We start from the raw sequence: 110512 nt of genomic DNA on the forward strand, positions 1-110512 counted from the left end.
ATGCGCGAAGGCCGATACAATCGCGGTTCGGGAGCGCGGACGGCGTCGGCCACCTCTCAGGTCATCCCGGCGTTCCCTCTCATGACGTCCCTGCGAGCAGGCGCGCGGCTCCCGAGGGCCCGAATTCATCCGCCGGGCGCCGCGAGGCGCCTGCGTTCCAGACTGTCTAATAAGCGCATGTCCCAAGCCACAGAATCTCAACATACTCCCATGATGCAGCAATACCTGCGCCTTAAAGCCGAGGCGGGGCCCTTGCTGCTGTTCTACCGCATGGGGGATTTCTACGAGATGTTCTACGAAGACGCCGAAAAGGCCGCGCGTCTTCTGAACGTCACGCTGACCAAGCGCGGCACCTCCAATGGCGCGCCGATTCCCATGGCCGGCGTGCCGGTGCACGCCATGGAGCAGTACCTGGCCCGCCTGGTCGCGCTGGGAGAGTCCGTGGCGATCTGCGAGCAGATCGGCGATCCCGCGGCCGCCAAGGGCCCGGTCGAGCGCCGCATCGTGCGCATCGTCACCCCGGGTACCCTGACCGACGACGCGCTGCTGCCGGCCAAGGCGGACCGCGCCTTGGCGGCCGTCTGCCTGTCGGGCAAGCGCGATCCGCGCGCCGGCATCGCCTGGCTGAACCTGGCCAGCGGCGAGTTCCATGTCACCGAGTGCGCGCCCGCGCAGCTGGACTCCGAACTGCATCGCATCGGGCCGGCCGAGCTCATCTACGCCGACAGCGCCGAGCTGGACATCGGCTATGACGGCGCGCGTGCCCGGGTGCCTGACTGGCATTTCGAGGCCGACGGCGCACGCGCCCATCTGCTGGCGCATTTTCAGACGGACTCATTGGCCGGCTTCGACATCGAAGACATGCCGGTGGCCGTGTGCGCGGCCGGGGCGCTGCTGCGCTATGCGGCGCGCACGCAATCGCAGGCCCTGGCCCATGTGCAGACCATCAGCGCCGAACGCGCCGGACGGTATGTGCTGATGGACCCGGTCACCCGGCGCAACCTCGAACTGACGCAGACGCTCTCCGGCGAGGATGCGCCCACGCTGTTCTCGCTGCTGGACGATTGCCGCACCCCCATGGGCAGCCGCCTGCTGCGCCGCTGGCTGCACCATCCGCTGCGCGAAAACGCGCCGGTGGCGGCCCGCCAGCAGGCCATCGCCACCCTGCTCACGGCCCGCCTGGACATGGAGCAGACCTTTGGCGCGGCGGGTCTGCTGGAGACCTTGCGCTCGGCGCTGGGCGCCTTCCCGGATATCGAGCGCATCGCCGCCCGCCTGGCCCTGCGCTCCGTGCGCCCGCGCGAGCTGGCCAGTCTGCGCGATGCGCTGGGCACGCTGCCGCAGCTGCACACCCTGGTCGCTCCGCTGGCCGCCTCGCCGCGCCTGGCCGAGCTGGCGGCATCGCTCAGGCTGGATCCCGGCATCGCCGAATTGCTCGCCCGCGCCATTGCCCAGGAGCCGGCGCTGGCGGTGCGCGACGGCGGTGTCATTGCCACCGGCTTTGACGCCGAGCTCGATGAACTGCGCGTGCTGGCCGCCGACAGCGGTGAGTTCCTGCTGCAGCTCGAAACCCGCGAACGCGAGCGCACCGGCATCCCCAATCTGCGCGTGGAATTCAACCGGGTGCATGGTTTCTATATCGAGGTCACCAAGGGCCAGACCGACAAGGTCCCCGACGACTACCGCCGCCGCCAGACCCTGAAGAACGCCGAGCGCTACATCACGCCGGAGCTCAAAAGCTGGGAGGACAAGGTGCTGTCGGCCCAGGACCGCGCGCTGGCGCGCGAAAAATGGCTCTTCGAGCAGGTGCTCGATGCCCTGGCCGGCTATGTCCGCCCGCTGGCCGATGCCGCCGCCGCCCTGGCCGAGCTCGATGCCCTGGGCAGCCTGGCCGAGCACGCGCGGCGCCACGATTGGGTCGCGCCAGACCTGCTGGAGACGGCCGAGATCGACATCGAGGCGGGCCGGCATCCGGTGGTCGAACGCGCTATCGAGCGCTTCACGCCCAACCATTGCCGGCTGGACGCCACGCGCCGCATGCTGCTGATCACCGGCCCCAACATGGGCGGCAAATCCACCTACATGCGGCAGATCGCCCTGATCGCGCTGTTGGCGCGCACGGGCAGTTTCGTGCCGGCCCGCCGCGCCCGGGTGGGCAAGATCGACCGCATCTTCACCCGTATCGGCGCCGCGGACGATCTGGCCGGCGGCCGATCGACCTTCATGATGGAGATGACCGAGGCCGCGGCCATCCTGGCGGCCAGCACGGCCAACAGCCTGGTGCTGATGGATGAAATCGGCCGCGGCACTTCTACCTACGACGGCCTGGCGCTGGCCTGGGCCATCGCCCAGCGCCTCGTGACGCACAACCGCGCGCTTACGCTGTTCGCCACCCACTATTTCGAGCTGACCCGCCTGCCTTCGGAGCAGCCCACGGCGGCCAATGTGCACCTGGCCGCCGCCGAGTCCGCTGGCGGCATCGTTTTTCTGCATGAGGTCCGCGAAGGCCCGGCCAGCCGCAGCTACGGGATCCAGGTGGCCCAGCGCGCCGGCATCCCGGCCGCCGTGATCCGGCACGCCACGCGCGAACTCGAACGCCTCGAGGCCCAGGGCGCGCCGACGCCCCAACTGGGGCTGTTCTCCGCGGCGCTGGACGCCGATGCCCACCACCAGGCCCAGGCCGACCGCGACGAGGACAACGCCGCCCTTGCCGCGCTGCGTGACGCCCTGGCCGAGATCGATCCCGACAGCCTCACGCCCCGCGAAGCGCTGGACGCCCTTTACCGCCTCAAGGCCCTGCAATGACTCTCGACCAGCCCCTCGCCCTGCTCGGCGGACTTTCTCCCGATGACTTCATGCGCCGCCACTGGCAGCGCAAACCGCTGCTGATCCGCCAGGCCATCCCCGGTTTCAAGCCGCCGGAAACCATCGCCGCGCTCAAGAAGCTCGCCCGCCGCGACGACGTCGAATCGCGCCTGATCTGGCGCGAACAAGGCCAATGGCAGATGGAAAACGGCCCCTTCGCGCGCCTGCCCAAGGCCAGCGAGCCGGACTGGACGCTGCTGGTGCAAAGCGTGGACCTGCACAGCGACGCCGCGGCCGAGCTGATGCAGCGCTTCCGCTTCGTGCCCGACGCCCGCCTGGACGACCTGATGATCAGCATCGCCTCCGACGGCGGCGGCGTGGGCCCGCATTTCGACAGCTATGACGTCTTCCTCCTGCAGGCGGCCGGCAAGCGCCGCTGGCGCTACGGCCGCCAGAAAGACCTGTCGCTGGAGCCCGATCTGCCACTGAAGATATTGAGCCGTTTCGAGCCCGAACACGAAGCCGTGCTCGAGCCCGGCGACATGCTCTATCTGCCGCCGCAGGCCGCCCATGACGGCGTGGCGCTGGGAGACGATTGCATGACCATCTCCATCGGCTTCCGGGCGCCTACCCAGGCGGCGCTGGCGCGCGGCCTGCTCGAAGCCGCCGCCGACCAGGCCATGGCCCGCGTCGGCCTGCTGGGCGGCCCCTATGGCGAACCCGCGCTGCCCGGTCCCCGGCTGGACGGCCTCTACCGCGACCCGGGCCAGGCAGCGACCCGGCACCCGGCCGCGCTGCCCGACGCGCTGGTGCAGGCCACGCTGGATACCTTGTCCAAGCTGCGCTTCGATGACGCGCTGGCCGCCCGTTTCCTGGGCTGCTGGCTGACCGAACCCAGCCAGCTGGCGGTCTTTGACAGCCCCGAGGCCAGCGTGGACCTGGAAGACAGCTGGCCCGCCCAGGGCCGCCTGGTCCTCGACAGGCGCAGCCGCATGCTCTACCGCGGCAAACAGCTCTTCATCAACGGCGAAACGGCCATGGTCCCCGCCGAAGCCGCCCTGAGGCAGCTGGCCGACGCCCGCGCGCTGGACTGCGGCGATCCGCGCTGCGCGAAGCTGTCGGACGAGGCCCGCAGCTGCCTGGCCGACTGGCTGGACTCCGGCTGGCTGCATTACCGGCCCTGAGCCGGTGGGCGGGCCCCAGGCGGGGCCGCCTCACGGACACATCCGGACAGATAACACACAAGGTCGAAATCTCTGTTGCATTTGGGATGCCACCGCTTTAATTTCCACACCCAAGCGCCTGACAGATTCCTGTAGCCTGGATTCTGGTTTCCCCTAATACACAAGGGATTTACCGCAATCTCATAAACAGGAGTCTCGACATGATGAGCAAAACCCTGATCGTTGCTTCGGTGCTGGCCGTGGCTTTGTCTGCCTGCAACAAGAAGGAAGAGCCCGCCGCGCCGGCCAGCAATCCGGCCCCCACCGCGCCCGCCCCCGCGCCCGCCCCCAGCAGCCCGGCGCCGTCGGACAGCGCTCCCAGCACGACGCCGGGCTCCGGCTCCACGACGCCCAGCGGCGGCGCCACCACGCCGGCCTCCTGATTCCGTTCAGCAAGGCAAAAAAAGCGGCCCTCCGGATGGAGGGCCGCTTTTTTGCGTGCCGGGACTTACATCTTGTCCTTCAGCACGCTGAGCAGGCGCTGCGCGGTGGCGCTGTTGTCACGCTGGCCATTGCTGTCCAGCACCGTGACCTGGGTCTGGTCGCCCGCGCCGGCCACATGGATGCGGTATTGCGCGGCGGCGGCCTTCTTGTCGCTGCCGAACAGGCGGCTGAAGAAGCCCGGCTCATCGTTCTTGACGCCGGTGTCGCTGTCGACATAGCGCACGAAGTAGTCGCCGGCGCTGCGGTCGCGGTCGTCCACCGCGAAGCCGCCCGAATCCAGGGCCACGCCGACGCGGCGCCAGGCGCGGTCGAAGGACTCGGAGACGATCAGCATGGCGCCTTCGGCGCGCACGCTCTGCTGCACGGCCGGACGCTGGGGCGCGGCCTCGGCCTGGGCGACCAGCTTGCGCGCGGCATCGACATCGGTACCCAGGTAGACCATCAGGCGCGCCAGCATGGCGGCGTTCAGGCCGGGGTCTTCCTTGCCGTTGGTCCATTGCACCTGGGCGCCGTCGGGCCCGGTACGCTTCTCGAGCATCTGCGTGTGGCTGATGTAGATTTCGGTATGGCCGTTGACGCGCTCGACGCGGGTGCGGAATTTTTCGCGTTCGCCGCTATCCCAGGCCGTCTCCAGGACGGCACCCAGCAGCTGGCGCAGCCAGCTTTCGGGGATCTTGGCGCGGTTTTCGGCCCAGTCCGTCTCGATCAGGCCCGAACGCGGATCGTTGGTCGACACGGTGAAACCGGTGTCGGTCCAGAAGTCGACCACCTTGGGAAAGACCTGCTCCGGCGGACGCTGCACCACCAGCCAGCGCAGATTGCCGTCGCGCTCGACCTTCATGTCGTCGCGCTGGGGCAGCACATTAGTGTTCTGGGGGGCCGCAGCGGCCTGCTGGCCTTGCGCCTGGTACTGGGAGAACGTGGCCGTGCCCGAAGCCGGCGCCTTGTAGCGCGGATCCGCATTGGCCTGCGTCAGGTCCGGCGGAATGGACAGCGGCTCGCCGCGGCGGGTGCTCTTGTAGTCAATGGATTCATCATTGCCCATGAGCTGGTTGATGTCATTGCAACCAGACAACAACATCAGGGCCATCAATGCCGAAATGCCGGCATGACGAGTGTTCATACGCGTCCTCACGATATTTAAAGCAGACCCACTTCCTGGAGCGCGCGGCGCACGGTGTCGTGATGCGCGGCCCCCAGTTGGACCAGCGGCAGGCGGTAGCCCAGCGCGCTGCGTCCCATTTGAGCCAGCGCCCATTTGACGGGGATAGGATTGGCCTCGACGAACAAGGCCTTGTTCAGACGGGCGAGATGCGCGTTTAGTTCACGGACACGCGGCACATCGCCGGCCAAGGCGGCGGCGCACAGCTGGCTCATCAGCTTGGGCGCCACGTTCGCGGTCACGGAAATATTGCCGCGCGCGCCCAGCAGGATCAGGGCTGCGGCGGTGGGATCATCGCCGCTGAAGACCTGGAACGTTGCCGGCGCTTCGCGCAGGAGCAAGGCGCCGCGGGCAATGTCGCCCGTGGCGTCCTTGATGCCGATCACGCCCGGCACTTGGGCCAGGCGCAATACGGTTTCGTTGGACATGTCGGCCACGGTGCGGCCCGGCACGTTGTAAAGAATGGTGGGCAGGTCCACCGCTTCCTGGATGGCGCGGAAGTGCTGGTAGATGCCCTCCTGGGTCGGCTTGTTGTAGTACGGAACCACGGACAGGCCGGCCTGGGCGCCCACGGACTTCGCATGGCGCGCCAGATGGATGGCTTCGTCGGTGGAGTTGGCGCCCACGCCGGCGATCACCGGGATACGGCCGGCGGCGTGTTCGACCGCCACGCGGATGAGCTCGGCGTGCTCCTCCATGGAGACCGTGGGCGACTCGCCCGTCGTGCCCACCACCACCAGCGCGTTCGTGCCTTCCTGGACATGCCAGTCGATCAACGCCCGGTAAGCGGTGTAGTCCAGGCTGCCGTCGGGCTGCATCGGGGTGACCAAGGCCACCATGCTGCCCTTGAAAGTAATGTCTGCGGTCGAAGCAGAGGATGCCATGATTTCGAGAGGCTCCTGACCCGGAACCCCATGCTCCAGGCGTCAATCTATTAAACCGGCGAGTTTACCGGATATTGAACAAAATCCTAGAGAAACCAGTTCACGATACTGGCCCCCAGCGAGAAGATGGGTTCCATCAGAATCCACAGGACATCCGTCACCAACAGCAGCAGCACGATGATCAGGCCATAGGGCTCGATGCGCGAATACTGCCAGGCCAGACGGTGGGGCAGCAGGCTGAATAGAATGCGCCCGCCGTCGAGCGGCAGAATAGGCAGCAGATTGAGCGCCATTAGCACCAGATTGACGCTGATGCCCGCCTGGGCCATTTCGTACCAGAAGCTCTCATCCAGGCCGATATCGCGATAGATCCGGAAACAGAGCACCCACAGGATGGCCATCAGCAGATTGGAGGCCGGCCCGGCCAGGGCGACCCAAAGCATGTCCCGCTTGGGATGGCGCAGGCGCCCGAAATCGACCGGCACGGGCTTGGCCCAGCCGAAGAGCAGCCCGCCGGCGCCCATGAGCTTGGACGTCAGCAAGATGACCACCGGCACCAGCAACGTGCCCACCGGGTCGATGTGCTTGATCGGGTTGAGAGTCACACGGCCGGCCTGCTGCGCCGTCGGATCGCCGAACAGACGGGCCACATAGCCGTGCGCCGCCTCGTGCAGGGTGATGGCGAAGATGACGGGGATCGCGTAGACGGCGATGGTCTGGATGATGTCGTTCATGGCCGCGCCATTGTAGAGGCAGCTTGGCGCCCTGGCACACGCCGTCGCAAATCGAAAAGTTTCAGGGACAAAACAAGACCGGGCCGTGTCAGCCCAGGCCCAGCGAGGCCGGGTCGCCCCGGCCGAGGCGCAGCACGGCGGGCTCGGCGCCGGTCAGGTCGATGACCGTGGTCGGATGCTGGGCGCAGGCGCCGGCGTCGATCACGGCGGCGAGCTCGTGCGCATAGCGCTGGCCGATTTCCTCCGGATCGTTCAGGGCATCTTCTTCATCCTTGGGGATGAGCGTTGTCGACAACAAGGGCGAACCGACCTGCTCCAGGAGCGCCAGCGCCACCACATGGTCGGGCACACGTATGCCTATGGTCTTGCGGGAGGGATGGGAGACCCGGCGCGGCACTTCGCGCGTGGCTTCGAGAATGAAGGTCCACGGCCCGGGCGTGGCCAGCTTGAGCAGGCGGTATTGACGATTGTCGACCTTGGCGAAATGGCCGATCTCCGCCAGGTCGCGGCACAGCAGGGTGAGATGGTGGCGTTCGTCCAGGCCCCGCAACCGCCTGAGCCGGTCGGCGGCGTCCTTGTCGTCCAGGCGCGCGGCCACGGCATAGCTGGAATCCGTGGGAACGGCGACCAGGCCGCCATCGCTGATCCACTGGGCAGCTTGCTTGAGCAGGCGGGCCTGCGGATTGTCGGGGTGGATAGTCAGGTGCAGAGCCATGGATTTATCCTAACATTAGTCCTGCGAAGCGGCCATGCGGCTGCCAACGCCAAAGGAGATTCCCATGCGCATGGATGATTCGCGCGAAAGTGACAATATCGAAGACCGCCGCAGCCAGGGCCCGCGTGTGGGCAAGGGCAGTATCGGGCTGGGCACCATCGTGCTGGCCCTGGTGGCCATGTACTTCGGGGTGGACCCCTCGGTCGTGCTGCAAATGGCGCAAGGCCCCGACAGCGCGCCGCAGCAACAGGCGCCCGCGCCGCGCGCCGATGATCCCTCCAGCCGCTTCGTGGCGCGCGTGCTGGGCGAGACCGAAGACACCTGGAGCGCCATCTTCCAGCAGAATCTGAGTCGTCAATATGTCGCCCCCAAGCTGGTGCTGTTCCGCGGCGCCACGCCCACGGCATGCGGGACCGGCCAGTCCGCCATGGGGCCTTTCTATTGCCCGGCCGACCGCAAGGTCTACCTGGACCTGAGCTTCTTCGACGAAATGAAGCGCAAGCTCAACGCGCCCGGCGACTTCGCCCAAGCCTATGTCATCGCGCACGAGGTCGGCCACCATGTGCAGAATCTGCTGGGCATCGCCGACCAGGTCGACCAGGCGCGGCGGCGCAACCCCTCGCAGGCCAACGCCCTGTCGGTGCGCATGGAATTGCAGGCCGATTGTTTCGCGGGGCTATGGGCCCGGCGCGCCGACCAGGCGCGCCACATCCTTGAGAGTGGCGACATCGAAGAGGGCCTGAACGCGGCCAGCGCCATCGGCGATGACACCCTGCAACGCAAGAGCCAGGGCTATGTCGTGCCTGACGCCTTCACCCACGGCAGTTCGGCCCAGCGGGTCCGCTGGTTCAAGCGCGGCCTGGATTCCGGCGACCTGCGCCAATGCGATACCTTCGGCGCCGGCCAGCTCTGACGCTTGTCGCCTGTACATAAAACCAGCATACTTAGGGGTTTGCCTTTTCTGCGGGGCGCCACGCCCTTTATCGGCAGCACCTGTCCGATCTTGTAAGATAGCGGCCCTTCCGAGGGCCCCGGATAGCTCGGGCAGCAATCCCGATATGGCCTGCCTGGCAGCGGCGTCCATACCGCGCTTGCGGCTTTGCCAGCCCTTTTCGCGGGCGGGCGCCGTCCCGCAGCCAGGCATACGCATTTATTCTTTTTTCGCCCATGGCCAACAAAGTCGAACCCCTGATCACCCCGGATGAGGTCCAGGAAATCCTGGCCGAGCCAAAGGAAACCGTCAAACCGATTTCCTGGGCTCACCGGCCGCTTGCCGCCTCGGGCAACGCCGCCCCTGCCCTGTGGATGGAGTTCGCCTCGGCCTGCCGCGTCAAGGGCGAGGCCCGCGACGACGTGATCTTCCGGGTGTTCTACCGCAGCCCGCGCACCTGTGTGCAAGGACAGGCCGCCATCATGGTAGGAGAGGCTTTCGGCGCCAGCCTCTTTGTCGGCCCGCACCGGGTCTTCGGCGTGGACACCGATGACAGTTTCCACAGCAGCCTGGTGGGAAACAGCCTGCCCAACTACCGCCGCGTGCTGGCGGACCGCAGCCACCAGCACATCTGGGTGGCCGAAGGCGAAGGCTATGCCGAAGCGGTCACGCCGGCGCTCAACAGCATCTCCGCACTGATCGAATACTTCCTGCCACGCGCGAACCTGACGCTGGCCGGCGGCTTTGCCCATCCCCTGAAAGGCCGCCAAATCGAATTGATCCTATGAGCAATTTTCTCGAAGCCTCGGGCTGGACGGTCATTCCGGCCGGCGAACGTGCGATTCGCGCCATCGCCCCCATGACACTGGGCCTGGACGGACAGCACGCCGCGTTCTTCATTGCCTATCCGGATGACGACAGCTTTTATCTCACCGATGCCGGGGAGACCGCCATGCACGCGGCCGTCTATGGCATCGAGCTGGTGGCCAAGCGCCTCGAAGCCCTCAACCAGACCCCTGGCGTGACCCTGGCCGGTTTCGACGACGGCGGCGCCATCGTGGCCAGCGGCCCCAAGGCGCAATTGCAGGAAGCGCTGTGGGACGCGGTCAAATTGGCCATGGCCCTGTCCTTCCAGTGCGCCAAGTGGATGCCCAAATTCAGCCGCCTGCGTTTTCGCGCCCAGGTCGGCCGGACCCTGCACGACGCCCTGGGCGCCAACCGCCTGATCAAGGGCGCCCGCGCCAAGGGCAGCAGCGGGCACGCGGCGGACTTCGCCTTCGCGGTGCGCGCCGAACAGAACAATTCACTTACTTATATCGAGCCGATTGCCCTGAAGGCCGGCAAGAAAGTCGATTGGACGCAGGTCTACCAGACCCACGGCAAAATGTCGGACGTGAAAATGGCCGATGCGCGCAACGCGCGCCTGGTCATCCTGGAAGACGGCGCATCCGCCGAGGAATTCAAAAAGGCGACCGCCATACTCGAGCAGTCGGCCCTCGTGCGCACCCTCAACCGGACGCGCAACTGGGCCGAGCTGTTCACCGGCTGATGCTCATACAGCGCGAGGCAGGTTGATCAGGCCGTCGACGATTTCACGCCCATGCGTGATCGCGGCATGCACGGCCTCCCTCGGGCTGTATACGCTGGCCCCTTCCGCGAAGCAGGGCACCGGATACTCATCACCTTCATCGTGAATGGAATCCGCCTGTACCACGACGATCGTGGCGGTAAACAATGGGCCACTGGCGGCTGGACTGACCTCGCGCGCCACCTTGGCCATCAGGCGGTATCCCTTGTAAACCGAGTTGTTTTCTAGCACTGGGACACCCTCTCTGGCCATGAGCATACCGCGTATCTTTTACCCAGTAGCGATATATTTTGTAATTGCTGTGCGCTCTGGATACAAATACCAGGGAGGGTGAACGGGATCAGGCAGGTTCGAAACTCATCCCCCCGGTGCCGACATCGTAGACCCCCGACATGACAGCCAGCGTGCCCGCCTGGTGCCGCTGGCGCATCAGGGCCGAGTCGCGCAGCAGGATGTCGCGCTGCACGCGGGCGTTCTTGCGGACACTGGCGGCGGCATCGTCTGGCACCAGCCCCGGCTGCAGATACGGAAACAGGGGACTGGCGTGGATGTCGCCGGCCTTGAGGGCGGCATCCACGGCGCCACAGCCGCTGTGGCCCAGCACCATGATCGCCTTGACGCCCAGGTTCTGCACCGCGTATTCGAGGCTGGCCTGCACGACCGGCGTCACGATATTGCCCGCCACGCGGGTGACGAACAGCTCGCCCAGGGGCTGGTCGAACAGGAACTCGACCGCCACCCGGGAATCGGCACAAGCGAGGATGGCCGCAAAGGGCGCCTGGGCGCTGGCCGTACGCTGCTGGATCGCGTCGATGTCGTAGGTGTATTTGCGCATGGCGCGGGCTTGGAAACGCGCATGCCCTGCCTGCAGCGCGCGCACCGCGGCCTGCGGGCTGCGCCGCGCCTGCGCGCCCTCGGCCGAAGCCGCCGGCCCGGCCAAGGCCAGCTGAGGCGCGGCGAGCGACAATCCGAGCGCCAGGCCCTGCGTCAGGAATCCGCGCCGCGGCAGGCAGGCGCACCGGGAAACAGGCGAAACCATCGATAGGCTCCCAAGGATGAAGACCGGGCCATCAAAGCACTACCGCCGGCCGCCGGCGCAGGAACCGGCAGGAAGCGGATCGACTTACCGGCCCGGGCGGCCTCAGCCGGGCAGCGCGTCCAGCACGCGGGCCGAATACACCATGGCGGCTCCGGCATTGAGCGCCACGGCCACCCCCAGCGCCTCGGCCACTTCTTCCTTGGTGGCGCCTTCGCGGGCGGCCTGCGCGGCATGCACGGCAATGCAACCGTCGCAGCGCGTGGTCACGGCCACGGCAAGCGCGATCAGCTCGCGCGTCTTGGCATCCAGGTGGGCGGTCTTCTTGCCGGCGGCCGACAAGGCCTGATAGCCGCTCAGCGTCTCGGGCGACAGCACGCCCAGCTCACCGATCCGTGTTTTCAATTCCTTGCGGTAGTTGTCCCAATCGAGCATGGCATTTCCTTTGATCCAAGGGATACACAAGCGCGACGCGCGCCTGATACCTGCCATTGTGCGAGCTGGCGCCCATCCTTGATAGCGCGTTTGCCCAGTTTGCGGCGAATTCGTCTCAAGCCGCCGGCCGGGACTCCCGCCGGCCCAGGCGCAGGGTATCGATAAAGCGCTGCACCGCCGCCGACAAGGAACGCCGCTTCTTGACCAGGATGCCGATTTCGCGCGTGGCGGTGGGCGAATCCAGCGGCACGCTGCGCAAGCGGGTCGTGTCCATCAGGCCCAGCGCCAGCTGCGGCACGGCCGCGATCCCCACACCGGCCGCCACCATGGCGCCGACCACCGAGATGTTGTCGGACACGTAATTGGCCTCCGGCACGCGGCCGGCCGCCGCCAGGATGCGGTCGGTGACCTGGCGGATGCTGCTGGCCGATCCGCTGGCCACGAAGGGACGCTCGGCAAACACCGTCCAGTCCACCCGCTTGCGGCGCGCCAGCGGATCGCCCACCGGACAGATCAGCACGAAATTCTCTTGCAGCAAAGAAGTGAACTCGACATCCGGCGGCTGGCCCGACACCTCGATCGAAATGCCGATATCGGCCTCTCCATCGGAAACAGCCTGCGTCACCTGCCTCGCCGAGGCCGCATGGATCAGCAGGCGCACTTGCGGATGCGACTGCTGGAAAGCCTGGGCCGCCGTGGGCAGGATGGCCGCGGCCACCGAGGGCAAGGCCCAGATATTGACGCTGCCGCGCCGACCCGCGATGAACTCGGACAGGTCGCTGAGCGAATCCCGGAATTCCGACAGCATGCGCTGGGCAATGGGCACCAGCTCCGCGCCCGCATCGGTCAGCGCGACCCGATGCTTGTCGCGATCGAACAGCTTGGCATTGAGCTTGTGCTCGGCCGCCTGCACACGGCGGCTCAACGCCGGCTGCGAGACATGCGCGCGTTCGGCCGCCATGCGGAAGTTCCGCGTCTCGGCCACCAGTAGCACGGCCTCCAGTTCGGGAATGCTCAGCGTCATGGCCTGGTGATGCGTTTTTGTTATTACAGAGATGTAAATATATCATTTTGAACATCATTGCAAGCCCGCCATACTGACTCCCATACGCGGTGCCGCGCCCGGCACGCCGACACGGAGACAAGCATGAAACAAGCGCGCAAGCCTATGCGCATCGGGGTGGGCGCCGGCATGGCCGATGACCGCATCGGTCCTGCCCTGCAGCTACTGGAGGATTGCGACCTCGACTACCTGGTCTGCGAATGCCTGGCCGAACGCACCATCGCGCGCGAAACACTGTCGCGCAAGCATGATGGCGCCCGCGGCTACAACCCCATGCTGGAGGAGCGCATGCGCGCCTTCCTGCCGCTGTGCCGCGACAAGGGGGTAAAGCTCGTCTCCAACATGGGCGCGGCCAACCCCGCCGGCGCCGCCGAAGCAGCCTTGGAACTCGGCCGCGGCATGGGCTGGGACAGCCTGAAATGCGCCGCCGTGGTGGGCGACGACGTCGCCGACCAGGTCAGCCGGCAGCCCGGGCTGCGCCTGCTCGACCGTGACATGCCGCTGGAGGCCATCCTGCCCCGGCTGGCCTCGGCCAACGCCTACCTGGGCGCCGACGTGGTGCGCGATGCCCTGGCCACCGGGGCGCATGTGGTGATGACCGGCCGCGTCGCCGACCCCTCGCTTTTCCTGGGAGTGGCCCTGCACCATCATGGCTGGGCCGATGACGATCTGCCCCGGCTGGCGGCCGGCACCATCATGGGCCACCTGCTGGAATGTTCGGCCCAGGTCACGGGCGGCTATTTCGCAGACCCCGGCAAGAAAGACGTGCCGCGCCTGGCCGAATTGGCCTATCCCTATGCCGACCTCACGCACGACGGCGAACTGCATATCGGCAAGCCCGCGGGCTCGGGCGGCCGCCTGGACCGCATGACCTGCACCGAACAGGCGCTCTACGAGATCCACGACCCACGCGCCTACATCACGCCGGATTGCGTCCTCAACCTGGAGGGCCTGCGCTTCGAGGAGCAGGGTCCGGACCGCGTCGCCGTGCGCGGCGCCAGCGCCGCGCCGCGCACCGACAGCTACAAGGTGGTCGTGGGCTACTACGATGGCTGGATCGGCAGCGGCGAAGTCGCCTATGCCGGCGTGAACGCCGTGGCCCGCGCCCGGCTGGCCGCCGACACTGTCAAAGAACGCTTCCGGCTCGACGGCGGCGTGGCCAGCGAATTCCAGGTCGACCTGATCGGCATGAGCAGCCTGCACGGCGAAGACTGCCGGACCATGGCCTCCGAACCCTATGAAGTGCGCCTGCGCATCGCCGCGCGCTGCCCGGACAAGAAAAATGCCCACCTGCTGGGCGACCACGTGCGGCAGCTGAACATGCAGGGACCCTATGGCGCCGGCGGACCGGTCAATCTGGGCGCCAAGGAAATCATCGCTGTCGATGCCGTGCTGATCCCCCGCGGCTGGGTCCGGCCGCACATCCTCATCGCGGGAGACTGAACATGGAAACCCTGGTCTACGATCTGGCCCACGCCCGCGCCGGCGACAAAGGCAATACCTCGAGCATCGCGGTCATTGCCTACGACGAGGCCGCCTGGCAGCGGCTGCGCCAGGCGCTGACGGCCGAGCGCGTCGAACAGGCCTTCGCCCACCTGGGCGCGGGCAAGGTGCGGCGCTACGAGGTGGAAAGCCTGAAAGCGCTGAACTTTGTCATCCCCAATGTGCTGGCCGGCGGCGTGACGTGCTCGCTGCGCCTGGACCCGCACGGCAAGTCGTTGAGCGCGCTGATGCTGGGCATCCGCCTGCCTTAACCGCAATCCTGAAAGGACCGCCATGTATCCTCCCGCCGAACCGATGAGCACCGAGGTCTTTGCCCGGCTTCCCGAATCCCTGCACCTGACCGAACAGCCCTCGAGCTGGCTGGCCGCGCGCCACGCGAAGATGCACTCCTTCCTGGAGGGCCCCTCCTTCGACCGCGACGGCAATCTGTGGTGCGTCGACCTGGCGCATGGCCGCATCCTGCGCGTGGATCCCGCGGGCCGCTTCGACGTCATGGTGAGCTATGAAGGCGAGCCCAATGGCCTGAAGATCCACCGCGACGGCCGCATCTTCGTGGCCGACCATCTGCACGGCCTGATGCTGCTTGATCCGCGGACGCGCACCATCCGGCCTTATCTGCAGCATGTGCAGCGCGAAGGCCTCAAGGGCCTGAATGACCTGTTCTTCGCCGGCAACGGCGACCTCTATTTCACGGATCAGGGCGAAAGCGCCCTGGAGAACCCCAGCGGCCGGGTCTTCCGCCTGCGCGCCGACGGCAAGACCGTGGACCTGATCATGGACGGACTGGCCGGCCCCAACGGTCTGGTGATGAACAAGGCCGAGAATGTCCTGTACGTCGCCATCACGCATGACAACGCCATCTACGCACTGCGCATCGAACCCGACGGCAAGATGAAAAAGGCCAGCCGCTTCATCCAGCTTTCCGGCAGTACGGCCGGCCCCGACGGCCTTGCCATCGACCAGGCCGGCAATCTCGCCGTGGTCCATGCCCAGGCCGGCACCGTGTGGCTGTTCAGCCCGCTGGGCGAACCGCTCTACCGCATCCGGTCCTGCGCCGGCCTGCGCACCACCAACGTGGCATTCGGCGGCGAAGACGGGCGCAGCCTGTTCATCACCGAGGCCGAACAGGGCGTCATCCTGCGCGCCCGCCTGCCCCACCCCGGCAAGCCCATGTACTCCCATAAAGACTGACTCATCACACGAACAACCATCAGGAGACAACGCCGTGAAACCCCTGCGTCTGATCGCCGGCCTGGCCCTGGGCCTGGCCGCCATGGCGGCCGCCCAGGCCGCCGATAACTATCCCGACCACCCTATCCGCCTGATCGCCACCTACGGCCCCGGCAGCTCCATCGACATCATCGCCCGCCTGGTCGCCAAGCCCCTGGGCGAACAGCTCGGCCAGCCGGTCATCGTGGAAAACAAGCCCGGGGCCGGCGGCGACCTGGGCACCGACATCGTCGCCAAGTCCGCCAAGGACGGCTACACCATAGGCTTTGCCTCGGCCGGCCCCATCACGGTCAATCCCAACGCGCGCAAGAAAATGCCCTATGACGCACTCAAGGACCTGGCGCCGGTCGCCCTGGTGGCCACCGGCCCCAACGTCATCCTGGTCAACCCGTCGCTGCCGGTCAAAAACCTGCAGGAGCTCATCGCCTACATCAAGGCCAACCCCAACAAGGTGAACTTCGCCTCGGCCGGCGTGGGCACCAGCGGCCATATCGCCGGCGAACTCTTCCAGCATCTGTCCAAGACGGAAATCCTGCATGTGCCCTACAAGGGCAATAGCGATGCCATCACCGACACCCTGGGCGGGCGCACGCAGATGGTCATCAGCGGCGTGCCGCCCATCCTGTCCTTCGTGAAGTCGGGCCAATTGCGCGCCCTGGCCGTGGCCGACAGCAAGCGCTCGCCGCTGCTGCCGGACGTGCCCACCGTCGCCGAGGCCGGCCTGCCCGGCGCCGAGAGCGTGGCCTGGTACGGCATCGTGGCGCCGGCCGGCACCCCCGCGGCCGTCCTCGCCCGCCTGCACGACGAAATCACCAAGGCGGTCAACAGTCCGGACGTGCAAGAGAAATTCAGCGGACTGGGCATCGTCCCGGCCTCGGAAAGCCGCGAACGCTTCGGCAAGCTCATGGCGGATGAATCCGCCCGCTTCAAAGAACTCTTCAAGCAGATCAACCTGGTGATGGACTGATGAAGCCGCGCACCGTACTCATCACCGGCGCCAGCGGCCTGGTCGGCTCGGCGGCCGTGGACGCTTTCCTCGAAGCCGGCTGGGACGTCATCGCCGTCTCCCGGCGCCGCCCGGAGCTCATCAGCCGCAGGCCCCACACCCACCTGCCGCTGGACCTGCAGGACACCCAGGCCTGCCGGACCGCCCTGCAAACCCTGCCCCAAGTCAGCCATGTGGTCTACGCCGCCGTCTACGAAAAACCCGGTCTCATCGCCGGTTGGCAGGACCCGGAGCAGATGCGCACCAACCTGGCCATGATCCGCAATGTGATGGAGCCGCTGGCCCAAGGCGGCAATCTGCGCCATATCACCCTGCTGCAAGGCACCAAGGCCTACGGCGCCCACCTGCACCCCATCCGCATCCCGGCGCGCGAAAGCCAGCCGCGCGACGACCATCCCAACTCCTACTGGTTCCAGGAAGACTACATACGCGAACTCTCGGCGCGGTGCGGCATGGGCTGGACGATCTTCCGCCCCACCATCGTGCTCGGCCCCAACGTGGGCGTGGCCATGAACACGGTGCCGGTCATCGGCGTCTATGCCGCGCTATGCCGCGCCGAAGGCAAGCCCTTCAGCTACCCGGGCCACGTTGCCTACCCGCGCGAAGCCGTCGACGCGCGCCTGATCGGCGACGCCGCCGTATGGGCGGCCGACAATGCCAAGGCCTGGAACGAGCACTACAACCTGACCAACGGCGAAGTCTTCAGCTGGCGCGACCTCTGGCCCGGCCTGGCGGAATTCCTGGATGTCCGGGCCGGCCCGGACCAGCCGCTGCGCCTGGCCGAGTACCTACCCAGTCGCGCCGCGCTCTGGGACGACCTGGTCAGGCAGCACGGGCTGCGCCCGCTGACCATGGCGCAATTGCTGGGCGAATCCCATTACTCCGCCGATGCCCGCTTCGGCTACGGCCTGAAGACCGCGCCCGCCCCCACCTTCGTGAGCACGGTCAAGATCAAGCAGGCCGGTTTCCATCAGGTCTACAACACCGAGGAGTGCGTCAAGCATTGGCTGGGCGTGCTGATGGACCGGAAGATCCTGCCCAGGCCATAGGCCGGCCGAGGAAGCGCCGCGCCGAAGCATCAAGACCGGGCCGGGTCGTATCGGCCCGGCTCAGGGGACCAGCGAGAACATCCACGCCGGCACGGCCCGCCCATGCAGCTGAAGCCGGTTGCGCGCCGTGCCCTCGAAGAGCGCGCCCGCCTTGCGCGCCAGCGCCGCGCTGGGTTCATTGCCCACCGCCACCACGATTTCGACACGCTGCATGCCCAGCCCGTCGAAAGCCAGCGGCAGCAACGCCCGCAAGGTCCGCAGGGCAACCCCCTGCCGTTGCGCGGATTGCCTGACCCAATAACCGAGATTGCAGAACCGATTGTGCCGCTGGATCGCATTGAGCGCCGCCCCGCCGAGCAGCTCGCCGGTCAGCGCCGAAAACACGCCCAGCTCATAGCCGGTCCCGGCGCGCTTGCTGGCGCGGCATTGCCGGAACCAGTTTCTTGCATCCGCTTCCGAGAAAACGGCCGTGCACCAGGGCATCCAGCGGCCCACGGTATCCACGGAGTCTCGCGCCGCGCGCGCGAAGTCCCCGGCGTCGCTGTCGCGAAAGCTCCGCAGCACCAGTCCTTCCGAGCGGATCGGCAACATGGCGGTCCTTCTTGAGGAGAGACCCTCGATCATACTGGCCGCTCGCCGCCTGATCACGAATACAAAACTGGCCGTTCGCGCGATTTACCGGTCCCCAAGGACCGCGCTTATCCGATCAACGACGCCGGGCGCGCCGGCCCGGCGCGCATCGCCTCCCGGCGCCAAAAGGCGCGACGCGACAAGATCAGCCACTAGCTTTGGTCGGCGCAGCTGGATCGCGTTTCGCGGGCTGTTACACTCGCCGGTAAAAAACGAGGACATCAAGGACATCCCATGCGCTGGAAACTTACTGCAACGTTGCTTGCCGCTGTGGCCTTATCATCCCTAGTGACTTATTTCGCTGTGCGCACGGAGCAGGAGGATAGTGGATATACTTTACCGGCCGTGACGATGGGAGCCAACAATGAACTGGGCATCCCCGCAGTCGTAGACCATCCCAATAATAAGTTCCTTCGGCCGTTCTACGCGGAGCGTGCCGGCCTCAGGGTCACCTACGAAAAGCAGATTTTTTCGCCGCAGCAGCCTGCGATGATGTACGTGCCGGCAGACATAGAAGGAAGAACCATGCTGCCGTGGAGAACTAGCGAAAACGGTAAACCAGGACTCTATGGCCTCTATCCAGGCAACACCCTGGTACTGCTCGACAACAAGCTATACGACCTCGGTGTAGGAACACTCTTCATTAAGGTCCGCAATGAATCAGCAAAAGGCCTTACCGGATTCGTTCCAGCGGACATTGTCATTGGCGAAACGGCGCCGGCAGACGACACTCTTTGGCGGGCCAGAGATGTCGCCCGGCTCAAGGATCTTTCCGTCGTAAGTATTGACGGGGTTCCCTTGTATGCCATACTACGCCCCACCGATGACCGTGACGTGGCTAGGCAGATTGCTATTCTTTCGGATCCGTCGAAGTACGACGGTGCACTCGGGGGCGGCCAACCCGGTATACATCCTGTCGCTGCAGCCAATACCGTCTACGGCATCTTGGTGTACGCCCTGCGGCCCGATACGGACAGCACGCTGCGCGCCAGCGCCATCTCCGCCGCCCAGAAGTTCTTCGACGCATACGCATTTCCCAAGGCGGACCAGATAAAACCTGGCGTTGTGGCATGGCCGTATACCTTTGAATGGAACCTGAACTGGGGTATCAAGCTCTCACCGCCCTGGTACTCGGCATATGCAAATGCAGTAATGGCGGCCGCCGCGTCCATCCTGTTCAAAGAAACAGGAGAAGAAAAATATAGGCAACTGGCATTGGCGTCTCTGCGCTACCTGGACTTGCCTGTCCAGGATGGAGGTGCAAAATATACGGTGTCAGGCTTTCAGCTGCCCGCGGAGTATGTCTATCCATCTCCGCCCATACCCAATGTCCGCGTTCTTGATGGCGAGCTGATTGCAGCGGTTGCAACATATAACGCCGCTCGACTGCTGGGCAATAGCTGGGCCCTCGCGCTCTTCCAGCGACAAGCCTATAGCTTAGCCATGCAAATGGACTTCTACACCAGGAAGGATGGCCGGATGCTCTTCGCGACCTACGTGGAAGAAATGCCAGAGCATTATCAGTGGATTCTTTGGTCGAACCTGCAGGCCCTGGGAAACATCACGAAGGATCGGCGCTTTAGCGATACGGCGGATCGGCTGAAGCCGCACATCAACAAGACGGATTGCCAGCAAAAGGGATGCTGACACAGGCTACCGGTATGACCTGCCCCCAGGCTTAGTACGGTACCGACATAGAGCCCTGAGTTAAAAAACCGTTGTTGCTGATGAGCCAGAGCGAACTGCTCGGGCGTTAAATATCCGGGCGCGCTATGCGGCCGCTCGGTGTTGTACTCGACGCGCCAGTCTTCGATCAAGGATTTTGCCTGGCTCAATGATAGGAACCAGTGCTCGTTCAAGCATTCATCGCGGAATTTTCCACTGAAGCTTTCGATGTAAGCATTTTCCACGGGCTTGCCTGGCCTGATGAACGACAGCTTCACGCCAGCCTGATAGGCCCAGGCGTCCAAGGCCCTACTGGCAAACTCCGGACCGTTGTCTACGGTGATAGAGCGAGGCAAGCGGACCGCCGCGGGCTGATCGAATGGACCGACGATCTGCGCGATTTGTTCAAGGAGCTGGCCAGCATTGAGCGCCAGCCGTCCATGTTTGTCTGGACGACGCGCCAGGGGCAGCCGTACACCGAAAAGGGGTTCAAGGCCATGTGGAACCGAATCATGGCGGACTGGCTAAAGCTGCCAGGAACCGAGCGGTTCACCTTCCATGATCTGCGGGCCTACTACGTCACGGTGATGGTGGGCCGGGGCGAAAACCCAGAGACTCACGCCAACCCCGCCACCACTAGGCGCGTGTACGACCGGCGCCGAGTCGTGAAGATCAAAAGCGCCTGATGTCACCAATTAGCGATCTTGTCACCATTGAACCAAAGAAAAAAGGCACCCCGCTTTCGCGTAAGTGCCTGATTTCATTTGTATTCGGTGGGGTGGCTGATGGGACTCGAACCCACGACAACCGGAATCACAATCCGGGACTCTACCAACTGAGCTACAGCCACCGCTGCAAAGAAGAAGAATTCTAGCACGAAAATCGGGGAGTGTGCCAAGGGCTGATTGACCGGCGCGCCAGGCTTGCTATCCTTGCGCGGAAACAGAGGCCGCGCGGGGCGGCGCCAGTCCTATGGGATGTCCATGGAGCGTATCGACGAACTTCTGAATCAATACTGGCCACACCTGGTATTTGCCGTCAGTGTGATCGCCGGAACGGGGGCTGCGGTGCATGCGGCCATGACCAAGCAGGATGTCCGGGCCGCCATCGCGTGGGTGGGCGTGGCGCTGTTTTCGCCGATTTTCGGCGCCCTGCTTTATTTCGTGGCGGGCATCAACCGGATCCGCCGCAGCCTGGTGTCGCAGCAGCGCGACGAGGCGGTGGTGGCCAATGTGGATATGCTCAGTTCGGCCACGCTGGGCGATGTGGTGCCTCATAGCGCGCCGCAGTTTGCCTCTTTGCGCAAGCTGGGCGACAAGCTGAGTTTCTTCCAGCTGCTCGGCGGCAACCGGGTGCGGCCGCTCGACGGCGGGGATGAGGCCTATCCGGCCATGCTGGCGGCCATCCGCCAGGCGAAGCATTGCATCGCTATGCAGAGCTATATCTTCGATAACGATCCCATCGGGCGCGAGATCGCCGAGGCCTTGATCGAGGCCCAGGCCCGCGGGGTGCAGGTCCGGGTGCTGATCGATGCGGTGGGCAGCCGCTATTCGCATCCGCCCATTGTGCGCATGCTGGTCAAGGGCGGCGTGCCCACGGCGCGCTTCATGACCAATCCCCTGGGGGTCCTGCGCATGCCCTACGCCAATCTGCGCAGCCATCGCAAGATCCTGGTGGCCGATGGCTGCCATGGGCTGACCGGCGGCATGAACGTGCGCGCGGCCTTTGTCTCGGCCCTGTCCGGCGCGCAAACCAATCGCGATACGCATTTCGAGCTGCAAGGGCCGGTGGTGGGGCAGCTGATGTCGGTGTTTGCCCATGATTGGAATTTCACGACCCACGAGACGCTGGCTGGCGAGCCGTGGTTTCCGGCCACGCTGACGGAGCCGGCCGGCACGGTGCCGGTGCGCTGCGTGGCCTCGGGGCCCGACCGCGCGCTGGGCAATAACCAGAATATGCTGCTGGGCGCCCTGGCCGTCGCCCAACGCCATGTGCGGATTCAATCGCCGTATTTTCTGCCGGACCAGACGCTGATCGGCGCGCTGGCCACGGCCGCCCGCCGCGGGGTGACAGTGGACGTGGTGATTCCGGACAAGAACAATCTGCGTCTGGTGGATTACGCCATGCAGGCCCAGCTGGACCAGATCGTGCGCACCGGATGCCGGGTGTGGCGCGCTGGCGGCGCTTTCGATCATTCCAAGCTGATGACGGTGGACGGCGTCTGGTCGTATGTCGGGTCGTCCAATCTGGACCCGCGCAGCCTGCGGCTGAATTTCGAGCTGGACACGGAAATCTATGATGCGCAGCTGGCGCAATGGATCGCCGGCCGGGTCGACGCCCGGATCGCCCAAGCCCGCCAGGTGACGCTGGAATCACTGCGCGACCGTCCGTTTGTCTACCGGCTGCGCAACAAACTCATCTGGCTGGCCACGCCCTATCTCTAGATTTCCCGTCGGGAGTCCTGCTTCTTTTTGCAATGTTTATTGCAGATGGTTGCTTTTTTTGTAGCAAATATAGTATTTTGGCGAAAAATGTCGCATTACCCCTTCGATATTTGTCGCCGCCATGGAATGCCTTCCCGTGATGTCAGGCTATGCTGCGCTCCCGCCTGCGAGCGCGGACGAACGCCTTTTCCGGGAGCTGGTGGCCACGCACACCGACCGCCTGCGGCGCTTCATCGTCAAGCACATCGGCAATGACGGCGAAGCCGAGGACCTGACACAGCAGGCATTCCTGGAGGCCGCGCGGTCCTTCGGCACGTTCCGGGGGGACTCCCAGCTGTCGACCTGGCTGTACGGCATCGCGCTCAATCTGGTGCGCAACCATCTATCGCGCGCGCCCGAGCGGCGTTTTGAGTTCGTGGCCGTGGGGGTCCTGGAACAGGTCGCCTGTGAAGGCGCCTGTCCGCGGACCATCATCGAACACCGCCAGGCGCTGGAAATACTCGCGCAGGCGCTGGAGGAGTTGCCAGCCGCGATGCGCGACATCTTGCTGTTGATGAGCCTGGACGATATCTCGTACGAAGAAGCGGCCCGCCAGCTGACCCTGCCGGTGGGCACGGTCCGCAGCCGCCTGTCGCGCGCGCGACAGGCCCTGCGCCTCAAACTGCTGACCAAGGGCCTGCCGCCGCAGGGCTGAGCCGGCCTTATTCTTTCTTGTAGGAAAGATAATCGAGGTGGATGCCGATATGGTCGGCGATGTAGCGCGCGTCGTGCCATACCCCCCAGATGAATGACGAGGAGCGGTTGGTCAGGTTGGGCAGCCCCAGGAAGTAAATCCCTTTTTCCGCCGAGATGCCGCGCTTGTGGATGGGATAGCCTTTCTCATCGAAGATATCGGCCTCGATCCAGCTGAAATCGACCTTGAAGCCGGTGGCCCACAGAATGGTCCGGATGCCGGCGCGGGCCAGGTCGAGGCTGAGGATGGGATGCGTCAGGCATTCCGGATCGCTGAGCAGCTTCCAGGCCTCGGGTTCGGGCGGCAGGTCCAGGCCGTTCTGCTCGATATAGGCATCGGCCTCGCGCAACACTTCAAAGTAGTCTTCGTCGCCCTGCGCAATATCGCGCGCCAGATTGTCCTCGAAATGCAGCACCCCGTTTTCGTAGGATTTGGTGATGCCCACCAGTTGGATGCCGTCGTGCGCCAGGCGCCGGAAGTCCACGGTCTTGCCATTCTCGTAGCCGCTCACCGCAAAGGCGACGTGCTCGCGCTTGGGCTTTTTCTTGACCTCATCCCACATGCCCAGCGCGCCGAGCCACCAGCAATAATCGCGTTGGCGATAGGCGCGCGGCGGACGGTAGTGTTCGCCCACAGAGAGGTAGACCGTGCGGCCGGCCTGGCGCAGCTCTTCGGCGATCTGCGAACCGGACGCGCCCGCGCCCACCACCAGCACGGCGCCGTCGGCCAGCTGGCCAGGATTCTTGTATGCCGAAGAATGCAGCTGCTGGATACCGGCGCTGTCCGGCACGATCCTGGGGTAGCTGGGAATCTGAAACGGGCCGGTGGCGGCCACCACGTGCTGGGCTTCGATCACCCCGTCGGAGGTCGTGATGGTAAAGCCGGGCCGCCTATCGTTGCGCCTGACATGCTTGACTTCGACGCCGGTGCGCACCGGCGCCTTGATCATCCTTGCGTAGTCTTCGAAATACTTCGCCATTCTTTCCTTGGGCGGAAACACGTCGGGACCGACATCGTCGAAGGTCAGGCCGGGGAAGCGGTCATGCCAAGCCGGCCCATTGGCGACCAGGGAATCCCAGCGCTCCGAACGCCAGCGTTCGGCGATGCGCTTGCGCTCCAGCACGATATGCGGGATGCCCATCGCCGTGAGATGCTCGCTCATTGCGATACCGGCCTGTCCCGCGCCGACCACCAGCGTGTTCGTTTTTTCAATTGACATGTCAAGATCCTAAAGAGTGTCGAGACCTGGTCCGTCTCGAGTCCGGCACGAAGATCCAGGAGAACTGGCCGGCAAGCACCAAAAGCGTGCCGCCCGACGATTGCCACGCAGTGTGCGGCAGAACATCGGGCTTGATAACTTCGTTTTTCGGACGGCTGACTTAGGAAAAAGCAAATGTCCCGCCGGCCCGGGGCGCGGGCTGTCCAAGCGCGGGCGGTATTTCGTTTTTCCGATGGCCCCCATCAGCATCGACAAAGCACCCGGCCACCCCCTTTGCCGTATTCTTGAACCCATCAAAAGCGGCTCGGCCCGCGCTGGCATGCCCGTGGAGCCGAGCACGTCCCCCATCGGAAAAAAACCGTGAGTCCCGCAGCCATGCAGAATCGCAACCACGCCTCCGATATCTCCAGCGCGGTCAGCCTGGAGGGAGTGGTAAAGAAGTACCGCGACCACACCGTCCTGCAGCGAGTTTCCTTGAAGATAGAACAGGGAGAGTTTCTGACCCTGCTCGGACCTTCGGGCTGCGGCAAGACCACGCTGCTGAACCTGATCGCGGGATTTGCCGATGCCGACGAGGGCGAGATCTTCATCGACGGCAAACCGGTCACGACGCTGCCGCCCTACCAGCGGCAGATCGGTATCGTGTTCCAGAACTACGCGCTTTTTCCGCACATGACGGTGGAGCGCAACATCGGCTATGGCCTGCGGATGCGCCACACGCCGGCAGCCGAGATCGCCGAGCGGGTGCGCGAGGCGATGGCCCTGGTCAAGCTCGACGGCCTGGGCCAACGCAAGCCGCGCGAATTGTCGGGCGGCCAACAACAGCGCGTGGCGCTGGCCCGCGCCCTGGTGATACGTCCCAAGGTGCTGCTGCTGGACGAACCTTTCTCGGCGCTGGACAAAGGCTTGCGCGGCGCCATGCAGGTCGAGGTGCGCGATATCCAGCGCAAGCTGGGCGTGACCACGATTTTCGTCACGCATGACCAGGGCGAAGCCTTGAGCATGTCGGACCGCATCGCCGTGATGAACCAGGGTGTGATCAAGCAGATCGCGACGCCCAGCGAACTCTATCGCAACCCGCAGGATCCCTTTGTCGCGTCCTTCCTGGGCGACGTCAATATCCTGCCCGCGCACTACCACGGCGCCAATGCCGAAACCATACAGCTGCGCCTGGGGGCCGGCCTGACGACCATTCCGCGCGACCGGCTGGTCGGCGGCTCCTATGAAGGCCATCGCCTGGACGTCTATGTGCGTCCGGAGCACATCAAGCTGGAAAGCCTGCATAGCGGCTCCGTGCTGAGCGGCACGGTAGTCAACCATGTGTTCCAGGGCGATCACGTCGACCTCTACCTGGACGTCCACGTCCCCGTGGAAGGGCGCCAGCACGTCATGGTGCGCAGCGCCGATCTGAATTGCATTCATGAATGGCCCGTGGGCGCGGTGGCGGGCCTGGCCCTGCCCAGCCACGGCGTCAGCGTCTTCAACGCGCCGTCCTGAACGCGGGACCGCGCTCCGCGGCCGGACCCGCGGCAAGGCCGGGGCCCGATCCAGGCGGCCTGCACAGGCCGTCGAATTCCACTCGTCTGCCTCCCTAAGCCCATGAGCCAACACCCTACCGAAATGCAAGCCATCATCGCCCGCGAGCCGGGAGATGCCACTGTCTTGACGCTGGCCCGCCGGCCCGTGCCCACGCCCGGCGCCGGCGAAGTGCTGTTGCGCGTGCGCTCGGCCGGCATCAACCGGCCCGACATCATGCAGCGCCAGGGCTTGAGCAAGCCGGCCCCGGGCGTGACCGATATCCTCGGACTGGAAGCCTGCGGCGAGGTCGCCGCTTGCGGCCCCGGCGTGCCCCAGGCGCTGATGGGCAAGCGCCTCATGAGCCTGCTGGCCGGCGGCGGCTATGCCCCGTGGTGCGTGGCCCGTCTGGAGCACTCCCTTCCCGTGCCGGAAGATCTGAGCGATGAGGAAGCCAGCGCCTTGCCCGAAGGCCTGTTCACGGTCTGGCACAACCTCTTTGAACTGGGCCGCCTGCGCATGGGAGAGACCGTGCTCATCCACGGCGGCGGCGGCGGTATCGGCACGCTGGCGATACAGATGGCGCATGCCGCCGGCGCGCGGGTCATCGTCACCGATGGCGAGCGCGAGCGCCTGGCCGCCCTGCGCGAGCTGGGCGCCTCCGAGGCCATCTGTTTTCACGACACCGACTTCGTGGCCGCCTGCGAGACCTTCACGCAAGGCAAGGGCGTCGACGTCGTGCTGGACATTGTCGGCGGCGACTATGTGCGCCGCAATATGCAGGTCCTGGCCTTCGGCGGCCGCCACGTCAGCCTGTCCTTTCTGCAGGGGTCGGCCATCAATATCGAACTGCTGACCTTGATGCAGAAGCAGTTGAGCCTGCATTCCTCGACCATGCGTCCGCAAACCGACGCCGAGAAAGCGCGCATGGCGGCCGCCCTGCAGCGCCATGTGCTGCCGCTGGTGGCCGATGGCCGCATCCGCCCCAGGATGTCCCAGAGCCTGCCGCTGGCCGAGGCCGCGCGGGCGCACCAGCTGCTGGAAAGCGGCAAGGTTTTCGGCAAGCTGGTACTGCGTCCCTGAACTCATTCCCTACGGCTGGAGGCCGCCTTGAAGCTGCTATACGCCCCGACTTCCCCCTATGTGCGCAAGGTCATGGTGTGCGCGCACCTGACCGGCCAGGCCGGCCGCATCCAATGGCTGGACAGCGCCGCCCACCCGATACGGCGCGATGCCCGCATCGCCGCGCATAATCCGCTGGCCAAAGTGCCCACGCTGATCCTGGACAACGGCCAGGCGCTGTACGACAGCCGGGTGATCTGCGAGTACCTGGCCAGCAGCGCCGGCGACGAGCATCTGTTTCCGGCCACGGGCGCGGCGCGCTGGCAGGCGCTGACCTGGCAGGCCTTGGGCGACGGGCTGCTGGACGCGGCCCTGCTGGCGCGCTATGAACACACGGCCCGCCCCGCCGACAGGCAATGGAACGATTGGCGCGAAGCCCAGCTGCTCAAGGTGGGCGCCAGCCTGGACGCCATCGAGGCGCTGGCGCCGCAACTGGCGGGCGCGCGCCCTACCATCGGCGAAGTCGGCATCGGCTGTGCCCTGGGCTATCTGGATTTCAGGTTCCCCGAGCTGCAGTGGCGCGACAGCCATCCCCGGGCCGCCGAGTGGTTCGGCGCCTTCCATGCCCTGCCCGCGATGCAGGCGACCATCCCTCATGAGGCTTGAAGCGGCCATGACCCCTCTCCCCCCCGCATCCACCGTCTGGTTCCTGAACGGCCCCAATGCCAATCTTTATGGCCTGGATGCCAACAAGACCTATGGTTCCGAGAGCTTTCCGGCGCTGCAGGCGCGCTGCGAGCAGAAAGCGGCCTCCCTGAACATGACGCTGCACTTCGTGCAGTCCAATTACGAGGGGCAGCTGGTCGACTGGATACAGGAAGCGCGCGGCCTGGCCCAGGGCGTCATCATCAACGCGGCCGGCCTGACCTATTCATCCGTGCCCATCCTCGATGCCCTGCTATCCTTTCCGGGCAGGATCATCGAAGTCCATATGAGCAATATCTGGCGGCGCGAGCCTTTCCGGCACCACTCTTATATCTCCAAGGCGGCCGACGGCGTCATCGCGGGGCTGGGCGGAGAAGGCTATGAGCTGGCCATCGAAGCCATGTCGCGCCTGATACAACGACCCACCTGAGGGCCTTGCATGAGCGCCACTCCTTCCCCTTCCGGTTCGCTGGTTTTCTACAGTGAGTTCGATGATTTCGCGACCTGGCGCGATGCCTTGCATGCGCAGATACCGGATCTGCGCATCGTCCATGCCAGCGAGATCGACGACCCGGCCGCCGTGCACTACGCCCTGGCCTGGAAAGCGCCAGCGGGATTCTTCGCCAAGATGCCCAATCTGCGCCTGATCATCAATCTGGGCGCCGGCGTGGATTCGCTGGTCGGCCGCGACGACCTGCCGGCCGGCATCCCGATCACCCGCATCACCGATCCCAACATGGCCCGCATGATGGCGGGCTATGTGTTGTTCGCCGCGCTGCGCCACGCCCGCGACATTCCTTATTTCGAACAGGCGCAACGCCGCGGCGAGTGGGCCTATCGCCACCCCCGCGCGCCCGAAGAATGGAAGGTCGCCGTGCTGGGCCTGGGCGAACTGGGCGCCCGCGCCGCGCAAGAACTGCGCCGCCAGGGCTTTTCGGTGCTGGGCTGGTCGCGCAGTCCGCGCCAGATCGAGGGCATAGACTGCCACGCCGGCATGGAGAGCCTGGACACGGTACTGTCCCAGGCCGACATCCTGGTGGTGATGCTGCCGCTCACGCCGCAGACCCGTGGTCTGCTCGACAGGCAGCGCCTCATGCGCCTGCCGCGCGGCGCGGCGCTCGTCAACGTTGCCCGTGGCGCGCTTATCGACCAGGCGGCCATGACCGACCTGCTGGCTTCGGGCCACCTGGGCGGCGCGACGCTCGATGTCTTCGAACGCGAGCCGCTGCCCGCCAGCGACGCGCTCTGGAAAATGGACAATGTGCTGATCACGCCTCACCTGGCCTCGGTGGCCATCCCGGCATCGGCCGCGACCCAGATTGCCGAGAACATCCTGCGCGTCAGCCAGGGGCTCGCGCCCGAGAACCGCGTCGACCCCGCCCGCGGATACTGAGGCGGGCCGGCGGCCCGCCGCCGGCTAGCGCGGCTCCTCGATATTGAGGATGCGGCCCAGGCCCAGGAAGCGATTGGCGAAGACCAGCAACGCCGCCGTCAGCACGATATAGACGACCGACAAGGCGGCCAGCGTCGGGTCGGCGAACTCGCGCACATAGTTGTACATGGTCACCGGCAGCGTCTGCGTGCGTTGCGTGGTCACGAACAGCGAGGCGGTGAATTCACTGAACGACATGATGGCCGCGAACATCCAGCCGCCGAACAAGCCCGGCGCCAAAAGCGGCACCGTGATCGTGAACAACACCCGCACCGGCGAGGCGCCCAGGCTGGCCGCGCTCTGCTCCAGGCGCTCGTCCAGGTTCTCCATGGACACGTAGACGCTGCGCAGCACAAAGGGCAGCACCAGCATGACGTGGCAGAGGATCACCAGACCGTAGCCGCGCTCGATATCCAGCTGGGCCACCAGGATGAGCAGGCCCAGGCCCACGGTGAAGTGCGGGATCACCAGAGGCGAGAGCAAAATGGCCTGCAGGATGTTCTTGCCTGGAAACTCCATGCGCTTGACCGCGACCGCCAGGCCGGTCCCGATGACCAGCGCCAGCAGGGACGACCAGATCGTGACCACCATGCTGGCATGAAAGCCATCGCGGAAGTCGGCGTAGGTGAACACGCGGCTGAACCAGCGCAACGACCAGGATTCCGGCGGAAATGTCAGCAGGGCCTTGTCGTTGAAAGAGGCCAGGAACACCACCACCACGGGCAGCAGCACGAAGGCCAGGATAAGCGTGATCAGGATGGGCGCCCCGATGCGCAGCCACAGGGGCGCGGCGCTGCGGATTCTCATATCAGTGTCCTCCGATGACTTTCAGGCGCCGGGTCACCCGGCCAAGCAGCATCAACGCGATCGCCGTCAAGCCCAGCCCCACCACGCTCAGGCTGGCCGCAAGCGGAAAATTCATCGACGAAAATCCCAGTTGATAGACAAGGGTGGATACCGTGGGCACACGCCCGCCACCTATCATCTGCGGCGTGGCGAAGGCGCTGAAGGTCCAGGCAAAGGAAGTGGTGATGCTGGCCAGGATGCCGGGCATGGACAAGGGCAAGGTGACGGTCACGAAGGTGCGCACCGGCCCGGCGCCCAGGCTCTCGGCGGCTTTTTCGTAATCGCGGTCGATATGCGAGATGGCCGTGGCCAGCATGAGCACGACAACCGGAATGGTCACATGGACCAGCGCCACCAGCACCCCGAGATGGCTGAACATCAGGGTCAGCGGCTGGTCGATCAGGCCCAGCTTGCGCAACATCGTGTTGATGAAACCATTGTTGCCCAGCACGATGATCCAGGAATACGTGCGCACGATCTCGCCCAGGAAAAGCGGCGTGATGGAGACGATGAGGACAAAGGATTTGATAAAGCGGTTGCGCACCCGGACCAGGGCATAGGCCAGGGGATAGGCTACGAGCAGGGAAAAAATCGTCGTCTCCACGCTCAGTCTGAGCGTATTGACGAAGGCGTCCAGGTAGATCGGCTTGGTCAGGCCCGAGAAGTTGGCCAGGGTCAGGCCGCCGACATCCAGCGAGCCAGGAATAAAAGTGCGCAAGCTGTATTGCAGCACGGTCGCCAACGCGACACAGATGCAAAGCGCCACGAAGCTTGCCGGGGAAATCAGCCATCCCTTGAGCGTGTTGCGTGTGTCCATAGGCAGGTCCATCCCTATTCTGCGTTCAAAGACAGGCGCCGCCCATTGCGGCCGGCGGCGCCGTGGACTGCGCTCAGTTCATCATGTTTTCGGTGAACCATTTGCGCCATTCGGCGGTCTTCTCGGCGCGCAGCTTGTCGTCGATGACGATGGCTTGGGTGTCCCACTGCTGCTTGGTCGTGAATACGCCGGGCAAGGCGGCATCTTCGGGCGATACCTGGGCATTGTCCACCACCGGGCTGGCCTTCTTGGCCGCCACGATCTTGGCCTGCACCTGCGGCGAGAGCGCGATGTCGATGAACTTATAGGCCAGGTCGGCCTTCGTGCTGCCTTTCATGATGGCCATGGTGTCCACGCCCAGCACCGCGCCCTCCTTGGGCATGGCCACCTTGATGGGCACGCCCTGCCCGATCATGTAATAGGCGTTCATGGACAGCAGGATCTGGGCGGGCGTCTCGCCGGCGGCGATCAGCTGCTGGCTGTTGGCGTCGTTGGTGTAGAAGGCCTTGAAATTGGGCTTGAGCGCCTTGAGCTTTTCCTCGCCCTTCTGCCAGGTGGCCGCGTCGCCGCCCGACAGCATGGCCGACACCGCGATGATGTGGCTGGGATCGAAGTCGGGCGCCGAGAGCTTGCCCTTGAGCGCGGGATTCCACAGGTCGGTCCAGCTGTCGAACTTGATGCCGGCCGGCACCAGGTCGGGGCGATAGCCGATGGTGTAGACATAGGCCCAGCTGCCGATATGGTAGGGGCTGATCTTGGCGCGGTCGACCAGGTGCGCGTAGTTCGGGATCTTGCCCAGGTCCAGCTTCTCGTAGAGACCGGCGTTGACGTAGAGCCAGCCGATGTGCGAGGTGGTGAAGGTGATGTCGCTTTCCGGCTTGCCGGCGAGCTTGGCCTTGTTCAGGCGGTCGATGGTGCCACCGGTGATGTATTTCACCGGCACCCCCGTCTGGCGGGTGAACTCCTTGCTGATGTTCTCGTCGATAAGGTCCCGGAAGCTTCCGCCCCAGGTGCTCACCACCAGGGCGTCCTGGGCTTGCGCCGCGCCCGCCACGATCGCGCCGGCCAGCAGGCCGGCCGAAATCAGTTCTTTCATCATCACAACCCCTTGTCAGTTTGTTTGCGATCGAAGTACCACTGTGAAATGCCGAGGGTGGCGTGCTCCCGCCGGCCAAGACCGATCCCTCCGGCCGGCGCCCGCCCTACAGCACCTGTTCGAGGAAATTCCTTAAGCGTTCGCTCCTGGGAGCGTCGAAAAACTGCTCGGCATGGCCGGTCTCGAGTATCTCGCCGCGCTCCATGAAGACACAGCGGTCGGCCACCTTGCGGGCGAAACCCATTTCGTGGGTCACACAGATCATGGTGATGCCGGTCTGCGCCAGGTCTTCCATGATGCGCAGCACCGAGCCGACCGACTCGGGATCCAGCGCCGAGGTCGGCTCGTCGAACAGCATGATGCGCGGGCGCAGGCACAGCGCCCGCGCAATGGCGACCCGCTGCTGCTGGCCGCCCGACAGCTGTATCGGATACTTGTCGGCCTGCTCGATGACGTTGACCTTGTGCAGGTACTCCCGCGCGATCTGCTCGGCTTCCCGGGCCGGCACATTCATGGCCAGCTTGAGCGCGAAAGTGCAATTGGCCAACACCGTCATGTGGGGAAAAAGATTGAAGCCCTGGAACACCATGCCGAGTTGGCGCCGGACTTTCTCCACGTCTTCGGGGCGCCGGGTCAGGGGCAGGCCATTGACGTGGATATGGCCGGAATCATGCTGTTCCAGGTGATTGATGCAGCGTATGAGCGAGGATTTTCCGGATCCGGAAGGCCCGCAGAGCACGACGATCTCGCCGTTGGAGACTTCGAGATGGATATCCCGCAGCGCGTGGAACTTTCCGTAGTACTTGTTCAGGCCTGCGATGGACACCGCGGGCGCGGTATCCGAGACGGCGGAGGCAAACGGCTGCGTGGCGTGGGTGAGAAGGGCAGTCATGGTCTTGGACGCTCCGCGGCTCAGGTTTTGACGAGGTACCGGTTCAGCTTCCGGTCCGCCGCCGAAAAGCCCAGCCGTATGCTGTTGGTGATGCACCAGTAGATGGCCGCCGCCGTGATTAAGGGCGTAAAGGGGTCATAGGTGTAGTCAAACACGGTGTTGGCCGCGGCGGTCAGGTCCACCAGCGTGATGGCGCTGACGGCCGCCGTGCTCTTGACCATGATGAGCAGTTCGTTCTGATAGGCCCGGATGATGTACCTGGCTACCAGGGGCAGGCGCAGGCGGAACAGGATCTGGCGGGGCTTGAGCCCGAGCGTTTCGGCCGCCTCCAGCGTCCCCTTGGGAACAGCGGCCAGGCCGCCCCGGATGATCTCCGCCATATATCCCGAATGCGTCAGGGCCAGTCCCAGCCAGGCGCAGACGTAGGCGTTGGAGAAGACGTTCCACAGGAAGGTCTCGCGCACGATGGGAAATTGCGGCAGTCCGCTATAGATGAGGTACAGCAGCACCAGGCTGGGCACGCCACGGAAGAAGCCGATGTAGGCGCCGGCGAACACCGAGCGGGCGCCCGGCTTGAAGCAGGCCAGCGCCACGGGGATCGCCAGCAAGAGGCCGATCACCAGAACGGGCAGCAGGACGGTGAAGGTGGTGGCCGTTCCGGCCAGCAGTTTGGGCAGGCTCTCCCACGCCACCTGGAAGTCAAAGTGCATGCGAGGCCCTCCGCTTTTCGGCCGCGGGATGGAAACCCCGGCCGGCCCAGGTCTCGATATGGCGCGCCACGTAATAGGTCAGCCAGGTCATCGCCAGGAAGAAGGCCGCCGCCAGCATGTAGTAGACAAAGGGCTCCTTGGTCACGCCCGAGGCCAGTTTGGCATAGGCCATGATTTCCTTGAGCCCGATGAGCGAGATGAGCGCGGTGTCCTTCAGGACGACGATCCACATATTGGTCATGCCGGGCAGCGCCAGGCGCAGCATCTGGGGCAGTATCACGCGCAGCCAGATGGTATGCCGCGGTATGAGCAGCACCCGGGCCGCCTCGAACTGCCCATGCGGCACGTTCTGGATGGCGCTGCGTATCAGATCGGCCAGGTAGGCGCCATAGACCATGCCCAGCGCGGCCACCGCCGCCATGAAGGGCGTGACCTCCACGCGCTTGTCCAGGCCGAAAGGGGCCAACAGGCTGGCGACGATTTCCGAACCGCCGTAATAGAACAGGAAGCCGACGAGCAGCGAAGGCACGCCGGTGAATATCGAGGCATAGGGCAGCCAGACCAGCTTGGCCAGAAAGGTCGGCTTGAGCGTGATCAGGGCGAAAAAACATCCGATGGCAAGCGCCAGCAGATAGGCGCAAACGGCGACCTGTATGGTCATCAGCCCGCCGATTGCCAGTTGCTGCACAAAACCCATAGAAGGCATGTCGTCATCCTTACAAGCACAGGGAAAACGCGGCCCGCGCGGCCGGCGCGCGGGCCCGGGTTCGCCTTACCTGCAGGCCGATTCTTCCGGCAGGAGTTCGACTTCCATGTAGGGCTTGCGCAGCTTGGTGAAGGTGCAATCCTTGATGATGGTGTCCAGCGCGGCATTCATGCGATTGAGCAGCTCGCTGCTGTCCTTTCTGGCGAGCCAGCTCGATCCGGCCTCCCCGCCCCCCGTCCACAGATCGCCGCCGGCGAATTTCCAGCCCTTGCCCTGGGGCTTGGACAGGAACTCGTTGGTCCAGCTGATCTTGGGCCCCAGGCTCATGTCCAGCCGGCCGTTGGCCAGGTCCAGGCGGATCTGGTCCGGATTGTCATAGAAGACGATCTGGACAGCGTTGCCGTACTTCTCGCCCACATATTTGGCCTGGGCCGAGCCCCGCTGCAGGCCGATGCGCACGCCCTTCAGGCCCTCGGGGGTGAAGGTGTAGTTCTTGGACTCGGGCACCACATAGGAATCGGGGTTGAACAGCACCGGGCGCCCGAAGAGCACCTTTTCCTTGCGCTCGGGCAGGGGCTTGGTCTGGCTGGCCACGGCATCGAGTTTTTTCTGCAGCAAGGCCGGGATCAGGGCCTTGAAGTCCATCACCACGAATTCGCATTCGACATTCATGCGTTTGCACATCTCGCGGGCGAGGTCCGGCTCGAAGCCGGTCAAGCGGCCTGAAGGATCGACCATGCTGAAGGGCGGATAGCTGCCCTCGTTGCCAAGCACGAGTTTTTCGGCCTGGGCGGGCGCATGGCCCAGAAACGCCGCGCCGGCGATCGCGAGCGTCGTAATGGTGTGTCGAAAGTGCATTTTTTATTCCCCTTGTATCGACGGTTCGGGCCCTTTGTAACGTCCGGGCCCGGCGGACTTGCGCTGTATTCAACCCTGGGCGACGTTCCCCGCGAAGAGTTGGCCATAGCCGGGCTTGGCCCCCGCCGCCCCCGTCAGTTCCAGGCAATGCCAGAACGACGCCTGGATGGCCGAGATGACGGGTTTGCCGAGCTTTCTTTCCAGCGCCTCGATCGCGCCGACCGTGCGGAAGTTGGTGCACGAGACAAAAATCGCGGTCGCCTCGGGGTGATCGACCGAGAGCACGTGGTCGTAGACTTTTTCCAGGGGCACTTCGGCCAGCGCATGGTCATCGGAGATGCCCAGGCAGGCGCTCTTGACGACTTCGTGCCCGTTTTCCTCCAGGAAGCGGATGGCGCGCTCATGGATCTCCGGCAGATACGGCGTGGCCAGGGCCACCTTGCCGGCCTTGACCTTCTTCAGCGCGGCCAGCGTGGCGGTCGAGGCGGTCGTGATCCGGGGGCCCGGCACCCATTGCTGGAGCTTCTTGATCAGGGCATGGTCATAGGCCGTGCCGTGCAGGAAGGAGGCGCTGGTGCCGCCAAAGAGCAGCACATCGATGGGAGCCGCGCCCGCCAGGCGCGCCGCCTGTTCAAGCTCCGGCGCATTCATCATCTCTTCTATGCCCTGGACGGTTACTTTCGGCAACTTGATGCGGGCGGTATGCGTGGAGACGCCGGGCGCCGACATCGCCCACATTTCCTCTTCCATCACCACGCTGGAGGCGATATAGATCAGGCCGATGCGGGCAAGATCGCCCGAGCCGTCGTAGCGGAAAGCGGGATAGGCGTCAGCAGCCTGTTTTGAAGCGGTGTTCAACGCGGAACCTCCATATGGCGGGTCCTCGCCCCAGGCATCACGGCATGCGCCACCGCGTGGCGCTGGTCAACCAGCCATGCATTTCCCCGAAGCATCTGGTACCCCTGTCTGTGATAGTGCGCGCCGGCGGCGCCATCGCCGAAGGCCGGTTCGCGCCGGGGACATCGCGCCCCTTCGCCTGACCGGCCGCCTCAGCGAAAGCCAATGATGAGAGAGAGCCCCCGAGGCACCAAGTCGCCTTTTCCTTAGACCGGGATAGGTTTTCCTGATGGCCCGCCGCGCCCGCCGCCAGCGGCGGGCCAGCGCGTCAGGATTTCCGAGACAGGGCACCAGAAAAAACAAATAGGCGCGGCCTATCGTTGGGCCGACCATCCATGTGCAGCACCCGCCGATTTGTGCGGCGCGCGCCGCCGCCGGCGCCGTTTCCCCGGATAAACCCTAATACCCCGAGAGCCATGAAACACAAGCGCATACGCACCTTCAACACCAAAGTCACCTATCCCGAGCAGAACCTGGACAACGATCTCTGCCAGGCCGTGGTCGCGCGCGGCAGCACCGTGTTCCTGCGCGGGCAGATCGGCCAAAACCTGGACACCTCGGAAAGCGTCTGCATCGGCGACGCGGCCGGACAGACCGAACAGGCCATGAAGAACATCGCCATGCTGCTCAAGGAGGCCGGCGGCGAGCTCGAACATATCTGCAAGATCACCATCTACATCATCGACCCGCGCTATCGCGAGCCGGTCTACCGCGTGGTCGGCAAATGGCTCAAGGGCGTCTTCCCGGTATCCACCGGCATCGTGGTCTCGGCCCTCGCGCGCCCCGAATGGCTGGTGGAGGTCGACGCGACTGCCGTTATTCCCGATTGACTGAGCAAAGGCCAAGGTCATGACTTTCTCGATCATTGCGCGCTGCCCGGCTTCGGGCCAATTCGGCGCGGCCGTTTCCTCTTCGTCGCCGGCGGTGGCCGCCCGCTGCATCCGCGCCCGCGCGGGCGTGGGCGCCGCCGTCAGCCAGAACATCACCGATCCCGCCTTGGGCCCGCTCATGCTCGAGGCGATGGCCGCCGGGCGGACGCCCGAGCAGGCGCTGGCATCGCTGCAGGAACGCCCCTTCATCTCCTACCGGCAATTGATGGCGATCGATGCGCGGCATGCGCCGGCCATCTTCACGGGGGACAATGCGCTGGGCCGGCTGGCCAGCGCGCAAGGCGAACACGCGGCCTGCGCGGGCAACATGCTCGCCACGCCCGATGTGCCGGCCGCCATGCTCGCCGCCTTCGAACAAGCCCAGGGCTGCCTGGCTGAACGCCTCATGCAGGCGATGCTCGCCGGCCAGGCCGCTGGCGGCGAAGAGGGGCCGGTGCATTCGGCGGGCCTGCTGGTCTACGGCGAACTCGACTGGCCCATGGTCGACCTGCGCATGGACTGGGTGGACGACGGCCCGGTGCAAGCGCTCTATTCGGCCTGGAAGGTGTATGAACCGCAGATCCAGGATTACATCACCCGCGCCAAAGATCCCCGCGCCGCGCCCAGTTTCGGCGTGCCCGGCAACCTGTAGGCGCCGGCCTGGCGTGCGAGAAAACCCGAGGAGCGCCTTGCCCCGCAATCCGGGCATAGTGGCTAAACTTTTGCACCGTGGCGCCGGCCGATGCCGGCGCCAGGCTTCGGTGGACGCTCCCGCAAGGGACAGCCATCCGCCCTCCGGCGCCCCGCCTGCTTTTGTTTTCTCTCCCCGGACCATGCTCAATCGCATTTCTCTGCGCCAGATGGAGTACTTCGTCGCTACGGCCAAGCACGGAAGCATCGCCGCGGCATCCGCCCAGATCCATATATCGGCCCCCTCGATTTCCGCCGCCATCGCCCATGTCGAGACCGAGCTGGACGTACAGCTATTCGTGCGCCACCCCTCCAAGGGACTGGCCCTGACCGTGCTGGGCCAGCAGGTCATGCGAGAGTGCGAAGAACTGCTGGAGCGCGCCTCGCGGCTCTACGAAATCGCCTCGCTGTCGAGCAACACCATCCAAGGCACTTTGCGGGTGGGATGCTTCCAGTCGCTGGCCGCCATGATCGCGCCGGAAGTCATCTTCGGTTTCTCGCGGGCCTTCGACAAAGTCGACCTGCACATGATCGAAGGCGACCAGCAGTTGCTGATCGACAAGCTGCATACGCTGGACATCGACGTGGCCCTGACCTATGACCTGCGCCTGGGCGACGAGATCAACTTCGAGACGCTCGCGCGCCTGCCTCCCCATGTCATTGTCAGCGAGCTGCACCCGCTGTCGGAACAGATCGCCGTCACGCTCGAAGACCTCGCCAAGCTGCCGATGGTGCTGCTGGACCTGCCCTTGAGCCGCGAGTACTTCATGTCGCTGTTCGCCAAGTTCGGCCTGGAACCCAATATCGTGGCCCGCTCCCGCTCGGAAGACGTGGTCCGGTCCATGGTGGCCAATGGCATCGGCTATGCGCTCTTTAACGTGCGCCCCAAGTCCACGCAATCGCTCGACGGCAAGCGGCTGGTGAGACTGCGGCTGGTGGGCGAACACCGCCCCATGCTGCTCGGGCTCACGACGTACAAACCCATGAAACCCTCGCGGCTGACCGAAGTCTTCATGCAGCGCTGCCGCGCCTATATTTCGGATCAATACATACCGGGCATGAGCGAAGGCAGCTTCTTCGATCCCTATGTCCCGGATCTTCCCGAGTCCAAATAGCCATGACCCTGCCCGCTCCCCGCAACAGCATCGAACTCCTGCGCGAACTGCTGGCCTTCCCGTCCGTCACGCTGACGCCCAACGCCGGCCTCATCCAGCGCGTGCGGGACTTGCTGGCCGAGGCGGGAATAAGCAGCAGGGTGGTCGCCGATCCGCAGGACAGCAGCCGCTGCAACCTGTTTGCCTCGGTGGGCCCCCGCGACGTGCCCGGCATCCTGCTTTCGGGCCATACCGACGTCGTCCCCGTGGCCGGACAGCCCTGGACCGTGGAGCCTTTCGCGGCCACGGAACGCGACGGCCTGATCTACGGCCGGGGCAGCTCGGACATGAAAGGCTTTGTCGCCTGCGCCGTCATGGCCATGCTGGCCGCGGCCGGCCGGCCCTTGCGGCGGCCGCTGCACCTGGCCCTGTCCTTCGATGAGGAAATCGGCTGCGTGGGCGTGCGCCATCTCATCCGCGCGCTGGAGCATGTCGAGCCCGCGCCCATGCTCTGCGTGGTGGGCGAACCCACGCTCATGAAGATAGGCACGGGCCACAAGGGCAAGGCGGCCTATCGCGCGCGGTGCTGCGGCCAGGCCGGTCACTCGGGGCTTGCGCCCCGCTTCGTCAACGCCATCCATACGGCGGCCGACCTGGTCGGCGCGCTGCGCGAGGTGCAGCGCGACCTCGCCGAGCACGGCGCGCGCGAAGACGGCTACGCCATCCCCTACACCACCGTGCACGCCGGCACCATCAAGGGCGGCGCGGCGCTGAACATCGTGCCGGCCCAATGCGAGGTCGACTTCGAGATCCGCAATGTCTCGCAGGACGACCCCAACGAGATTCTCGGGCGGGTGCTGGAGCTGACCCGGCGGCGCATGCGCCAAGCCCAGTCGCTGCCCGAAGCCGAGCCGCCGGAAGTGGAGCTGATCAACACCTATCCGGGCCTGGCCACCGCCGAAGACTCGCGGGCCGTGGCGCTGCTCTCATCCTGGCTGCCGGCCGGCACGCCCTTGACCAAGGTTGCCTTCGGCACTGAAGGCGGCCTGTTCCAGCAGTGCTGGAAAGAGACGGCGGTCCTGGTCTGCGGGCCCGGCAGCATCGAGGTGGCGCACAAGGCCGACGAATATGTCGCCGTCACGCAGATCGAAGCCTGCGACGCCATGCTGGCCAAGCTGACCGCCTTTCTCGAGGGGCCATGAAGCATCCGCGGCACACCCGTGAGGCCGCCGCACCGCCGACCACGAGACGAAACAATATGTCATGATTCGGCGGTAGAAATCCCCGTGCCGTCTCATGCCCCAACGACAAAAACTCGATCCTATCCACCTGGACATCCTCGATCTGCTGCAACGCGACGGCGGTTGGGTAACCTCGCGCGCGCTGCATGAGCGCCTGCGGCCCAGTTATGGCCATTCTCCGGCGGCGGCCAAGACCATCCAGCGGGCACTGCAGCGTCTGCTGGACGGCGGCTTTATCGAAGGCGCGGGCAACAGCAGCGCGCGCACCTGGCGCCACCTGACTGGCCGGACACCGAACAAGGCCGAGGTCAAGAGCGTCGAACTCGCCGTCGCGCTGCTGCAGCTCGAACAATACGCCGCCAACCAGCTGCCGGCCCAATCGCTGCAAATCCTGCGCGACTATTGCGATCGCAGCCGCGAACTGCTGCACAGCCATCCCACCTATCCCCGCTATGTGCAAGGACGCGACTGGCGGGGCAAGACGGCGGTGATCGACTCCAGCTATCCGCTGCTGCCGCCCGCGCTGGACGAGGGCATCATGGATGCGATCACCCAGGCGCTCTATCGCGGCACCGCACTGGCGCTGCGTTATCAAAACGCCTCCGTGCCAACGGAGACTCCCCAGGATTATCAAGTCTCGCCTCTGGCCTTGGTCGAGCGGGGCAGCGTACTCTATCTGGTGTCTTGCCGGCGCTCGCGCAGCACTGGCAGCTATGTCCGGTACCTGCACCGCGTCGACAGGATAACCCGCGCAAGCGCCACCGACACTCCTGCGGATCCGGACCCGGGCTTCGAGCTGGAGCGTTTCCTGCGCCAGGAGCACACCCTGCTGTTCTTCCCCGAGACCCCGCAGCGCATCACCCTGCAGGTCCGCGAGCACCGGTTTCGCAGCCGCTTGCGCCAATACCGGCTGTCGGCCGACCAGACCGTCAAAGAAACCCCCTATGGGTTCGAGCTGAGCGCAACCGTCAGCCCGTCCCTGACGTTCAAGCAATTCCTGCTCGGGCTGGCCCCCGATGTCGTGCTGGTCGAACCGGCCAGCCTGCGCCAGGAATTGAAGCAGGTGCTCGAGCAGGCGCACACGGCCTATTCGCGCGCCGGTTTCTACACGGATGACAGCGGCGCGGGCCAGTCGTAGCCCACCAGGCCGTCGACCCGCGCGACGCCGTCAAGCGTCATCGGCGCCACGGCATGATCCACATCCTGCAGACCGGCCTCGCGCAATATGCGCCCGAAGACGACACGGTCGACGCCCGCGGCCAGCAGGACCGCCGGCGCCATCAGGGAGGCCGCCATCACGCGGCGCAGCAAAGCCGCGTAGTCCATCCTCTCTCCGTCGCTGACCAGCGTCGCCAACAGATTGGCGCGCGCCAGCCGACTCACCGCCCGCCAGCGATACATTTCCCGATAGCCCTCGCAGGGCGTCCATTCCAGCGCGGCCAAGGCGCGCGCAAGCACCTGCACAAGCGTGTCCCATTCGCCTTCGGCCGAGGCGATCCACACCCCGTCTCGAGACGCGGGCAGATCACTGATCCGGCCACGACAGAGCGCCAGCGTGCAACGGCCGGCCTGACGCGCCAGACGCATGGCCTCCACGGGACCGTAGGTATTCCAGACGGCGCGGCCGCCCTCTCCCGAGAGCGCCGCGATATCGACCAGCAGGAGCGTCACGGCCTCCGGCTGCACGCACCATTCGATCTGGGGCAGGCAGGCATTGAGGCGCTCGGCCAGGCCGAGGACCTCCGACGCCGGCAGCCCCCATCCTTCGAGGCGGATGCGAGCCTTGGGCAACAACATGTCCGATCCGGTAAGCACCACTGTCAACTCCCTGTATCCACAAGAAGTCCCAGTCTGCGGTCGCCTCTGGACAATCGCTGTCCGGACCCGCTGCCGCCCGGACAGTTTCCCCGGTCAGGCGGCGGCGCGCCGAGGCAAGTCCTCGTTCTCGGCCGGCGTGGCGATGTCCGCCTCGAAAGACTCGATCACGTCGTTGACGTCGTAGCGCAGGACCGGCCGCTGCTTGACAATGCCCACCACCATCGGCTTGATCAACAGGTTGGCAAACGCCTTGCGCGAGGCGCTTGCATACATCAGTTCCAGGGATGCGGGCGTGACGGCCTTGTTCAGGTTGGCCGTCAATGTTTCCACCTCCGGCTCGGTCAGCATGAACAGCACGCACAGATACTCCACCTGGCGCTGCACGATGGCGAGCATCTCTTCGCTGTCTTCCTGCATCAGACGTTTGGCGAGCGAATTGCTCACCAGGCCGGCGACGGTGCCGCCGATCATGCCGCCGGCCACCTTGCCGATCCAGATGCCGGCCGGCCCGAAGGCCGCGCCCGCGGCGCCGCCGGCAATCGCCCCCACCGCGCCGCCGGCCGTGGTACTGGCCGTGACCGCCAGGTTTTTGGTGAATTGCGCGCCCGACATACGGCCGCGCACCATCTTCAGCAAGTCTGGGCCTGTGGAAACCGCCACGATCGCCAGTGAAGCGACGACCGTTCCGCGCAGGGCATGGTTGAGCTGGTTCGTGCTGTTGACGCCCATGCTTTTCTGCAGGGCCTCGGCCATGGATTTCGACATGGAGCCGACGTCTATGATCTTCACCGCCGCCTGCACGGTCGCCAGCCGGTGCAGCTGCTGCGTCGCGACGTAGACGGTCAAGGCGCGTCCGAAGGCCTTGCCGCCCCGGACAGAGGCCGCCTGCAGCGCCTTCTTTGCATCACCGGTGTTCAAGTAGGAGATCGTGGCCGTTACCGCGAAGCAGATGCCGCCGGCAGACACGGCCACCACGGCGCCTTCGGCGACGTCATACGTGATCGAATGGAAGGTGCCGAAGCGCGTGATGTTCTTGGCCTGCTCATAAGTCAGGTGCCCCTTGATGACGAGCTTGCTCGCCTCGTTCGGATCCGTCACACCGGGCACCTTGCCGGCGCGGATCTTGTTCTCCATGGTCTTCACGGCCTGGGCGTATTGGTCGCGCGGCACTTCGATGGGCATGGGCGCGCCATCCGACCCGAAGTAGCGGAAGTTCCCGTCGCCCTTGTTGTCGAACGCGCTGCCGATGCTGCGCGCGCCGGTGCTGCAATACTTGGTCTGGATCTCCTTGCCATCAACCAGCCGGTCCGGCCCATTCTTGGCGTTGTCGTCGCCGACCACGCGAGAGTTCTTGCCGGTGAATTTGTCATATAGGGTGTTGCCCCGCTCGGCGGCGAATCCATGGCCCTGCCCGCCCTGCGCCACCATGCGATGATTCTGCGACCATACGCCCGCCGCCGCCATGAGCGTCAAGCCCGACGCCGCCGATTCCGCCAGGAAATCCTGCAGCGGCTTTTCCCTGATGGAAACACAGGCCTGCTCGGTCTGCTCGCAAAGCGGCGAGCAGAACCACTCGTCATTGCGCGCGCCGCCATGCGCCTGTACCAAGCCGCAGGACACGCAGCGGTCCAACTCCTCCTGGCGCAAATGCGTGACCAGGTACTGGCCGTCCGCGAAATCACAGGGTTCCGCAAACCCGAGATAACGCTCGAAATAGTCCTGCGCCTGCGCGGGAGGCAGGGGCAGGTAGTCCACGATCAAGGCCTTCGCCTCATCCCTATCGTGGCGCAGGCTGGCGTCCAGCCTGGACTGATAGTCGCGCAGCGCCCCATCCAGGCACTTCTTGTCGAAAAGCCAAATATCGCCTCGCAGCTCAAGCAGCTCGGCCATGCCGGCGTTGCACGCGGCGTTGGCCGCCTCCAGCACAATGGCCTGGACATCCTCCTCCCGGACTTGGGGAGACTCCTTGTGCAGGGCCGCCATCGCCTCCGTCAGATTGAAGGCGCTGTCATTCGCGGCGATACGGGTCTTGATACCCCGGATGACATCGATATAGCCTTTCTCGAAAACCATTGTCCCCAGCATTAGCAGCGAGGCAAGCACGCAATATCCCAGGTCGAACCACCACAAGGTGGCCGAACTGCTGAATACCCGCGTCACCAGCCCGGGAAACCCCGCCTGCACGATCACGCAAAACATCCAGATGGCCGTCGCGCAGAAAAACAGGCGATAGTAGTACGTACTCTTCGGGGCCGGCGTTTCAAGGCCGTCCCGCTCCACCGCGACCCGCCGCTGATGGACCGCGCACGCCGCCCAGGCCAGCAAAGCGGGGAGCAGAAATTTCATGCTGCCGGCCGTCAACCCTCCCACCCAGCCGTAGCCGGCGTAAGCCACCCACGCCGCGGCCAGCACGCCCGCCAGCATGGACATCCGCTCCAAAGCCTGCCGCCTGCCATGCCGCCCGGCCAGACGCTCGACGGCAAGACCGGCGGCAACCGGAACGCCGATCACCAGGCCCGCGGCAAGCGCCACGATCACCGCAAGGAGCTTGAGCGCGAACGGAAGGATCTTTCCGAGCAAGGCCAGCAGCAGGCACAAAAGCACCAGGCCCACAATGATTTGCAACATATGAGGTCCCCGAGATTCCAGTCAATTGAAGGCGGAAAGCATGGATTTCACGCGCCGCAGGGCCTCGTGCTCGTCGCTTCGCGCCTGCTTGCGCTGCTGCAACGCTGCGGCCAGGCGCTCGATCTCCTGCTGCTGCATGGCCAACTGCTGCTGGACCTGTTGCCGCGAACTCGACCATTGCGCGTTTTTCTCCTGTAATCCAGAAGCCCTGTCCTGCATGGCCTGGACCGCATTGCGGCGTATCGCCTCGCGTTCGCTGGCCCGCCGCGTCAGGAAGTCGCGGGAGGCCTGCGCGACGCGCTCTTGATAAGCGCGGCGCTCCCGGTCTATGGTTTCGCTGTACTGGCTTTGCACCTGGAAGCGCTGCTCATCGAGCCGGCGGTAGTGGGTGATTTTCTCGGCCTGCGACATGCCCGCCGGAATACTGCTTTGCTGGGCCCGCAGGGCCGCCACTGCCTGGCGTTCGGACGTCCGCAATTCAGACAGGCGCGCTTCCCAGCTCCGCTGCTCCGCCGCGAGCCGCTCATCTGTCTCGCGGCGCAGCGTCTCATCCAGAATCCGCTCCCCCTGTGCGATGTCACGCTCCATCTGCCGCTCGGCCCAGGCCATCTGCTCCTGCTCGGCCCGCTGCATGGCGGCGGCATCGGCTGACTCAGTCTTCAGGCGCCGATCCGACAGGCTCCATGCCTGGCGGGCCGAGGCCAGCGCCACTTCGTCGGCGGCGATCCGCGCGTCGAGCTCGCGCAGCGCCGCTTCGGCCGATGACAGCAAATGCGTGAATTCCGGGGTGCCGGCGACGACATGCCTGGTCTCGTAGGTGCCGAGCGGCGCCATGGCCGACAGCGCCTCCCTGCCATCGAAACCGAATTCGCTGAGCCAGGCGCCGCCAGAGAACTTCGCGCCCGCCATGCCCTTGATATGCCGACGCTCGCCCTCGCGGGCTACGGGCACCAGGACCGTGGTGGCGTCCAGCACGCCGGCCGAGCGATACAGGTCTTCCCTGGGAACAATGGAAGCATCGAAGGAATAGAGCCAGCGCGGCGGCTGCCGACTGACGACCTCCCATCCCTCGATCTCGAACCGATCGATGTTCCAATACGCCGGAAGCTTGCCGGAAAGCTGGCTCCGCATATCCGGCCCATAATCCCCGCAGGCCGTCAGCGACACAGCCAGGAAAACCGACAAGAAAATACGAACCAGATTGGGAGATATGTCCGGAAAACAGCCGCCGGAATACCGAGAAAGCGCGAACATGCCCATGCCTTTATTCGGACCGGCACGCCGGTCAGCCGCAATAAAAGGCAGAAGTCTAACGCTTTTACGACAAATTACTTCAGATGTATCATTCGTAAATCCGGCGGCGCCGCGGGTCCATGCCCGCTGACGCGGCGGTCCGGCGCTGAGCGGGCTGTTGAAAACCGCATCGCCTTCACTTCCACGGACGCCTCCAAACCGGACACGCCCTTTTCGCGGTCGTTGCCGGACGGTTTATATCCTCCCCTGGAAGCCACGCCTCCGCGCCGGGGCTATCAGATCGCCCGCCGGTCGAATATCCGCGCAATTTCATCGACTGCCGCGACGTGTTTCTGTTTCGTGGTCGATCCGAAACTGGCGAATGCCGCAAAAGGAATCGGATCTTTTTGGATTTTTTAGACAAAATTCCGATATAAATAAGCCGTCTCCCCACGTCCGGGGCAGGCCCCGCCTGTCCTGCGCGCCCTCCCGAGGATTCCGCTATGACCCAACTTCACATCAACGGCCAGGCGAAGGATGTCGACGTGCCGGGCGAAACGCCCTTGCTCTGGACCCTGAGGGACGAGCTCGGCATGACCGGCACCAAGTTCGGATGCGGCATGGCATTGTGCGGCGCCTGTACCGTGCACATGGATGGCGCGCCCGTTCGCGCCTGCGTCACCCCCCTCTCGGCCGCCGCCGGCCGCGCCATCACCACGATCGAGGGAGTCGCGGCGGACCCCGTGGGCCAGGCGGTGCAGCAAGCCTGGATCGCGCAGAATGTCGCCCAGTGCGGCTACTGCCAGGCAGGACAGATCATGACGGCGGTGAGCCTGCTCAAAACCACCGCCCAGCCGACGGATCAAGACATCGAGGACGCCATGAGCGGCAATCTCTGCCGCTGCGGCACCTATCCCCGCATCCGTGCCGCCATTCACCAGGCCGCACAGATCCTGGCCCAGGGAGGAAAGCAATAATGGACACCGCCCGATTTTCCCGGCGCAGCTTTCTCCAGGGCGGCCTGGGCGCGCTTACCCTGGCCGTCACGTCCAAGGGGTTGATCACGACCGTCTGGGCCGCGGAGACGGCCGCCCGCAAGTACGGGGCCGACAGCATGCCCGGCGGCACCGTCGACGATCCGCTGGTCTTCGTCAGCATCGCCGCCGACGGGACGGTCACGATTGTGGCGCACCGCGCTGAGATGGGCACGGGGGTGCGCACCAGCCTGCCCATGGTCGTGGCCGACGAGATGGAGGCGCGCTGGGACCGCGTCAAAGTGATACAGGCGCCAGCCGACGAGGCGCGCTATGGCAATCAGAACGTGGACGGCTCGCGCAGCGTCCGCCACTTCCTGATGCCGATGCGGCGTGCCGGCGCGGCGGCCCGGCAGATGCTGGAAGCCGCGGCGGCGGCGCGGTGGGCCGTTCCTGTCGCCGAGGTCAAGGCCGTGCAGCATGAGGTCTTGCATCTGCCGTCGGGACGCCGTCTGGCTTATGGCGAGCTGGCCGCCGATGCGGCCAGGCAGCCGGTCCCCAAGGGCGAGGCGCTCAAACTCAAGGAGCGGGCCGAGTTCCGCTACATCGGGAAGGACAAGGTCCGCCTGGTGGACCTGGAAGCGATCGGGAAGGGCCAAGCCACCTACGGCATGGACGTGCGCCTGCCCGGCATGGTGTATGCCGTGGTGGCGCGCCCCCCTGTCGTCGGCGGCAAGCTGCGCCGCTTCGACAGCAGCAAGGCCCTGGCGCTTCCAGGCGTGCTGAAGGTCGTGGAAATCCCTCCGATGCAGGGCGCGCCGGCGTTTCAGCCGCTGGGCGGCGTCGCCGTCGTCGCGCGCAACACCTGGGCGGCCCGCCAGGGCCGCGATGCGCTGGAAATCGAATGGGACGATGGCCCCAATGCCGGCTACGACTCGACCGCCTACCGCCAGACGCTGGAAACGGCGGCGCGCCAGCCCGGCAAGACCATGCGCAAGCAGGGCGATGCGGCGCAGACCTGGGGCCGGGCGTCCGAAGCCGAGCGCCTGGCCGCGGAGTACTACATCCCCCATCTGGCCCATGCGTCGATGGAGCCGCCCGTGGCGACCGTCCAGATCAAGGCAGGCAAGGCCGAAGTCTGGACCTCTGTGCAGAACCCCGCCGCGGCCCGGGATGCCGTGGCGGCCCGCCTGAAACTCGAACCGGCCGACGTCAAGGTCAATGTCTTGCTACTGGGCGGCGGGTTCGGGCGCAAGTCCAAGCCCGACTTCGTGGACGAGGCCGCGATCATCGCCCGCGCCATGCCCGAAGGCACGCCGGTCAAGCTGGTATGGACGCGCGAAGACGACATCCATCATGACTACCTGCATACCGTGTCGGTCGAACGCCTCGAGGCCGTCCTCGACAAGAACGGGCAGGTCCAATCCTGGCTGCACCGCAGCGCCGCCCCCACCATCGCTTCTCTGTTCTCCGAGGGCGCAAAGGGCCAGCAGATGTTCGAGTCGGCCATGTCGGCCATCAACATGCCCTACCGCATTCCGAACGTCCAGGTGGAAACCGCCGAAGTGGCGGCCCACGCCCGCATCGGGTGGTTCCGCTCGGTGGCCAACATCCCCCATGCCTTCGCGGCCCAGTGCTTCATTGACGAGCTGGCCCACAAGGCGGGCAAGGATCCCAGGGATTTTGCGCTCGACCTTATTGGCCCGGCGCGTCGGATCGACCCGGGCACGCTGGCCGATACCTGGAACTATTCGGAATCCCCCGAGCGCTACCCTTACGACACGGGCCGCCTGCGCGGCGTGATCGAGGCTGCGTGCAAAGGCGCGGATTGGGGCAGGACGCTGCCCAAAGGCCATGGCCTCGGCCTGGCCTTTTGCTACAGCTTCATGAGCTACACCGCCACTGTGGTCGAAGTGGCCGTGGACGAGAAAGGCGGGCTGCGGGTCGTTTCGGTGGACATGGCGATGGACTGCGGCCCGCAGATCAACCCCGAGCGTATCCGCGCGCAAATGGAAGGCGGCGCCATCATGGGCCTGAGCCTCGCGCTCGCCAGCGAGATCACGTTTGAAAAGGGGCGCGTCAAGCAAAGCAACTTCCACGATTATGAAGTGCTGCGCCACGATGCGTCGCCGCGGGTAATACGGACACACCTGGTCAATGACGACCATGCCCTGCCTCCCGGCGGCGTGGGCGAGCCGCCGGTCCCGCCCGTGGCACCCGCGCTATGCAATGCGATATTCGCCGCCACCGGCAAACGGATCCGCGACCTGCCCGTTCGCCGGGTCGCTTGACACCATGCCCATGCAACCGCCCACCGTCATCGTATTGGCCGCCGGCCGGGGCGAGCGTTTCAAGCAGTCGGGCGGCGCGATGCATAAGCTCGACGCCATGCTGGCGGGGCTGCCCGTGCTGGAGCGTGTCCTTGGCGCCGTCGCCGGGTCCGGCCTGCCCTGCCACGTGGTCCGGCCAGAAGGCGCTTGCCCGGCCGGCGGCATGGGCGACTCCATTGCCAGAGGGGTCGCCGCGACCCAGGACGCGGCGGGCTGGCTGATCCTGCCCGGCGATTTGCCGCTTATCGACCCAGGCAGCCTGCTTGAGGTTGCGCGGGCCCTGGCCGCCAAGCCCGTGGCCGTCCCGTCCTACAACGGCCAGCCGGGGCATCCTGTGGGATTCCGCAGCGAATGCGGCGAGGCGCTGATGGCCCTGGGCGGGGACAGGGGAGCGGCCGCCATCGTGCGGGTCTATCGGCAGCGGGACGATGTACAAGTGCTGCATCTGGACGATCCGGGAATCACCCTGGACATCGACACGCAGGACGATCTGGCGCGGGCCGAGGCCATGCTGTCGGCCCGCCTGCCCGGCTCAGGAGAGTGGCGTGGAAACTGCTGACGTCCGTGTCTTGCGCGAAGCCCGGGCCTGGCATGCCGCTGGACACCGGCTATTGCTGGCCACCGTGGTCAAGACCTGGGGAGCCTCTCCGCGTCCGGTCGGTTCCATGATGGCGCTGCGCGAAGACGGACGCTGCGTGGGCTCCGTTTCCGGCGGCTGTATTGAGGACGATCTGATTCACCGGTATACCCGCGCCTATGGCGGCGGCGCCATGGCGCAAGCCAGTCCGCAACGGGTGCGCTATGGGGTCACGGCCGACGAAGCGCACCGCTTCGGGCTGCCCTGCGGCGGCACGCTGGAGCTCCTGCTGGAGTTCCAGCCCGATTTCGAGACGCTTGATGCCCTGGTAGGGCTGCTGGAATCGGGCCAACTCGTCCAACGCAGCGTCTGCGTGGCCACGGGAGCGGTGACACTGACGCCCGTGTCGGCTCCGGAGGCCGCGCGGTTCGACGGGGTGACGCTGTGCTGTACGCTGGGGCCGCAGTACCGGATGCTGCTCATCGGTGCCGGCATCCTGGCGGAATACCTGGCCACCATGGCCCTGTTCAACGACTTTTCCGTGACGGTCTGCGATCCACGAAAGGAACACCTGGGGAACTGGTCCGTACCGGGCGTGCATGTCACCCAGGAAATGCCCGATGATGCCGTGCTCGCCCTGGCTCCCGACAGGCGCACCTGCGTCGTCGCCCTGAGCCACGACCCCAAGCTGGACGATCTCGCGCTGCTGGAAGCGCTGCACAGCCCCGCTTTCTATGTGGGCGCCATCGGCTCGCTGCGCAACACAAGCAGCCGCAGGCAACGGTTTATCGATCATTTCGGCGAGACCGCCGCATCCCTGGAGCGGCTGCATGCGCCGGTCGGCATCTATATCGGCAGCAAGACGCCGGCGGAGATCGCGGTAAGCATCATGGCGGAGATCCTGGCGGTCAAAAACGGCGTTGCGTTGCCCGCGGCCTTCTCGGTCGAAGCGGCCAAGCGCCGCCTGGCGGCATCCGTTGAGTGAGAGAGAAGTGCGCGACGGACAGGAATCGAACCTGTGACCCACAGCTTAGAAGGCTGTTGCTCTATCCAACTGAGCTACCGTCGCATAGCGATGAAACACCCGGGCGCCGGACACGCAATTCTATCAATCCGGATATGACCGTGAGCGCCCGCCGGGGAGGCGGATACGCCATCCGGCTGGGCCACGGACGGCGCGCGGCATTGTAACCCGTTGCGCGCCCCCTCCGCTTTGGCTTTATCGTGGAATCCCATCCCTATCGCCGGAGCCGACATGGACACCCTATCCAGCCTCTTGCGCGAACTCGGCCTCGATCCCGGCTCGATGACGCAGGGCAATATGCAAAGCCGCAGCCCCATCGACGGCGCCGTGCTGGCCCAGCTGCCCGCCCACACCGTTTCCCAGGCCCATGCGGCCATCACGCGCGCCCGGCATGCCAGCCTGGCCTGGCGCGCCGTGCCCGCGCCGCGCCGGGGGGACTTGCTGCGGCTGTTCGCCGAGCAGTTGCGCCGGCACAAGGCGCAGCTTGGCCGGCTGGTCACGCTGGAGACCGGGAAAATCCTCGCCGAGGGCGAGGGCGAAGTCCAGGAAATGATAGACATCTGCGACTTTTCGGTCGGCCTGTCGCGCCAGCTGCATGGGTTGACCATCGCATCGGAGCGGCCCGGCCACCGGATGATGGAAACCTGGCATCCCCTGGGGGTGGTGGGTGTGATCAGCGCCTTCAACTTCCCGGTCGCGGTCTGGTCGTGGAACGCCGCCCTGGCCCTGGTCTGCGGCAATGCCGTTGTCTGGAAACCCTCCGAAAAGACGCCCTTGACCGCGCTGGCCTGCCAGGCCCTGCTGGGCCGCGCCCTGCAGGCTTTCGGCGATGCGCCCCCGGGCCTGTCCGAGGTGTTGCTGGGCGGACGGGAGCTGGGCGAAGCGCTGGCCGATGCGCATGCGGTCGCGCTGGTGTCGGCGACCGGTTCGACGCGCATGGGCCGCCATCTCGGCCCTCGCGTGATGCAGCGCTTCGGCCGCGCCCTGCTCGAGCTGGGCGGCAACAATGCCGTCATTGCCACGCCCAGCGCCGACCTGGATCTCGCCCTGCGCGGCATTGTGTTCGGCGCCATCGGGACAGCGGGGCAGCGCTGCACCAGCACGCGCCGGCTGATCGTGCACGAAGACATCGCCGACACCCTGGTGGCAAGGCTCAGGCAGGCCTATGCGAGCGTCACGGTGGGCGATCCGCTGCAGCCGCGGACCCTGGTCGGCCCGCTGATCGATCACCAGGCCTATGACTCCCTGGAAGCCGCCCTGGTCGCGGCCCGGGAGCAAGGCGGGCGGGTGACCGGCGGCGAGCGCCTGTTGGCCGACCGCTATCCCGAAGCCTGGTATGTGCGCCCCGCCCTGGCCGAAATGCCCGGACAGACCGACGTGGTGCGCCATGAGACCTTCGCGCCCATTCTGTACGTCATGCGCTACCGCGATCTCGGCGAAGCGCTGGCCATGAACAATGATGTGCCCCAGGGGCTGTCTTCGGCCATCTTCACCAACAGCTTGCGCGAGGCCGAGGCTTTCCTGGCCGGCTCGGATTGCGGGATAGCCAACGTCAACATCGGCACCTCGGGCGCGGAGATAGGCGGGGCTTTCGGCGGCGAAAAAGAAACCGGAGGCGGCCGGGAATCGGGTTCCGACGCCTGGAAAAACTATATGCGCCGCGCCACCAACACCATTAATTATTCCAGCGGGCTGCCGCTGGCCCAGGGCATACGATTCGAGGTGTGACCGGCACATTACATGCGGTTGCGCGCGGCACACGGCGGTTGAACATTGCGCGGGACAAAATGCTAAATTGCCCCGTCACTATTGCCATCTCAAGCCATGTCCCATGCGACTGCCCCGGGCGCCCTGCGCGCCCTCGCGCTGGCCGGCCTCCTGGCCGCCTGCCTGCCCGCCGCTGCAGGCGTTTCCTATCGGCTGGACCGCCCCTCCGCGGCGCCCGGCGACACCGTGCGCATCGAGGCCGTCTACTTCAATGACGGCAACAGCCTGGCGCAGTGGCAGCCGCCCGCGCGCCTGGTCCTGCAATGGCGCGATCCGCAAGGCCAGGTCGTGCGCACCTTCGCCCGGCTGGAGGGAGACCCTTCGGCCTTGAGCGTGCCGGTCAATAATTTCGCGCGCCTGTCCTGGGCGGCCGTGGTCCCGGTCTCGGCCCGCGGCCTGCAGGCCGTCAGCATCGAGGGCGAGCCGGCCCTCATGGCGCTGGACGCCACCGGACGCGAAAGCGGCACGCTGGCCAGCCAATCGGCCGATGTCCCCGTGACCGATCCGCGCAGCGGCCAGCCCCTTCCCGAGGCGGCCGTGCTGGCCGCCGGGGCCTCGCCGCAGGGGGGGCCGGCGCCCGACAGCGTGGCGCGCGAGCAAATCGCCACGCAGACCTCGGGCTTTGACAGTTTCCGCAGCGCGATATCGGCCTATGAACCCATGTATTTCGACATCGGCTGGCGGGGACGCACCACCGCGCGCTTCCAGTTGAGCGCCAAGTACCGGCTCTTCAGCCCGGCCGATGGCCGTGACCCGCGCTGGTTCGAGAACTTCTACCTGGGATACACCCAGACCTCGCTGTGGGATCTGCAAGGCGATTCGATGCCTTTCATCGACACCACTTTCAATCCCAGCCTGTTCTGGAAATCCGATCGCCTGTGGTCCTCCGCGGATGCGAAGTGGCGCGCGGGCGTCAATACCGGTGTCGAACACCGCTCCAATGGCAAGGACGGCGACGATTCGCGGTCGATCAACGACGTCTATGTCGAGCCGGCGCTCTATTACCGCCTGGGCGGGGGCAGCACCCTGTCCTTCTCGCCGCGCGTGCGCGCCTATTTTGGCGTGGCCAGCGAAAACAGCGACTATGCGGACTATGCCGGGCATGTGGACTGGAAGCTGCGCTGGGAGCAGGACGGCGGCGCGGTCGTCTCGGCCATGTACCGCCAGGGCGACAGCCGGCGGCGCACCACCCAGCTCGACTTCAGCTGGCCGCTCAAGCGCACCTTCCTGGACATGAACGGCTATCTGCACCTGCAGTACTTCAACGGCTACGGCGAAACCCTGCTGGGCTACAACCAGCGCAACGAATCGCAGTTCCGCATCGGCCTGTCCATCGTACCTTGAGATCTGTCCCCCGAGACAGATCTTGTCACGGCCCGGACGGGCCGCGGCGTGTAGCATGAGGGCCTGTCCGACGACTCGGAGACTGCCATGTACCGCCGTCTGCTCACCAGCCTGGCCTTGATGCTATGCGCGCTGGGCGTCCAGGCCCAGGAAGCCGCGCCCGCGGCGCCGCCCCAGGCCGTCAGCCTGCTGCAGGGCAAGCTCAAGTTCGATCTGCCCGCCGGTTTCACCGCCAGCGATCTGCCGCCCGGCCGCCCCGAGGACGGCACCGCGGGCGCCAGCGGGCGGCTCTTCATCAATACCGATGCGCGGCAAGTCGTCGTGGTGAGCGAAGCCCCCACGCCCGGCGGGGTGGCCGCCACCGACGACGACAAGGTGTTCCTGAGCGGCGCGGCCCAGGGTTATGTCAGCCAGCAGAAACAGGCTTCGGCGGACTACCAACCCTTGGGCGAAGACACGCTGCGCGCCGGCGCCCTGGGCCTGCGCCGCATCGACGCCAAAGGCAGTTTCGCCGGCACGCCCACGCTGAACACCAGCCTGCTGGCGGGCTCCGGGCCCCGGCTGGCGGTGGTGCAGATCGTCTCGCGCGAGGACGACCCGCAAGGCCATGCCGGCCTGGTGCAGCGCGTGCTCGACTCCATGCCGGCCAAGGTCGCCGCCCTGGCCCCGCGCTGACCGCGCTCAGGAGCGCGCCGGGCCGCCATGGTGCCCGTGCAACCGCGGGCGGCGTATGCCTTTCTTCCAGGCCTGGTCGATTTCGCGCATCACCCAGTCGTAGACCTCTTTGGAAATCGAATGCTCCGCCATCATGCGCTCCATCTGCTCCCGGCCATCGCGCAGCGCATACAGCACCAACAGCCGCCGCTCCAGCACCGCCGTGTACTGGCCGTAATGCGTGCGCAGTTCGGTCAGCGCGGCGTTGGCCGAATCGATGCGCGTCTGCAGCACGTTCTGCAGCACGTCGCCCATGCGTGAGCCCAATAGCGGCACCATGCTCTGGCGGACATAGTTGCGCAGCTGCTCAAGCACCGCGCGGCGGCACATCAGGAGTTCGAAGCGGTTGCTCAGGCGATAGATGAGCGGATAGTCGATATGCAGCCGCTCATGCAGCCAGCGCACCAGGCGGTCGACCCAGGTCGTGGCCAGGATACGGCGCGCGGCGCGGTTGTAACCCAGCCGGCCTTCGCTGCGCGCCGCATCGCGCATCAGGCTGGCATTGCGCATCATGGTGTCCAGGTTGGCCACGGTCAGCACGCCTTCGCCATATTGGGTGATCAGGTCATGCTCCTTGGCCGCCAGGGCGACCAGGCCGATGGACAGGCGGTCGCGCTCAGAGATGGCGCTGTCCAAGTCCAGCGCCGCGGCGCTGAGGTCCATGTCGCGCCGGTACTCGGCGCTGACCGCGTCGGCCACCTTGGCATCGATGCGAAACGCCGTGGCGGCGGCCTGCACGGCCCGGCCCACCTCTTCGGCCGATAGGCGCAAAGCCTGCTGCTGCAAGGCCTCGTCTTGCGGCGACAGCCGGCTCAGCCCCAGCATCTGGATGACCTTGCTGAGCGTCGATCCATTGACGAAGAGGCTGAACAGCACGAAGCCGGTCGCCAGGATGGCAATGAAATGCCGGGTTTCGGCGGGCAGTTGCGCCGATTCGGCGATCCCCAGCGCCAGCACCAGGGTGACAGCCCCGCGCAGCCCGCCCCAGGTGATCGCCAGTTTGTAGGCCGAACTGATGGGCTCGGCCAACTTGTAGCGGCTGAGCAGGGGAAACAGGCCGAAGAGCACCATCATGCGCGCGCCCAGGGCGGCCAAGACCACGATGGGCAGGACCAGCAGGTCGCGCAGCGTGGCGCCTTCCAGCAGATAGGGGATGCGCAGCGCGGCCAGCAGATACACCGCCGCGCCGGCGATCGCGGCCGCCTGGTCCCACACAATGCGCATATGGCCCCAGAGCACGGGCGGCAGCCGCGTGGGCGCCATGCCGCTGACCACCAGGCCGGCGGCCACCACGGCCACCACGCCGGACACGCCCAGGTAGTGGTCCGCCACGAGATACACCGGGTAAGGCAAGGCCAGGCTCAAGGCGATCTCGGCCTTGCCGCGCGCGCCCATGAAAGGAAAGCAGCCGACCCCCAGCCGGCCGGCCAGGCCACCGAACACCAGGCCGCCGAGAAAAGTCCATGCCAGTTGCTTGAGACCGGCCAGCGGCGTGGCCGTGGCCGCGTCGCCCGTCAGATAGGCCACCAGCACGGTGGAGATGGCGATGGCCGCCGCGTCGTTGAGCAGGCTTTCGCCTTCGACCAGGCGGGTGAGCCTGGCCGGCGCGCCCACGCGCTCGAAGATGGCGATCACCGCGGAAGGGTCGGTGGTGGCGATGACCGCGCCCAGCAGAAGGCCGGCAGCCAGCCCGCCCGCGCCCAGCCAGGCCACGGCCAGGCCGACCACGGCGGTGGAGACAAACACCGCCACCACGGCCAGCAGGAGCACGGGCGCGACATCGTCCAGCAGTTCGCGCACATCCACGGCCAGCGCCGCCTGGAACAACAGGGGCGGCAGGAAAATCCAGAGATAGGCCTGGGCGGGCAGCGCGGGCGCGATGATGGGATCGAAGAACAGGCGCTGCTCGTGAGGCGCCGAGGCGGTAAGCCAGGCATAGAGCCCCGCCATGCCTATGCCGACCAGGCAGAGCATGCTGGCCTCGGGCAGCACCAGCCTCGCGGCCACCGCCTGCACCAGCGAAATAATGGCCAGCAGGCAGGCCAGGAGCAACAGCAGATTGATCAGCATGGCATCTCGCATGGACCCTGTTGTGTCACTATAAGCCATGCCGCCGGACCAAAAAAATGCCCTGGAGGCAAGCCTCCAGGGCCAACTCGAGGTTCCTATTGCGAATTGTCGCGACCGGTTCGGGGAAGCCGCGACAAACCCATGGTAGTCAGGAAGGCCGCGGCGGACCTTGATAAAGGTCAAGCCCGGCCGGGGCCGGGCCGGGGCCCGCCATGCGACATCACTGGATGGCGGCTTCCCAGGCCAGCGGCTTGCCTTCCCAAGCCGAGAAACCGCTGACGCGCTTGTTCACGGCCCAGGCGTCGGCGCCGTTGAAGAAGATGATCAGCGGCACCTGCTCAAGCATCAGCCCGTGCAGCTCGTCGAACAGCGCCTGGCGCTTGGCGGGATCGGACTCCAGAAAGCTGGCGTCGATCAGCGCCAGCGCCTTGGGATCTTCCCAGACCTTGCGCGGCTGCTTGTCCTTGTTGCCGGCGAATTGTTCATAGCTCAGGGCCGGATCCAGGCGCGACGAATAGCTGAAAGAACTGATCTGGTATTTGCCCGAGTTGTAGCGGTCCAGCTGCGTGGCCCATTCGATCACCTCGATCTGCGCATTGATGCCGGCGGCCTGCAGCATGGCCTGGGCCATCACGGCGATCTGGTAGCTGGGCACGTGGGCCCGTTTGTTGGCGTAGATGACGATGGGCTCGCCCTTGTAGCCGGCCTCCTTGAGCAGCTGCTGCGTGCGCGCCGGGTCGTAGGCATAACTGCGCTTCTGCGCCTGCGTGTAGTAGGCCGATCCGGCCGGCACGGCCGAGTTGTTCAGCGTGCCCAGGCCTTCGGAGGCGGCCTGCACGATCTGCGGCACATCCAGCGCCGCGGCGATGGCCTGGCGCAGCTTCACATTCTTGAGCAGCGGATCGCGCGTCTGCAGCAACAGCACGTGCTTGGTGGCGTCGTGCGGCACAAAGACGTGCAGCTTGGGATTGGCGCGCAACTGGCCGGCATCGCTGTTGGTGATCTGGCTGGCGTCCACGGCGCCGGAAAGCAATCCGGCCTTGGCCGTGGAAGGATCCGGCACCACGAGGAACTTCACCTGGTCGACCAGCGGGCGCTTGCGGCCCACATAGCCGTCGGGCTTGTCGCCGGGCGGCGACTGGTATTCCTTGAACGCATCGAGCAGGGTGTATTCGCCGCGCTTCCATTCGCGGAACTTGAACGGCCCGGTGCCGATGGGCTTGTCCCAGCTGCCGTCGGCCTTGACCGAATCCTTGTGCACGATGGCCGTCATGCCGCAATCGGTGCGGGCCAGCGAATCCAGGAAGATGGCCGATTTATGGCTGATGGCCATGACCACCGTGTGCGCGTCCGGCGCGCTGACGTCGGTGACCTTCAGGTCATTGCGGCCGTCAAAATCGCCTCGGCAGCGCCAATCCGTCTTGGGATCCATATAGCGCTGCCAGTTCCACAGCACGTCGGCCGAGGTCAGCGTCGCGCCATTGTGGAACTTGACGCCTTCGCGCAGCTTGAAGGTATAGACCCGCCCATCTTCGGATACCTCCACGGACTTGGCCAGCAGCGGCCCCACACTGCCGTCCTCGCGATAGCCCACCAGGCCTTCGACCATGTTGAGCACCACGCCATCCGTGGTGTTGTCGCGGTTGACGCCCGGATTGGTGGAACGGATATCGGCCGGTTCGGCGATGGTCAGGGTGGCGGCCTGCGCGGCGCCGGCAAACGCCAGGGCGGCGCCCAGCGCGCTCAGGTGGCGAGAGATCAAGGTCATGAAAGCTCCTGGCGGACGCCATTGGTACATAAATTGGCGCCAATAACAGTGACTATTATGCGGCGGCGGGACACGGACACCATCGGGAGTATCCCTGCCCCGCCGGGCCGACTCAGGAAATGTCCTGGCGGATGTGCACGGTGATGATTTTCTGCAGGCGCTTGAGGTCGCCCGCCTCGACGGCGTCGACGATTTCGAAGTGTTCGCGGGCGGACTGTTCGACGCGCGAGCGTGTGACCCATTCCGCGCTGGGCGCCGATGGCGAACGGCCGCGCATCTCGTGGATGAGGGCCACCAGCTCGCGGTTGGCGCACATATCGTAGAGCGCCGCATGGAAGGCCAGATTGACCTCGTATTGCTCCATCAGCGTGCCGTCGTCGAGCATGTCGGCAAACCGTTCGGCCAGGACGCGCAGGGCGCGCAGCTTGGCCGGCGTGACATGCAGCATGAGGTCGGCCGCGGCGCCGGTCTCGAGAATGACGCGGATATCGCGGACCTGGTCGCGCAGTTCGGGATCCGGCACATACACGTGGTAGCCCCGGTTGGGAATGTGCGAAATCACCCGCTTGCCAGCCAGATGGTCGAGCGCGCGCCGCACGTCCAGGCGCTTGGCGCCGTAGCGCTCCTGCAAATCGATCTGCTTGAGCCAGGCCCCGGGCCCATACACCCCGGACTGAATGTCCCGGGCGATCCGGTCGGCCAGGGTCGGCTGCGTGGCTGCCACCTTGGGCATTGAATCGCTCCCGCGTGTCGAAACCAGTCATTTTATGCAAAAGCCCGCCCGCTCAACACCTGTCCGGGCAGGCCCCGCACCCGCTTTTCAGGCCTGCGCGGCCTCGGGTATTTCGCCGTCCAGCCGCCAGCGCAGCCGCACCCCGCCGCTCTGCACCGGCTCCAGCGCCGGAATCGCGCGCAGCAGCGTGCGCGTGTACGCCTCGCGCGGATGGTCGAATACGTCGTCGCGCCGGCCCTGCTCCACGATGGCGCCGTCGCGCATCACGATCACGCGGTCGGCCACTTGCTCCACCACGCCCAGGTCATGGCTGATGAACAGGCAGGAGAAACCATGCCTCTCTTGCAGGTCGGCGAACAGGTCCAGCACCTGGGCCCGCACCGTGACATCCAGGGCCGATACCGGCTCATCGGCGATGACGAAGGCGGGGCGCCGCACGACCGCGCGCGCGATCGCCACGCGCTGCCGCTGCCCGCCCGACAACTCGTGCGGATAGCGCGCCGCGTACTCGGAGCCCAGGCCGACCTCGGCCAGCACCTCGTCGACCCGCCGCTGCTTGTCGCGCTCGCTCATGTCCCGCACCAGGCGCAGCCCTTCGCCCACCAGTTGGCCTATGGTCATGCGCGGATTGAGCGAAGAATACGGATCCTGGAACACCATTTGGCAATTCAGCCGATAGTCGGCCCAGGCGGCCGACCGCCGGCTGACCGGCTGGCCCCGGAACAGGATCTCGCCCGAAGTCGGCGCCAGCAGGCCGGCGATGGCGCGGCCCAGCGTGGTCTTGCCCGAACCCGAGCCGCCCACGACCGCCACCACCTCGCGCGGACGCACTTGCAGGTCGATGCCCGACAGGGCCCGCTTGCCCGCCGTGCGCGACAACAGGCGTTGATGGCCGCGATAGTCGACCACCAGGCTCCTGACTTCGACAATGGGCGGCGCGACCATCGGCGGACGCGCGGCCAAGCGGCGCGGCATGGCATCGAGCAGCTTGCGCGTGTAGTCCTCGCGCGGACTCGCCAGGATGGCTTCGGTGCGGCCGGTCTCGACCACCTTGCCGTGGCGCATCACCACCATGCGCTCGGTGTAGCGCGCCACCATGGGCAGGTCATGGCTGATCATCAGCACGGCGGTATTGTGCTCGCGCGTCAGGTCCACCATGAGCTCCAGCACATCGCGCTGCACGACCGCATCCAGCGCGGTGGTCGGCTCGTCGGCCAGCAGCAACGCCGGCTCCAGCAGCATCACCGAGGCCAGCATCATGCGCTGGCGCATGCCGCCGGAGAATTCATGCGGCCAGGCCGTCATCGCGGCCTTGGGATCGCGGATGCCGACACGCCGCAGCATCTCCAGGATGCGCTCGCGCCGCGCTTCGGGCTTGAGATCCTTGCGGTGCAGGGCCAGGCCCTCATCCAGCTGGCGGCCGATGGGCATGGACGGATTCAGCGAGGTCATGGGCTCCTGGAACACCATGCCGATGCGCGCGCCGCGCAGCTTGCGCAGTTCCGGCTGGCTGGCCTTCACGATGTCCCGCCCCTCGAACAGGATCTGGCCGCCGCTGACCACGAGCGGCTGCGGCGTCAGGCCCAGGATGGCGCGCGCGGCCTGCGTCTTGCCGCTGCCCGACTCGCCGACGATGCCGACCATCTCGCCAGGCGCGACCTCGAAGGACACATCGCTGACGATCTCGCGCCCGCCGCGGCCGACCGTGAGGGAAAGATGGGAAACCGATACCAAGGCGCTCATCGCGATCCCCTCATGCGCGGATCCAGGCGGTCGCGGATGGCGTCGCCCAACAGGTTGATGCCCAGCAGCGCCAGGGCGATGCACACCCCGGGGAAGATGGACAGATAGGCGGCTTGCGCCATGAAGGGACGCGCCGAGGCCAGCATATTGCCCCAGGTGGGCGCAGGCGGCGGCACGCCCAGGCCCAGGAAGGACAGCGCGCTCTCGGCCAGGATGACCCAGCCGAACATCGAGGTGGCCAGCACCGTCAAGGGCGCCACGCAATTGGGCAGGACATGGCGGAACATGGTGTACAGCTCGGAATTGCCCAGCACGCGCGAGGACTCGATGAACTCTTTCTCGCGCAGCGACAGCACCGTGCCCCGCACGATGCGGGTCACCGAAGGCGTATAGGCCATGCCCAGCGCCAGGATGATGCCGTACTTGTTGGCCCCCACCACGGCCAGCAGGCCCAGCGCCAGCAACAGGCCCGGAAAGGCCAACAGCGCATTGTTGAACGCCATGATGATGCGGTCGGTCCAGCCGCGCACATAACCGGTGACGATGCCGATCGCCGTGCCGGCGACAATGGCAAAGCCCACGGTCAGGACGCTGATCCAGACGCTGCTGGCCGCGCCGGCCAGCAGGCGCGACAACACATCGCGGCCGAACTCGTCGGTGCCCAGGAGGAATTCGGCGCCCGGCGGCTTCAAGCGGGCAAGAAAGTTGATCTTGAGCGGGTCATAGGGCGTCCAGACGGCGCCCATGATGGCGGCCGTCACCATGACAGCCACGATGGCTCCGCCCACCCAGGCATTGGCGGCTAGGGATTTCTTCATTCTGCGGTCACTCTGGGGTCAAAGAGCGGATAGCACAGATCCACCACGAGGTTGACGATCACATAGGTCACGGCCACGAAGAGCAGGCAGCCCTGGATCACGGGATAGTCGCGGGCGAAGATGGCGTCCACCAGCAGCCGGCCCAGGCCGGGGATGGTGAACACGGTTTCGACCACGGCGATGCCGCCCAGCAGATTGCCCAGCACTAGGCCGATCAGCGTCCACGTGGGCCCGAAGGAATTGCGGAAGGCGTGATGGATCAGGACCGCCGACTCGGACAGGCCCTTGGCGCGCGCATGGGTGATGTAGTCCAGGCGCAGCACCTCCAGCGTGCTGGCGCGGGCCATGCGCATGAGCACGCCGATCTCGTGCAGGAACAGCGTCAACACCGGCATGACCAGGTACAGCAGGCCGGCCTTCCAGTCGGTGCTGATCGAGACATAGCCGACCACGGGCAGCCATTGCAGCTTCAAGCCGAAGAACAGCAGCAACAGCAGGCCCAGCCAGAAGGTCGGGATGGACACCAGCAGGGTCGCCGCGCTGACCAGGAACAGGTCGGGTGCCTTGTTCTGCTTCCAGGCGGCGATCATGCCGGCCGGCACCGCGACCAGGGTGGCGAACAGGACGGCCGCGATGACCACGCGCGCGCTGACCAGAAAACGCTCCCACACCAGGCCCAGCACCGGCTGGCCGGTGTTGATGGACTGGCCCAGATCGCCATGCAGCATGTTGTTGAACCAGATACCGAACTGCACCGGCCAGCTCTGGTCCAGGCCCAGGCGGGCCCGCAGGTCCGCCAGCGAGGCCGGCGTGGCGAGGTCGCCCAGCAGCAGCTGGGCCGGGTCGCCCGGAATCAGCCGGATGAGGACGAACACGGCCACCGCCACGATAAGCAGCGTGGGGATGGCCATGACGATACGTGAAAGCGCAAAGCGCAGCATCGCGGTCTCCGGATCAGGATTTGTCGCCGCGCTTGTCGCGCAGGACACGAGCGAAGAAGTCCTGGACCTCGCCGACGCACTTCAGGCCGTCGTGCGGGACGTTGTCCACCATGTCCAGCGTGACCTTGACGCCAGCCTGCTCGAAGGAACGCTTGAGCGCCTGCAGGCGCTCGGGACGATTGCGCCCGGCGTCGTTGGCGCCGGGCATATAGAACTTGCCGCCCTCTTTGTGGGTGATTTCCCAGGTCTCCAGGTCGGCCTTGCCCACCACCATATGCACAGCGACCCGGCGCAGCGCCTCGATGTCCAGGTCGCGGCCGAAGCGCGCCTTCATGTCGCGCACCCCCACCCACCAGTCCCGCTCGGTGTCCAGCAGCGTGACCGAACCCGGCGCGCCGATCGACACGCCCCACAAGCGCTGCGGATGCAGCAGCGTGAAGCGGTTGACAAACTGGCCGCCGCCCGAAAAGCCGAACAGACCAAACCGCGACACATCCAGGCCGAACTTCCCGCCCACTTCGTCGACGATGTCCAGCAGCACCTCGTCATAGCGGATGTCGCCCTCGGCTAGATGCTTGAAGCCATCGCGGTTGCCATCGCCGCGCACGCCCACGGGAAAGAGCGGGCAGAGCACGATGCAATCATTCCAGCGCGCGAATTCGGCGAAGGCGTCGCGGTACTCGACAAAGGCGCGGCCCGTGCCGTGCACGATCACCACCAGTTCCATGGGCCGGCGGGCCTGGTCCAGATGCGGCGGCACATACATGCAGTACGAAAAACGCGGATCGGTGCGCGCCGCGAAAATCGTGCTGTGACCCAGGTCGTAGATGGCGCGAGCCCGGTCATTCACGGCCGCGGCGGCCTCGGTGGCATTGACTTCAGACATGGATTCCTCGGGAACAGAATCGCCCGCGCCAACACGGCGCGGGCGCGGGGCAGCTCAAAATAATCACACAAATTGGCGCCAATTTTAGGAGCAGGCTGTCCGGGACAACAACCGGGGGTTTCCCCCTAGGCCCGGTGGACGCCGGCGGCGGCAAGCCTATGGGCGCGGGCGCGCGCCCACGCCCCGCCGTGGGACGACCTTCCCGGCGTCAGGGGAGACGGTGGGCAGCGGGCGGCTGCGGCCGGACCCTCGCCGTGCCGGCCGGCACGGCGGGCCGCCGCGGCGCGGCCATCACTTGGGCCGCGGCCCCTGCAATTGGCGCGCCATGTCCAGATGCTCTTGCAGGACAGGCAAGGCCTTGGCGATAAAGGCCTTGACGTCGGCATCCCTGCCCTGCGCCTCGGTCTGCTGGAAGAGCTTGATCGCGTCTTCGTGAGCGGCCACGGCCACCTGGTCGATATAGGCTTTGTCGAAATCGGCGCCGCTTTCCGAGGCGATGACGGCCAGCTTGCCCTTCTGGGCGAATGACAAGTCATCCGGCGGCTGCAGGCCTTTTTGGCGGGCCAGCGCAAGCAGCTCGTCCGTCAGGCGCGTATGGTCGGCGATCATGCGTTGGCCGAACTGCTTGACGCCGTCGCTGGGCGAGGTGGCCACGGCCAGCTTGCCGCCAGCGACTTCGGCATGGCCGCCCTGGATGGCGCGTTCCAGGAATTGCTTGTCGGCCTCGGCGAGCGTGCCTTGCGCGAACAGCGGCCCCGTCATGGCCAAGGCCGCCACCGCCAGCCCTCGCCGGGCCATGGACTGTATCTTCATCGCGACTCCATGAGCAAAGGCGCCTGGGCCGGCGCCAGTTGCAAGCTTACCCGCAAACCGGCTGGGGATCCCCCCGCCGGCCCGCGCGGGATTACGACTCCTAATCCGCCTTAAGCAATCCGCCCTTCTCTTATACCGGCGCGGCGGCTAGAGTGTCGCCCTTTTCCCGGATCTCGCCTGTTTCATGACCGCCGCCTTTGTTCCCGGCTTTCTGCTCAGCCTTAGCCTGATCCTCGCCATCGGCGCGCAAAATGCCTTTGTCCTGCGCCAGGGGCTGCGCCGCGAACATGTCCTGGCGGTCTGCCTGTGCTGCGCCATCTCGGATGCGCTGCTCATCGCCGCCGGCGTGGCGGGGTTTGGCGGGGCAAGCCGCCACCTGCCCTGGCTGGAGCCGCTCATGCGCTATGGCGGCGCCCTGTTCCTGCTCGTCTATGCCGCGCGCAGCCTGCGCTCGGCCCTGGGCGCCCAGCATGCCAGCCTTGCCCCGGCGGCCGCCCCGGGCGCGCGCGCCCCCCTGAGGACGACCCTGGCCGCCTGCCTGGCCTTCACCTGGCTCAACCCGCACGTCTATCTGGACACCGTGGTGCTGATGGGCTCCATCGCCACGCAGTACGATGGCCGCAAGGCCGAGTTCGCCGCCGGCGCCATGACGGCATCTTTCTGTTTCTTCTTCGCGCTTGGCTACGGCGCCCGGCTGCTGCAACCTTTGTTTGCCAGCCCGCGGGCCTGGCGCGTGCTCGACGTCCTGGTCGGCCTGTGCATGCTGGCCATCGCCGTGCATCTGCTGCGCTGATTCCCCGCACGGCGCCTGTGCCACAATCAAGGCCAGCGCCACACCTTCGCCGCTCCATGATTCCGAACCTGCGCGCCCCCTATTACCTCATTCTCAGCAGCCAGTGTGCCTGCCCCTCTTGCGGCCAGGCCACCGCCGTGCACGCTCTGGCGGTGCCGCCCTCGCACGAGACGCTGGACCCGGACGGCGGAGACGGCGGGCAGCCGGCGCACGACGATGGCTGGCGCCGGGATCCCAGCGCCGCGATCCTGTCGGGCGTCAGCCTGCTGGCCCGCGAGGTGGGCGAGCTTCTCGTCCGGCAGGCGCCGGGCTTCGCGCCGGATCCGAAGCGCCAGGACGTCTGGACCAATCATTGCGGCCATTGCGCCGTGCCCATTCTCTATGGCCAGCTCATGGCCTTTCCGGGCCGGGCCTTCACGCCCACGGACGCCGAGCAGGCGCGCGCCATCGGCGTGCAGCGCATCGAGGCGCCCCTTGAGGCCTTCGTGGAACTGCGCTGGACGGATGGCTATCCCGATCTGCGGCCGCTCTTGCAGCGCCTGGGTTTCGCGGACGCCGCGCCGCCCTGAAATGTCCCGGATTCAGCGCAACAGCTGGAACACGAAATCGAACAGCGGATAGCCGAGGGCCTGCAGCCGGATCATGGCATCGAGCAAGCCGGTGGCGACACCGCCGCCGGCCACCCAGGATTCGTAGGCCGGCTGCGCCGCCAGCGTCACCGGCAAAAACCTGGCCAGCTGGCAGATGGCCCAGACACAGGCCAGCAGCGCCACCAGCTCGACGCCGGCATGACGAAAACGCCAGCCACTGGCGTACTGTGTCAGCAACAGCCCGCCGCGGCACACATGCACCAGGATGCCGAACAATGACAAGGCCAGGCCCAGCATGGGCGCGACCATCAATTCGAAAGCGCGCTGCCCTTGCGCGGCGCGCTCGGCGCCATTGACATAGGCCGCGGCCTGGTGGCCGTAGTCGCGCGGCGGCAACTGACGGCGCGCATCCAACATGGGGCGGTAATAGCGCGCGGCGAACGTGTCGCGCCCGATCGGCGTGAGCGACAGCCGCGGGCTGGTATCGGGATAGGCCAGCATCGCCCGCCAGGCCGCCTGCATGCGCGGATGGGCGGCAAACTGGCCCAGGCTCAGGCCGGGCGGCAGGCCGTCGACGCCGGCGCGTTGCCGCAGGGCCGATTCGGACCGCGCGACAAAGGCCGCCCGGTCTTCGATGGCCGGCTCGCGCGCACGGCCCACGGGCCGCCGCGACTCCCACTGTTGGAGGGCCTGCCGCCTGAAGGATTCGGGGTCGCGGTAGGCCTGGAATCGCTTCTGCATCGCCAGCTGGCTGCGCACGAAACGCGCATAGGCCTCGTCCAGGTCGTGGGCGCCCTCGGCGCCATCGAGATAGGGAGCGGCCAGAAACGCCACCATGGCCGCGAATGACTTGCCCGGGACCGATGCCTCCATCCCCTCGTGCCACAGGCCTTCGAATTCCGCCGGGTCCACCGCGTCGACGGCCAGCCCCTGGCGCAACAGCATGCCGGTCACGGCCGCCGCGCGGGCCTGGGCGCTGGAGTAACGCACCAGCTCGGCCAGCACGACGCGCTCGGTTTCATAGGCCGCCCAGGCCAGGCTGCCCGAGACCAGAAAGAAGAGCAGCAGCGCCCGGCCGCGGCCGCCGCGCAGCACCGGCCAGGCGAGCAGACCGATCGCGCAGCCGGTCAACAAACGGCCGTAGACACGGGCGCCTGACAAGGTGGCGGCGTCCGCATTGAAGGCCGTGGCCTCGACAATCCAGGCACTGAAAGCGAACTCGGCCAGGAGATAGACCAGACTGGCGGCCAGCAGCACGGCCAGGCGGGCGCGGGCCGGATCTTTCACGAATAACCGCTCGCGGCAACGTTGGTGCCAGCGCGCCTTATTGCGTTGTTCATAGCGGCGCAGCAGCATCGCGCCCGATAGTCTGCTCATCTGAACCGTTGTTGTCACCACTATCGCCCGGGCAGCTTACTGTAGGCGGGCCGCGCCGCCAAGCATCTCGCCGCGGGCCGGAGCGCCGCCCGACCGAATTTCAATTTATTTCACTCAATAGAATTAATTTGAAATTCGCGCTTTAACGTCTAAAGTCCAGCAGAGAAAGGCCGTACTCCACCACGTGGAGCAAACGAGCTTGGCTCTGAAGACGCCTGGGCCGGGATGACCCATCCGGGATGCAAGGCGCCTCACGAGATTCCCGCAGCAAACGTTCGGGCGCGAGCCCATGATCAACGGCGCAGTGCGCCGCAGCTATTTGCGAGAAGGTGGGCCATGTTCAAGCAAAGCGAGCCGGTCGATCGGCCCATGGCGCAATTGGAAGCCCTCAACCGCCTGATGGCCTTGGCTGAGTACAGCCCCGATGGCGTGCTGCGGCGCGCCAACGATAGGTATCTCGCCATCCTGGGCTATCGCCGCGAGGATGCGCTGGGCCGCCACCGCGACAGTTTCCGCCCCGACACGGACCGCGGGGAAGACTACTGGCCCAGGCTGCTGGCCGGCGAGTCGTATTCGGCCAGGGAAGAACAGATCGGGCAAGGCGGCAAAAGCAGCTGGCTGCAAGCCAGCTATACGCCGGTGCGCGACACCGACGGCACCCTCCTGCATATCCTCAAGGCGGCCACGGACATCAGCGCCCAGGTGCGGCGCGAACAGGCGCAACAGGCCAGCCTGCAGCGACTCACATTGGCCGCCGATGCCACCGATACCGCCGTCATCATGGCCGACAGCGAAGCCCGCTTCGTCTATGCCAACGCGGGCTTTACGCGCATGTTCGGCTGGACCGCCCAGGAAGTGATGGGCAAGAACACCGTCGATCTGCTCACCCCGCAGCTGGGCCCGGGCTATGTGCACGTGCGCCGCAAACGCCTGCTCAAGGGCATCGCCTCGCAACGCGAGGAAATCGTCGTCGGCAAGCAGGGCCAGCGCTACTGGGCCAAGATCGTCACCAACCCCATGTTCGACGCCCAGGGCCGGCTCACGCACATCGTGACCATGTTCACGGACATCACGCGCGCCAAGATGCACGAGGCCTTGCAGCACCAGGTGCTGGAGGCCATGGTGCGCGAGCAGCCCCTGACCGAGGTCCTGGAGCTGATCTGCCGGGAGGTCGAGCGCATCGCCCCCGAAATCGCCGCCTCCATCCTGGAGGTCAACAGCCAGGGGCATCTGCGGCCCCTGGCCGCCCCCAGCCTGCCGCAGCACTTCTGCCAACTGCTCGAAGGCTTATCGATCGGGCCGGCGGCCGGCTCCTGCGGCACGGCGGCCTGGCGCAATGAAAGCGTCTGCGTGGACGATATCGCCACCGATCCGCTGTGGGCGGACTACCGCGATATCGTGCTGCCGCTGGGCTTTACCGGCTGCTGGTCCACGCCTATCCGCAACAGCCAGAACACGGTGATCGGATGCTTCGCGTTCTATTACCGGCAGCCGCGCAGCGCCGCCTCGCAGGCTTTCCATCAAAGCCTGGTCGACGCCTGCACCCATCTGTGCGCCCTGGCACTGGAACGAGAACACGCGCGCCAGCGCATCCGCCAGCTGGCCTTCTATGACGGCCTGACCGGCATCCCCAATCGCAGCCTGCTGCTGGCCAAGGCCGAGCAAGCCATCGCCTCGGCCGCGCGCAATGACGACCCGCTGGCGGTGCTGTTCATCGACCTGGACCGGTTCAAGCAGGTCAACGATTCCCTGGGCCACGTGGCGGGAGACGAACTGCTGCGCGCCGCCGCCGACCGCATCCGCGACAAACTGCGCCCCACCGACCTGGTGGGACGTTTGTCGGGCGACGAATTCGTCGTGGTGCTGCCGCAGGCCGATGCCGATCGGGCGGCCGACGCCGTCGAGCGCCTGCAGGCCGAACTCGCCCTGCCGCTGCAGCTGGCCGGCACCGACCTGTCCGTCTCGGCCTGCGTGGGGGTGGCGATGTTCCCGGCCGACGGGCGCGATATGGAAACCCTGCTGCAGCGCGCCGACCTGGCGATGTACCAGGCCAAGACCCGCGGACGGGGCCGCTTCAGCTTCTTCAGCCGCGAGATGAATCGGCTGGCGCAGGAAAGGCTGGCGCTGGAGACCGATCTGCGCCATGCCTTGAAGAAAGGACTGCTGCGCCTGAACTACCAGCCGCAGATAGAACTGGGCTCGGGCCGTTTGTACGGGGTCGAGGCGCTGACGCGCTGGACCCACCCCACCCTGGGCGAGATTCCGCCGTCACGCTTCATCCCGCTAGCCGAAGAGTGCGGCCTGATCGCCGACCTGGGCCTCTGGGCCGTGCGGGCGGCCTGCCGCCAGCTCTCGGCCTGGCGCGCCAGGGGCCTGACCGTGCCGGCGGTCTCGGTCAACCTCTCGCCCACGAGTTTTCACAATCTTGACCTGCCGCGAATGATCGCCGACACCCTGCGCAAGAACGCGCTGGCGCCGGCCGACCTGACCCTGGAGCTGACCGAGAGCATTCTGCTGGACACGCACCCCAGCACCATGCAGACCATCACCCAGGTCCATGCGCAGGGCGTGCGTCTGTCCATGGACGATTTCGGCACCGGTTACTCCAGCCTGAGCTATCTGCGGCGCCTGCCGGTATCGGAACTCAAGCTGGACCGCAGCTTCGTGGCGGACCTGGATCACAACGACGCCGCGCGCGCCCTGAGCGCGGCCATCCTGGGCATAGGCAAGAGCCTGCACCTGACCGTGGTGGCCGAAGGCGTGGAAACCAGCACGCAGAACCGCATGCTGCATGAACAGGGCTATCCGGTCGCGCAGGGCTATCTTTTCTCGCGGCCGCTGCCGCCGGCCGAACTCGAAGCCTGGTTCGTGCAACAGCACGGACGGCCCCTGGCCGCGCAAGGCGAGAAGGGGTGAGGCGCGGCGGGCGTAAAATCCGGGCCGTTCCGCCTTGAACCGCCCGGGAGCGCCATGCGCGACGACTGCCTGAACTACCAAGACCTTTTTCTTGCCGATGTACCGCTGCTGGACACGCGCGCGCCCGTCGAATTCGCCAAGGGCGCTTTCCCGGGCGCGGTCAACCTGCCGCTCATGGATGACCGCGAGCGCGCGCAGGTCGGCCTCTGCTACAAGCAACAAGGGCCGGAAGCGGCCATCGCGCTGGGGCACCGCCTGGTCAGCGGTCCGATCAAGCAGGCCCGCATCCAGGCCTGGGCCGACTTCGCGCGCGCCCATCCCGACGGCTACCTGTATTGCTTTCGGGGCGGCATGCGTTCGCAGATCGTGCAATCCTGGCTCAAGACCGAGGCCGGCATCGCCTATCCGCGCGTCACCGGCGGCTACAAAGCCATGCGGAGCTTTCTGCTCGGCACCCTGGAACAAGCCTTCGGCCAATGCCGCTTCGTCGTCCTGGGGGGCATGACAGGCACCGGCAAGACCGACGTGCTGCGCGAACTCCCCAACGCCCTGGATCTGGAACACCACGCCCGGCACCGGGGATCGAGCTTCGGCAAGCATGTGCTGCCGCAGCCCGTCCAGGTCGATTTCGACAATGCGCTGGCCATAGACGTGCTGCGCAAGCGCCATGCGGGCCAGTCCGGCTTCGTGGTGGAAGACGAAGGCCAAGCCATCGGCAGCTGCAGCCTGCCGGTCGCGCTCTACCGCCTCATGCAGGACTGCCCCATGGTGTGGCTGGAAGACAGCCTGCAGAACCGCGTCCAGCGCATCCTGCGCGACTATGTCGTCGACCTTTGCGCCGAGTTCGTCCACCACCACGGCCCCGGCCCGGGCCAAGAGGCCTTCGCGCAGCGCCTGCGGCAAAGCCTTGCCGGCATACGCAAGCGCCTGGGCGGCCTGCGCTACCAGCAACTCTCGGCCATGATGGACGCCGCGCTGGCCGAGCAAGCCGCCAGCGGCGCGGTGGACGGACACCGCGCATGGATCGCCGCCCTGCTGGCCCAGTACTACGACCCCATGTACGCCTACCAGCGCAAGCTCAAACAGGATCGCATCGTGTTCTCGGGCGACCACCAGGCCGTGCTGGACTACCTGCGCCAGAACGCCGCGGGCCGCGGATCGCGCTAACGCAGTCCGACCATCGTCGAACGCAGCTGCGATGCGATCTGCCGCAGGGGCTGCAGAAACTCCGCCACGGCGGACGCTTCGGTATACGTGCCCGCCGACAGGCTTACGTTGATGGCCGCCACGATGCCCCCGTCCTGGTCGCGCACGGGCACGGCCAGGCCGGCGATGGAATCGTCCAGCTCGCTGTCCACCCAGGCGTAGCTTTGCTTGCGCGCCAGCAGAATGGCCTCGCGCAGGCGATCGCGGTCCACCACGGTGTGGGTGGTGAGCGGCTTGAGCGTGGCCGTCCGCAGATAGTGCTCCAGCGCCTCGTCGTCCAGCCCTGACAGCAAGACCCGGCCCATCGACACCGCATGCGCCGGCAGGCGGCTGCCCAGCGAAGGGCTCATGGACAGAATGCGCTTGGTATGCAAGCGCTGCACATAGACGATTTCTTCGTCGTCCAGCACCGACACGGCGCAGGACTGTCCGATGCGCGCACCCAGCTCTTCGAGCGAGAGCTGCGACTGGCGCCAATAAGGCAGCGTGTACAGGTAGGACAGGCCCAGGCGCAGCACCTTGGGCGTGAGCCAATAGTGCTTGCCGTCGGTCTTGACGAAGGACAGCTCGATCAGCGTCATGAGGAAACGGCGCACCGCCGTGCGCGGCAGTTCCACCGCCGCGGCGATGTCGGCCAGTGTCTGGCGCGCGTCCCCTTGCCCCATGGTTTCGATGATCTTAAGCCCGCGCGCAAAGGTGCGGACGAACGATTCGCTTTCCGGTGTTGCCATGACCTCTCCCGCGGACGTGCTTGACACGTTCGCCCCGACTACCCAAAATGACCGTATAGCGGATGGATATGTCCGCTTAGCGGTCATTATAGACAGACCGACCGCGCTGCGCAAGTCCGGGCCCGGCAATGCGCCTTCCCCTCCCAACCCGCCCTGGAAAGGCCATGACGCAAACCACATTCGAGACAGATTTCTGGAAAGACGCCTCGGCGCGCAAGATCTGGGACGACATCGTCCCCGGCGAGCCGCGCAAGACCCTCCCCTACACCCTGACGCTGGAAGCCATCCAGAAGTACTGCCGCGTCGTCGGCGATATGCATCCGCTGTACTTCGACGAAGACTACGCCCGGAAGTCACCCTACAAGGGCCTGATCGCCCCGCCGGCCATCCATATTCTCCTGATGTTCGCCTGCACGCCCACCGATGACTGGATGCGCAGCCCCGGCACCGTCAATGCCGGCCAGTCCTGGAGCTACAACCTGCCCGCCCGTCCCGGCGACGTCATCCGGCTGGAAGCCCGCGCGCTGGACAAGTTCATCCGCAAGGACCGCCTCTTCGTCGTGCACGACAACGTCTTCTTCAATCAGAACAATGAAGTGATCTGCTCCGGCCGCGGCTGGACGATCCGGCCCATGTAAGGAGCACCAACATGACCCAGACATTCGACTCGCTTGCCGCCGGCCAGAAAATCGAAGGCGCGCCCTTTTCGCCGACCCGGGAATCCATCCGCCAGTTCTGCGAAGCCTCGCTGGACTACAACCCGCTGCACCTGGATGACAACTACATGCAGGGCAATTTCGGCCGCACCAACTTCGGCGGCATCATCATGCACGGCATGAACAACTTCGGCGTCATCACGCGCATGCTGACCGATTGGCTCTATGAGCGCGGCGGCGTGCAGCGCCGCCTGGAGACCCGCTGGAAGGCGCCAGTCAAGCCGGGCGACACCATCACCCCGCAAGCGGTGATCACCGCCACCCGCAAGACCGAGAACAGCCGCTGGGCCACGCTGGACGTGCAGGTGCTCAACCAGCGCGGCGAAACCGTGGCGGTCGGCGAGGCCATGGTCGAGTTCCCCCACTGATATCCGCCGGCGGCGCCCGCGCCGGCGCCGCCCCACCGACAAGAATGAGGAGACAACAATGAATTCATGGTTGCGCAGCGCGGCCGGCCTTTGCCTGGGAGCGCTCTGCCTCCTGCCGCTGGCGGTCCGCGCCCAGACCTTCCCCGACCGGCCCGTGCGCATCGTCGTGCCCTTCCCGGCCGGCGGCACGACCGATATCCTGGCCCGCATGCTGGGCAATGCCCTGGGCGCGGCATGGAAGCAGCCCGTGGTGATCGAGAACAAGCCCGGCGCCAGCGGCACGATATTCTCCGAGCAGCTGGCCCGCACGCCCGCCGACGGCTATACGCTGATGGTCACGGCCACGCATCACGTCATCAATCCGGCGCTCTATAAGAACCTGCGCTACGACAGCAAGAAAGACTTCACCCCCATCGCCCAGGTCGCGGCCGTGCCCAATGTGCTGGTGGTCAATGCCGAATTCGCGCAACGCAACCATATCGACACCGTCGGCGACCTGATCGCCTACGCCCGCGCCAACCCGGGCAAGGTCAACTTCGGATCGGCCGGCACGGGCGGGGCCAACCACCTCTCGGGCGAGCTGTTCAAGTCCATGACGGGCGTGTCCATGGTCCATATCCCCTACAAGGGCGCCGCGCCCGCGCTCAACGACCTGCTGGGCGGCCAGATCCCCATCATGTTCGACTCCGTGCCCGGCGTGCTGCAGCACATCAAGGCCGGCAAGCTGCGCGCCTTGGGCGTGACCTCGCTGAGCCGGTCCGCGGCCCTGCCCGATGTGCCGACGCTGGACGAAGCCGGCGTCAAAGGCTTCGAGGCCACGGCCTGGTTTGGCCTCTACGCTCCCGGCCATATGGACGCCAAGCTGACCGAACGCCTGTCCGCCGACGTGCTGGCCGCGCTGAACACGGCCGCCATCCGCGAGCAGTTCGCGCAGCAAGGCGCCGTGCCGGGCACGATGACCCAGGCCGAGTTCGCCGCCTTCGTCGGCACGGAAATGGACAAGTGGTCCAAGGTCATCGCCGACGCCCACATCACCATCCAATAGGAAGCAGCATGACGGCAACTCCCGAAAGCAAGGCTGCCGCGCCGGGCGCTCTCTCCCATATCCGGGTGCTCGATCTCTCGCGCATCCTGGCCGGCCCCTGGTGCACGCAGAACCTGGCCGACATGGGCGCCGAGGTGATCAAGGTCGAACGCCCCGGCACAGGAGACGATACGCGCGCCTGGGGCCCGCCCTGGACACGCGACGGCGACGACACGCGCGACTCCACCTATTACGCGGCCGCCAACCGCGGCAAGCAATCGCTCACGCTGGACATCTCCAAGCCCGAAGGCCAGCGCATCGCGCGGGAGCTGGCCGCCCAGAGCGACGTGGTCATCGAAAACTACAAAATCGGCGACCTCAAACGCTACGGGCTGGACTATGACAGCCTGCGGGCCCTCAACCCGGGCCTGGTGTATTGCTCCATCACCGGCTACGGCCAGGACGGTCCCAGCGCCAGCAAGCCGGGCTACGACTTTGTCTTCCAGGCCATCGGCGGCCTCATGAGCATCACCGGCGAGCGCGACGACCTGCCCGGCGGCGGCCCGCAAAAAGCCGGCATCGCCATCGCCGATGTCATCACCGGCATGTACGCCACCATCGCCATCCTCGCCGCGCTGAACTACCGGTCGGTCTCCGGCCGCGGCCAGTACATCGACATGGCGCTGCTGGACTGCATCGTCGCCCTGGGCGGCAACCAGGTCACCGGCTACTTCGCCACCGGCCGCGCGCCCCACCGCTATGGCAACGCGCACGCCAGCCTGGTGCCCTACCAGGTGTTCCGCGTGGCCGACGGCGAGATCGTCGTCGCCGTCGGCAACGATGATCAATGGCAACGCTACTGCCGCGCCATCGAGCGGCCCGACCTCGCCGCCGACGCGCGCTGGGCCAAGGTGACCGGCCGTATCCAGGGCCGCGACACCCTGGTGCCCGAGCTGGCGCGCAGCATGCTGGCGCGCCCGGCCGCCGACTGGCTGGAAAGACTGGAAACGCACGGCGTGCCTTGCGGGCGTATCAATGACTATGAGCAGGTCTTCCAGGATCCCCAGGTGCGCCACCGCGGCCTGCGCGTGGACATTCCGCGCGGGACTGGCAGCGGCGGCGTCGTCTCCACCATCGCCAGCCCCTTGCGCCTGCGCGACACACCGCCGCGCTATGACCTGCCGCCGCCCCGCCTGGGCGACAGTACCGAGCGCGTGCTGGGCAGCCTGCTGGGCTACGGCCCCGAGGACATCGCCCGGCTGCGCGGACAGGGCATTGTCTGACCGGAGCCGCTCATGACCCAGACAGAATCCCCGCTGGCGGCCTATCGCCGCCACCTCGCCGCCGGCGAGCTGGCCTATCAGTACGACGCGCTGACGGCCCGTCCCGTCTTCCCGCCGCGCGTGCTGGGCCCCGCCTCGGGCAACCCGGCGCTGCAATGGCGCGTGAGCGCAGGCCTGGGCACGGTGCATGCCGTCACCGTGGTGCATCCGCGCGACCAGCAAAGCTATAACGTCGTGCTGGTCGACATGGACGAAGGCTTCCGCCTCATGAGCCGGGTCGAAGGCCGCGCCGCCATCGGCATGCGCGTGCGCATGCGAGTGCACACGCCCGCCGACGGCGGCGATCCCTACCCCATCTTCGACAGCCTGGAGCCCGCATGAAACCCGCCTTGCAACGCGGCCGCATCGCCATCGTCGGCGCGGCCGAATCCGATCTGGGCAAAGTCGCGCCCGGCCTGGGGCCGATAGACCTCATGGGCCAGGCCGTGGGCCGCGCGCTACAAGACTGCGGCCTGACCCTGGGCGAGATCGACGGCCTGTTCGCCACCACCTCGCAAAGCCGCATGCCCACGCTGGCCCTGGCCGAATACCTCGGCATCCAGCCGCGCTACCACGACGCCACCAATATGGGCGGCGCCTCTTTCATGAGCATGGTGTCCCATGCCCAGGCCGCCATCGAGGCCGGCCTGTGCGAGGTCGCCGTCATCGCCTATGGCAGCACCCAACGCAGCCTGGGCCGCGCCAATGTCGCCGCGCCCGATCCCAACCCCTACGAGGCGCCCTATCGGCCCATGTATACCGCCAGCTCCTATGCGCTGGCCGCCTCGCGCCATATGCATCAGTACGGCACCACCCGCCGGCAGCTGGCCGAAATCGCCGTGGCGGCCCGGCAATGGGCGCTGCTTAACCCCGCCGCCTGGGAGAAAAAACCGCTGACGGTGGACGACGTGCTGACCTCGCCCATGATCAGCGAACCGCTCACGCTGCGCGACTGCTGCCTGGTGACCGACGGCGGCGGCGCCCTGGTCCTGACCCGGGCCGAGCGGGCGCGCGATCTGCGCCGCCCGCCCGCCTATGTCCTGGGCCTGGGCGAAGCCCTCAGCCACTACGCCATCAGCGCCATGCCGGACCTCACCATCACGGCGGCCGTGCACAGCGGCGCCCAGGCCTATCACATGGCCGGCCTGTCGCCCCGGGACATCGACGTCCTGCAGCTCTACGACGCCTTCACCATCACCACCCTGCTCTTTCTCGAAGACCTGGGCTTCTGCCCCAAGGGCGAAGGCGGGCGCTATGTCGAAAACGGCCGTATCGCGCCGGGCGGCGCCCTGCCCGTCAATACCAGCGGCGGCGGCCTGTCGTACTGCCATCCCGGCATGTATGGCATCTTCGCGCTCATCGAAGCCGTCCGGCAGCTGCGCGGCGAGGGCGGCGAAAGACAGATCGCCGGCTGCCACACCGCGCTCGCCCACGGCAACGGCGGCACCCTATCGAGCCAAAGCACCGTGATCCTGGGCAGCGCCGCGGCACTGTAGCGGCGCGTGGCCGCAGCGCGGGGCGCCGCCGGGCGGTGCTCCCCTGTCCACCGCCTCCTTCCTGGGTAAACCCCGATTCCTTCCTGGGCCGATCTGCCTAAACTAATTTGTACGAACAAATGATCAATACGTACAAATCGACCAGGAGGGTGTCTCATGCAGTCTGCAATCGAAGTCGGCCCGCAGCGTTTCCGGGCTTCCTATGGCCGTTATCTTGAGGACTTCAAGGTGGGCGACGTGTACGAGCACCGGCCCGGCCGCACCATCACCGACAACGACAACATCCAGTTCTCGTTGTTGACCATGAACGCCCACCCCATGCACTGCGACGCCAACTTCGCCAGCCAGAGCGAATTCGGCCGCCTGCTGGTCAACAGCGGCCTGTCCCTGGCCGTGGTCTTGGGCATGACGGTCAACGACGTCAGCGCCAAGGCCGTGGCCAATCTGGGCTGGAAGGAGATCAAGCTCACCGCGCCCGTGTTCGGCGGCGACACCCTGTATGCGGAGTCCGAAGTCCTTGAGGTTCGTCCTTCCAAGAGCCGCCCCACGCAGGGCATCGTGACCACGCGGACGCGGGCCTTCAACCAGAACGGGATCATGGTCATGGAGTTCCTGCGCATGTCCCTTGTTCCCAAGCGCGGCCACGCCGTGGACGACCCGCGCTAGACGCCCGAGAACACGCGAGGAGACAAAACAATGATGATCTTTTCCAAGCCGTGGCGGATCGCCATGACGCTTGCGGCGGCCTGCTTGGCCAGCATGCCGGCGCAAGCAGACTACCCCGAAAGACCCATCCGCATGATCGTGGGCTTCCCGCCTGGACAGGCGACGGATATCGTCGCCCGCATCGCTGCCAAACAGCTGCAGGAGACCCTGGGCAAGCCCGTCATCGTGGAGAACAAACCGGGCGCGGCCGGCAGCATTGGCTCCGACCTGGTCGCCAAGGCCGAACCCGACGGCTATACGCTGGTGGTGGGCTCCAGCGGCACGATGGCCATCAACCCCAGCCTGTACTCGCATCTTCCCTATCATCCGCTCAAGGATTTCGAGCCCATTTCGCTGTTATCGGTCGTGCCCCTGTTCCTGGCCGTCAACCCCTCCGTCAAGGCCCATACGGCCGCCGAGTTCGTCAAGCTGGCCAAGGCCTCGCCGGGCAAGCTGAACTATGGCTCGGGCGGCAGCGGCGTCACCAGTCACCTCACCATGGAACTGCTCAAGCATGAGCAGGGCATGGATCTCGTGCATGTGCCGTACAAGGGCAGTCCCGCCGCCGCGACGGACCTCATCGGCGGGCAGGTCAGCGCCATGATAGATACCGGCGCCGTGCTACTGCCCTATGCGCGTAACGGCAAGCTGCGCGTCCTGGCCGTGGCCAGCGAGAAACGCAACCCGGCCGCCCCGGATATCCCCACCATGGAAGAAGCGGGCCTGGGCCACTTCGTGGCCCCCGCCTGGATAGGCCTGGCGGCGCCCAAAGGCACGCCCAAGCCCATCATCGACAAGCTCTATCAGGCCCTCGCCGCGCATTGGACCACCGCGCCCGAGGTCAGCAGCGTGCTCAAGGGCCTGGGCGCCGAAGCGGTGTTGATGCCGCCCGCGGAATTCCGCCAATACATCCAATCCGAAATCGACAAATGGGCCATCGCTGTGAACCTCGCCGGCGCCAAAGTGGATTGATCGCCATGCCAAATCCCCACTCCCGACCCAACCGCACACCGCTTATCTCGACACAGCTGGCCCGCCATGCGGTGCACAGCGATATCGACGCCATTCCGCCCGCGGTGCGCCAGCGCGCCACGCACCTCATGCTCGATGCCCTGGGCATCGCGCTGGCCTCGACGCAATGGGATTTCGCCCGCCAGACCTTGGCCGGACTGCGCGAGCTGGCCGGGCCCGGCGGCGACCAGCCCGTCATCGGCCACGGCCAGAATCTGCCCATGCGCGACGCGGTCATCATGAACGCCCTGCTGATCCACGGCCTGGACTACGACGATACGCATCCCAGCGGGGTGATACACGCCACGACCTCGGTCCTGCCGGCCGTCCTTGGGCTTTCGACGCGGCTGAACGCCTCCGGGCGCGACCTGCTCAATGCCTATGTGCTCGGCGTCGAAACCGCCACTCGCCTGGGCGCGGCCGCCAAGGGCGGCTTTCACCAGGTCGGTTTCCATCCCACGGGCCTGATCGGCGCCTTCGGCTGCACCCTGGCCGCCGCCCGGCTGCTGCGCCTGGACGTGGACCGCGCGATCGATGCGCAAGGCATCACTCTGTCCGTGGCGTCCGGCAGCCTGGAATGCCTGGAAGACGGCGCGTGGACCAAGCGCCTGCATCCCGGCTGGGGCGCGGCGGCGGGCATCACCGCCGCTACGCTCGCCAAACATGGCTTCGTCGGCCCCGGCGCGGCCTACGAGGGCCGCTTCGGGCTCTATCCCAGCCATCTCGGCGCCTTCTACGAAAAATGCGACCTCGACATGATCACGGCAGGTCTGGGCGAAGAATGGGAAACGCTCAACGTGGCCATCAAGCCGTTGCCCGCCTGCCACTTCACGCACGCTTTCGCGGACGCGGCCGGCATCCTGTCCAAGGAATGGCGTGGCGCGCCCATCCGGCGCATTGTCGCCAAGGTCCCGCCGGGCGCGATGAAGGCCGTATGCGAACCGGCCGAGAAAAAGCAGCGCCCCTCCAACGCCTACGAGGCCCAGTTCAGCGTGCCTTATTCCGTCGCCACCGGCCTGCGTTTCGGCCGCTACACCCTGGACGCCCTGGATCCCGCCGCCTGGCAGGACCCGGAAACCCTGCGATTGGCCTCGCTGGTGGAATGCCTGCCCGATCCCGACGCGGATTTCCCGCGCTACTTCGGCGGCCAGGTGCATATCGAGCTGGCCGACGGGCGCGTGCTGTCGCATACCGAGCCCATCAACCGCGGCGCCCCGGACCGTCCCATCACCAATGACGAAATCGTCGTCAAATTCCATGAAAACGCCGCGCGCGCGGTCAGTCGCGCGCACGCCGATCATGTGCTCAACGCAGTCCTTGGCATCGAGCGCGGCAGCGCCGCCGAGCTGTCCCAATTGCTGGGCGTGCAAGCCCATATGGAGAAAACGCAATGACGTCCCAATCCCCGGCTCCCGCGCATGACGCAGAGCAGGAAGGCCTGATCCTCGACATGCTGGACCGCTTCCTGGCGGTGGAGGTCAAACCCCATGTCCAACGTCTCGAACACGGCGACCTCTATCCCGCCGAGATCGTCGAGAAGATGAAGGAGATGGGCTTGTTCGGCTGCATCATCGACACCGAATACGGCGGCCTGGGCCTGTCCACGAAGACCTACGCCAAGATCATCGAGCGCATGTCCTCCGTCTGGATGTCCATTTCGGGCATCATCAATTCCCATCTCATCATGGCCATGGCCGTGCAGCGTTCGGGCACCCCGGCGCAAAAACGCGAGTTCCTGCCCCGGTTCGCCACGGGCGAACTGCGCGGCGGCGTGGGCCTGACCGAGCCGGACGCGGGCACGGACCTGCAGGCCATCCGCACCGTGGCGCGCCGCGAGGGCGGCGACTATGTCGTCAACGGCAGCAAGATGTGGATCACCAACAGCATGTACGGCAACTGCCTGGCGCTGCTGGTCAAGACCGACCCGCAGGCCGAACCACGCCACAAGGGGATGAGCCTGCTGATCGCCGAGAAGGGCGAAGGCTTCATCGTCAGCAAGAAACTGGAGAAGCTGGGCTACAAGGGTATCGACACCTGCGCGCTGTCGTTCGAGGACTACCGCGTGCCGGCCGACCGCCTGGTCGGTGGCGTCGAAGGCAAGGGGCTGCAGCAGGTCCTGGGCGGCCTGGAACTCGGGCGCATCAACGTCGCCGCGCGCGGCCTGGGCGTGGCGCAGGCCGCGCTGGACGAGGCGGTGGCATATGCCCAGGTGCGAAAGACCTTCGGCAAGCCCATTTCCGAACACCAGGCCATCCAGCTCAAGCTGGGCGAAATGGCGACCCGCACGCAAGCCGCCCGCCTGCTCGTCTATGCGGCGGCCGAGGCGTTCGACCGCGGCGAACGCTGCGACATGGAAGCCGGCATGGCGAAGTACTTCGCCACCGAGGCGGGCCAGGAGAATGCGCTGGAGGCCATGCGTATCTTCGGCGGCTATGGCTACTCCAAGGAATACAACGTGGAGCGGCTGTACCGTGACGCGCCGCTGCTGCTCATCGGCGAGGGCACCAACGAATTGCAGCGCATCATCATCGCCAAGCAACTGATCGAAAGGAATCCGGCATGAGCGCCGCCCGAGAGCCCTCCTCCCCGACGGCCGGCACCGGCCTGCCCCTGGCCGGCCTGCGCATCATCGCCGTGGAACAGTATGGCGCGGGCCCCTTCGGCACGCAGCACCTGGCCGACCTGGGCGCCGAAGTCATCAAAATCGAGAACCCGCGCGACGGCGGGGATGTCGGCCGCTCGGTCGGGCCTCATTACTTCGGCCCGGGCGACAGCCACTTTTATCAATCCTTCAACCGCAATAAGAAAAGCATCACGCTGGACCTCAAGCAGACCGAAGGCCGCAAAGTGCTGCGCGAACTGGCCGCGTCCGCCGACGTGGTGTTCAACAACCTGCGGGGCGATCTCCCGGCCAAGCTGGGCCTGACCTATGAGCGGCTGAAGGATGTGAATCCGCGGCTGGTCTGCGGCCATCTGTCGGCCTATGGCCGTAGCGGGACGCGGGCCGCCTGGCCGGGCTACGACTACCTGATGCAGGCCGAGGCTGGCTATCTGTCGCTGACGGGCGAGCCCGACGGTCCCCCGGCGCGCATGGGCCTGTCCATCATCGACCTGATGACGGGCACCACAGCCGCCATGGGACTGCTGGCCGGCGTGCTGGGCGCGCGCGCATCGGGCCAGGGGCGCGACATCGATGTCAGCCTCTTCGATGTCGCCCTGCACAACCTGGCCTATGTCGCGACCTGGTATCTGAACGCCGGCCACGCCATCGGGCGTGAACCCCGCTCGGGCCATCCGTCACTGACGCCCAGCCAGCTGTACAAGACCAGGGACGGCTGGATCTTCCTCATGTGCAACAAAGAAAAATTCTTCGGCGTCCTGGCCGAGTGCGTCGGCAAGCCCGAGTGGATCGATGCCCCGCACTACAAAACCTTCAAGGACCGTCTCGCACACCGCCAACGACTGACGGAAGAACTGGACGCCGTCCTGCAAGGCGAAGATACGGCCGAATGGATGCGCCGGTTCGCCGGAAAAGTCCCCGCCGCCCCCGTCTATGACGTCAAACAGGCCCTGGACAGCGACTTCGTCAAGGAGCAGGAGCGCGTGCTGGCCTTCGCGCACCCCGGCGGCGACGTGCGCATGGTCGCCTCCCCGGTGCGGGCCGGCCCGCACCCCACGAATCCGGCTCCGCCCATGGGGGCCGACACCGACGAACTCCTGCGGGAACTCGGCTACGATGCGGAGGACATTGTCCAGCTCCGCGAACGCTCCGTGATATGACCTCAGACGCCGCCTCTTCTTCCCGCTTCGCGCTGAACCCGGCCCTGAAAGCCAGCCAGCCGCGCTATATGCAGCTGGCGCAGACCCTGCTGCACGAGATCGAAAGCGGCCAATATCCCGTCGGAACGCAATTGCCCACCGAATTCGAACTGTGCGAACAGTTCGGCGTCAGCCGCTCCACCGCGCGGGAAGCGGTCAAGCGGCTGGTGGACCTGGGACTGGTGGTGCGCCAGCCGCGGATCGGCACGACCGTCTGCGCCCGCGCGGTCGCCTCGGGCTATCGCCAGAGCGTAGCGGACGTCAGCGATCTCTACCAGTACGCGGCGGAAACCACCCTGGTCATCGAATCCAAGGAAACGGTCGAGATCGACGCCGACCGCGCCCGCATCCTGGAAGCGGCGCCCGGCGAGACCTGGCTGCGCCTGGAGGGTCGGCGCCATGCGGGCAATCCCAAAGAGCCGATCTGTACCACCGAGATCTGGATACATCCCGCCTTCCGCTCCATCCAAGGCATGCATGGCCCGCTCAAGGGCGCGGTGCACGCCGAGATCGAAAAACACTTCGGCGAAGTCATCACCGCGGTCGAACAGGAAATCCGAGCGATCGTGCTCGCACCGGCCGATGCGCGCCCGCTCAATGTCGACCCCCACACCGCCGCCTTGCTGGTCAGCCGCAAATACCGCAACCGCCGCAATCAGCTGGTGGAACTGGCGACCAGCATCCATCCGGCCGACCGATTCAGCTACAGCACCGTCCTGCGCCGCGAATGGGGCGTGGGCGCCAAGGACCGTTGACCCATGAGCGACCGAAGCTATCTTTTCGTACCGGGCGACCGTCCCGAACGTTTCGACAAAGCCCTGCAGTCCGGCGCCCACGTGGTGATCATCGACCTGGAAGACGCGGTCGCGCCGCAGCACAAGGACTCGGCGCGCGAGGCCGTGGGCGCCTGGCTGCGGACAACGCCGGCGCAGGTGTGCCTGCGCATCAACCCTGCCGCCACGCCCTGGTACCACGAGGATTGCGCCCTGCTGGCCTTGCCGGCCGTCACCCGGGTCATGCTACCCAAGGCGCAAGACCCCGCCGAACTCGCAGCCCTGGCCGGGCGCCTCGGCCCCGCACAGCGCATCCTGCCCCTGATCGAAACCGTGGCAGGCAGCTTCCTGCTCGCCGGCCTGGCCCAGGCACCCAAGGTCGAACGCCTGGCCTTCGGCTCATACGACTTCATGTCCGATTCTGGCATACAGGAAGAAAAAGACGCCCTCGACGCCGTGCGCACCCAGCTGGTGCTGCACTCGCGCCATGCCGGGCTGCCGCCGCCCATCGACGGCGTCTCGCTGGCCATCGACGATGCGGCGCAACTGCAAGCCGACGTCCGACGCGCCAAACGGTGGGGCTTGGGCGCCAAACTATGCATTCACCCCAGGCAGGTGTCCGCGGTCAACGCGGGCTTTGCCCCGACCGAGGCCGAGCAGGCCTGGGCGCGCCGCGTGACTGACGCCCTGGCCAGCGCCCCCCTGGGCGCCGTGGCGGTCGACGGCAAGCTGGTCGACAAGCCCATCGCGAAACTCGCCCAGGCGATCCTGGACGAAGCCCGCCGCCAGCCCGCAGGCGCCGGCGTCTCACCTCTCTGCGGGCTGCCTGAAGCAGGCCGGTGACACGCCGCGCCCGCGCACGGACAACAAAAAACCCGCGCTTCTCCAGGAGAATCGCGGGTCTGATGGACCACTCTGTACTGCTTGGCATGAATTCTGGTGCGGACGGCGAGACTCGAACTTTATAGACAATAAAACCACTATGGCAACAAAAAGTACCTAAAAAGGTACCCCAACTACAGCCATCAAGTGCCAGCACGAACATGAAAACAATCGAACGCAGCGTCCGGAAATACTCAATACTCTAGGTCTTGAGCCGGAATTGCATTTAGGATCCAGCATTCCTGATGGATCGCATGAAGATCTAGCTGCGCGTTGTAGTTGGCCTGCAAACCCTGAAGCGTAAGCAATGTCTGATTCGAAGGGTTTACACGGTGAGCCTGATCTGCCACTGCCCATCGCTGATGCAAGTCCATGCAGCGTAGGAATGCAGATGCCTTCACCGATTTATTAGAAGTATTTGAGTGCACGCCAGCGTACTTATAAGAATCGATCACGGTACAGCGCCCGTCCCCATCAACATCAAATGGTGATGATATCCATTTGAAAACGTGAAGCAGGAATAAGTTTGCTAACCAGTTAACTGGACCAGTCCGAAACTGCTCTTGCGTGGAGGAGCTAATGCTCTCATGAAGGCTGGTGGCTCCGAGCAAAATAATATCGGCGCCAGCTGCATCGGGAGCCGCTAAACGTCTACCTGCCCCGATATAGTTAAAAATCCCCGCATGGCACTGCCCAAGATATACAACGGCGCGCTGGAGTCGAGGAGCTTCCTTGATGCCACGGATAAGCGCATAGGGCTTAATCGGAGGCTGTCCATCGATCCCATTGATATTACCGTGCCCAGTCACAAACAAGACTAGATTGTCATAGATGTTTACAGCCAAGTCTAAAAAAAATTGGCTGGCTGGATGTACTTCGTAGACGTTCTGCGTAGCTAGCGAAAACCATTGTGCTATCGCAGATCGATCTGATCCATCAACATAAATGCTGATGCTAGCTGGCTGAACCCCCGCAGCCTCTAAACACTGCAATCCGAAAACAAGATCCAAGATATGGCGGGGTTCAGGCTCAGAACTAGCAGACAAGAAAAGTGCCCACCGCGTATTGCTATTGACCAGGCCCATAGGAATCCGTCAATGCACGTGCAAAATCGACGATGTGTTACTCAAAGAGGTGGGTTGGGGTAAATCCGAGAAATAGAACAACTCTTCAATTTGAGGCGTCTGCACATCCTCAGCTACCTGTTCCATCACCCCGCCTAACTCGTTCAGTGCGAAAACCACTGAATTAGCTTGTAAAAAGTAGGCTGCCCGGCAGGCGCCAAATTCACCAACCGGAGCTTTAAATAGTAGCCACTGACCTTGATTCACACATTCTTTGACAGCGTCATCAATTTCCGGAAGCCTGCTGGAAAGAATCTGTACAAGTTTCATAGATATCTCCGTGACCGAATGGCCCGCAAGGCCAAGCTAAACCTGCCAATGGTGCCTAGGCTATCCCTTGATTGCAGGATCTCGATCAAGTTGTCGAACTATCGACCATCTCATTTAACGCGAGACGAGAAGGAAAAGAGCATCAATAGCAAAAAAAAAATAACACTCTTCTTGCAATTAACAAAAGCTATCGAAGCTCATAAATTTCAGCGCGCCGAATTGTAATAGATCATCGCCCTTCTGAGCACCCTCAGGGAAGAATACGCTGTTACATCCCATCGATGGCTTCGCAAAGCACTGAGCTTCCCGAAACCAGACGCCGAAGCCCCCGGCCACAAGGATAGGCCTGTAGGTGACACTCAGTTGTTGCGAGAATCGGCAAGACATAGCCGAAGTCCAACTCCATCTGCGCCCACCTTCGCACCTGCCGGAACGCACGCCAAGACTTCGGATTTTTTGCCGAATCGGTGGCGAGGCCGGCGCCCGGGAGAGGTAACTGCTGTTGCACCATTGCCAGCGCCTCGTTGTACCGAAAATAGCAATAGGACGTCGATATCAGGAGGTGCCGCGCCACATCCCGCATCCTGTTGTCGAACCGTCGCAGCAGATGGAGATAAGCGCCAGCCCGTGACTCGTACGGTTCATGTTCGGGCGGCTCGTCACGAACCTCCTCCGCGGCGATAAGGTGCTGCAGCGGGTCACAAAAATCGCTGGCAGCGAACTTGCGCATCGCCGGGTGGTCGTCAACGGCGATATCTTCTCCGTCGAATTGCCTGTCTAGTTTCAGCGCGCTTCGCACTGTCTTGTCAGCGTACTTGACCAACTCGTTGTATAGAAATGCGGCCAAGCGATCCCGAAAGAACGGGTCATCGAAGTCAAGCGCTACGCTCGTCTTCTGGGCCACTATCGGGGCCATCAGCCATGCCTCGCCTTCGATGTCCTCCGGCGTGTAGTCGCCTTTCGTTGCCCCAGCGATCGCTTTGAATCTGGGCCGATATGCCTTGACGAATCGCTGGAATGCCTCAAAGTCCTCCCCCGCCACCGCTGTCTCCCTTACACCTGGGCAGTCGGCAGCGTAGTGTTGCAGGGCACGGGTTAGCAATGACCTCTGGGTAAACTACCTTTTCAGACTACAGCAGAACGCAACCATCATCGGGTACCTGCCATCATGAAAAGAAGCATAAGAAAGCTGGTGAAACTCGCATGTACTATCGGCGCCATGTGCATCGCAAACGTCACTTACGGCGCACAGTTCTCAGTCTCTTGCCTATTCGACGTGTCGGGGCGCGGCATTTCAGATCCTGTCGCGCTGGAATGGGCTACAGATTCAGCCATCATGCGCATGCAGTGGATTTTTGAAACAGACCCGCTGCGCATCATCGACGGGCCCGGAGCCTTGGTGAAGCGGGCAGGAGCGACCGACAGCGACCCGCTTGTACCGGACGTTTTCTGGAAGGTCCCTACGCTGAAGGATGGTCGTCGGCACATCGAAATCGACTTCCGCCCCCATGCCCGCCCCTTGAACCGCCAACTGCAGTTGAACGTCAAGATTGATCGGTTTTCTGGTCAGGCGTCGCGCTTCCTTGAAATGGCCAGGAAGCCTGATGGGACGGATCGGTATGTTTACTGGATTCAGAACGGTGATTGCGAGATCGACCAGCGCCAGATGTAGCCGGCCTTCTTTGAGCTCAAGCTGTCCGACGCTTCCCAGGCAGCCGGGGAACGAACATCCTGGGCAACCGGATAACGGCGACCCAGAGGGCAATTATCGTCTCGCCATCCTGGCGCCGCGGCTCGCTGCCGTCTATCCAACCTTGGATGGTTGAGCGAGGTATCCGTGTGGCCCGGCCGGCCTCGTAGATCGTGTAGCCTGCGTCATGCAGGGTCTGAAGCAGCAACGCCCAGTCCACGGGGCACGACCGCCTCGCCCCCATTTTTATTGACCTGCGGCACGAGACAGATCGGGCGCCCGGTCTGGAACGGCGCTGTCAGGCCGCCAGAAGTATTCCTGGCCAAACTCCTTTCGGGCCCCCCGCTCCATTCTGCGCAGGTAGCCCGGAGAAGCCAGTTCCTGCAGTTGGTTAAAGATAAGACGGTCGGTGGCCGCCTTTGTGTACCAAAGGTTGGCGCATGGGATTTTTCCTTTTAGCAGCCTTATCGCCGCCGCGCCCGAGTCACTATCCCTGCCCTCAGCGGTTCGCTGAACGTTCCCCATGGTCGCCTTCATTAGGGTTTCCACATCCCCCAGGATTGGCCCACCCAGGATGCACCTACTCGGCTTCGGTCAGGCTGGCGGCCCGCGCTCGAGCCTGGGCCCTCACACCAACGATAGAGGCGTCCGTGCGCGCTGCCAGGTGAACCTCTGCCGCCTTGCCATGAGCCTGGGCCACAGAGAGATCGGGGTAGGAGCCAATGATGACCTTGCTGCGCTTGCCGTCGGGCGTCCGGTATCGAACCAGCCACTGCTTGCCGCCGCCGGGCAGCACCAGCAGGAACAGCCCGTTGCCGCTGGCCAGCGTGTACGGATCGGCCTTGGGCCGGGCCTTTTCTACGGCCACGGCGGTCAGTTGTTTGGCAAGTCTGGGCATCGCTGGCGGGTTGGTACTTTTGGGGTCTTCAAGTGAGCCCGATTTGGGTACTCAGCAGAAAAGTACCAAAAAAAAGTACCCAAAAGCTATAGATTCACCGATACGACGGTAGACGCATAGACAACAAAAAACCCGCGTCTCTATAGGAGAATCGCGGGTTTCGTAGACTGCTGTGTACTACCTGATATTCATTCTTGGTGCCGACGGCGAGACTCGAACTCGCACAGCTTTCGCCACTACCCCCTCAAGATAGCGTGTCTACCAATTTCACCACGTCGGCCTAGGCTTGCTGCCCCGGATTTGGGCCATAAAGACTTGCATCCAAGGAAAGTCGGGCATTCTAGCACGATTATTCCCGCCGCGCCAAGGCCTGCCCCGGGGCCCTACTGGATCAGCCGCCCGCCATCGACCACGAGGTCGGCGCCCGTGATCATGCGCGCATCGGCCGATCCCAGGAAAGCCACGCTGGCCGCCACGTCTTCCGGCGTCACGATGGTCTGCATGGGATTCATGGCGCGCACGGCCGCCTGGGCCGCCTCCTCGCCGCCAAACTGGGCAGCCAGTTTATCGGCGATGAGCGCGGTCCAGACATAGCCGGGGTGCACGGCATTGACGCGGATACGATAGCCGGCGCGCGCCGCGCTCAGCGCCGCTTGCCGGGTGAGATTGCGCAAGGTGCTTTTGCTCGCGCCGTAAGCTCCGCCGGTGGCCGATCCCACGAAGCCGGCGATGGACCCCATGTTGACGATGGCCCCGCCCCCGTCCTGCTGTTTCATGACGCGCATGGCCGCCTGCACGCCATGAAAAACGCCGTCCACATTGATGGCGAACAGACGTCGCCACTCGGCGACATCGATCTCATCGAAGTTGACCGATTGCGTGGAGACCACGCCGGCGTTATTGACCAGCACATCGAGGCGCCCGTGGCGCTCGACGATGGCCTGCATGGCCTCGCTCCAGCTCTGCGGCTGCGTGACATCCAGCGGCAGCACCCAGTGCGGCGGCCGGTCGCGCCGCGCCGGGTCCGGCCGCGCGATATCGCCCAGCACCACGGTCGCGCCCTCGTCGGCCAGCCGTTGCGCAATGGCCTGGCCCATATCGCCCAGGCCGCCCGAAATGAAGACCACCTGGTCCGTATAGCGTTGCATGATGTCTCCTTTATTGGGTCGACATGCCGGCGTCTTTCATCACGGCCGTCCAGCGCGTGATTTCGCTGTCGATATAGGCCGCGAAGGCGTCCGGCGTGGAGGTTTTGATCAGGACGCCCTGGCCGGTGAATTTGCCGGCCACGTCTGGATCGGTGATCGCCGCGACAATGGCGTCGTGCAGCTTGGACACCACGGGCTCCGGCGTGCCGGCCTTGACCGCCACCCCCCACCAGAACGTAGGCACGATGGAGGCATAGCCCAGCTCGCTCAAGGTGGGCACCTCGGGCAAGAGCGGCGATCGCGTCTGTGAGCCGATCGCCAGGGCACGCAGCTTGCCCGCCTTGGCGTAGACCCCGGAGGTCGGAATGGCGTCATACATGAAATCCACCTGCCCGCTCATCACATCGGCCAGGCCCGGGGTGGACCCCCGATAGGCCACATGCGTCATGGGCGCGCCAATCTTGGCCGACAGCAAGGTGCCGAACAACTGGCCGCCCGTGCCCACTCCCTGCGAAGCATAGGCCAGGGTTTGCCGGCGCGCCGCCTCCACCAGGGACAGGAAGTCGCGGTACGGGCGATCATTGGGCACCACCACCAGGGCGGGCGATTCGATCAACTGGGTCACGGGCCGCAGGTCGCGCCGGGGGTCGTAGCTCAGTTTGGGAAACAAACCCAGGTTGGTGGCCAGCGACGGCACATCGCCGAAGAAAAGCAGATAGCCATCAGCCGGCGCCTGCTTGAGGTAGTTCATGGCGATCTGCGCAGCCCCGCCAGGCCGGTTCTCCACGACGACAGGCTGGCCCAGGCTTTTGGCCATGCGGGCGCCAACCTCCCGCGCCAGTTGGTCGGTCAGGCCGCCCGCGGCATAGGGCACGACGGCCGTGATGGGCTTGGACGGAAAATCCCCGGCCTGGCAAGCCCCGGCCAAGGCCAGGGACAGCACGCCGGCCAGCCATATCTTCTTGTGCAGCATTGTCTTCTCCCTCTCTTATTCTCTTGACCGCGACGGACTACTCGGCCCGCACGGTATTGCGCAGGATGCCGATGCGGTCGACCTCAACCTCCACCACATCCCCGTCCCGCATGAACACCGGCGGCTGGCGCTTGGCGCCCACGCCGCCCGGCGTGCCGGTCACGATCACGTCGCCCACGGCCAAGGGCGTAAAGGTCGACAGATGCGCGATCTGGCGCGCGAAAGAATGGATCAGCAGATCCGTGGTGGTGCGCTGCATCTCCTGGCCATTCAGGCGCGTGACCAGGCTCATGCAGCTGCCAAAAGGGATCTCGTCGGCCGTCACCATCCACGGGCCGAAACCGCCGGTGCGCCAGAAGTTCTTGCCCGCGGTCCATTGCGAAGTCGCGGTCTGCCAATCGCGGATGCTGCCATCGTTGTAGCAGGCATAACCGGCGATGTAGTCGGCGGCATCGGCCTCGGCAATGCGCCGGCCGGCCTTGCCGATGATGATGGCGATCTCGCCCTCGTAGTCCAGGCGCCCGGATTCCGGCGGCAGCACGATCGCCTCGCCGTGGGCGACCTGGGACTCGGCCACGCGCATGAAGAGGGTGGGGTGTTCGGTGGACTGCCGGCCGGTTTCCTGGACGTGATCGGCGTAGTTCAGGCCCACGCAGAAAATCTGCCCCGGATTGGGGATGACGGGCAGCAGGCGCAGGCCGGCGAATTCGCGGCGCGGCGCGGCTTCATCGACAGGCAGGCCCGAAGCCAGGAAAGTCTTGAGATCGGGCGCGCGCACGCCGAAGCAGGCGCCCAGATCGAGGACCTGCTGGTCGCGCAGCACGCCATAGGATGGCCGGTTTTCATGGATAAAGCTGACAAGTTTCATGATGCGAGGATCTCGAGTCGGAAGAAAAATCAGGGCGCGCGCCGGTCGGCGCGCATGCGCAGACGCATGGCTTGCAGCCATTCGTCACGCGGCGTGAAACCAGGCCGACCGCGCGCGATGCGCTCGGCCTGCGCCAGGATGGCAGCGTCATCCAAGGCCAGGTCCAAGGGCTGGCGCAGGGGCTGCTCGCAATACCAGGGGGTGTCCATGAAGACCTCCAGCCGGTTGCCCTCCGGGTCGCGGCAATAGAAAGACACCGAGTTGCCGTGGGTCACGGCCTGCATGTCGGTCGCCCCGGCCGCCAGCAAGCGGGCATGAAAATGCCGCAAGGCCGGCAGGTCCGGCACGCGGAAAGACACTTGGTTGATCACATTGAAGGCCAGCGGCTCGGGCCTGCCCGACACCAGCACGATCTGATGATGTTCGGCCGGATCGCGGCTCAGGAATACCAATCGCGCCGCCCCCATCGTGCCCTCGTCGGTCACGGTGAAACGCAGGGCCCGCTGGTAGAAACGCGCCATGCCGGCCAAGTCATGCACGTAAAAACCCATATGGCTGAAGGCCAACCCGGGGTCTTCTTCCCCACCTGAGAGTTTCATTGTTTTATCGCCATTTGATAAATCAGCGATTTATAGTAGCGGGCCTGCAAAAATACGTCAATTATCTTATAGTGATAATTCGACAATTTCTTCGCTATTGACCCATGGCCGAAACCAGTCTCGCCCGCATGATCGCCATCCTGGATTTGTTCAAGAGCCCGCGGGCGGCCTGGACCGCCGACGCCATCGCCAGCGCCATGGACTACAGCATCCCGACGGTCTATCGCTATGTCCGTGAACTCGTGGCCTGCGGCCTGCTGCGCCGCGACGTAGGCGCCACTTTCGTGCTCGGCCCCGCGGCCACCGAGCTGGACTACCACATCCGTACCGGAGACCCGCTCATCATCGGCGCGGCGGCGCCCATGGCCGCCCTTGCGGCGCAGACCGGCATGGACGCCGTGCTGGCCACCATTTGCGGCGCGCGCATCATCACCGTGCACCACGAGTTGGGCGCGGAGCCGGCCCGCATGAGCTTCGGGCGCGGGCGGCGCATGCCCATGTTCCGCGGGGCCATGTCCTTGTGCATCTTGGCCGCCCTGCCCCGCGCGCAGCTACGCAAGCTGCATGAAGAATCCGGCGCCGAAGCCGCCGATATGCCCTGGGAGGCGCTGCTGGCCGAGGTCAAGCAGTTGCGCCGCCAGGGCTATGCCTATACGGAGGGCGCACTGGACCCGGGCCTGGCCGGCCTGGCCCTGCCCTTTACCGAACCCGAGCGCCATATCGTGGCCTCGCTGGGCTTGGTGTCCCGGCAGCCCGCGCTGGCCAGTCGGGACCGGACCCCGCTGCTGGCCGCGCTGCAGGACTGCGCGCGACGCATCCACGCCGCGCTGGCCGAAGTCCCCACGGCCGCGGCCTGAGCGTAGGCGCCCGGATCAGAGGCCCGAGACCTCCATATCGCCCGGATAATCGATCGAAAACTTCAAGACCGTTTCGCGCGACTGCCCAGGCGCCAGCGTCCAGTTCCAGCCCAGCTTGCCCTCCTCGCCTTTGTCTGCGTCTGCCGGCGCTATCAGCTTGACGACGATTTTTTCGTTGCGCGAGACCGGCAACCGGTCGGAGAGGGCTAATTGCACGGGCGCGGCCTTGTTGTTCTTGGCACGGATCTTGTACTCGTAGGTGACGCGCCGGCCACTGCCGGAGAATCCCGTGTTTTCGGTCAGGCGGTTGACCAGCGCGCGCTTGACGGCGATTCCCTCGTCGGCGCCCATGGCGAGTTCCAGTGTCTCGCCGGGCATCACAGTCTTGATGGTGCTGGCGGCAATGAAGGCATCGTCCAGGAAACTGTTCAGCGGGCCGGCCAGCAAGGGATAGGCCGTGTCGTTGCTGGCGTTGGCCGTCAGAAACGCGGCTTCGCGCAGCGCCGGCACCGCCTGGTATTGCAGGGCTGCGGGCAGGCGGGCCACGGTGATCGCCACGCGCTGGGCCGTATTGTCCGCGGGCAAGGTGACGGGGCTGTCAATCAGGAAGGAGGCGCTGGTCGCCGCGTGCTGCACGGCGGCCACCGGCACGTCGACGGCATCGGCGGCCGCGCCGCCGCCGCGCTCCATCGCCACGGCGGGCGCCGACCTGGCCTCATAGCGCATGGCGGGCGCGGCCGGCGGCCCGGCCACATCCAGGATCCAGGGGGGTTGCGTGGGGGCGGCGCCGCCCAGGGAGGGCCGGGCCGTGGACAAGGTGAGCTTGACGTTCTTCCAGTCCTCGCCGGTGCTCTGCCGGACGACACCGAAATATGCCAGGTCCACGGCGCCGTCGGCCGGGCGCAGCCGGGCGTCATAGGCCGGCGTCCAGCGCGCGCCCGCCACCGCATAGGAGAGCGCCACGTCGAGCTTGCCCGCGCGGGCGAGCTTGACGCGCAGCGTGACGGTCTTGCTGCGCCGGCTCATGTCGCCGCGCAATTGCTGCAGGCTGGCCTGCAAGGCCTCCCGTTCGCGCTGCCCGTGTTCGCGCTCGGCGGCGATGCGCCGCAGGCCGCTGAGCGCGCGCGCCAGGGTCTCGGCGCTGGCGGCCTGGATGGCATTGAGCTGCTCCAGCGTCAGGCGCGAGCCTTCGCGCGCGGGCTCGGCGGCGCCGCGCTGCATGAGGGCGACCCATTCCCGCTGGTTCTCCAGCACAGCGGCTTCGTCGTCCAGCCCGCCCAGGCGGGCCTCCAGCTGGCGGATCTGCGCCTCGACGGCCTGGACGCGCTCATTGCTGCTCTCGGCCTGGAAGGCCGTGCCGGTCTTGACGTCGAGCAGCGCAGCCTGGCCGGTGCTCTTGGCCAAGACTTGCAGAGAGTTGTCCTGCAAGGTGGCGGGCAGCCGCTCGAACACCAGCTCGTGCTCGCCCGCGGCGAGGTCGATGCTGGCCTGGCGCGTCACGACGGCGCGGTCTTGGTAGACCGTGACCGCGCCGATGGCGGAAGGCAGCGTGGCGGCAAGGCCCAGGCCGGGCAATGCCAAGCAGGTGAGCACCAGGAGCATGCGTCGCACGAGAGCACCTATGAAGAGAGGGGACGGCGCACTGTAGCCTGCCCGCCGGCCTGCGGGTTTACAGAACATGACAATGACGACAGGCCGATACCGCCGGCCCGGCGGGCCTGCTAACGATAATAGACGCAGATGCGCTGCCCGCCGATCTCGTGCACGGCGATGGGCAGGGCGTACAGCTCGCTCAGGATCTCGGCGCGGATGATGGCCGGTGGCGGCCCCTGGTGCGCGACCCTCCCCTGGCGCATGGCGACGATGTGATCGGCATACGCCGAGGCGAAATTCAAGTCGTGCAGCACGATGACCACCGTCTTGCCCAGCTCATCGGCGGCGCGCCGCAGGATGCGCATCATCGCCACGGCATGCTTCATGTCCAGGTTGTTCAGGGGCTCGTCGAGCAGCACATAGCGGGTATCCTGGCATAAGACCATGGCGACGAAAGCGCGTTGGCGCTGCCCGCCCGACATCTCGTCCAGAAAGCGATCGGCCAGCGGCCCCAGCTCCAGATAGGCGATGGCGCGGTCGACATGCGCCTTGTCGTCCGCCGTCAGCCGCCCGCCCGTATGCGGGTAACGCCCGAAAGCCACCAGGTCGCGCACGGTCAGCCGCAGCGGCAGATGGTTGTCCTGGCGCAGGATGGCCAGGCGCCGCGCCAGCTCGCGGCTGTCGGTGCGCGTGATGTCCAGGCCGTCGATCAACACCTGGCCGGCCGACATGGGCAGCAGGCGGCTGACCATGGACAGCAGCGTGGATTTGCCCGCGCCATTGGGCCCCACGATGGCGGTGATGCCCGCCACCGGCAAGGACAGGCTGACATCGTCGACCACCACGGTCTGATCGTAGCGCTTGCTGAGCGATTGGATTTCTATCATCGGCGCCCCTTGCGCAGGATGAGGAACAAAAACAGCAGGCCGCCCGCGAATTCGATGACCACGCTCACCGTGGCGCCCAGGCCCAGGACACGCTCGAGCACGGTCTGTCCGCCCACCAGGAATATCACGCCCCAGAGGATGGCGGCCGGCACAGTCCGCGCATGGCGGTCGCTCGCCATGCTCTGGTAGGCCAGGTTGCTGACCAGCAAGCCCAGAAACGTCACCGGGCCCACCAGCGCCGTCGCGACCGCCACCAGCACTGCGACGCCGGCCAAGGTGGCCAGCAGCGTGGCGCGGTAGTTCACGCCCAGGCTGAGCGCAATGTCGCGGCCCAGCGCCACCACGTCATACCGGCGGCGCATGCGCCAGAAGCCCAGGCTCACCAGCAAGGCCGCCGCGGCGGCCAGGGGTAGCAGGCTGGTGCGCACGCTATTGAAGCTGGCGAACATGCGGTCCTGCAGGACCAGGAATTCGTTGGGGTCGATCAGCCGGATGGCGAAGCTGGACAGGCTGCGGAACAACAGCCCGAAGACAATGCCCACCAGCATCATCAGATGCAGGCTTTGCGCGGCCCCCGTAAACAGCCAGCGGAACAGCAGACAGGCAAAGCCGGCCATGGCGCCCGCCTCCAGCAGGAACTGCCAGGCCGGCTCCTGGGCATTGAGCGCCGCCAGCCCGAAGCCATAGACAATCGCGGCCTGGATGGCGACATAGAGCGCATCAAAGCCCATGATGGACGGCGTGAGGATGCGATTGTGCGTGATGGTCTGGAACAGTACCGACGACAGGGCCACGCAATAGGCCACCAGCAGCATGGCCAGGAGCTTGCCGCCCCGGAAGGGGATGACAAAAGACCACTGGCCCCGCGCATCCAGCGTCATATAGGCAGCACAGCAGGCCAGCGCCAGCGCGGCCAGCACGGACAGGCGCGCGGCCGGTCCGACCCCAGGCTTAGCCAAGACGCCCCCTTCGGCGCAACAGCAGCCACAGAAAGAGCGCACCGCCCACCACGCCGACCACGGTGCCGATGGGCACCTCGTAGGGGTACAGCAGCAACCGGCCCAGGATGTCACAGGCCAGCACGAAACCCCCTCCCAGCAGCGCCACCCAGGGGATGGCGCGGCGCATGTTGTCGCCCATGACGAGGCTGACCGCATTGGGCACGATAAGACCCAGGAAGGGAATGCCGCCCGCTGTCACCACCACCACGGCCGAGATGGCCGAGACGATCAGCAGGCCCACGAACGTCAGGCGGGCATAGTTCAACCCGAGATTGGAGGCGAAGGCCTTGCCCATGCCGGCCACGGTGTAACGGTCGGCGGCCAGGTAGGCCGCGCCGGCCAACGCGGCGCCTATCCACAGCAGCTCGTAGCGCCCGCGCAGCACGCCCGAAAAATCCCCTGTGGTCCAGGCGTGCAGCGACTGCAGCAAATCATGCTGCAAGGCCAGGTACGTGGTCACGGCGTGAATGATCCCGCCCAGGATCAGGCCGATCAAGGGCACGAGGAAGGGGCTGCGCAAGGGCACGCGGCGCAGCAGGGCGAGAAACAGCAGGCTGCCGGCCAGGCCGAAGCCGGTGGCCGTCAGCATCTTTGCCAGGACGGGCGCGCCCGGCGCCAGCAAGGTCACCACCAATATGCCCAGCGTGGCCGACTCGATGGTGCCGGCCGTCGAAGGCTCGACATAGCGGTTGCGCACCAGCATCTGCATGAGCAGGCCGGCCACGGCCAGCGACATGCCCGCCAGCAGCAGCGCCAGCGTGCGCGGCACGCGGCTGATCATGAGCAGTTGCCAGGCCCGTTCGGCCTTGTCGCCTACCAGCAGCTCCGCGTAGGAGAACTGCCCCGCGCCCAGGCCGATACTGACCAGGCATAAGGCAATCAAGAGCACACAAGCGGCGGCCAGGCCCGAACGGGCGGCCCAGGGCGCGCGGCGCGGCGCGGACACCCCCATGATTACTTCGCCAGCGCCGCGTCGACCTCTTGCACGCTCTGCTGCAGCGACGTCAAGCCGGCCGCGCCCAGCGAATACCAGTTGAAGGCGTTCAGATAGACCACGTGCTGGCTCTTCCAGGCCTTGGTTTGCCGCATCAGCGCGTTGTCCAGCAGTTGGCGGGCCGACGTCCCCTCGCGCCCAATGGCGGCATCACGGTCGATGACGAAAAGCCAATCCGGGTCGAGCTGCGAGATGAGCTCGAAGGACATGGCCTGCCCATGATTGGACACCTTGAGATCACGCGCGGCGGGCGCCAGGCCGAAGGCGTCATGGATGACGCCGAAACGCGACCCCGGGCCATAGGCGCTCATCTTGCCGCCCGTGGTCAGGATGATGAGACCGGTGCCCGCCTTGCCCGCGCGCGCCTGCAAAGCCGCAATCGAGGTTTTCAAGGCCGCGATCTTCGCTTCCGCTTCGGCCTGGCGTCCGTAGATGTCCGCCACCAAGCGGGCATTGCGTTCCACGCTGCCCACCAGGTCCTTGGGATCAACGGTCAGGTCCACGGTCGGAGCCAGGCGCGACAGCTCGCCATACTTGGGCGCCGAGCGCCCCGCCACGAAAATCACCTGGGGCGCCAGGCGGTGGATCGCCTCGTAATCGGGTTCGAACATCGAGCCGACCTTGGCATAGCGCTTGTCGGCGTACTGGGCCAGATGGTCGGGCCACTTCACCGCCGCCGGCACGCCCGCCATCTCGACACCCAGGGTGTGCAGCGTGTCGAGCACCGCCATGTCCATCACCACGGTCTTGGCCGGCTGGCCGGGCACCTGCGTGCTGCCTTGCGCATGCTTGACCTCGGCCGCCTGGCCAAGCACCGGCGCCATCGCCAGCATGGCGCCGGCCAACCAGCGGCGCATCCCTTTGTATTGCGGCATTTCACATCCCTGCGACTGCGGCTGCCTGACACGACAGCCCATTTTACAAATAAGAACTATTCTCAATCATATCAGCATTTTCAGCTTGAAGACAGTAAACAACCAAGGATCACAGGTCCTCTCAAAAGCGAAAATGTTTCGGGCGATTTCAGAGCCGAGGCCTTCCCTAGGGGAGCAACGTTTTGCAGCCATGGAAAACAGTTTTCCATCGCAAATCCCGGTCCGAATAAAAAGTAAGGTTGGGGGTTGCCCCACTTCCCGGCCGCTTCCCCTGCGGCCCGCTGCCTGCCCCGATGTCCGCTCCCGCCCCGTCCTTGCGCATTCTTCATGCCGAAGCCGCCACCGGCCTGGGCGGCCAGGAACGGCGCATCCTCAAGGAAATGACCGCCATGCGCGAGCGTGGCCACCATGTCGAACTGCTCTGCCAGCCCCAGGCCCGGATGGCAGCCCGGGCGGCCGAACTCGGCTTCACCGTACATCAGCTGCGCATGGGAGGGATGGCCAACCTCATCCGCGGCCTGCCCCGGATCCGGCGCATCCTCAAGGACGGCCGGTTCGACGTCCTGAACACCCACAGCCGCATCGATACCCTGCTCGCGGGCCTGGGCGCGCGGCTCGCGCGCACGCCGCTGGTGGTGCGCACCCGGCATCTGAGCAACCGGGTCAATTCCATGCTGGCCTATACCTGGGTTCCCCATCGCATCAGCACGGTCAGCAATCATGTGCGCGATTACCTGATCGAGCGCGGCGTGCCGGCCGCGCGCGTGGAGACGATTTATTCACCGATCAAACTGCCGCCGCCCGATCTGCAATCCGGCCTGCGCAACGAGCTGGGCCTGTCCGACGAGGACATCGTAATCTGCAGCGTGGCCGTCCTGCGCGCAAGCAAGGGGCACCGCGAGCTCATCCGAGCCCTGGACCCGCTGATGCGGGCCGACGCGCGCCTGCATCTGCTCATCGTCGGCAGCGGCTCGCCCATGTTCGAGACCCTGCAAGCCCTCATCGCCGAGCTTGGCCTGCAGACGCGCATCCACATGCTGGGCTTTCGTGACGACGTGCCCAATATCATGGCGGGCAGCGACATCTTCGCCCTGCCCACCCGCAAGGAAGCCTCGGGCACCGTCTTCGTCGAGGCGGCCGCCTGCGGCCTGCCGGTCGTCGGCCTGGATGTCGGCGGCGTGAGCGAAATGCTGCGCGACGGGGAGACCGGCATGCTGGTGCCGCCCGACGACATCGAGGCCTTGCGCGCCGCGCTGCGGCGCCTGATCGACGACCCCCAATTGCGCCGCAGCATGGGCCGTGCCGGCAAATGCCTGGTGCGCCACGAAGACAGGTTCTCGTTGCGCCGCCTGGCCGAGCGCACCGAGACCGTCTACCGGCGCTGGCTGCGCGAAGTGGCGCCGGCGCGTTTCGGCTGAGCGCAGGGCCCAATAAAAACGGCGCCTTTTGAAGGCGCCGTTTGGGTCCAGCCAGCCGGTTACTTGCTTTCGGCGGGCTTGTTTTCCGGGGCGGCCGGGGCCTGCGGCACTTCGGCCGGCGCGCTGGGCACGGTCGAGGGCGCGGCCGGAGCCTGCGGCACCGAAGCGGCGCCGCCGGTGGCCGGCGTGCCCGGCGCCTGGGGCACCGAGCGGTCCTGGAAGTTCTGCATCACGCCGCTGTCGATGGCCGGACCGCTATTGCCCTTGTGCGAGACATAGGCCAGGCCAGCCGTCGTGGCGAAAAAGACCACCGCCGCCCACTTGGTGCTGCGCGACAGGAAGTTCGCGGCCCCCGAGGCGCCAAACAGGCTGCCCGCGGAACCGGAACCGAAGGAGGACCCCATATCGGCGCCCTTGCCCTGCTGCAACAGCACCAGGACGATGATAGCCAGCGCCGAGATCACCTGGACGGCCAGCAGGATGGTAAGCATCAAAGACATTACAGACTCCGGACGGAAACTTTAGTTTGCGGCGATGCGCAAGAATTCTTCGGCCACCAGGGACGCGCCGCCGACCAGCGCGCCATCGATATCGGCCATGGCAAAAAGACTGGCGGCATTGGCGGCCTTGACGCTGCCGCCATACAACACCTGGACCTGGCCGGCGCCCAGCTTGACCAGGGCCGCGCGGATGGCGGCGTGGACCTCCTGGGCCTGCTCGGGCGTGGCCGACAGGCCGGTCCCGATGGCCCAGACCGGCTCATAGGCCAGCACCATGCCCGCGACGGCCTCGCGGCCCAGCGCCAGCACCGGCGCCAACTGGCGCTCGATGATGGCCAGCGTCTGGCCCGCTTCGCGCTCGGCCAGCGACTCGCCCACGCACACCACCGGCACCAGGCCCGCTGCCAGGGCGGCGCGCGCCTTGTCCGCCACCTGCTGGTCGGTCTCGCCATGCAGGCTGCGGCGCTCCGAATGGCCGGCCAGCGCCCAACGGCAGCCGAACTCCTTCAGCATGGCGGCCGAGACCTCGCCGGTGAACGCGCCCTTGGCCTGCGCGCTGACATCCTGGGCGCCCCAGCCGATGGCGCTGCCCGACAACTCGGCGCTGGCCTGGGCCAGATAGGGAAACGGCACGCAGACGCCGATCTCGCAGTGCGAGGCAGGGTCGGCGGCGCGCAGGGCGGCGAGCAGGCTGGCGTTCTCGGCCAGGCTGCCATGCATCTTCCAGTTGCCCAGCACCAGGCGGGTACGGCGAGTGGCGGCGTTTTCGGTCATGCGCTCAATGGGTTGGAGGCTGTTCACAGAAGGCAGAGCCGGCAAGCCAAAAGCGGCCCGCCCGGCGCCCGCCAGGCGTCAGCCATTACGGCCTATCCGGCGAGAAAGCGGGGCGCGGCTAACCCTCGCCCCCGGTCAAACCCATGATTGTATCGTGTTGGGGCGGTTTTCGCCGCCCCGTCCGTGTTACACGGTCAGGATGATTTTCCCGATCTGCTCGCCCGCTTCCATCATGGCGTGCCCGCGGGCGGCTTCCTCGAGCGGCAGCGTGGCGTGGATGATGGGCTTGATGGCGCCTTGCTCCAGCAAAGGCCAGACCTTTTCGCGCAGCGAACGGGCGATCGCGCCCTTGAACTCCACCGGACGCGGACGCAGGGTGGAACCCGTCACCGTCAGGCGGCGCCGCATGAGTTCGGCCGTATTGATGGTCGCCTTCGCTCCGCCCAGCTGGGCGATGATGACGATACGGCCATCGTCGGCCAGGCAGCTCAGGTCCCGGCCCACGTACTCGCCGGCCACCATGTCCAGCACCACATCGACCCCCTTGCCGCCGGTCAAGGTCTTGATTTCCTGGACAAAATCCTGCGTCTTGTAATTGATGCCCTTGGCGCCCAGGCGCTCGACGGCGGCAACGCGGTCATCGCTGCCCACCGTGGCGAACACCGTGTGGCCCAGCGCGCGCGCGATCTGGATGGCCGTGGTGCCGATGCCGCTTGCGCCGCCATGCACCAGCAGGCTTTCGCCGGCCGACAAGGCCCCGCGGTCGAACACATTGCTCCAGACCGTGAAATAGGTCTCGGGCAGCCCGGCCGCCTCGATATCCGACAGGCCCTTGGGGATGGGCAGGCATTGCAAAGCCGGCGCGACGCAATACTCGGCGTAGCCGCCGCCGGCCACCAGGGCGCAGACCTTGTCGCCCACCTTGAAACCGCCCGCCGCGGCATCGCCGGCGACAATCTCACCGGCCACTTCCAGGCCCGGCAGATCGGACGCTCCCGGAGGCGGCGCGTAATTGCCCTGGCGCTGGAACACATCCGGACGGTTGATGCCCGCCGCCGTCACCTTGATCAGGACCTCGCCCGGCCCCGGTTCGGGCGTCGGGCGCTGGGCGGGCACCAGGACCTCGGGACCACCAGGATGGCTGATTTCTACTGCGCGCATGACTTGTCTCCGTCCTTCGTTGAGCAAATGGATTATTATGACGCCCTTTGCGGAAAACCTGCGCCACGCCCCGGCGGGCATCAGGGTTTCCTGGCGCCTCGCGCGTCGCCAAATCAAGGAAGCGTGGCCGAGCGGTTGAAGGCACCGGTCTTGAAAACCGGCAAGGGCTTATACCCTTCGTGGGTTCGAATCCCACCGCTTCCGCCACATGCGCTGCCGCACCCATGGCGAAATTGGTAGACGCAAGGGACTTAAAATCCCTCGCCGCAAGGCGTCCCGGTTCGATTCCGGGTGGGTGCACCACATGAAAGCCCCGCACTTTGCACGCCGGCCGGCTCCGCGGACGAGGGTTCCGTTGCGCCGGGTGCTCCGCTCCCCGTACCGTCCTGCCGTGCAGGGTGCCTTGCGAGATCCCGACGCCAGGATGCGCGGCAACCGGGGTTTTCGATCTACAAGATAAAGCGCACATCGGTGTGCGGCCAGCGCCAGCCCGGGCTGCGCGCCCGCGCGCCCCTGTGGGCCGAGGCGTTGCCGCTGGCATATTCGCCGTGGCTTGGATCCCTCTGCCGCATCCGGCGTCTGGCCGAGTGGTGGCCAGGTTCAAGGCCGGGGCGGGGTCTCGAACGCGCGCCTGAGCGGCTCGACCAGCGGTTCGGCACCGTTCAGGGAGAGTTTCGATGGACTCTCCAAGCGGCTCGGGTCGGCGACGACAAACGGGATGGGCGAGGTCGCCCGGATGATCTCGCTGGCCCAATCGCACAAAGCGGGCGGGACGTCCTTGGCGGCCAGGATATCCGCGGCCAGCTTGACGTAGTCGCGCCCGATCTCACGCTCCTTCCAGGATGTCTGGAACAGCCAGCCCAGCACGGCCACCACCAGCGGGACCGCCACAGCGGCAACAATCTGCACCCAGTCCCGCAATGCGGCGCGTTGCTCCGGCGTCATAGGCACTCCTTCATCAAGACGGGCATGCTTGCCGAAAAGCCGCGTCCAGTCTCGCGGATACCCGCCATATCGGACGCGGCAGCGAAGACCCGTCCGGCCAGCGCTATACTGCCCCCGTTTCTGCCCCCAGCGCCGGCGCCCTGCCCGTTGCCATCGATCTTGTCCCAGCCCGCCCCCTATATCGTTCTCGACGCCTGCGTCCTCATGTCCAACATCGTGCGCAGGCTGATGCTGCGCCTGGCCGCGGCGCAGGTCTACCAGCCGGTCTGGACGGAGCGCATCGGCCAGGAATGGCGGCGCAATGCGGCGCGCCTGTGGGAGGTGCCGCCGGCCTTTCTGGCCGAACAATGGGCGGAGATGAATGCGCAGTTCCCGCAAGCCCTGGAACACGATATCGAGCCCTACGAGGCTGGGCTGCGCTATAGCGACCCCAAGGATTTCCATGTCATCGCGGCCGGACTGGCGCGTCGCGCGCGCTGCGGGCTGCAAGTGCCGCCGGTGGTGCAGGTCGCCACCTGGAATCTGAAGGATTTCAATCGCTCGGAACTGCGCCGCCAGGGGCTGGATGCCTTCAATCCCGACACCCTGATCGCGCGCTGGCACGCGCAACATCCGCAGGCCGTGCTCGATGCGCTGACGCCGGTGCCCCAGGACTACGTGGCGCTGGGCCGCGATGCCGAGCCGCTGGCCGCCATCCTGCACCGCGAGCGCCTCTACCGGGTCAAAAGCCTGGTTCAGTGATCGTGATTGCTGGCGGCAAAGCCCGCGTCGTTGAGGATGCCGATGACCTCCTCGATATGCTCGGGCCCGCGGGTCTGCAACACAAAATCCACCTCGACATTGCGCACCGGCAGGGCCGTGAACGCCCGCTGGTGATGGACTTCGGTGATATTGGCGTGGGCGTCGGCGATCAGGCGGGTGGCCTGGGCCAGGGCGCCGGGCAGGTCGCGCAGGTCCACCCGTATGCGGGCCAGCCGCCCGGCCCGCACCATGCCGCGCTCGATCAGTTCGCCCAGCATCAGGGGATCGATATTGCCGCCGGTGAGCACCAGGCCGACGCGCTTGCCCTTGAAATGATCGGCGCCGCGCGCCTTGTCCAGTAGCAAGGCGGCCAGGCCGGCCGCGCCCGCGCCTTCGACCACGGTTTTCTCGATCTCCAGCAGGACGACGATGGCGTGCTCGATGTCGGCTTCGCCGACCAGCTCGATGCGATCGACCAGCCGGCTGACGATCTCCTGGGTAAGCGTGCCGGGCGACTTGACCGCGATGCCCTCGGCGATGGTGTAGTGCCCGCTGTCCATGGACACCCCGCGCACCGCCGCATACATCGACGGGAAGCGCTCGGTCTGCACGCCGATGATCTCGATGCCGGGCTTGATGGCCTTAGCCGCCGTCGCCACGCCGGAGATCAAGCCGCCCCCGCCGATGGCGATGACGATGGCGTCCAGGTCCGGCTGGTCTTCGAGCATCTCGATGCCTATGGTGCCCTGCCCCGCGATGACGGCCTCGTCATCGTAAGGGTGGATCATGGTCAGACCGCGCGCCTGGGCGAGTTCGAAGCCGTGCGCCTTGGCGTCGTCGAAAGTATCGCCGGCCAGCACCACCTCGGCGCCGAAGCGCTTGGTGTTGGCAACCTTGACGGTGGGCGTGAACCGCGGCATGACGATGACGGCGGGCACCTGCATGCGCTGGGCGTGGTAGGCCACTCCCTGGGCATGGTTGCCGGCCGACACCGCGATGACGCCCTTGGCGCGTTCTTCGGGCGAAAGCGTCAGCATGCGGTTGAGCGCGCCGCGCTCCTTGAAGGAGGCCGTGAACTGCAGGTTCTCGAATTTGAGCCAGACTTCGGCGCCCAGGATGTCCGACAGCGTGCGCGACAGCGTGAACGGGGTCTTTTGCACCTGCCCGCGCAGGTTGTCGCGGGCGGCTTGGATGGCGGCAAAATCGATCATGGGATTTCTGGTGTCAAGGGAGTTGCGCGAAGGCCTGCGCCAAGGCGGCATGGAGCCCGGCGGATCACTGTAGCGGTAATTGGCGCCGGCGGTAAGGGACATTGCCACTGAAAGCCGCCCGGCGCAACAGCCGGCCGCGCCGGACCAGGTGCCTAGCGTTGGGCGCCCAGCTCCTGCATCAGGAACTCCGAGAACGCCCGCACCCGGGCGCTGCGGCCCTTGCGTACCGGCACCAGCAGGACCACCGGCGCGCTGTCGAACCGCCAATCGGCAAGGACACGCACCAGCGTGCCCTGGGCCACGGCTTCGGCCGCATCCCATTCGGAACGCAGCACCAGCCCCATTCCGGCCTCGGCCCACAGCCGCGCCACGCCGCCATCATTGGTCACGTAGGCGGGCGTGACGCGCACCGATTCTCCCCGGCGCCTGCCCGGCTGGCCCGCCGGGCGGAGATGCCAGAGCGTCACGTCCTCGTCGTTTTCGCGGATGCAGATGCAGGCGTGGCCGGCGAGATCGCGCGGCGTCCGAGGCACGCCATGCGCCTCCAGATAGGCGGGGCTGGCGCACAGCCAGCGCTCGTTGGGCGCCACCTCGCGCGCGACCCAGGAAGAGTCACGGACCCCGCCGATATGAATCACCGCATCGACATCGCGCCGGTCGGGCCATGGCGTCTCGCGCAGCTCGAGCTGGACCCGCAGATAGGGATGCCGGCGCGCGAACCGCGCCAGCAGCGGCGCGATGCGTTGCCGCCCATAACCAAAAGGCGCGGCCACCCGCAACGTCCCGTTCAAGCGCTGGTCGTCACGGTGCAGCGACTCGCACAGCCCGTCGATCCTGGACAGCAGTTCCTGCGCTTCGCGGCCAAAACGCTCGCCCTCGGGCGTCAGGGACAGGTTGCGGGCATCGCGCTTGGCCAAGGCCAGGCCGAGCTCGCCCTCCAGTTTGCGCAGCCGCGTCGATAGCGCCGGCGGCGTCACGTCCAGCGCGCGAGCTGCGGCGCTCAGTGACGGTTCGCGCAGCAGGGTCGCCGCCAAGCGCAGGTCATCAATCTGGATCATTTAATTTAGCTTAACGATTGATTCTCCAATATTTAACCATGACTACACGCTTCACGAACATAATGCCGCCATGCAACTCACGATCCTGTCCCCGGCCGCGCTCGCGGCCCCCAAGGAACTCCCATGACCGACGCCTACCCCAAAGCTGTCCTGTTCGACCTGCTCACCGCGCTGCTTGATTCATGGACTGTCTGGAACGCCGCCGCGGGTTCGGAAGAACAGGGCCGCGCATGGCGGGCCGAGTATCTGAAGCTGACTTATGGTTGCGGTGCCTACCTGCCGTATGAACAACTGGTGAGGGACGCGGCCGCCGCGGTCGGCCTGCCCGACACCGCCCCGGCGGCGCTGGAGGCGAATTGGGCCCAACTGCCCGCCTGGTCCGGCGCGCGCGAGCTGCTGCAAGCCCTCAAGCCCCATTGCAAGCTGGCGGTCGTGACCAACTGCTCGCAGCGCCTGGGCAGCCAGGCGGCATCGCTGCTGGGTATCGCGTGGGACGCGGTCGTCACCTCCGAAGAGGCCGGCTACTACAAACCCGACCCCCGACCCTACCGCCTTGCCCTGCAACGCCTGGACGTGCAGGCCGGCGAGGCGGCGTTCGTCGCGGGATCCGGCTACGACATGTTCGGAACGGCCGCCGTGGGTTTACGGACGTTCTGGCATAACCGCGTCGGCCTGGCCTTGCCGGCCGGCGCACCCTCGCCCGAACGCGAGGCCCCCGACCTGCAGCCAGCGCTTGCCTGGCTGCGCGGGTTCAGCGCGCCCGCCGCCTGAGCGCCGATTTCCACGCATGATTCTCATCGATGGGGTAAACCAATGTCTTGTCCTTCCCCCTGGCGGCGTCTGCTGGCCATCTGTTTGAGCGGCCTGGCGGCCGGCGCGGCGGCTCAATCCGCTGCGCCTCCTGACGGGGCGTTTCCCGCGCGCCCCGTGACCTTGATCGTGCCCTTTCCCGCCGGCGGCCCCAGCGATGCCCTGGCCCGGGGCATCGCCCAGAAAATGTCGGTGCAGCTGGAGCAGCCCGTCGTGATCGAAAATCTAGGCGGCGCCAACGGCGTGATAGGCCTGAACAAATTGCTCAAGGCGGCGCCCGACGGCTACACCATCGCCTTCGGCGGCATCGGGACTCACGTCGCCAACGTGGCGCTATACAAAAAACCGCCCTACGATCCGGTCGCGGACTTCGCGCCTATCGGCCCGGCCGGCTCCGCGCCCATGTTGCTGCTCGCGCGGGCCGACCTGCCCGCGAACAACCTGCCCGAATTCGTCGCCTGGCTGCGCGATCATCATGCCAATGCTTCTTACGGCAGCGCAGGCGTGGGCTCGATCTCGCACTATGGCTGCGTCCTGCTGCTGTCGGCCATCCAGCAGAATCCTACCCATATCCCGTATCGCGGCGTGGCTCCCGCCATCAATGACTTGATGGGCGGACAAACCGACTTCATGTGCGATCAGACCATCACGGCCTTGCCCCAGATCGCGGGAGGACGGATCAAGGCCGTGGCCGTGCTCGCCTCCAGCAGGCTCGCGCAGCTGCCCCAGGTCGGCACGGCCACCGAAGCAGGTTTCCCCCTGGATGCACGCTCCTGGAACGCGCTGTTTGCGCCGCGAGGCACGCCCGAGGCGGTGCTGCAGCGCCTGACCGCGGCATTGCGCGCCGCCATGGCGGACGGTCCGCTGCGCGCACAGATGGAAGCGCTGGGCGTGCTCTTGCCTCAACCCGACGGCGTCACACCCGCGGCGGTTTCCAAGCTTATCGAACATGGCCTGCGCAACGATGTGCCCGCGCTCAAGGCCAAGGGCGAATCTCTGAACTGAATCACGATGCAAACCTCCTCCTCTCCCATGGCCGCAACGGCGCCGTCTTCCCTGGCAAGCCTTGATACCCCGGCCGCATTGATTTCCGTGCCGCAGATGCAGCGCAACATCGGGCGCATGCAGGCCAAGGCCGATGCCTTGGGCGTGAGCCTGCGTCCCCATGTCAAGACCAGCAAGTGCATCCAGGTCGCCAAGGCACAATGGGCGGCGGGCGCGCGCGGCATCACCGTCTCCACGCTCAAGGAAGCCGAGCAGTTCCTCGCCGCGGGCATCACCGACATTCTCTATGCCGTCGGCATTGCTCCCCATCGTTTGCCGCAAGCGCTGGCCCTGCGCCGGCGCGGCTGCCAGCTCAAGCTCATCACGGACAGCGTGGAGGGCGCGCGGGCGCTGGCCAGCTATGGCCGCCAGCATGGCGAGGCCTTCGATGTGCTCATCGAAATCGACACCGATGGCCATCGCTCCGGCATCAAGCCGGACGCGCCGGAACTGCTCGCCGTGGGCGAGGTGTTGCAGCAGGCGGGCATGAACCTGCATGGCGTATTGACGCACGCCGGCTCCAGCTACGAGCTCAATACGCCCGAGGCGCTGGCCGCGCTCGCCGAACAAGAGCGCGCCGGCTGCGTGCGGGCCGCCGAGCGTCTGCGGGCCCAGGGCCTGCCCTGCCCCGTGGTCAGCGTGGGCTCGACGCCCACGGCATTGGCGGCCGGGGATCTTTCCGGCGTGACCGAACTGCGGGCCGGCGTATATGTCTTCTTCGACCTCGTGATGCACAACATCGGCGTGTGCGCGCAGGCGGACATTGCCTTGAGCGTGCTCACCACAGTCATCGGCCACCAGCGCGACAAAGGCTGGGCCATTGTCGATGCCGGATGGATGGCCATGAGCCGCGACAGGGGAACCGCGCGCCAGCAGGAGGACTTCGGCTACGGACAGGTGTGTGACGAGGCGGGCCGTCCCCTCCCCGGCTATCTGCTCATCGGCGCCAACCAGGAACACGGTATTCTGGCTTGCGCCGCGACGCCCGACCTCGAGATCGAGGCCCGCTTCCCGATCGGCACGCGGCTGCGTATCCTGCCCAATCACGCCTGCGCGACTGGTGCGCAGTTTCCCGAATATCACGCGCTTGCCGAAGACGGCGCGCTGCAAACCTGGAGCCGCTTCCATGGCTGGTGAACCGCAGGACACGGGGCGCCGCCCCGCCGCGCTGGCAACGCCGGCTGGCCACTACAGCCATTTCAAGACTGGCGGCGGCCTGGTATTCATCTCAGGCCAGCTTCCGATCACGCCCGAGGGCAAGCGGCTGGCCGATGCGCCTTTCGAGCAGCAGGCCCGACAGGCCCTGGCCAACGTGGCCGCCGCGCTGGCATCGGCCGGCTGCGACATTGACCGCCTGCTTCATGTGCGGGTCTATCTCGATGACATCGAGAACTGGCCGGCTTTCGACCGCGTATATGCCGAATGGCTGGGCCCGGCTCGCCCCGCCCGCGCGGTGGTGCCGACCCGGACCCTGCATTACGGATTCAAAGTGGAGGTCGAAGCCGTCGCGGCGGACCGCGCCGGCGGCGCAGGCTGACCCAGGCCCCAGCCGCTTCAGCGCACCGGCAGGAAATTGAAGAACATCAGGCCCTGGGCGTAATTGATCCCGACGCGGCGGGAGTTTTCGCCCAGCAGATTGGCGATCAGGTCCAGCCTGCCGATGATGGCGCCAAACTCGCGCTCAAAGCTCAGGTTCGTGGCGGTGGAGGACATTTCATTGGCCAGCAGCAGCGGCTCGCCCTGGGGGTTGCGGCGCGAGGACAGCAGCCAGGCGGCCGCCTCGACATTGCGCGCGGCATTGAAGATGCGCTGGCCGTCCAGCACATCGGAAACATAGAAACGGGTCTTGTCGTTATGCGCGGCCAGCAGGGTGTCGGCCATGCCGTAGATGAAGGCGGCCACCCGGTCGCCCTGGTAGTTGGGGTCCAGCGCCACGGCCAGCACCTGGATATCGCGCAGGCCCGCCAGCCCCGCCGGCGCGCGGCGCTCGTCGACCAGGCGCTTGACGTAGGCCACGGCGGCCGCCTGGTCAGCCACCCCGGACTTGCGCCACTCGCGCGGATTGCGCCGGTAGAGCTTGTCCAGCAAGGAATACAAGCTGTTGAAATTATCGCGGACTTCGAGGGTGACGGTGCGGTTGAAGTCGGTCTGGGCCAGCTGGTCGGCCGACATGGGCTCGCTGTGCGGCACCCGCGCCGACGATGAGGTCGCGGCAGGCGCCACGCAGCCCGCCAGGCCCCAGCCTGTTGCCAGTATCGTCGCGGCCAGCCGCCATCCTCTCATGCCCGATTCGCCAGTCCTCTGCCGTCATCCGCCGCCCGCGGAACTGCCAAGACTTTACCGGATTTGATTCCGCCCGCAAGCCGGGATGTTCCCGCTTTTTTGCAAAGAAAAGAAAAGCGGCGCCCGAAGGCGCCGCTTTTCTGCCGGGGCAAACCGATTACTCGGCCTGCGGCTCGGACTGGGCCGCTGCTTCGGCGGCAGGCTGTTGCTGCTGCTCGATGCCGCCGATGGCCTTGATCGACAGGCGCAGGCGACCCTTGTCGTCGGCCTCGATGACCTTGACGCGGACCTGCTGGCCGACCTTCAGCACATCGTTGATGTTGGCGATGCGGTAGTTGGCGATTTCCGAGATGTGCAGCAGGCCGTCGCGGCCCGGCAGCACTTGCACGATGGCGCCGAAATCCAGCAGGCGCAGCACGGAGCCATCGTAGATCTGGCCGACTTCGACGTCGGCGGTCAGTTCGACGATGCGGCGCTGCGCTTCCTTGGCCTGGGCCTCGTCCACGCTGGCGATCACGATGGTGCCGTCATCGGAGATGTCGATCTGCGTGCCGGTCTCTTCGGTCAGCGCGCGGATGGTGGCGCCGCCCTTGCCGATCACGTCACGGATCTTCTCGGGGTTGATCTTGATGGTCAGCATGCGCGGCGCGAAGGCCGACAGCTCGGTGCGCGAACCGTCCAGGGACTCGCGCATCTTGCCGAGGATATGCAGACGGCCTTCGCGGGCCTGGGCCAGCGCGACCTGCATGATTTCCTTGGTGATGCCCTGGATCTTGATGTCCATCTGCAGCGCGGTGATGCCGTTCTCGGTGCCCGCGACCTTGAAGTCCATGTCGCCCAGGTGGTCTTCGTCACCCAGGATGTCGGTCAGCACGGCGAACTTGCCGTTCTCGAGGATCAGGCCCATGGCCACGCCCGCGACGTGATCCGTGGTCGGGACGCCGGCGTCCA

109 protein-coding genes, 5 tRNA genes and 1 pseudogene (1 of these 115 cut by a window edge) are annotated in these 110512 nt (G+C 65.9%); 59 read left to right on the forward strand and 56 right to left on the reverse strand.

Features of this window, described 5'->3' with window-relative positions; genetic code table 11:
* Positions 1 to 177 precede the first annotated feature (177 nt).
* From mutS to AXA74_RS24540, 3 genes are all read left to right on the forward strand, one after another.
* A complete protein-coding gene (mutS, locus tag AXA74_RS02535; protein WP_407026524.1) occupies positions 178 to 2805 on the forward strand; it encodes a DNA mismatch repair protein MutS in 2628 nt (875 codons plus the stop codon).
* On the forward strand, positions 2802 to 3989 hold the full coding sequence (locus AXA74_RS02540; RefSeq protein ID WP_029579192.1) for a ribosomal protein uL16 3-hydroxylase: 1188 nt from the start codon (positions 2802 to 2804) through the stop codon (positions 3987 to 3989). Before mutS ends, AXA74_RS02540 begins: the two co-directional genes overlap by 4 nt.
* A 200-nt stretch (positions 3990 to 4189) precedes the next feature.
* Positions 4190 to 4411 (forward strand): endopeptidase, encoded by a 222-nt coding sequence (locus AXA74_RS24540; protein WP_155271611.1) that lies wholly within the window; start codon positions 4190 to 4192, stop codon positions 4409 to 4411.
* 65 nt (positions 4412 to 4476) lie between these two features.
* On the opposite strand, the gene bamC is transcribed toward AXA74_RS24540, so the two are convergent.
* The 4 genes from bamC to AXA74_RS02565 all read right to left on the reverse strand — a co-directional run bounded on the left by bamC (position 4477) and on the right by AXA74_RS02565 (position 7967).
* Positions 4477 to 5595: an outer membrane protein assembly factor BamC gene (gene bamC / locus AXA74_RS02550; protein WP_029579190.1), complete on the reverse strand. Its 1119-nt coding sequence runs from the start codon at positions 5593 to 5595 to the stop codon at positions 4477 to 4479.
* A gap of 17 nt (positions 5596 to 5612) precedes the next feature.
* Positions 5613 to 6518, reverse strand: coding sequence for a 4-hydroxy-tetrahydrodipicolinate synthase (dapA, locus tag AXA74_RS02555; protein ID WP_029579189.1), 906 nt, complete (start codon positions 6516 to 6518; stop codon positions 5613 to 5615).
* A gap of 86 nt (positions 6519 to 6604) precedes the next feature.
* On the reverse strand, positions 6605 to 7252 hold the full coding sequence (locus AXA74_RS02560; protein ID WP_029579188.1) for a site-2 protease family protein: 648 nt from the start codon (positions 7250 to 7252) through the stop codon (positions 6605 to 6607).
* An 88-nt stretch (positions 7253 to 7340) separates the two neighbouring features.
* The gene (locus AXA74_RS02565; protein WP_029579187.1) at positions 7341 to 7967 is read right to left on the reverse strand and encodes an L-threonylcarbamoyladenylate synthase; all 627 of its coding nucleotides are present in this window, start codon (positions 7965 to 7967) and stop codon (positions 7341 to 7343) included.
* 64 nt (positions 7968 to 8031) lie between these two features.
* Between AXA74_RS02565 and ypfJ the strand changes: the two genes are divergently transcribed.
* The 3 genes from ypfJ to AXA74_RS02580 all read left to right on the forward strand — a co-directional run bounded on the left by ypfJ (position 8032) and on the right by AXA74_RS02580 (position 10447).
* On the forward strand, positions 8032 to 8880 hold the full coding sequence (gene ypfJ / locus AXA74_RS02570; protein ID WP_032978704.1) for a KPN_02809 family neutral zinc metallopeptidase: 849 nt from the start codon (positions 8032 to 8034) through the stop codon (positions 8878 to 8880).
* A 254-nt stretch (positions 8881 to 9134) separates the two neighbouring features.
* A complete protein-coding gene (locus tag AXA74_RS02575; protein WP_032978707.1) occupies positions 9135 to 9686 on the forward strand; it encodes a hypothetical protein in 552 nt (183 codons plus the stop codon).
* Positions 9683 to 10447: a DUF1828 domain-containing protein gene (locus tag AXA74_RS02580; protein ID WP_029579184.1), complete on the forward strand. Its 765-nt coding sequence runs from the start codon at positions 9683 to 9685 to the stop codon at positions 10445 to 10447. The genes AXA74_RS02575 and AXA74_RS02580 overlap by 4 nt, the downstream gene beginning before the upstream one ends.
* Positions 10448 to 10450: 3 nt before the next feature.
* Here the strand turns inward: AXA74_RS02580 and AXA74_RS02585 are convergent, their stop codons facing one another.
* The 4 genes from AXA74_RS02585 to AXA74_RS02600 all read right to left on the reverse strand — a co-directional run bounded on the left by AXA74_RS02585 (position 10451) and on the right by AXA74_RS02600 (position 12981).
* Entirely contained in the window at positions 10451 to 10744 is a 294-nt protein-coding gene (locus AXA74_RS02585) for a hypothetical protein (protein ID WP_032954987.1), read from the reverse strand.
* 82 nt (positions 10745 to 10826) lie between these two features.
* Positions 10827 to 11525 carry a carbonic anhydrase gene (locus tag AXA74_RS02590; protein WP_051593936.1) on the reverse strand — a complete coding sequence of 233 codons (699 nt, stop codon included), beginning with the start codon at positions 11523 to 11525 and terminating at the stop codon, positions 10827 to 10829.
* Between the two features lie 102 nt (positions 11526 to 11627).
* Complete coding sequence (locus AXA74_RS02595) at positions 11628 to 11957, reverse strand: carboxymuconolactone decarboxylase family protein (RefSeq protein WP_029579181.1); 330 nt, start codon at positions 11955 to 11957, stop codon at positions 11628 to 11630.
* Between the two features lie 115 nt (positions 11958 to 12072).
* On the reverse strand, positions 12073 to 12981 hold the full coding sequence (locus AXA74_RS02600) for a LysR family transcriptional regulator (RefSeq protein WP_029579180.1): 909 nt from the start codon (positions 12979 to 12981) through the stop codon (positions 12073 to 12075).
* A gap of 123 nt (positions 12982 to 13104) precedes the next feature.
* On the opposite strand from AXA74_RS02600, the gene AXA74_RS02605 reads away from it, so the two are divergent.
* Genes AXA74_RS02605 through AXA74_RS02625 form a run of 5 tightly spaced genes read left to right on the forward strand, consistent with a single transcriptional unit; the run spans position 13105 to position 17808 of the window.
* Positions 13105 to 14463 (forward strand): acyclic terpene utilization AtuA family protein, encoded by a 1359-nt coding sequence (locus tag AXA74_RS02605; RefSeq protein ID WP_032978710.1) that lies wholly within the window; start codon positions 13105 to 13107, stop codon positions 14461 to 14463.
* Between the two features lie 2 nt (positions 14464 to 14465).
* Complete coding sequence (locus AXA74_RS02610; RefSeq protein ID WP_032978713.1) at positions 14466 to 14774, forward strand: AtuA-related protein; 309 nt, start codon at positions 14466 to 14468, stop codon at positions 14772 to 14774.
* A gap of 22 nt (positions 14775 to 14796) precedes the next feature.
* Positions 14797 to 15714 carry an SMP-30/gluconolactonase/LRE family protein gene (locus AXA74_RS02615; protein ID WP_032954984.1) on the forward strand — a complete coding sequence of 306 codons (918 nt, stop codon included), beginning with the start codon at positions 14797 to 14799 and terminating at the stop codon, positions 15712 to 15714.
* A gap of 34 nt (positions 15715 to 15748) precedes the next feature.
* Complete coding sequence (locus AXA74_RS02620) at positions 15749 to 16720, forward strand: Bug family tripartite tricarboxylate transporter substrate binding protein (protein WP_032960937.1); 972 nt, start codon at positions 15749 to 15751, stop codon at positions 16718 to 16720.
* Complete coding sequence (locus AXA74_RS02625) at positions 16720 to 17808, forward strand: SDR family oxidoreductase (RefSeq protein ID WP_032954982.1); 1089 nt, start codon at positions 16720 to 16722, stop codon at positions 17806 to 17808. Before AXA74_RS02620 ends, AXA74_RS02625 begins: the two co-directional genes overlap by 1 nt.
* Positions 17809 to 17868: 60 nt before the next feature.
* Here the strand turns inward: AXA74_RS02625 and AXA74_RS02630 are convergent, their stop codons facing one another.
* Positions 17869 to 18399, reverse strand: coding sequence for a GNAT family N-acetyltransferase (locus AXA74_RS02630; protein WP_032978716.1), 531 nt, complete (start codon positions 18397 to 18399; stop codon positions 17869 to 17871).
* Between the two features lie 273 nt (positions 18400 to 18672).
* On the opposite strand from AXA74_RS02630, the gene AXA74_RS02635 reads away from it, so the two are divergent.
* On the forward strand, positions 18673 to 20085 hold the full coding sequence (locus AXA74_RS02635) for a D-glucuronyl C5-epimerase family protein (RefSeq protein ID WP_080700936.1): 1413 nt from the start codon (positions 18673 to 18675) through the stop codon (positions 20083 to 20085).
* Between the two features lie 89 nt (positions 20086 to 20174).
* Here AXA74_RS02635 and AXA74_RS24605 read toward each other — a convergent pair.
* Positions 20175 to 20459 (reverse strand): annotated as a pseudogene (locus AXA74_RS24605) (integrase core domain-containing protein); the annotation flags it as partial.
* Between the two features lie 45 nt (positions 20460 to 20504).
* On the opposite strand from AXA74_RS24605, the gene AXA74_RS02640 reads away from it, so the two are divergent.
* Positions 20505 to 20789, forward strand: coding sequence for a site-specific integrase (locus AXA74_RS02640; protein ID WP_230588822.1), 285 nt, complete (start codon positions 20505 to 20507; stop codon positions 20787 to 20789).
* 88 nt (positions 20790 to 20877) lie between these two features.
* On the opposite strand, the gene AXA74_RS02645 is transcribed toward AXA74_RS02640, so the two are convergent.
* Positions 20878 to 20953 (reverse strand) — tRNA-His (locus AXA74_RS02645).
* 133 nt (positions 20954 to 21086) lie between these two features.
* On the opposite strand from AXA74_RS02645, the gene cls reads away from it, so the two are divergent.
* On the forward strand, positions 21087 to 22547 hold the full coding sequence (cls, locus tag AXA74_RS02650; RefSeq protein ID WP_029579174.1) for a cardiolipin synthase: 1461 nt from the start codon (positions 21087 to 21089) through the stop codon (positions 22545 to 22547).
* Between the two features lie 199 nt (positions 22548 to 22746).
* Complete coding sequence (locus tag AXA74_RS02655; RefSeq protein ID WP_230584545.1) at positions 22747 to 23241, forward strand: RNA polymerase sigma factor; 495 nt, start codon at positions 22747 to 22749, stop codon at positions 23239 to 23241.
* Positions 23242 to 23248: 7 nt separating this feature from the next.
* Here the strand turns inward: AXA74_RS02655 and AXA74_RS02660 are convergent, their stop codons facing one another.
* Positions 23249 to 24499 (reverse strand): flavin-containing monooxygenase, encoded by a 1251-nt coding sequence (locus AXA74_RS02660; protein ID WP_032978721.1) that lies wholly within the window; start codon positions 24497 to 24499, stop codon positions 23249 to 23251.
* Between the two features lie 360 nt (positions 24500 to 24859).
* On the opposite strand from AXA74_RS02660, the gene AXA74_RS02665 reads away from it, so the two are divergent.
* The 5 genes from AXA74_RS02665 to AXA74_RS02685 all read left to right on the forward strand — a co-directional run bounded on the left by AXA74_RS02665 (position 24860) and on the right by AXA74_RS02685 (position 29174).
* Positions 24860 to 25996 carry an ABC transporter ATP-binding protein gene (locus AXA74_RS02665; RefSeq protein WP_029579171.1) on the forward strand — a complete coding sequence of 379 codons (1137 nt, stop codon included), beginning with the start codon at positions 24860 to 24862 and terminating at the stop codon, positions 25994 to 25996.
* Between the two features lie 102 nt (positions 25997 to 26098).
* Positions 26099 to 27097, forward strand: a complete 999-nt coding sequence (locus AXA74_RS02670; RefSeq protein ID WP_029579170.1) for an NAD(P)H-quinone oxidoreductase — start codon at positions 26099 to 26101, stop codon at positions 27095 to 27097.
* A 27-nt stretch (positions 27098 to 27124) separates the two neighbouring features.
* Positions 27125 to 27742: a glutathione S-transferase gene (locus tag AXA74_RS02675; RefSeq protein WP_032978724.1), complete on the forward strand. Its 618-nt coding sequence runs from the start codon at positions 27125 to 27127 to the stop codon at positions 27740 to 27742.
* A gap of 7 nt (positions 27743 to 27749) precedes the next feature.
* Complete coding sequence (locus AXA74_RS02680; RefSeq protein WP_029579168.1) at positions 27750 to 28211, forward strand: type II 3-dehydroquinate dehydratase; 462 nt, start codon at positions 27750 to 27752, stop codon at positions 28209 to 28211.
* Positions 28212 to 28220: 9 nt separating this feature from the next.
* Positions 28221 to 29174 carry a 2-hydroxyacid dehydrogenase gene (locus AXA74_RS02685; RefSeq protein ID WP_032978727.1) on the forward strand — a complete coding sequence of 318 codons (954 nt, stop codon included), beginning with the start codon at positions 28221 to 28223 and terminating at the stop codon, positions 29172 to 29174.
* Between the two features lie 24 nt (positions 29175 to 29198).
* Here AXA74_RS02685 and AXA74_RS02690 read toward each other — a convergent pair whose 3' ends face one another.
* The 8 genes from AXA74_RS02690 to AXA74_RS02725 form a co-directional block, all read right to left on the reverse strand.
* Positions 29199 to 30020, reverse strand: a complete 822-nt coding sequence (locus AXA74_RS02690) for an ABC transporter permease (RefSeq protein ID WP_029579166.1) — start codon at positions 30018 to 30020, stop codon at positions 29199 to 29201.
* Between the two features lies 1 nt (position 30021).
* Complete coding sequence (locus AXA74_RS02695; RefSeq protein WP_032978819.1) at positions 30022 to 30876, reverse strand: ABC transporter permease; 855 nt, start codon at positions 30874 to 30876, stop codon at positions 30022 to 30024.
* A gap of 73 nt (positions 30877 to 30949) precedes the next feature.
* Positions 30950 to 31975 (reverse strand): ABC transporter substrate-binding protein, encoded by a 1026-nt coding sequence (locus tag AXA74_RS02700; protein WP_029579164.1) that lies wholly within the window; start codon positions 31973 to 31975, stop codon positions 30950 to 30952.
* A gap of 103 nt (positions 31976 to 32078) precedes the next feature.
* Positions 32079 to 32864 carry an amino acid ABC transporter ATP-binding protein gene (locus AXA74_RS02705; RefSeq protein ID WP_029579163.1) on the reverse strand — a complete coding sequence of 262 codons (786 nt, stop codon included), beginning with the start codon at positions 32862 to 32864 and terminating at the stop codon, positions 32079 to 32081.
* 20 nt (positions 32865 to 32884) lie between these two features.
* Positions 32885 to 33574 (reverse strand): ABC transporter permease, encoded by a 690-nt coding sequence (locus AXA74_RS02710; protein ID WP_029579162.1) that lies wholly within the window; start codon positions 33572 to 33574, stop codon positions 32885 to 32887.
* Positions 33564 to 34280, reverse strand: coding sequence for an ABC transporter permease (locus AXA74_RS02715; protein WP_029579161.1), 717 nt, complete (start codon positions 34278 to 34280; stop codon positions 33564 to 33566). The genes AXA74_RS02710 and AXA74_RS02715 overlap by 11 nt, the downstream gene beginning before the upstream one ends.
* A 66-nt stretch (positions 34281 to 34346) precedes the next feature.
* Positions 34347 to 35138, reverse strand: a complete 792-nt coding sequence (locus AXA74_RS02720) for a transporter substrate-binding domain-containing protein (protein WP_029579160.1) — start codon at positions 35136 to 35138, stop codon at positions 34347 to 34349.
* Between the two features lie 69 nt (positions 35139 to 35207).
* Complete coding sequence (locus AXA74_RS02725) at positions 35208 to 35996, reverse strand: maleate cis-trans isomerase family protein (RefSeq protein ID WP_032954971.1); 789 nt, start codon at positions 35994 to 35996, stop codon at positions 35208 to 35210.
* 455 nt (positions 35997 to 36451) lie between these two features.
* Between AXA74_RS02725 and AXA74_RS02730 the strand changes: the two genes are divergently transcribed.
* The 5 genes from AXA74_RS02730 (at position 36452) to AXA74_RS02750 (ending at position 41067) form a co-directional block, all read left to right on the forward strand.
* The gene (locus AXA74_RS02730) at positions 36452 to 36865 is read left to right on the forward strand and encodes a RidA family protein (RefSeq protein ID WP_029579158.1); all 414 of its coding nucleotides are present in this window, start codon (positions 36452 to 36454) and stop codon (positions 36863 to 36865) included.
* Positions 36866 to 36884: 19 nt separating this feature from the next.
* Positions 36885 to 37556, forward strand: coding sequence for a DUF1028 domain-containing protein (locus tag AXA74_RS02735; RefSeq protein WP_032954970.1), 672 nt, complete (start codon positions 36885 to 36887; stop codon positions 37554 to 37556).
* Between the two features lie 181 nt (positions 37557 to 37737).
* Positions 37738 to 38709 carry a LysR substrate-binding domain-containing protein gene (locus AXA74_RS02740; protein WP_029579156.1) on the forward strand — a complete coding sequence of 324 codons (972 nt, stop codon included), beginning with the start codon at positions 37738 to 37740 and terminating at the stop codon, positions 38707 to 38709.
* 2 nt (positions 38710 to 38711) lie between these two features.
* On the forward strand, positions 38712 to 39890 hold the full coding sequence (gene argE, locus AXA74_RS02745) for an acetylornithine deacetylase (protein WP_032954969.1): 1179 nt from the start codon (positions 38712 to 38714) through the stop codon (positions 39888 to 39890).
* Between the two features lie 94 nt (positions 39891 to 39984).
* A complete protein-coding gene (locus AXA74_RS02750; protein WP_032978730.1) occupies positions 39985 to 41067 on the forward strand; it encodes a helix-turn-helix transcriptional regulator in 1083 nt (360 codons plus the stop codon).
* Here AXA74_RS02750 and AXA74_RS02755 read toward each other — a convergent pair.
* The 3 genes from AXA74_RS02755 to AXA74_RS02765 all read right to left on the reverse strand — a co-directional run bounded on the left by AXA74_RS02755 (position 41034) and on the right by AXA74_RS02765 (position 45629).
* Positions 41034 to 41726, reverse strand: a complete 693-nt coding sequence (locus AXA74_RS02755; protein WP_032978733.1) for a hypothetical protein — start codon at positions 41724 to 41726, stop codon at positions 41034 to 41036. The genes AXA74_RS02750 and AXA74_RS02755 overlap by 34 nt on opposite strands.
* Before the next feature lie 114 nt (positions 41727 to 41840).
* Complete coding sequence (locus tag AXA74_RS02760; protein WP_051593938.1) at positions 41841 to 44375, reverse strand: hypothetical protein; 2535 nt, start codon at positions 44373 to 44375, stop codon at positions 41841 to 41843.
* Between the two features lie 21 nt (positions 44376 to 44396).
* Positions 44397 to 45629 carry a coiled-coil domain-containing protein gene (locus AXA74_RS02765; RefSeq protein ID WP_032978736.1) on the reverse strand — a complete coding sequence of 411 codons (1233 nt, stop codon included), beginning with the start codon at positions 45627 to 45629 and terminating at the stop codon, positions 44397 to 44399.
* Positions 45630 to 46111: 482 nt separating this feature from the next.
* Between AXA74_RS02765 and AXA74_RS02770 the strand changes: the two genes are divergently transcribed.
* The 4 genes from AXA74_RS02770 to AXA74_RS02785 are packed head-to-tail and all read left to right on the forward strand — an operon-like array spanning position 46112 to position 50474.
* Positions 46112 to 46585 carry a (2Fe-2S)-binding protein gene (locus AXA74_RS02770; protein ID WP_032978738.1) on the forward strand — a complete coding sequence of 158 codons (474 nt, stop codon included), beginning with the start codon at positions 46112 to 46114 and terminating at the stop codon, positions 46583 to 46585.
* Positions 46585 to 48873, forward strand: coding sequence for a xanthine dehydrogenase family protein molybdopterin-binding subunit (locus tag AXA74_RS02775; RefSeq protein ID WP_032954965.1), 2289 nt, complete (start codon positions 46585 to 46587; stop codon positions 48871 to 48873). The genes AXA74_RS02770 and AXA74_RS02775 overlap by 1 nt, the downstream gene beginning before the upstream one ends.
* A 10-nt stretch (positions 48874 to 48883) precedes the next feature.
* Positions 48884 to 49471 (forward strand): nucleotidyltransferase family protein, encoded by a 588-nt coding sequence (locus tag AXA74_RS02780; protein WP_312026060.1) that lies wholly within the window; start codon positions 48884 to 48886, stop codon positions 49469 to 49471.
* Positions 49458 to 50474 carry an XdhC family protein gene (locus tag AXA74_RS02785; protein ID WP_029579147.1) on the forward strand — a complete coding sequence of 339 codons (1017 nt, stop codon included), beginning with the start codon at positions 49458 to 49460 and terminating at the stop codon, positions 50472 to 50474. The genes AXA74_RS02780 and AXA74_RS02785 overlap by 14 nt, the downstream gene beginning before the upstream one ends.
* Before the next feature lie 10 nt (positions 50475 to 50484).
* Here AXA74_RS02785 and AXA74_RS02790 read toward each other — a convergent pair.
* A tRNA-Arg gene (locus AXA74_RS02790) sits at positions 50485 to 50558 on the reverse strand.
* Positions 50559 to 50744: 186 nt separating this feature from the next.
* Between AXA74_RS02790 and amaB the strand changes: the two genes are divergently transcribed.
* From amaB to AXA74_RS02805, 3 genes are all read left to right on the forward strand, one after another.
* Complete coding sequence (amaB, locus tag AXA74_RS02795) at positions 50745 to 52241, forward strand: L-piperidine-6-carboxylate dehydrogenase (protein ID WP_032971078.1); 1497 nt, start codon at positions 50745 to 50747, stop codon at positions 52239 to 52241.
* A 96-nt stretch (positions 52242 to 52337) separates the two neighbouring features.
* Positions 52338 to 53624, forward strand: a complete 1287-nt coding sequence (locus tag AXA74_RS02800) for a phospholipase A (protein ID WP_032954964.1) — start codon at positions 52338 to 52340, stop codon at positions 53622 to 53624.
* An 87-nt stretch (positions 53625 to 53711) separates the two neighbouring features.
* Positions 53712 to 54299, forward strand: coding sequence for a hypothetical protein (locus AXA74_RS02805; protein ID WP_032978744.1), 588 nt, complete (start codon positions 53712 to 53714; stop codon positions 54297 to 54299).
* A 6-nt stretch (positions 54300 to 54305) separates the two neighbouring features.
* Here AXA74_RS02805 and AXA74_RS02810 read toward each other — a convergent pair whose 3' ends face one another.
* The 8 genes from AXA74_RS02810 to AXA74_RS02845 form a co-directional block, all read right to left on the reverse strand.
* Positions 54306 to 56408, reverse strand: coding sequence for a cation:proton antiporter (locus AXA74_RS02810; protein ID WP_197723098.1), 2103 nt, complete (start codon positions 56406 to 56408; stop codon positions 54306 to 54308).
* Between the two features lie 220 nt (positions 56409 to 56628).
* Positions 56629 to 58176, reverse strand: coding sequence for an ABC transporter substrate-binding protein (locus AXA74_RS02815; RefSeq protein ID WP_029579142.1), 1548 nt, complete (start codon positions 58174 to 58176; stop codon positions 56629 to 56631).
* A gap of 112 nt (positions 58177 to 58288) precedes the next feature.
* Positions 58289 to 58909 carry a GntR family transcriptional regulator gene (locus AXA74_RS02820; RefSeq protein ID WP_029579141.1) on the reverse strand — a complete coding sequence of 207 codons (621 nt, stop codon included), beginning with the start codon at positions 58907 to 58909 and terminating at the stop codon, positions 58289 to 58291.
* A gap of 87 nt (positions 58910 to 58996) precedes the next feature.
* Positions 58997 to 60652, reverse strand: a complete 1656-nt coding sequence (locus tag AXA74_RS02825; protein WP_029579140.1) for an ABC transporter ATP-binding protein — start codon at positions 60650 to 60652, stop codon at positions 58997 to 58999.
* Entirely contained in the window at positions 60649 to 61470 is an 822-nt protein-coding gene (locus AXA74_RS02830; protein ID WP_029579139.1) for an ABC transporter permease, read from the reverse strand. The genes AXA74_RS02825 and AXA74_RS02830 overlap by 4 nt, the downstream gene beginning before the upstream one ends.
* Positions 61467 to 62411, reverse strand: coding sequence for an ABC transporter permease (locus AXA74_RS02835; protein WP_029579138.1), 945 nt, complete (start codon positions 62409 to 62411; stop codon positions 61467 to 61469). The genes AXA74_RS02830 and AXA74_RS02835 overlap by 4 nt, the downstream gene beginning before the upstream one ends.
* 13 nt (positions 62412 to 62424) lie before the next feature.
* Positions 62425 to 63297 carry a hydrolase gene (locus AXA74_RS02840; protein ID WP_032978750.1) on the reverse strand — a complete coding sequence of 291 codons (873 nt, stop codon included), beginning with the start codon at positions 63295 to 63297 and terminating at the stop codon, positions 62425 to 62427.
* 291 nt (positions 63298 to 63588) lie between these two features.
* Positions 63589 to 64110: a DUF4142 domain-containing protein gene (locus AXA74_RS02845; RefSeq protein WP_029579136.1), complete on the reverse strand. Its 522-nt coding sequence runs from the start codon at positions 64108 to 64110 to the stop codon at positions 63589 to 63591.
* A gap of 184 nt (positions 64111 to 64294) precedes the next feature.
* Here AXA74_RS02845 and AXA74_RS02850 point away from each other — a divergent pair, with 184 nt between their 5' ends.
* Together AXA74_RS02850 and AXA74_RS02855 are read left to right on the forward strand one after the other, a co-directional pair.
* The gene (locus AXA74_RS02850) at positions 64295 to 64903 is read left to right on the forward strand and encodes a LysE/ArgO family amino acid transporter (protein ID WP_029579135.1); all 609 of its coding nucleotides are present in this window, start codon (positions 64295 to 64297) and stop codon (positions 64901 to 64903) included.
* Between the two features lie 56 nt (positions 64904 to 64959).
* On the forward strand, positions 64960 to 65472 hold the full coding sequence (locus AXA74_RS02855; protein WP_029579134.1) for a hypothetical protein: 513 nt from the start codon (positions 64960 to 64962) through the stop codon (positions 65470 to 65472).
* A gap of 12 nt (positions 65473 to 65484) precedes the next feature.
* Here the strand turns inward: AXA74_RS02855 and AXA74_RS02860 are convergent, their stop codons facing one another.
* Positions 65485 to 66870 carry a hypothetical protein gene (locus tag AXA74_RS02860; RefSeq protein WP_230586897.1) on the reverse strand — a complete coding sequence of 462 codons (1386 nt, stop codon included), beginning with the start codon at positions 66868 to 66870 and terminating at the stop codon, positions 65485 to 65487.
* Between the two features lie 336 nt (positions 66871 to 67206).
* On the opposite strand from AXA74_RS02860, the gene AXA74_RS02865 reads away from it, so the two are divergent.
* A complete protein-coding gene (locus AXA74_RS02865) occupies positions 67207 to 69786 on the forward strand; it encodes a bifunctional diguanylate cyclase/phosphodiesterase (protein ID WP_029579132.1) in 2580 nt (859 codons plus the stop codon).
* 54 nt (positions 69787 to 69840) lie between these two features.
* The gene (mnmH, locus tag AXA74_RS02870) at positions 69841 to 70953 is read left to right on the forward strand and encodes a tRNA 2-selenouridine(34) synthase MnmH (protein ID WP_032954962.1); all 1113 of its coding nucleotides are present in this window, start codon (positions 69841 to 69843) and stop codon (positions 70951 to 70953) included.
* Here mnmH and AXA74_RS02875 read toward each other — a convergent pair.
* Positions 70950 to 71723, reverse strand: coding sequence for an IclR family transcriptional regulator domain-containing protein (locus tag AXA74_RS02875; protein ID WP_029579130.1), 774 nt, complete (start codon positions 71721 to 71723; stop codon positions 70950 to 70952). The two genes, mnmH and AXA74_RS02875, sit on opposite strands and share 4 nt — an antisense overlap.
* Before the next feature lie 164 nt (positions 71724 to 71887).
* Between AXA74_RS02875 and AXA74_RS02880 the strand changes: the two genes are divergently transcribed.
* The 13 genes from AXA74_RS02880 (at position 71888) to AXA74_RS02940 (ending at position 83800) form a co-directional block, all read left to right on the forward strand.
* The gene (locus AXA74_RS02880; RefSeq protein ID WP_029579129.1) at positions 71888 to 72361 is read left to right on the forward strand and encodes a MaoC family dehydratase; all 474 of its coding nucleotides are present in this window, start codon (positions 71888 to 71890) and stop codon (positions 72359 to 72361) included.
* 11 nt (positions 72362 to 72372) lie between these two features.
* Positions 72373 to 72807, forward strand: coding sequence for a MaoC family dehydratase (locus AXA74_RS02885; protein ID WP_029579128.1), 435 nt, complete (start codon positions 72373 to 72375; stop codon positions 72805 to 72807).
* Between the two features lie 58 nt (positions 72808 to 72865).
* Complete coding sequence (locus AXA74_RS02890; protein WP_032954961.1) at positions 72866 to 73852, forward strand: tripartite tricarboxylate transporter substrate binding protein; 987 nt, start codon at positions 72866 to 72868, stop codon at positions 73850 to 73852.
* 8 nt (positions 73853 to 73860) lie between these two features.
* A complete protein-coding gene (locus tag AXA74_RS02895; RefSeq protein WP_029579126.1) occupies positions 73861 to 75114 on the forward strand; it encodes a CaiB/BaiF CoA transferase family protein in 1254 nt (417 codons plus the stop codon).
* Between the two features lie 12 nt (positions 75115 to 75126).
* Entirely contained in the window at positions 75127 to 75495 is a 369-nt protein-coding gene (locus AXA74_RS02900) for a Zn-ribbon domain-containing OB-fold protein (protein ID WP_029579125.1), read from the forward strand.
* On the forward strand, positions 75492 to 76649 hold the full coding sequence (locus tag AXA74_RS02905; protein ID WP_029579124.1) for a thiolase: 1158 nt from the start codon (positions 75492 to 75494) through the stop codon (positions 76647 to 76649). Before AXA74_RS02900 ends, AXA74_RS02905 begins: the two co-directional genes overlap by 4 nt.
* Positions 76650 to 76805: 156 nt before the next feature.
* A complete protein-coding gene (locus AXA74_RS02910; RefSeq protein WP_029579123.1) occupies positions 76806 to 77315 on the forward strand; it encodes a MaoC family dehydratase in 510 nt (169 codons plus the stop codon).
* A gap of 30 nt (positions 77316 to 77345) precedes the next feature.
* On the forward strand, positions 77346 to 78326 hold the full coding sequence (locus AXA74_RS02915; protein ID WP_032954960.1) for a Bug family tripartite tricarboxylate transporter substrate binding protein: 981 nt from the start codon (positions 77346 to 77348) through the stop codon (positions 78324 to 78326).
* Positions 78327 to 78331: 5 nt separating this feature from the next.
* Positions 78332 to 79759, forward strand: coding sequence for an MmgE/PrpD family protein (locus AXA74_RS02920; protein ID WP_230585420.1), 1428 nt, complete (start codon positions 78332 to 78334; stop codon positions 79757 to 79759).
* Complete coding sequence (locus tag AXA74_RS02925; protein WP_029579119.1) at positions 79756 to 80928, forward strand: acyl-CoA dehydrogenase family protein; 1173 nt, start codon at positions 79756 to 79758, stop codon at positions 80926 to 80928. The genes AXA74_RS02920 and AXA74_RS02925 overlap by 4 nt, the downstream gene beginning before the upstream one ends.
* Positions 80925 to 82145: a CaiB/BaiF CoA transferase family protein gene (locus tag AXA74_RS02930; RefSeq protein WP_032954958.1), complete on the forward strand. Its 1221-nt coding sequence runs from the start codon at positions 80925 to 80927 to the stop codon at positions 82143 to 82145. Before AXA74_RS02925 ends, AXA74_RS02930 begins: the two co-directional genes overlap by 4 nt.
* On the forward strand, positions 82142 to 82939 hold the full coding sequence (locus AXA74_RS02935; RefSeq protein ID WP_029579117.1) for a GntR family transcriptional regulator: 798 nt from the start codon (positions 82142 to 82144) through the stop codon (positions 82937 to 82939). Before AXA74_RS02930 ends, AXA74_RS02935 begins: the two co-directional genes overlap by 4 nt.
* A gap of 3 nt (positions 82940 to 82942) precedes the next feature.
* Entirely contained in the window at positions 82943 to 83800 is an 858-nt protein-coding gene (locus tag AXA74_RS02940; RefSeq protein ID WP_032954957.1) for an HpcH/HpaI aldolase/citrate lyase family protein, read from the forward strand.
* Positions 83801 to 84033: 233 nt separating this feature from the next.
* On the opposite strand, the gene AXA74_RS23745 is transcribed toward AXA74_RS02940, so the two are convergent.
* The 3 genes from AXA74_RS23745 to AXA74_RS02945 all read right to left on the reverse strand — a co-directional run bounded on the left by AXA74_RS23745 (position 84034) and on the right by AXA74_RS02945 (position 86275).
* On the reverse strand, positions 84034 to 84924 hold the full coding sequence (locus AXA74_RS23745) for a hypothetical protein (RefSeq protein ID WP_080700937.1): 891 nt from the start codon (positions 84922 to 84924) through the stop codon (positions 84034 to 84036).
* A gap of 9 nt (positions 84925 to 84933) precedes the next feature.
* Positions 84934 to 85233, reverse strand: a complete 300-nt coding sequence (locus AXA74_RS24080) for a hypothetical protein (RefSeq protein ID WP_126623672.1) — start codon at positions 85231 to 85233, stop codon at positions 84934 to 84936.
* Positions 85234 to 85501: 268 nt separating this feature from the next.
* Entirely contained in the window at positions 85502 to 86275 is a 774-nt protein-coding gene (locus tag AXA74_RS02945) for a hypothetical protein (protein WP_032978753.1), read from the reverse strand.
* Between the two features lie 126 nt (positions 86276 to 86401).
* Between AXA74_RS02945 and AXA74_RS02950 the strand changes: the two genes are divergently transcribed.
* Positions 86402 to 86905, forward strand: coding sequence for a hypothetical protein (locus tag AXA74_RS02950; protein WP_126623671.1), 504 nt, complete (start codon positions 86402 to 86404; stop codon positions 86903 to 86905).
* A 598-nt stretch (positions 86906 to 87503) separates the two neighbouring features.
* On the opposite strand, the gene AXA74_RS02965 is transcribed toward AXA74_RS02950, so the two are convergent.
* The 6 genes from AXA74_RS02965 to AXA74_RS02990 all read right to left on the reverse strand — a co-directional run bounded on the left by AXA74_RS02965 (position 87504) and on the right by AXA74_RS02990 (position 91409).
* The gene (locus tag AXA74_RS02965) at positions 87504 to 87821 is read right to left on the reverse strand and encodes an Arm DNA-binding domain-containing protein (protein ID WP_032978764.1); all 318 of its coding nucleotides are present in this window, start codon (positions 87819 to 87821) and stop codon (positions 87504 to 87506) included.
* Between the two features lie 195 nt (positions 87822 to 88016).
* Positions 88017 to 88101, reverse strand: a tRNA-Leu gene (locus tag AXA74_RS02970).
* Between the two features lie 103 nt (positions 88102 to 88204).
* Entirely contained in the window at positions 88205 to 88969 is a 765-nt protein-coding gene (locus tag AXA74_RS02975; protein ID WP_032954911.1) for an SDR family NAD(P)-dependent oxidoreductase, read from the reverse strand.
* 10 nt (positions 88970 to 88979) lie between these two features.
* Entirely contained in the window at positions 88980 to 89942 is a 963-nt protein-coding gene (locus AXA74_RS02980; protein ID WP_230588823.1) for a Bug family tripartite tricarboxylate transporter substrate binding protein, read from the reverse strand.
* Positions 89943 to 89979: 37 nt separating this feature from the next.
* A complete protein-coding gene (locus AXA74_RS02985) occupies positions 89980 to 90810 on the reverse strand; it encodes a fumarylacetoacetate hydrolase family protein (protein ID WP_032954909.1) in 831 nt (276 codons plus the stop codon).
* 29 nt (positions 90811 to 90839) lie between these two features.
* Positions 90840 to 91409 (reverse strand): VOC family protein, encoded by a 570-nt coding sequence (locus tag AXA74_RS02990; RefSeq protein ID WP_032954907.1) that lies wholly within the window; start codon positions 91407 to 91409, stop codon positions 90840 to 90842.
* A 104-nt stretch (positions 91410 to 91513) separates the two neighbouring features.
* Between AXA74_RS02990 and AXA74_RS02995 the strand changes: the two genes are divergently transcribed.
* A complete protein-coding gene (locus AXA74_RS02995) occupies positions 91514 to 92266 on the forward strand; it encodes an IclR family transcriptional regulator (protein WP_029579111.1) in 753 nt (250 codons plus the stop codon).
* 15 nt (positions 92267 to 92281) lie between these two features.
* Here AXA74_RS02995 and AXA74_RS03000 read toward each other — a convergent pair whose 3' ends face one another.
* The 5 genes from AXA74_RS03000 to AXA74_RS03020 all read right to left on the reverse strand — a co-directional run bounded on the left by AXA74_RS03000 (position 92282) and on the right by AXA74_RS03020 (position 97616).
* Complete coding sequence (locus AXA74_RS03000; RefSeq protein ID WP_230586953.1) at positions 92282 to 93868, reverse strand: mucoidy inhibitor MuiA family protein; 1587 nt, start codon at positions 93866 to 93868, stop codon at positions 92282 to 92284.
* Positions 93869 to 93987: 119 nt separating this feature from the next.
* Positions 93988 to 94746 carry an iron ABC transporter ATP-binding protein gene (locus AXA74_RS03005; RefSeq protein ID WP_029579109.1) on the reverse strand — a complete coding sequence of 253 codons (759 nt, stop codon included), beginning with the start codon at positions 94744 to 94746 and terminating at the stop codon, positions 93988 to 93990.
* Positions 94743 to 95627, reverse strand: coding sequence for an iron chelate uptake ABC transporter family permease subunit (locus tag AXA74_RS03010; RefSeq protein ID WP_172899608.1), 885 nt, complete (start codon positions 95625 to 95627; stop codon positions 94743 to 94745). The genes AXA74_RS03005 and AXA74_RS03010 overlap by 4 nt, the downstream gene beginning before the upstream one ends.
* A 70-nt stretch (positions 95628 to 95697) precedes the next feature.
* Complete coding sequence (locus AXA74_RS03015; RefSeq protein WP_029579107.1) at positions 95698 to 96699, reverse strand: ABC transporter permease; 1002 nt, start codon at positions 96697 to 96699, stop codon at positions 95698 to 95700.
* A gap of 2 nt (positions 96700 to 96701) precedes the next feature.
* A complete protein-coding gene (locus AXA74_RS03020) occupies positions 96702 to 97616 on the reverse strand; it encodes a siderophore ABC transporter substrate-binding protein (RefSeq protein ID WP_032978767.1) in 915 nt (304 codons plus the stop codon).
* 293 nt (positions 97617 to 97909) lie between these two features.
* Between AXA74_RS03020 and AXA74_RS03025 the strand changes: the two genes are divergently transcribed.
* On the forward strand, positions 97910 to 99034 hold the full coding sequence (locus AXA74_RS03025) for a glycosyltransferase family 4 protein (RefSeq protein ID WP_032978770.1): 1125 nt from the start codon (positions 97910 to 97912) through the stop codon (positions 99032 to 99034).
* A 59-nt stretch (positions 99035 to 99093) separates the two neighbouring features.
* On the opposite strand, the gene secG is transcribed toward AXA74_RS03025, so the two are convergent.
* The 3 genes from secG to AXA74_RS03040 form a co-directional block, all read right to left on the reverse strand.
* A complete protein-coding gene (gene secG, locus AXA74_RS03030) occupies positions 99094 to 99534 on the reverse strand; it encodes a preprotein translocase subunit SecG (protein ID WP_029579104.1) in 441 nt (146 codons plus the stop codon).
* Between the two features lie 21 nt (positions 99535 to 99555).
* On the reverse strand, positions 99556 to 100308 hold the full coding sequence (tpiA, locus tag AXA74_RS03035; RefSeq protein ID WP_029579103.1) for a triose-phosphate isomerase: 753 nt from the start codon (positions 100306 to 100308) through the stop codon (positions 99556 to 99558).
* A gap of 186 nt (positions 100309 to 100494) precedes the next feature.
* Complete coding sequence (locus AXA74_RS03040) at positions 100495 to 101469, reverse strand: NAD(P)H-quinone oxidoreductase (RefSeq protein WP_029579102.1); 975 nt, start codon at positions 101467 to 101469, stop codon at positions 100495 to 100497.
* Positions 101470 to 101586: 117 nt separating this feature from the next.
* Between AXA74_RS03040 and AXA74_RS03045 the strand changes: the two genes are divergently transcribed.
* Positions 101587 to 101676, forward strand: a tRNA-Ser gene (locus tag AXA74_RS03045).
* Between the two features lie 11 nt (positions 101677 to 101687).
* Positions 101688 to 101772 (forward strand) — tRNA-Leu (locus tag AXA74_RS03050).
* 297 nt (positions 101773 to 102069) lie between these two features.
* Here AXA74_RS03050 and AXA74_RS03055 read toward each other — a convergent pair.
* Complete coding sequence (locus tag AXA74_RS03055; RefSeq protein WP_029579101.1) at positions 102070 to 102414, reverse strand: hypothetical protein; 345 nt, start codon at positions 102412 to 102414, stop codon at positions 102070 to 102072.
* A gap of 204 nt (positions 102415 to 102618) precedes the next feature.
* Here AXA74_RS03055 and AXA74_RS03060 point away from each other — a divergent pair, with 204 nt between their 5' ends.
* A complete protein-coding gene (locus tag AXA74_RS03060) occupies positions 102619 to 103155 on the forward strand; it encodes a PIN domain-containing protein (protein ID WP_032955034.1) in 537 nt (178 codons plus the stop codon).
* Here the strand turns inward: AXA74_RS03060 and AXA74_RS03065 are convergent.
* Both AXA74_RS03065 and AXA74_RS03070 read right to left on the reverse strand, forming a co-directional pair.
* A complete protein-coding gene (locus AXA74_RS03065; protein WP_029579099.1) occupies positions 103149 to 104366 on the reverse strand; it encodes a threonine ammonia-lyase in 1218 nt (405 codons plus the stop codon). The genes AXA74_RS03060 and AXA74_RS03065 overlap by 7 nt on opposite strands.
* Positions 104367 to 104518: 152 nt before the next feature.
* Positions 104519 to 105424, reverse strand: coding sequence for a LysR family transcriptional regulator (locus tag AXA74_RS03070; RefSeq protein WP_032954906.1), 906 nt, complete (start codon positions 105422 to 105424; stop codon positions 104519 to 104521).
* 123 nt (positions 105425 to 105547) lie between these two features.
* On the opposite strand from AXA74_RS03070, the gene AXA74_RS03075 reads away from it, so the two are divergent.
* The 4 genes from AXA74_RS03075 (at position 105548) to AXA74_RS03090 (ending at position 108815) form a co-directional block, all read left to right on the forward strand.
* Positions 105548 to 106195, forward strand: coding sequence for an HAD family hydrolase (locus AXA74_RS03075; protein WP_032954905.1), 648 nt, complete (start codon positions 105548 to 105550; stop codon positions 106193 to 106195).
* Positions 106196 to 106351: 156 nt separating this feature from the next.
* Complete coding sequence (locus tag AXA74_RS03080; RefSeq protein ID WP_230584599.1) at positions 106352 to 107239, forward strand: tripartite tricarboxylate transporter substrate-binding protein; 888 nt, start codon at positions 106352 to 106354, stop codon at positions 107237 to 107239.
* A 27-nt stretch (positions 107240 to 107266) separates the two neighbouring features.
* Positions 107267 to 108415 carry a DSD1 family PLP-dependent enzyme gene (locus AXA74_RS03085; RefSeq protein WP_029579094.1) on the forward strand — a complete coding sequence of 383 codons (1149 nt, stop codon included), beginning with the start codon at positions 107267 to 107269 and terminating at the stop codon, positions 108413 to 108415.
* Complete coding sequence (locus AXA74_RS03090) at positions 108405 to 108815, forward strand: RidA family protein (RefSeq protein WP_029579093.1); 411 nt, start codon at positions 108405 to 108407, stop codon at positions 108813 to 108815. The genes AXA74_RS03085 and AXA74_RS03090 overlap by 11 nt, the downstream gene beginning before the upstream one ends.
* Before the next feature lie 17 nt (positions 108816 to 108832).
* Here AXA74_RS03090 and AXA74_RS03095 read toward each other — a convergent pair whose 3' ends face one another.
* Together AXA74_RS03095 and pnp are read right to left on the reverse strand one after the other, a co-directional pair.
* Entirely contained in the window at positions 108833 to 109561 is a 729-nt protein-coding gene (locus tag AXA74_RS03095; RefSeq protein ID WP_029579092.1) for a hypothetical protein, read from the reverse strand.
* Between the two features lie 157 nt (positions 109562 to 109718).
* A protein-coding gene (pnp, locus tag AXA74_RS03100) for a polyribonucleotide nucleotidyltransferase (protein WP_029579091.1) crosses the window boundary here: on the reverse strand, positions 109719 to 110512 show its final stretch. The gene runs 1366 nt beyond the window's last position; 794 of the gene's 2160 nt are visible here — the last part of the coding sequence; its start codon lies beyond the right edge, outside the window; the stop codon is at positions 109719 to 109721.

The sequence above is a fragment of the Bordetella hinzii LMG 13501 genome, from assembly GCF_001548475.1.
Classification (GTDB): Bacteria; Pseudomonadota; Gammaproteobacteria; order Burkholderiales; family Burkholderiaceae_B; genus Bordetella; species Bordetella hinzii.

What these genes read in the sequence shown, in the direction of transcription:
- AXA74_RS03090 (WP_029579093.1), top strand. Translation starts at nt 108,405, where the DNA reads ATGGCTGGTGAACCGCAGGACACGGGGCGCCGCCCCGCCGCGCTGGCA.
- AXA74_RS03085 (WP_029579094.1), top strand. Translation starts at nt 107,267, where the DNA reads ATGGCCGCAACGGCGCCGTCTTCCCTGGCAAGCCTTGATACCCCGGCC.
- AXA74_RS02700 (WP_029579164.1), bottom strand. Translation starts at nt 31,975, where the DNA reads ATGATGAAAGAACTGATTTCGGCCGGCCTGCTGGCCGGCGCGATCGTG.
- AXA74_RS03040 (WP_029579102.1), bottom strand. Translation starts at nt 101,469, where the DNA reads ATGCGCGCAGTAGAAATCAGCCATCCTGGTGGTCCCGAGGTCCTGGTG.
- AXA74_RS02860 (WP_230586897.1), bottom strand. Translation starts at nt 66,870, where the DNA reads ATGAGCAGACTATCGGGCGCGATGCTGCTGCGCCGCTATGAACAACGC.
- AXA74_RS02605 (WP_032978710.1), top strand. Translation starts at nt 13,105, where the DNA reads ATGAAACAAGCGCGCAAGCCTATGCGCATCGGGGTGGGCGCCGGCATG.
- AXA74_RS02670 (WP_029579170.1), top strand. Translation starts at nt 26,099, where the DNA reads ATGAGCCAACACCCTACCGAAATGCAAGCCATCATCGCCCGCGAGCCG.
- AXA74_RS02905 (WP_029579124.1), top strand. Translation starts at nt 75,492, where the DNA reads ATGAAACCCGCCTTGCAACGCGGCCGCATCGCCATCGTCGGCGCGGCC.
- AXA74_RS02865 (WP_029579132.1), top strand. Translation starts at nt 67,207, where the DNA reads ATGTTCAAGCAAAGCGAGCCGGTCGATCGGCCCATGGCGCAATTGGAA.
- AXA74_RS02600 (WP_029579180.1), bottom strand. Translation starts at nt 12,981, where the DNA reads ATGACGCTGAGCATTCCCGAACTGGAGGCCGTGCTACTGGTGGCCGAG.
- AXA74_RS02615 (WP_032954984.1), top strand. Translation starts at nt 14,797, where the DNA reads ATGTATCCTCCCGCCGAACCGATGAGCACCGAGGTCTTTGCCCGGCTT.
- AXA74_RS03015 (WP_029579107.1), bottom strand. Translation starts at nt 96,699, where the DNA reads ATGGGGGTGTCCGCGCCGCGCCGCGCGCCCTGGGCCGCCCGTTCGGGC.
- AXA74_RS02950 (WP_126623671.1), top strand. Translation starts at nt 86,402, where the DNA reads ATGAAAAGAAGCATAAGAAAGCTGGTGAAACTCGCATGTACTATCGGC.
- mnmH (WP_032954962.1), top strand. Translation starts at nt 69,841, where the DNA reads ATGCGCGACGACTGCCTGAACTACCAAGACCTTTTTCTTGCCGATGTA.
- AXA74_RS02940 (WP_032954957.1), top strand. Translation starts at nt 82,943, where the DNA reads ATGAGCGACCGAAGCTATCTTTTCGTACCGGGCGACCGTCCCGAACGT.
- AXA74_RS02920 (WP_230585420.1), top strand. Translation starts at nt 78,332, where the DNA reads ATGCCAAATCCCCACTCCCGACCCAACCGCACACCGCTTATCTCGACA.
- AXA74_RS02635 (WP_080700936.1), top strand. Translation starts at nt 18,673, where the DNA reads ATGCGCTGGAAACTTACTGCAACGTTGCTTGCCGCTGTGGCCTTATCA.
- AXA74_RS03020 (WP_032978767.1), bottom strand. Translation starts at nt 97,616, where the DNA reads ATGCCGCAATACAAAGGGATGCGCCGCTGGTTGGCCGGCGCCATGCTG.
- AXA74_RS02985 (WP_032954909.1), bottom strand. Translation starts at nt 90,810, where the DNA reads ATGAAACTTGTCAGCTTTATCCATGAAAACCGGCCATCCTATGGCGTG.
- AXA74_RS02835 (WP_029579138.1), bottom strand. Translation starts at nt 62,411, where the DNA reads ATGCTGCGCTTTGCGCTTTCACGTATCGTCATGGCCATCCCCACGCTG.
- AXA74_RS02695 (WP_032978819.1), bottom strand. Translation starts at nt 30,876, where the DNA reads ATGGACACACGCAACACGCTCAAGGGATGGCTGATTTCCCCGGCAAGC.
- AXA74_RS02820 (WP_029579141.1), bottom strand. Translation starts at nt 58,909, where the DNA reads ATGCCCAAGGTGGCAGCCACGCAGCCGACCCTGGCCGACCGGATCGCC.
- AXA74_RS02925 (WP_029579119.1), top strand. Translation starts at nt 79,756, where the DNA reads ATGACGTCCCAATCCCCGGCTCCCGCGCATGACGCAGAGCAGGAAGGC.
- AXA74_RS02815 (WP_029579142.1), bottom strand. Translation starts at nt 58,176, where the DNA reads ATGACCTTGATCTCTCGCCACCTGAGCGCGCTGGGCGCCGCCCTGGCG.
- AXA74_RS02810 (WP_197723098.1), bottom strand. Translation starts at nt 56,408, where the DNA reads ATGCTGATCAATCTGCTGTTGCTCCTGGCCTGCCTGCTGGCCATTATT.
- AXA74_RS02755 (WP_032978733.1), bottom strand. Translation starts at nt 41,726, where the DNA reads ATGTTGTTGCCCAAGGCTCGCATCCGCCTCGAAGGATGGGGGCTGCCG.
- AXA74_RS03060 (WP_032955034.1), top strand. Translation starts at nt 102,619, where the DNA reads ATGTCCAACATCGTGCGCAGGCTGATGCTGCGCCTGGCCGCGGCGCAG.
- AXA74_RS02680 (WP_029579168.1), top strand. Translation starts at nt 27,750, where the DNA reads ATGACCCCTCTCCCCCCCGCATCCACCGTCTGGTTCCTGAACGGCCCC.
- AXA74_RS02875 (WP_029579130.1), bottom strand. Translation starts at nt 71,723, where the DNA reads ATGGCAACACCGGAAAGCGAATCGTTCGTCCGCACCTTTGCGCGCGGG.
- AXA74_RS03070 (WP_032954906.1), bottom strand. Translation starts at nt 105,424, where the DNA reads ATGATCCAGATTGATGACCTGCGCTTGGCGGCGACCCTGCTGCGCGAA.
- argE (WP_032954969.1), top strand. Translation starts at nt 38,712, where the DNA reads ATGACCCTGCCCGCTCCCCGCAACAGCATCGAACTCCTGCGCGAACTG.
- dapA (WP_029579189.1), bottom strand. Translation starts at nt 6,518, where the DNA reads ATGGCATCCTCTGCTTCGACCGCAGACATTACTTTCAAGGGCAGCATG.
- AXA74_RS02805 (WP_032978744.1), top strand. Translation starts at nt 53,712, where the DNA reads ATGTACCGCCGTCTGCTCACCAGCCTGGCCTTGATGCTATGCGCGCTG.
- AXA74_RS02980 (WP_230588823.1), bottom strand. Translation starts at nt 89,942, where the DNA reads ATGCTGCACAAGAAGATATGGCTGGCCGGCGTGCTGTCCCTGGCCTTG.
- AXA74_RS02735 (WP_032954970.1), top strand. Translation starts at nt 36,885, where the DNA reads ATGACTTTCTCGATCATTGCGCGCTGCCCGGCTTCGGGCCAATTCGGC.
- amaB (WP_032971078.1), top strand. Translation starts at nt 50,745, where the DNA reads ATGGACACCCTATCCAGCCTCTTGCGCGAACTCGGCCTCGATCCCGGC.
- AXA74_RS02990 (WP_032954907.1), bottom strand. Translation starts at nt 91,409, where the DNA reads ATGAAACTCTCAGGTGGGGAAGAAGACCCCGGGTTGGCCTTCAGCCAT.
- AXA74_RS03075 (WP_032954905.1), top strand. Translation starts at nt 105,548, where the DNA reads ATGACCGACGCCTACCCCAAAGCTGTCCTGTTCGACCTGCTCACCGCG.
- AXA74_RS02565 (WP_029579187.1), bottom strand. Translation starts at nt 7,967, where the DNA reads ATGGCTCTGCACCTGACTATCCACCCCGACAATCCGCAGGCCCGCCTG.
- AXA74_RS23745 (WP_080700937.1), bottom strand. Translation starts at nt 84,924, where the DNA reads ATGGGCCTGGTCAATAGCAATACGCGGTGGGCACTTTTCTTGTCTGCT.
- AXA74_RS02685 (WP_032978727.1), top strand. Translation starts at nt 28,221, where the DNA reads ATGAGCGCCACTCCTTCCCCTTCCGGTTCGCTGGTTTTCTACAGTGAG.
- AXA74_RS03010 (WP_172899608.1), bottom strand. Translation starts at nt 95,627, where the DNA reads ATGACGCTGGATGCGCGGGGCCAGTGGTCTTTTGTCATCCCCTTCCGG.
- secG (WP_029579104.1), bottom strand. Translation starts at nt 99,534, where the DNA reads ATGTCTTTGATGCTTACCATCCTGCTGGCCGTCCAGGTGATCTCGGCG.
- AXA74_RS02715 (WP_029579161.1), bottom strand. Translation starts at nt 34,280, where the DNA reads ATGCCTTCTATGGGTTTTGTGCAGCAACTGGCAATCGGCGGGCTGATG.
- AXA74_RS02895 (WP_029579126.1), top strand. Translation starts at nt 73,861, where the DNA reads ATGACGGCAACTCCCGAAAGCAAGGCTGCCGCGCCGGGCGCTCTCTCC.
- AXA74_RS03025 (WP_032978770.1), top strand. Translation starts at nt 97,910, where the DNA reads ATGTCCGCTCCCGCCCCGTCCTTGCGCATTCTTCATGCCGAAGCCGCC.
- AXA74_RS02590 (WP_051593936.1), bottom strand. Translation starts at nt 11,525, where the DNA reads ATGGTTTCGCCTGTTTCCCGGTGCGCCTGCCTGCCGCGGCGCGGATTC.
- AXA74_RS02540 (WP_029579192.1), top strand. Translation starts at nt 2,802, where the DNA reads ATGACTCTCGACCAGCCCCTCGCCCTGCTCGGCGGACTTTCTCCCGAT.
- AXA74_RS02910 (WP_029579123.1), top strand. Translation starts at nt 76,806, where the DNA reads ATGCAGTCTGCAATCGAAGTCGGCCCGCAGCGTTTCCGGGCTTCCTAT.
- AXA74_RS02630 (WP_032978716.1), bottom strand. Translation starts at nt 18,399, where the DNA reads ATGTTGCCGATCCGCTCGGAAGGACTGGTGCTGCGGAGCTTTCGCGAC.
- AXA74_RS02710 (WP_029579162.1), bottom strand. Translation starts at nt 33,574, where the DNA reads ATGCACTTTGACTTCCAGGTGGCGTGGGAGAGCCTGCCCAAACTGCTG.
- tpiA (WP_029579103.1), bottom strand. Translation starts at nt 100,308, where the DNA reads ATGACCGAAAACGCCGCCACTCGCCGTACCCGCCTGGTGCTGGGCAAC.
- AXA74_RS02730 (WP_029579158.1), top strand. Translation starts at nt 36,452, where the DNA reads ATGAAACACAAGCGCATACGCACCTTCAACACCAAAGTCACCTATCCC.
- AXA74_RS02610 (WP_032978713.1), top strand. Translation starts at nt 14,466, where the DNA reads ATGGAAACCCTGGTCTACGATCTGGCCCACGCCCGCGCCGGCGACAAA.
- AXA74_RS02850 (WP_029579135.1), top strand. Translation starts at nt 64,295, where the DNA reads ATGACCGCCGCCTTTGTTCCCGGCTTTCTGCTCAGCCTTAGCCTGATC.
- AXA74_RS02930 (WP_032954958.1), top strand. Translation starts at nt 80,925, where the DNA reads ATGAGCGCCGCCCGAGAGCCCTCCTCCCCGACGGCCGGCACCGGCCTG.
- AXA74_RS02840 (WP_032978750.1), bottom strand. Translation starts at nt 63,297, where the DNA reads ATGTCTGAAGTCAATGCCACCGAGGCCGCCGCGGCCGTGAATGACCGG.
- AXA74_RS02580 (WP_029579184.1), top strand. Translation starts at nt 9,683, where the DNA reads ATGAGCAATTTTCTCGAAGCCTCGGGCTGGACGGTCATTCCGGCCGGC.
- AXA74_RS02585 (WP_032954987.1), bottom strand. Translation starts at nt 10,744, where the DNA reads ATGCTCATGGCCAGAGAGGGTGTCCCAGTGCTAGAAAACAACTCGGTT.
- AXA74_RS02660 (WP_032978721.1), bottom strand. Translation starts at nt 24,499, where the DNA reads ATGTCAATTGAAAAAACGAACACGCTGGTGGTCGGCGCGGGACAGGCC.
- AXA74_RS02995 (WP_029579111.1), top strand. Translation starts at nt 91,514, where the DNA reads ATGGCCGAAACCAGTCTCGCCCGCATGATCGCCATCCTGGATTTGTTC.
- AXA74_RS02720 (WP_029579160.1), bottom strand. Translation starts at nt 35,138, where the DNA reads ATGCACTTTCGACACACCATTACGACGCTCGCGATCGCCGGCGCGGCG.
- AXA74_RS02705 (WP_029579163.1), bottom strand. Translation starts at nt 32,864, where the DNA reads ATGACTGCCCTTCTCACCCACGCCACGCAGCCGTTTGCCTCCGCCGTC.
- AXA74_RS02595 (WP_029579181.1), bottom strand. Translation starts at nt 11,957, where the DNA reads ATGCTCGATTGGGACAACTACCGCAAGGAATTGAAAACACGGATCGGT.
- AXA74_RS02845 (WP_029579136.1), bottom strand. Translation starts at nt 64,110, where the DNA reads ATGAAGATACAGTCCATGGCCCGGCGAGGGCTGGCGGTGGCGGCCTTG.
- AXA74_RS02800 (WP_032954964.1), top strand. Translation starts at nt 52,338, where the DNA reads ATGTCCCATGCGACTGCCCCGGGCGCCCTGCGCGCCCTCGCGCTGGCC.
- AXA74_RS02880 (WP_029579129.1), top strand. Translation starts at nt 71,888, where the DNA reads ATGACGCAAACCACATTCGAGACAGATTTCTGGAAAGACGCCTCGGCG.
- AXA74_RS02855 (WP_029579134.1), top strand. Translation starts at nt 64,960, where the DNA reads ATGATTCCGAACCTGCGCGCCCCCTATTACCTCATTCTCAGCAGCCAG.
- AXA74_RS02975 (WP_032954911.1), bottom strand. Translation starts at nt 88,969, where the DNA reads ATGCAACGCTATACGGACCAGGTGGTCTTCATTTCGGGCGGCCTGGGC.
- AXA74_RS24080 (WP_126623672.1), bottom strand. Translation starts at nt 85,233, where the DNA reads ATGAAACTTGTACAGATTCTTTCCAGCAGGCTTCCGGAAATTGATGAC.
- AXA74_RS02765 (WP_032978736.1), bottom strand. Translation starts at nt 45,629, where the DNA reads ATGTTCGCGCTTTCTCGGTATTCCGGCGGCTGTTTTCCGGACATATCT.
- AXA74_RS03005 (WP_029579109.1), bottom strand. Translation starts at nt 94,746, where the DNA reads ATGATAGAAATCCAATCGCTCAGCAAGCGCTACGATCAGACCGTGGTG.
- AXA74_RS02740 (WP_029579156.1), top strand. Translation starts at nt 37,738, where the DNA reads ATGCTCAATCGCATTTCTCTGCGCCAGATGGAGTACTTCGTCGCTACG.
- AXA74_RS02885 (WP_029579128.1), top strand. Translation starts at nt 72,373, where the DNA reads ATGACCCAGACATTCGACTCGCTTGCCGCCGGCCAGAAAATCGAAGGC.
- AXA74_RS02760 (WP_051593938.1), bottom strand. Translation starts at nt 44,375, where the DNA reads ATGTTGCAAATCATTGTGGGCCTGGTGCTTTTGTGCCTGCTGCTGGCC.
- AXA74_RS03000 (WP_230586953.1), bottom strand. Translation starts at nt 93,868, where the DNA reads ATGCTCCTGGTGCTCACCTGCTTGGCATTGCCCGGCCTGGGCCTTGCC.
- AXA74_RS02775 (WP_032954965.1), top strand. Translation starts at nt 46,585, where the DNA reads ATGGACACCGCCCGATTTTCCCGGCGCAGCTTTCTCCAGGGCGGCCTG.
- AXA74_RS02750 (WP_032978730.1), top strand. Translation starts at nt 39,985, where the DNA reads ATGCCCCAACGACAAAAACTCGATCCTATCCACCTGGACATCCTCGAT.
- AXA74_RS02890 (WP_032954961.1), top strand. Translation starts at nt 72,866, where the DNA reads ATGAATTCATGGTTGCGCAGCGCGGCCGGCCTTTGCCTGGGAGCGCTC.
- AXA74_RS02625 (WP_032954982.1), top strand. Translation starts at nt 16,720, where the DNA reads ATGAAGCCGCGCACCGTACTCATCACCGGCGCCAGCGGCCTGGTCGGC.
- bamC (WP_029579190.1), bottom strand. Translation starts at nt 5,595, where the DNA reads ATGAACACTCGTCATGCCGGCATTTCGGCATTGATGGCCCTGATGTTG.
- AXA74_RS02560 (WP_029579188.1), bottom strand. Translation starts at nt 7,252, where the DNA reads ATGAACGACATCATCCAGACCATCGCCGTCTACGCGATCCCCGTCATC.
- AXA74_RS24540 (WP_155271611.1), top strand. Translation starts at nt 4,190, where the DNA reads ATGATGAGCAAAACCCTGATCGTTGCTTCGGTGCTGGCCGTGGCTTTG.
- mutS (WP_407026524.1), top strand. Translation starts at nt 178, where the DNA reads ATGTCCCAAGCCACAGAATCTCAACATACTCCCATGATGCAGCAATAC.
- AXA74_RS03095 (WP_029579092.1), bottom strand. Translation starts at nt 109,561, where the DNA reads ATGAGAGGATGGCGGCTGGCCGCGACGATACTGGCAACAGGCTGGGGC.
- AXA74_RS02830 (WP_029579139.1), bottom strand. Translation starts at nt 61,470, where the DNA reads ATGAAGAAATCCCTAGCCGCCAATGCCTGGGTGGGCGGAGCCATCGTG.
- AXA74_RS02965 (WP_032978764.1), bottom strand. Translation starts at nt 87,821, where the DNA reads ATGCCCAGACTTGCCAAACAACTGACCGCCGTGGCCGTAGAAAAGGCC.
- ypfJ (WP_032978704.1), top strand. Translation starts at nt 8,032, where the DNA reads ATGCGCATGGATGATTCGCGCGAAAGTGACAATATCGAAGACCGCCGC.
- AXA74_RS03055 (WP_029579101.1), bottom strand. Translation starts at nt 102,414, where the DNA reads ATGACGCCGGAGCAACGCGCCGCATTGCGGGACTGGGTGCAGATTGTT.
- AXA74_RS02575 (WP_032978707.1), top strand. Translation starts at nt 9,135, where the DNA reads ATGGCCAACAAAGTCGAACCCCTGATCACCCCGGATGAGGTCCAGGAA.
- AXA74_RS02690 (WP_029579166.1), bottom strand. Translation starts at nt 30,020, where the DNA reads ATGAGAATCCGCAGCGCCGCGCCCCTGTGGCTGCGCATCGGGGCGCCC.
- AXA74_RS02780 (WP_312026060.1), top strand. Translation starts at nt 48,884, where the DNA reads ATGCAACCGCCCACCGTCATCGTATTGGCCGCCGGCCGGGGCGAGCGT.
- AXA74_RS02900 (WP_029579125.1), top strand. Translation starts at nt 75,127, where the DNA reads ATGACCCAGACAGAATCCCCGCTGGCGGCCTATCGCCGCCACCTCGCC.
- AXA74_RS02770 (WP_032978738.1), top strand. Translation starts at nt 46,112, where the DNA reads ATGACCCAACTTCACATCAACGGCCAGGCGAAGGATGTCGACGTGCCG.
- AXA74_RS02825 (WP_029579140.1), bottom strand. Translation starts at nt 60,652, where the DNA reads ATGAGCGCCTTGGTATCGGTTTCCCATCTTTCCCTCACGGTCGGCCGC.
- cls (WP_029579174.1), top strand. Translation starts at nt 21,087, where the DNA reads ATGGAGCGTATCGACGAACTTCTGAATCAATACTGGCCACACCTGGTA.
- AXA74_RS02915 (WP_032954960.1), top strand. Translation starts at nt 77,346, where the DNA reads ATGATGATCTTTTCCAAGCCGTGGCGGATCGCCATGACGCTTGCGGCG.
- AXA74_RS03065 (WP_029579099.1), bottom strand. Translation starts at nt 104,366, where the DNA reads ATGATCGATTTTGCCGCCATCCAAGCCGCCCGCGACAACCTGCGCGGG.
- AXA74_RS02935 (WP_029579117.1), top strand. Translation starts at nt 82,142, where the DNA reads ATGACCTCAGACGCCGCCTCTTCTTCCCGCTTCGCGCTGAACCCGGCC.